This window comes from Acinetobacter sichuanensis (assembly GCF_003024515.2).
Classification (GTDB): Bacteria; Pseudomonadota; Gammaproteobacteria; order Pseudomonadales; family Moraxellaceae; genus Acinetobacter; species Acinetobacter sichuanensis.
Genome location: NZ_PYIX02000005.1, coordinates 1 through 115,343, shown reverse-complemented (window position 1 = coordinate 115,343; position 115,343 = coordinate 1). Strand labels below are relative to the sequence as shown.

General features: G+C 36.9%; 106 protein-coding genes, 5 tRNA genes and 1 pseudogene (1 of these 112 running past the window's edge). 59 read left to right on the top strand and 53 right to left on the bottom strand.

Annotated features, from left to right (window positions below):
* From rsmH to C9E89_RS05260, 3 genes are all read right to left on the bottom strand, one after another.
* A protein-coding gene (rsmH, locus tag C9E89_RS05270; protein ID WP_107007169.1) for a 16S rRNA (cytosine(1402)-N(4))-methyltransferase RsmH crosses the window boundary here: on the bottom strand, window positions 1-125 show its start. It extends 802 nt beyond the left edge of the window; the window shows 125 of its 927 coding nt (coding positions 1-125); the start codon lies at window positions 123-125; its stop codon lies beyond the left edge, outside the window.
* Window positions 126-394: 269 nt separating this feature from the next.
* Window positions 395-1,411 (bottom strand): sulfate ABC transporter substrate-binding protein, encoded by a 1,017-nt coding sequence (locus C9E89_RS05265; RefSeq protein ID WP_107007170.1) that lies wholly within the window; start codon window positions 1,409-1,411, stop codon window positions 395-397.
* Window positions 1,412-1,652: 241 nt separating this feature from the next.
* Window positions 1,653-2,651: a sulfate ABC transporter substrate-binding protein gene (locus tag C9E89_RS05260; RefSeq protein WP_107007171.1), complete on the bottom strand. Its 999-nt coding sequence runs from the start codon at window positions 2,649-2,651 to the stop codon at window positions 1,653-1,655.
* A 374-nt stretch (window positions 2,652-3,025) separates the two neighbouring features.
* Here C9E89_RS05260 and C9E89_RS05255 point away from each other — a divergent pair, with 374 nt between their 5' ends.
* From C9E89_RS05255 to C9E89_RS05240, 4 genes are all read left to right on the top strand, one after another.
* Window positions 3,026-3,334 (top strand): hypothetical protein, encoded by a 309-nt coding sequence (locus tag C9E89_RS05255; RefSeq protein ID WP_107007274.1) that lies wholly within the window; start codon window positions 3,026-3,028, stop codon window positions 3,332-3,334.
* A 139-nt stretch (window positions 3,335-3,473) separates the two neighbouring features.
* Entirely contained in the window at window positions 3,474-4,982 is a 1,509-nt protein-coding gene (gene gltX / locus C9E89_RS05250; RefSeq protein WP_107007172.1) for a glutamate--tRNA ligase, read from the top strand.
* A gap of 90 nt (window positions 4,983-5,072) precedes the next feature.
* A tRNA-Glu gene (locus C9E89_RS05245) sits at window positions 5,073-5,148 on the top strand.
* 108 nt (window positions 5,149-5,256) lie between these two features.
* On the top strand, window positions 5,257-5,598 hold the full coding sequence (locus C9E89_RS05240) for a hypothetical protein (RefSeq protein WP_107007173.1): 342 nt from the start codon (window positions 5,257-5,259) through the stop codon (window positions 5,596-5,598).
* A gap of 27 nt (window positions 5,599-5,625) precedes the next feature.
* On the opposite strand, the gene C9E89_RS05235 is transcribed toward C9E89_RS05240, so the two are convergent.
* Window positions 5,626-6,573, bottom strand: a complete 948-nt coding sequence (locus C9E89_RS05235) for a cation diffusion facilitator family transporter (RefSeq protein ID WP_107007174.1) — start codon at window positions 6,571-6,573, stop codon at window positions 5,626-5,628.
* 524 nt (window positions 6,574-7,097) lie between these two features.
* Between C9E89_RS05235 and C9E89_RS05230 the strand changes: the two genes are divergently transcribed.
* Both C9E89_RS05230 and C9E89_RS05225 read left to right on the top strand, forming a co-directional pair.
* Complete coding sequence (locus C9E89_RS05230; RefSeq protein WP_107007175.1) at window positions 7,098-7,436, top strand: SEL1-like repeat protein; 339 nt, start codon at window positions 7,098-7,100, stop codon at window positions 7,434-7,436.
* Between the two features lie 198 nt (window positions 7,437-7,634).
* Window positions 7,635-8,033 carry a tetratricopeptide repeat protein gene (locus C9E89_RS05225; RefSeq protein ID WP_107007176.1) on the top strand — a complete coding sequence of 133 codons (399 nt, stop codon included), beginning with the start codon at window positions 7,635-7,637 and terminating at the stop codon, window positions 8,031-8,033.
* A gap of 115 nt (window positions 8,034-8,148) precedes the next feature.
* On the opposite strand, the gene ettA is transcribed toward C9E89_RS05225, so the two are convergent.
* Window positions 8,149-9,810 carry an energy-dependent translational throttle protein EttA gene (ettA, locus tag C9E89_RS05220; RefSeq protein WP_107007177.1) on the bottom strand — a complete coding sequence of 554 codons (1,662 nt, stop codon included), beginning with the start codon at window positions 9,808-9,810 and terminating at the stop codon, window positions 8,149-8,151.
* A 343-nt stretch (window positions 9,811-10,153) separates the two neighbouring features.
* On the opposite strand from ettA, the gene C9E89_RS05215 reads away from it, so the two are divergent.
* Window positions 10,154-11,431 carry an O-acetylhomoserine aminocarboxypropyltransferase/cysteine synthase family protein gene (locus tag C9E89_RS05215; protein ID WP_107007178.1) on the top strand — a complete coding sequence of 426 codons (1,278 nt, stop codon included), beginning with the start codon at window positions 10,154-10,156 and terminating at the stop codon, window positions 11,429-11,431.
* A 234-nt stretch (window positions 11,432-11,665) separates the two neighbouring features.
* Window positions 11,666-12,553 carry an SDR family NAD(P)-dependent oxidoreductase gene (locus C9E89_RS05210; protein ID WP_107007179.1) on the top strand — a complete coding sequence of 296 codons (888 nt, stop codon included), beginning with the start codon at window positions 11,666-11,668 and terminating at the stop codon, window positions 12,551-12,553.
* A gap of 63 nt (window positions 12,554-12,616) precedes the next feature.
* On the opposite strand, the gene C9E89_RS05205 is transcribed toward C9E89_RS05210, so the two are convergent.
* Complete coding sequence (locus tag C9E89_RS05205; protein ID WP_107007180.1) at window positions 12,617-14,803, bottom strand: solute carrier family 23 protein; 2,187 nt, start codon at window positions 14,801-14,803, stop codon at window positions 12,617-12,619.
* A 286-nt stretch (window positions 14,804-15,089) separates the two neighbouring features.
* Entirely contained in the window at window positions 15,090-17,477 is a 2,388-nt protein-coding gene (locus C9E89_RS05200; protein ID WP_107007181.1) for a Tex family protein, read from the bottom strand.
* 636 nt (window positions 17,478-18,113) lie between these two features.
* Between C9E89_RS05200 and ompR the strand changes: the two genes are divergently transcribed.
* The 3 genes from ompR to C9E89_RS05185 all read left to right on the top strand — a co-directional run bounded on the left by ompR (window position 18,114) and on the right by C9E89_RS05185 (window position 22,443).
* On the top strand, window positions 18,114-18,878 hold the full coding sequence (gene ompR, locus C9E89_RS05195; RefSeq protein ID WP_107007182.1) for an osmolarity response regulator transcription factor OmpR: 765 nt from the start codon (window positions 18,114-18,116) through the stop codon (window positions 18,876-18,878).
* 378 nt (window positions 18,879-19,256) lie between these two features.
* The gene (locus C9E89_RS05190) at window positions 19,257-20,717 is read left to right on the top strand and encodes an ATP-binding protein (RefSeq protein WP_107007183.1); all 1,461 of its coding nucleotides are present in this window, start codon (window positions 19,257-19,259) and stop codon (window positions 20,715-20,717) included.
* Between the two features lie 205 nt (window positions 20,718-20,922).
* Window positions 20,923-22,443, top strand: a complete 1,521-nt coding sequence (locus tag C9E89_RS05185; RefSeq protein ID WP_107007184.1) for an acetyl-CoA hydrolase/transferase family protein — start codon at window positions 20,923-20,925, stop codon at window positions 22,441-22,443.
* Between the two features lie 137 nt (window positions 22,444-22,580).
* Here C9E89_RS05185 and C9E89_RS05180 read toward each other — a convergent pair whose 3' ends face one another.
* Window positions 22,581-24,218: a GMC family oxidoreductase gene (locus C9E89_RS05180; protein WP_455423970.1), complete on the bottom strand. Its 1,638-nt coding sequence runs from the start codon at window positions 24,216-24,218 to the stop codon at window positions 22,581-22,583.
* 220 nt (window positions 24,219-24,438) lie between these two features.
* Between C9E89_RS05180 and C9E89_RS05175 the strand changes: the two genes are divergently transcribed.
* Window positions 24,439-24,858, top strand: a complete 420-nt coding sequence (locus C9E89_RS05175; RefSeq protein ID WP_107007185.1) for a GNAT family acetyltransferase — start codon at window positions 24,439-24,441, stop codon at window positions 24,856-24,858.
* Window positions 24,859-24,914: 56 nt separating this feature from the next.
* Here C9E89_RS05175 and C9E89_RS05170 read toward each other — a convergent pair whose 3' ends face one another.
* The 4 genes from C9E89_RS05170 to C9E89_RS05155 form a co-directional block, all read right to left on the bottom strand.
* Window positions 24,915-25,676 carry a class I SAM-dependent methyltransferase gene (locus C9E89_RS05170; protein ID WP_107007186.1) on the bottom strand — a complete coding sequence of 254 codons (762 nt, stop codon included), beginning with the start codon at window positions 25,674-25,676 and terminating at the stop codon, window positions 24,915-24,917.
* 224 nt (window positions 25,677-25,900) lie between these two features.
* A tRNA-Phe gene (locus C9E89_RS05165) sits at window positions 25,901-25,976 on the bottom strand.
* A gap of 134 nt (window positions 25,977-26,110) precedes the next feature.
* A tRNA-Phe gene (locus C9E89_RS05160) sits at window positions 26,111-26,186 on the bottom strand.
* 148 nt (window positions 26,187-26,334) lie between these two features.
* Window positions 26,335-26,712, bottom strand: coding sequence for a GNAT family N-acetyltransferase (locus tag C9E89_RS05155; protein WP_107007187.1), 378 nt, complete (start codon window positions 26,710-26,712; stop codon window positions 26,335-26,337).
* A gap of 102 nt (window positions 26,713-26,814) precedes the next feature.
* Between C9E89_RS05155 and hisB the strand changes: the two genes are divergently transcribed.
* The 3 genes from hisB to C9E89_RS05140 all read left to right on the top strand — a co-directional run bounded on the left by hisB (window position 26,815) and on the right by C9E89_RS05140 (window position 28,769).
* Window positions 26,815-27,408 (top strand): imidazoleglycerol-phosphate dehydratase HisB, encoded by a 594-nt coding sequence (gene hisB, locus C9E89_RS05150; RefSeq protein WP_107007188.1) that lies wholly within the window; start codon window positions 26,815-26,817, stop codon window positions 27,406-27,408.
* Window positions 27,408-28,025, top strand: coding sequence for an imidazole glycerol phosphate synthase subunit HisH (gene hisH / locus C9E89_RS05145; RefSeq protein ID WP_107007189.1), 618 nt, complete (start codon window positions 27,408-27,410; stop codon window positions 28,023-28,025). The genes hisB and hisH overlap by 1 nt, the downstream gene beginning before the upstream one ends.
* 183 nt (window positions 28,026-28,208) lie before the next feature.
* Complete coding sequence (locus tag C9E89_RS05140; RefSeq protein ID WP_107007190.1) at window positions 28,209-28,769, top strand: DUF805 domain-containing protein; 561 nt, start codon at window positions 28,209-28,211, stop codon at window positions 28,767-28,769.
* 166 nt (window positions 28,770-28,935) lie between these two features.
* Here C9E89_RS05140 and C9E89_RS05135 read toward each other — a convergent pair whose 3' ends face one another.
* Window positions 28,936-29,346 carry a transcriptional regulator gene (locus C9E89_RS05135; protein ID WP_107007191.1) on the bottom strand — a complete coding sequence of 137 codons (411 nt, stop codon included), beginning with the start codon at window positions 29,344-29,346 and terminating at the stop codon, window positions 28,936-28,938.
* Between the two features lie 93 nt (window positions 29,347-29,439).
* On the opposite strand from C9E89_RS05135, the gene C9E89_RS05130 reads away from it, so the two are divergent.
* Together C9E89_RS05130 and hisA are read left to right on the top strand one after the other, a co-directional pair.
* Window positions 29,440-30,045 carry a 3'-5' exonuclease gene (locus C9E89_RS05130; RefSeq protein WP_107007192.1) on the top strand — a complete coding sequence of 202 codons (606 nt, stop codon included), beginning with the start codon at window positions 29,440-29,442 and terminating at the stop codon, window positions 30,043-30,045.
* Window positions 30,046-30,155: 110 nt separating this feature from the next.
* Window positions 30,156-30,887, top strand: coding sequence for a 1-(5-phosphoribosyl)-5-[(5-phosphoribosylamino)methylideneamino]imidazole-4-carboxamide isomerase (hisA, locus tag C9E89_RS05125; protein ID WP_107007193.1), 732 nt, complete (start codon window positions 30,156-30,158; stop codon window positions 30,885-30,887).
* A gap of 79 nt (window positions 30,888-30,966) precedes the next feature.
* Here hisA and C9E89_RS05120 read toward each other — a convergent pair whose 3' ends face one another.
* Window positions 30,967-31,260, bottom strand: coding sequence for an antibiotic biosynthesis monooxygenase family protein (locus C9E89_RS05120; protein WP_107007194.1), 294 nt, complete (start codon window positions 31,258-31,260; stop codon window positions 30,967-30,969).
* Window positions 31,261-31,468: 208 nt separating this feature from the next.
* Here C9E89_RS05120 and C9E89_RS05115 point away from each other — a divergent pair, with 208 nt between their 5' ends.
* Window positions 31,469-32,356, top strand: a complete 888-nt coding sequence (locus C9E89_RS05115) for a DMT family transporter (protein ID WP_378227133.1) — start codon at window positions 31,469-31,471, stop codon at window positions 32,354-32,356.
* A 4-nt stretch (window positions 32,357-32,360) separates the two neighbouring features.
* Here the strand turns inward: C9E89_RS05115 and C9E89_RS05110 are convergent, their stop codons facing one another.
* From C9E89_RS05110 to C9E89_RS05095, 4 genes are read right to left on the bottom strand one after another with little or no spacing between them, the layout of a single operon-like run.
* On the bottom strand, window positions 32,361-32,678 hold the full coding sequence (locus C9E89_RS05110) for an antibiotic biosynthesis monooxygenase family protein (protein WP_107007196.1): 318 nt from the start codon (window positions 32,676-32,678) through the stop codon (window positions 32,361-32,363).
* Window positions 32,679-32,693: 15 nt separating this feature from the next.
* The gene (locus C9E89_RS05105; protein ID WP_107007197.1) at window positions 32,694-33,086 is read right to left on the bottom strand and encodes a DUF4870 family protein; all 393 of its coding nucleotides are present in this window, start codon (window positions 33,084-33,086) and stop codon (window positions 32,694-32,696) included.
* Window positions 33,087-33,117: 31 nt separating this feature from the next.
* Window positions 33,118-33,741 (bottom strand): DUF1294 domain-containing protein, encoded by a 624-nt coding sequence (locus C9E89_RS05100; protein WP_107007198.1) that lies wholly within the window; start codon window positions 33,739-33,741, stop codon window positions 33,118-33,120.
* Between the two features lie 39 nt (window positions 33,742-33,780).
* Window positions 33,781-34,731, bottom strand: coding sequence for a homoserine kinase (locus C9E89_RS05095; protein WP_107007199.1), 951 nt, complete (start codon window positions 34,729-34,731; stop codon window positions 33,781-33,783).
* A 113-nt stretch (window positions 34,732-34,844) separates the two neighbouring features.
* On the opposite strand from C9E89_RS05095, the gene hisF reads away from it, so the two are divergent.
* Window positions 34,845-35,603: an imidazole glycerol phosphate synthase subunit HisF gene (gene hisF / locus C9E89_RS05090; RefSeq protein WP_107007200.1), complete on the top strand. Its 759-nt coding sequence runs from the start codon at window positions 34,845-34,847 to the stop codon at window positions 35,601-35,603.
* Window positions 35,604-35,914: 311 nt separating this feature from the next.
* On the opposite strand, the gene C9E89_RS05085 is transcribed toward hisF, so the two are convergent.
* Window positions 35,915-36,532, bottom strand: coding sequence for a hypothetical protein (locus tag C9E89_RS05085; RefSeq protein WP_107007201.1), 618 nt, complete (start codon window positions 36,530-36,532; stop codon window positions 35,915-35,917).
* A gap of 198 nt (window positions 36,533-36,730) precedes the next feature.
* Between C9E89_RS05085 and C9E89_RS05080 the strand changes: the two genes are divergently transcribed.
* Window positions 36,731-37,741, top strand: coding sequence for an AraC family transcriptional regulator (locus C9E89_RS05080; protein ID WP_107007202.1), 1,011 nt, complete (start codon window positions 36,731-36,733; stop codon window positions 37,739-37,741).
* Window positions 37,742-37,824: 83 nt separating this feature from the next.
* The gene (gene aqpZ / locus C9E89_RS05075) at window positions 37,825-38,517 is read left to right on the top strand and encodes an aquaporin Z (RefSeq protein WP_107007203.1); all 693 of its coding nucleotides are present in this window, start codon (window positions 37,825-37,827) and stop codon (window positions 38,515-38,517) included.
* 73 nt (window positions 38,518-38,590) lie between these two features.
* Here aqpZ and C9E89_RS05070 read toward each other — a convergent pair whose 3' ends face one another.
* From C9E89_RS05070 to C9E89_RS05060, 3 genes are all read right to left on the bottom strand, one after another.
* Window positions 38,591-38,836 (bottom strand): hypothetical protein, encoded by a 246-nt coding sequence (locus C9E89_RS05070; protein WP_107007204.1) that lies wholly within the window; start codon window positions 38,834-38,836, stop codon window positions 38,591-38,593.
* A 71-nt stretch (window positions 38,837-38,907) separates the two neighbouring features.
* Window positions 38,908-40,020, bottom strand: coding sequence for a DNA/RNA non-specific endonuclease (locus C9E89_RS05065; RefSeq protein WP_107007205.1), 1,113 nt, complete (start codon window positions 40,018-40,020; stop codon window positions 38,908-38,910).
* A gap of 401 nt (window positions 40,021-40,421) precedes the next feature.
* On the bottom strand, window positions 40,422-42,302 hold the full coding sequence (locus C9E89_RS05060) for a potassium transporter Kup (protein ID WP_107007206.1): 1,881 nt from the start codon (window positions 42,300-42,302) through the stop codon (window positions 40,422-40,424).
* A gap of 122 nt (window positions 42,303-42,424) precedes the next feature.
* On the opposite strand from C9E89_RS05060, the gene C9E89_RS05055 reads away from it, so the two are divergent.
* From C9E89_RS05055 to C9E89_RS04975, 18 genes and pseudogenes are all read left to right on the top strand, one after another.
* Window positions 42,425-42,514, top strand: a tRNA-Ser gene (locus C9E89_RS05055).
* 178 nt (window positions 42,515-42,692) lie between these two features.
* A complete protein-coding gene (locus C9E89_RS05050) occupies window positions 42,693-43,898 on the top strand; it encodes a tyrosine-type recombinase/integrase (RefSeq protein ID WP_107007207.1) in 1,206 nt (401 codons plus the stop codon).
* 113 nt (window positions 43,899-44,011) lie between these two features.
* The gene (locus C9E89_RS05045; RefSeq protein WP_107007208.1) at window positions 44,012-44,752 is read left to right on the top strand and encodes a hypothetical protein; all 741 of its coding nucleotides are present in this window, start codon (window positions 44,012-44,014) and stop codon (window positions 44,750-44,752) included.
* Between the two features lie 163 nt (window positions 44,753-44,915).
* Window positions 44,916-45,212 carry a helix-turn-helix transcriptional regulator gene (locus C9E89_RS05040; protein ID WP_107007209.1) on the top strand — a complete coding sequence of 99 codons (297 nt, stop codon included), beginning with the start codon at window positions 44,916-44,918 and terminating at the stop codon, window positions 45,210-45,212.
* A 140-nt stretch (window positions 45,213-45,352) separates the two neighbouring features.
* Entirely contained in the window at window positions 45,353-47,488 is a 2,136-nt protein-coding gene (locus tag C9E89_RS05035; protein WP_107007210.1) for a DUF3987 domain-containing protein, read from the top strand.
* Window positions 47,489-48,134: 646 nt separating this feature from the next.
* The gene (locus C9E89_RS05030) at window positions 48,135-49,709 is read left to right on the top strand and encodes a type I restriction-modification system subunit M (RefSeq protein WP_107007211.1); all 1,575 of its coding nucleotides are present in this window, start codon (window positions 48,135-48,137) and stop codon (window positions 49,707-49,709) included.
* The gene (locus C9E89_RS05025; RefSeq protein WP_107007212.1) at window positions 49,709-50,932 is read left to right on the top strand and encodes a restriction endonuclease subunit S; all 1,224 of its coding nucleotides are present in this window, start codon (window positions 49,709-49,711) and stop codon (window positions 50,930-50,932) included. The genes C9E89_RS05030 and C9E89_RS05025 overlap by 1 nt, the downstream gene beginning before the upstream one ends.
* Before the next feature lie 49 nt (window positions 50,933-50,981).
* Window positions 50,982-51,830 carry an HNH endonuclease gene (locus C9E89_RS05020; RefSeq protein WP_107007213.1) on the top strand — a complete coding sequence of 283 codons (849 nt, stop codon included), beginning with the start codon at window positions 50,982-50,984 and terminating at the stop codon, window positions 51,828-51,830.
* A 246-nt stretch (window positions 51,831-52,076) separates the two neighbouring features.
* Complete coding sequence (locus tag C9E89_RS05015; protein WP_107007214.1) at window positions 52,077-52,535, top strand: hypothetical protein; 459 nt, start codon at window positions 52,077-52,079, stop codon at window positions 52,533-52,535.
* Between the two features lie 206 nt (window positions 52,536-52,741).
* Window positions 52,742-52,840, top strand: a pseudogene (locus C9E89_RS23760) (hypothetical protein); the annotation flags it as partial.
* 83 nt (window positions 52,841-52,923) lie between these two features.
* Window positions 52,924-53,313 (top strand): hypothetical protein, encoded by a 390-nt coding sequence (locus C9E89_RS05010; protein WP_147305711.1) that lies wholly within the window; start codon window positions 52,924-52,926, stop codon window positions 53,311-53,313.
* A gap of 59 nt (window positions 53,314-53,372) precedes the next feature.
* Window positions 53,373-53,831: a hypothetical protein gene (locus C9E89_RS05005; RefSeq protein WP_107007216.1), complete on the top strand. Its 459-nt coding sequence runs from the start codon at window positions 53,373-53,375 to the stop codon at window positions 53,829-53,831.
* 168 nt (window positions 53,832-53,999) lie between these two features.
* Window positions 54,000-54,734: a hypothetical protein gene (locus C9E89_RS05000; protein ID WP_107007217.1), complete on the top strand. Its 735-nt coding sequence runs from the start codon at window positions 54,000-54,002 to the stop codon at window positions 54,732-54,734.
* A gap of 124 nt (window positions 54,735-54,858) precedes the next feature.
* A complete protein-coding gene (locus tag C9E89_RS04995) occupies window positions 54,859-55,242 on the top strand; it encodes a hypothetical protein (RefSeq protein WP_147305710.1) in 384 nt (127 codons plus the stop codon).
* A gap of 393 nt (window positions 55,243-55,635) precedes the next feature.
* Entirely contained in the window at window positions 55,636-56,547 is a 912-nt protein-coding gene (locus tag C9E89_RS04990) for a GIY-YIG nuclease family protein (RefSeq protein ID WP_107007219.1), read from the top strand.
* A gap of 81 nt (window positions 56,548-56,628) precedes the next feature.
* Complete coding sequence (locus tag C9E89_RS04985; protein WP_107007220.1) at window positions 56,629-59,487, top strand: type I restriction endonuclease subunit R; 2,859 nt, start codon at window positions 56,629-56,631, stop codon at window positions 59,485-59,487.
* A 648-nt stretch (window positions 59,488-60,135) separates the two neighbouring features.
* Entirely contained in the window at window positions 60,136-60,363 is a 228-nt protein-coding gene (locus C9E89_RS04980) for a hypothetical protein (protein WP_107007276.1), read from the top strand.
* A gap of 253 nt (window positions 60,364-60,616) precedes the next feature.
* Window positions 60,617-60,692 (top strand) — tRNA-Thr (locus C9E89_RS04975).
* A gap of 74 nt (window positions 60,693-60,766) precedes the next feature.
* Here C9E89_RS04975 and C9E89_RS04970 read toward each other — a convergent pair.
* The 3 genes from C9E89_RS04970 to C9E89_RS04960 form a co-directional block, all read right to left on the bottom strand.
* Window positions 60,767-61,597 (bottom strand): SAM-dependent methyltransferase, encoded by an 831-nt coding sequence (locus C9E89_RS04970; RefSeq protein WP_107007221.1) that lies wholly within the window; start codon window positions 61,595-61,597, stop codon window positions 60,767-60,769.
* Window positions 61,598-61,603: 6 nt separating this feature from the next.
* Window positions 61,604-62,902 (bottom strand): FAD-dependent oxidoreductase, encoded by a 1,299-nt coding sequence (locus C9E89_RS04965; RefSeq protein WP_107007222.1) that lies wholly within the window; start codon window positions 62,900-62,902, stop codon window positions 61,604-61,606.
* A 452-nt stretch (window positions 62,903-63,354) separates the two neighbouring features.
* Entirely contained in the window at window positions 63,355-64,230 is an 876-nt protein-coding gene (locus C9E89_RS04960) for a pirin family protein (protein WP_107007223.1), read from the bottom strand.
* A 305-nt stretch (window positions 64,231-64,535) separates the two neighbouring features.
* Between C9E89_RS04960 and ycaC the strand changes: the two genes are divergently transcribed.
* Both ycaC and C9E89_RS04950 read left to right on the top strand, forming a co-directional pair.
* The gene (ycaC, locus tag C9E89_RS04955) at window positions 64,536-65,162 is read left to right on the top strand and encodes an isochorismate family cysteine hydrolase YcaC (protein ID WP_107007224.1); all 627 of its coding nucleotides are present in this window, start codon (window positions 64,536-64,538) and stop codon (window positions 65,160-65,162) included.
* Window positions 65,163-65,270: 108 nt separating this feature from the next.
* Window positions 65,271-66,194 carry a LysR substrate-binding domain-containing protein gene (locus C9E89_RS04950; RefSeq protein WP_107007225.1) on the top strand — a complete coding sequence of 308 codons (924 nt, stop codon included), beginning with the start codon at window positions 65,271-65,273 and terminating at the stop codon, window positions 66,192-66,194.
* Window positions 66,195-66,302: 108 nt separating this feature from the next.
* Here C9E89_RS04950 and ahpC read toward each other — a convergent pair whose 3' ends face one another.
* On the bottom strand, window positions 66,303-66,866 hold the full coding sequence (gene ahpC, locus C9E89_RS04945) for an alkyl hydroperoxide reductase subunit C (protein ID WP_107007226.1): 564 nt from the start codon (window positions 66,864-66,866) through the stop codon (window positions 66,303-66,305).
* A gap of 167 nt (window positions 66,867-67,033) precedes the next feature.
* Window positions 67,034-67,498, bottom strand: coding sequence for an Lrp/AsnC ligand binding domain-containing protein (locus C9E89_RS04940; RefSeq protein WP_107007227.1), 465 nt, complete (start codon window positions 67,496-67,498; stop codon window positions 67,034-67,036).
* Window positions 67,499-67,634: 136 nt separating this feature from the next.
* Between C9E89_RS04940 and C9E89_RS04935 the strand changes: the two genes are divergently transcribed.
* The 3 genes from C9E89_RS04935 to C9E89_RS04925 are packed head-to-tail and all read left to right on the top strand — an operon-like array spanning window position 67,635 to window position 70,410.
* Window positions 67,635-68,894, top strand: a complete 1,260-nt coding sequence (locus C9E89_RS04935) for a D-amino acid dehydrogenase (protein WP_107007228.1) — start codon at window positions 67,635-67,637, stop codon at window positions 68,892-68,894.
* Window positions 68,895-68,925: 31 nt separating this feature from the next.
* Window positions 68,926-70,038, top strand: coding sequence for an alanine racemase (alr, locus tag C9E89_RS04930; RefSeq protein ID WP_107007229.1), 1,113 nt, complete (start codon window positions 68,926-68,928; stop codon window positions 70,036-70,038).
* A 12-nt stretch (window positions 70,039-70,050) separates the two neighbouring features.
* Window positions 70,051-70,410 carry a RidA family protein gene (locus tag C9E89_RS04925; RefSeq protein ID WP_107007230.1) on the top strand — a complete coding sequence of 120 codons (360 nt, stop codon included), beginning with the start codon at window positions 70,051-70,053 and terminating at the stop codon, window positions 70,408-70,410.
* 32 nt (window positions 70,411-70,442) lie between these two features.
* Here the strand turns inward: C9E89_RS04925 and C9E89_RS04920 are convergent, their stop codons facing one another.
* Entirely contained in the window at window positions 70,443-71,090 is a 648-nt protein-coding gene (locus tag C9E89_RS04920; protein WP_107007231.1) for a TetR/AcrR family transcriptional regulator, read from the bottom strand.
* Between the two features lie 123 nt (window positions 71,091-71,213).
* On the opposite strand from C9E89_RS04920, the gene C9E89_RS04915 reads away from it, so the two are divergent.
* Complete coding sequence (locus tag C9E89_RS04915; protein ID WP_107007232.1) at window positions 71,214-71,678, top strand: hotdog fold domain-containing protein; 465 nt, start codon at window positions 71,214-71,216, stop codon at window positions 71,676-71,678.
* Window positions 71,679-71,741: 63 nt separating this feature from the next.
* Here C9E89_RS04915 and C9E89_RS04910 read toward each other — a convergent pair whose 3' ends face one another.
* The 4 genes from C9E89_RS04910 to C9E89_RS04895 form a co-directional block, all read right to left on the bottom strand.
* Window positions 71,742-72,032, bottom strand: a complete 291-nt coding sequence (locus C9E89_RS04910; RefSeq protein WP_107007233.1) for a hypothetical protein — start codon at window positions 72,030-72,032, stop codon at window positions 71,742-71,744.
* 89 nt (window positions 72,033-72,121) lie between these two features.
* Entirely contained in the window at window positions 72,122-72,760 is a 639-nt protein-coding gene (gene ssb / locus C9E89_RS04905) for a single-stranded DNA-binding protein (protein ID WP_107007234.1), read from the bottom strand.
* Window positions 72,761-72,811: 51 nt separating this feature from the next.
* Window positions 72,812-74,176, bottom strand: a complete 1,365-nt coding sequence (locus C9E89_RS04900) for an MFS transporter (protein WP_107007235.1) — start codon at window positions 74,174-74,176, stop codon at window positions 72,812-72,814.
* A 136-nt stretch (window positions 74,177-74,312) separates the two neighbouring features.
* A complete protein-coding gene (locus tag C9E89_RS04895; RefSeq protein ID WP_107007236.1) occupies window positions 74,313-75,398 on the bottom strand; it encodes a DUF475 domain-containing protein in 1,086 nt (361 codons plus the stop codon).
* Between the two features lie 221 nt (window positions 75,399-75,619).
* On the opposite strand from C9E89_RS04895, the gene tenA reads away from it, so the two are divergent.
* Window positions 75,620-76,288 carry a thiaminase II gene (tenA, locus tag C9E89_RS04885; protein WP_107007237.1) on the top strand — a complete coding sequence of 223 codons (669 nt, stop codon included), beginning with the start codon at window positions 75,620-75,622 and terminating at the stop codon, window positions 76,286-76,288.
* Window positions 76,289-76,488: 200 nt separating this feature from the next.
* Here the strand turns inward: tenA and C9E89_RS04880 are convergent, their stop codons facing one another.
* On the bottom strand, window positions 76,489-76,836 hold the full coding sequence (locus tag C9E89_RS04880) for a GlpM family protein (protein ID WP_107007277.1): 348 nt from the start codon (window positions 76,834-76,836) through the stop codon (window positions 76,489-76,491).
* A 169-nt stretch (window positions 76,837-77,005) separates the two neighbouring features.
* Between C9E89_RS04880 and C9E89_RS04875 the strand changes: the two genes are divergently transcribed.
* From C9E89_RS04875 to C9E89_RS04865, 3 genes are all read left to right on the top strand, one after another.
* Window positions 77,006-77,380 carry a hypothetical protein gene (locus C9E89_RS04875; RefSeq protein ID WP_107007238.1) on the top strand — a complete coding sequence of 125 codons (375 nt, stop codon included), beginning with the start codon at window positions 77,006-77,008 and terminating at the stop codon, window positions 77,378-77,380.
* 272 nt (window positions 77,381-77,652) lie between these two features.
* Window positions 77,653-80,484, top strand: a complete 2,832-nt coding sequence (gene uvrA / locus C9E89_RS04870) for an excinuclease ABC subunit UvrA (protein WP_107007239.1) — start codon at window positions 77,653-77,655, stop codon at window positions 80,482-80,484.
* 119 nt (window positions 80,485-80,603) lie between these two features.
* Window positions 80,604-81,467 (top strand): AbiJ-NTD4 domain-containing protein, encoded by an 864-nt coding sequence (locus tag C9E89_RS04865; protein WP_107007240.1) that lies wholly within the window; start codon window positions 80,604-80,606, stop codon window positions 81,465-81,467.
* Between the two features lie 49 nt (window positions 81,468-81,516).
* On the opposite strand, the gene C9E89_RS04860 is transcribed toward C9E89_RS04865, so the two are convergent.
* Window positions 81,517-82,872 (bottom strand): MFS transporter, encoded by a 1,356-nt coding sequence (locus C9E89_RS04860; RefSeq protein ID WP_107007241.1) that lies wholly within the window; start codon window positions 82,870-82,872, stop codon window positions 81,517-81,519.
* Between the two features lie 347 nt (window positions 82,873-83,219).
* The gene (gene blaOXA, locus C9E89_RS04855; protein WP_228198984.1) at window positions 83,220-84,005 is read right to left on the bottom strand and encodes a class D beta-lactamase; all 786 of its coding nucleotides are present in this window, start codon (window positions 84,003-84,005) and stop codon (window positions 83,220-83,222) included.
* Window positions 84,006-85,053: 1,048 nt separating this feature from the next.
* Between blaOXA and omp33-36 the strand changes: the two genes are divergently transcribed.
* Complete coding sequence (gene omp33-36 / locus C9E89_RS04850; RefSeq protein WP_265935919.1) at window positions 85,054-85,932, top strand: porin Omp33-36; 879 nt, start codon at window positions 85,054-85,056, stop codon at window positions 85,930-85,932.
* Between the two features lie 64 nt (window positions 85,933-85,996).
* Here omp33-36 and C9E89_RS04845 read toward each other — a convergent pair whose 3' ends face one another.
* Together C9E89_RS04845 and C9E89_RS04840 are read right to left on the bottom strand one after the other, a co-directional pair.
* Complete coding sequence (locus C9E89_RS04845) at window positions 85,997-87,976, bottom strand: BCCT family transporter (protein ID WP_107007244.1); 1,980 nt, start codon at window positions 87,974-87,976, stop codon at window positions 85,997-85,999.
* 162 nt (window positions 87,977-88,138) lie between these two features.
* Window positions 88,139-88,816 carry an ion channel gene (locus C9E89_RS04840; protein ID WP_107007245.1) on the bottom strand — a complete coding sequence of 226 codons (678 nt, stop codon included), beginning with the start codon at window positions 88,814-88,816 and terminating at the stop codon, window positions 88,139-88,141.
* Between the two features lie 160 nt (window positions 88,817-88,976).
* Between C9E89_RS04840 and C9E89_RS04835 the strand changes: the two genes are divergently transcribed.
* A complete protein-coding gene (locus tag C9E89_RS04835) occupies window positions 88,977-89,351 on the top strand; it encodes a hypothetical protein (RefSeq protein ID WP_107007246.1) in 375 nt (124 codons plus the stop codon).
* A 69-nt stretch (window positions 89,352-89,420) separates the two neighbouring features.
* Here the strand turns inward: C9E89_RS04835 and C9E89_RS04830 are convergent, their stop codons facing one another.
* Together C9E89_RS04830 and C9E89_RS04825 are read right to left on the bottom strand one after the other, a co-directional pair.
* Window positions 89,421-91,136 carry a cation acetate symporter gene (locus C9E89_RS04830; RefSeq protein WP_107007247.1) on the bottom strand — a complete coding sequence of 572 codons (1,716 nt, stop codon included), beginning with the start codon at window positions 91,134-91,136 and terminating at the stop codon, window positions 89,421-89,423.
* A gap of 1 nt (window position 91,137) precedes the next feature.
* On the bottom strand, window positions 91,138-91,473 hold the full coding sequence (locus tag C9E89_RS04825; protein WP_107007248.1) for a DUF485 domain-containing protein: 336 nt from the start codon (window positions 91,471-91,473) through the stop codon (window positions 91,138-91,140).
* A gap of 185 nt (window positions 91,474-91,658) precedes the next feature.
* Here C9E89_RS04825 and C9E89_RS04820 point away from each other — a divergent pair, with 185 nt between their 5' ends.
* On the top strand, window positions 91,659-95,150 hold the full coding sequence (locus tag C9E89_RS04820; RefSeq protein WP_107007249.1) for a hybrid sensor histidine kinase/response regulator: 3,492 nt from the start codon (window positions 91,659-91,661) through the stop codon (window positions 95,148-95,150).
* A gap of 397 nt (window positions 95,151-95,547) precedes the next feature.
* Complete coding sequence (locus C9E89_RS04815; protein WP_107007250.1) at window positions 95,548-96,315, top strand: hypothetical protein; 768 nt, start codon at window positions 95,548-95,550, stop codon at window positions 96,313-96,315.
* Between the two features lie 30 nt (window positions 96,316-96,345).
* On the opposite strand, the gene C9E89_RS04810 is transcribed toward C9E89_RS04815, so the two are convergent.
* From C9E89_RS04810 to pyrE, 5 genes are all read right to left on the bottom strand, one after another.
* Window positions 96,346-96,957: an alpha/beta fold hydrolase gene (locus tag C9E89_RS04810; protein ID WP_107007251.1), complete on the bottom strand. Its 612-nt coding sequence runs from the start codon at window positions 96,955-96,957 to the stop codon at window positions 96,346-96,348.
* Window positions 96,958-97,021: 64 nt separating this feature from the next.
* Window positions 97,022-97,420, bottom strand: coding sequence for an OsmC family protein (locus C9E89_RS04805; protein ID WP_107007252.1), 399 nt, complete (start codon window positions 97,418-97,420; stop codon window positions 97,022-97,024).
* A gap of 26 nt (window positions 97,421-97,446) precedes the next feature.
* Window positions 97,447-98,397, bottom strand: a complete 951-nt coding sequence (locus C9E89_RS04800) for a pirin family protein (RefSeq protein ID WP_107007253.1) — start codon at window positions 98,395-98,397, stop codon at window positions 97,447-97,449.
* A 256-nt stretch (window positions 98,398-98,653) separates the two neighbouring features.
* The gene (locus tag C9E89_RS04795; protein WP_116746685.1) at window positions 98,654-99,172 is read right to left on the bottom strand and encodes a hypothetical protein; all 519 of its coding nucleotides are present in this window, start codon (window positions 99,170-99,172) and stop codon (window positions 98,654-98,656) included.
* Between the two features lie 83 nt (window positions 99,173-99,255).
* The gene (gene pyrE, locus C9E89_RS04790) at window positions 99,256-99,906 is read right to left on the bottom strand and encodes an orotate phosphoribosyltransferase (protein ID WP_107007255.1); all 651 of its coding nucleotides are present in this window, start codon (window positions 99,904-99,906) and stop codon (window positions 99,256-99,258) included.
* 40 nt (window positions 99,907-99,946) lie between these two features.
* On the opposite strand from pyrE, the gene C9E89_RS04785 reads away from it, so the two are divergent.
* Both C9E89_RS04785 and C9E89_RS04780 read left to right on the top strand, forming a co-directional pair.
* Entirely contained in the window at window positions 99,947-100,771 is an 825-nt protein-coding gene (locus C9E89_RS04785; protein ID WP_107007256.1) for an exodeoxyribonuclease III, read from the top strand.
* 508 nt (window positions 100,772-101,279) lie between these two features.
* Complete coding sequence (locus C9E89_RS04780) at window positions 101,280-101,627, top strand: Spx/MgsR family RNA polymerase-binding regulatory protein (protein ID WP_107007257.1); 348 nt, start codon at window positions 101,280-101,282, stop codon at window positions 101,625-101,627.
* Window positions 101,628-101,707: 80 nt separating this feature from the next.
* Here the strand turns inward: C9E89_RS04780 and C9E89_RS04775 are convergent, their stop codons facing one another.
* On the bottom strand, window positions 101,708-102,136 hold the full coding sequence (locus tag C9E89_RS04775) for a DUF2147 domain-containing protein (RefSeq protein WP_107007258.1): 429 nt from the start codon (window positions 102,134-102,136) through the stop codon (window positions 101,708-101,710).
* A 156-nt stretch (window positions 102,137-102,292) separates the two neighbouring features.
* Here C9E89_RS04775 and C9E89_RS04770 point away from each other — a divergent pair, with 156 nt between their 5' ends.
* Complete coding sequence (locus tag C9E89_RS04770; protein ID WP_107007278.1) at window positions 102,293-103,207, top strand: alpha/beta hydrolase; 915 nt, start codon at window positions 102,293-102,295, stop codon at window positions 103,205-103,207.
* A gap of 398 nt (window positions 103,208-103,605) precedes the next feature.
* Complete coding sequence (locus C9E89_RS04765; protein WP_228198982.1) at window positions 103,606-104,772, top strand: GGDEF domain-containing protein; 1,167 nt, start codon at window positions 103,606-103,608, stop codon at window positions 104,770-104,772.
* A 10-nt stretch (window positions 104,773-104,782) separates the two neighbouring features.
* On the opposite strand, the gene C9E89_RS04760 is transcribed toward C9E89_RS04765, so the two are convergent.
* From C9E89_RS04760 to prfB, 3 genes are all read right to left on the bottom strand, one after another.
* Window positions 104,783-105,856, bottom strand: a complete 1,074-nt coding sequence (locus C9E89_RS04760) for an alkene reductase (RefSeq protein WP_107007260.1) — start codon at window positions 105,854-105,856, stop codon at window positions 104,783-104,785.
* Window positions 105,857-105,906: 50 nt separating this feature from the next.
* A complete protein-coding gene (locus C9E89_RS04755; protein ID WP_107007261.1) occupies window positions 105,907-106,206 on the bottom strand; it encodes an ArsR/SmtB family transcription factor in 300 nt (99 codons plus the stop codon).
* Window positions 106,207-106,368: 162 nt separating this feature from the next.
* A protein-coding gene (prfB, locus tag C9E89_RS04750) for a peptide chain release factor 2 (protein WP_107007262.1) occupies window positions 106,369-107,464 on the bottom strand; the annotation gives its coding sequence in 2 pieces (ribosomal slippage) (window positions 106,369-107,391 and window positions 107,393-107,464; 1,095 coding nt in all).
* A 187-nt stretch (window positions 107,465-107,651) separates the two neighbouring features.
* Here prfB and C9E89_RS04745 point away from each other — a divergent pair.
* The gene (locus tag C9E89_RS04745; RefSeq protein ID WP_107007263.1) at window positions 107,652-108,500 is read left to right on the top strand and encodes a putative porin; all 849 of its coding nucleotides are present in this window, start codon (window positions 107,652-107,654) and stop codon (window positions 108,498-108,500) included.
* A 310-nt stretch (window positions 108,501-108,810) separates the two neighbouring features.
* Window positions 108,811-109,581, top strand: a complete 771-nt coding sequence (locus C9E89_RS04740) for a putative porin (RefSeq protein WP_107007264.1) — start codon at window positions 108,811-108,813, stop codon at window positions 109,579-109,581.
* 61 nt (window positions 109,582-109,642) lie between these two features.
* On the opposite strand, the gene recJ is transcribed toward C9E89_RS04740, so the two are convergent.
* From recJ to C9E89_RS23690, 5 genes are all read right to left on the bottom strand, one after another.
* Window positions 109,643-111,346 carry a single-stranded-DNA-specific exonuclease RecJ gene (gene recJ / locus C9E89_RS04735; protein ID WP_107007265.1) on the bottom strand — a complete coding sequence of 568 codons (1,704 nt, stop codon included), beginning with the start codon at window positions 111,344-111,346 and terminating at the stop codon, window positions 109,643-109,645.
* Window positions 111,347-112,003 (bottom strand): pyridoxamine 5'-phosphate oxidase, encoded by a 657-nt coding sequence (gene pdxH, locus C9E89_RS04730; protein WP_107007266.1) that lies wholly within the window; start codon window positions 112,001-112,003, stop codon window positions 111,347-111,349.
* 18 nt (window positions 112,004-112,021) lie between these two features.
* Entirely contained in the window at window positions 112,022-113,356 is a 1,335-nt protein-coding gene (gene glmM, locus C9E89_RS04725) for a phosphoglucosamine mutase (RefSeq protein ID WP_107007267.1), read from the bottom strand.
* Between the two features lie 119 nt (window positions 113,357-113,475).
* Complete coding sequence (gene guaB, locus C9E89_RS04720) at window positions 113,476-114,942, bottom strand: IMP dehydrogenase (protein ID WP_107007268.1); 1,467 nt, start codon at window positions 114,940-114,942, stop codon at window positions 113,476-113,478.
* A gap of 93 nt (window positions 114,943-115,035) precedes the next feature.
* Window positions 115,036-115,343, bottom strand: a 308-nt coding sequence (locus C9E89_RS23690; protein ID WP_213069627.1) for a hypothetical protein, incomplete at its 5' end; no start/stop codon positions are given.

Genomic DNA, 115,343 nt, shown 5'->3' with positions numbered 1-115,343 from the left:
AATTTTGAGAGCAATAAACGGGTGTGTCCACCTCGTCCAAATGTCCCATCTACATAGATCCCCGTATTACGATTTGCGAGTAAAGCATCAACTGTTTCATGGAGTAATACAGAAATATGGGACATAACTATGCTTTCAATTCAATCAAAAAAGTAACTGCACATTATTACCTTGTTTTGTAAAAGCTCCAAACGACTTTTTGTAGGGAAATATTACTTTTTATAGAGAAAACCGTTTTAAAGTGATTTTTTAGCTAGGCTTCACTGTATTTCAGCTTAATGATGCAATTTAACACGCTGATTACCCTTCTATGCCTATCTGTTTTTCACTATTTCTTCTACTCAATTTATCAAATAAAAAACCTCCACGTATGGAGGTTTAAAACGCCTAAAAATTAACGTTTTGCATTATAAATCTGATCAAACACACCACCATTTACAAAATGTGTCTGTTGTGCTTTTGCCCATCCACCAAAGACTTCATCAATGGTAAATGTTTTTAATGCAGGAAATTGTTTTGCGTATTTTGCTAAAACTTTTTCATTACGTGGGCGATAAAAATGTTTTGCCGCCATTTCCTGACCAATTGGCGAATATAAATAGTTGATATAACCTGTTGCTAACCATTTATTTCCATTTTTTGCGACTGTTTTATCCACAATTGCAACTGATGGCTCAGTTAAAATTGACATAGATGGATACACAATATCAAACTTATCACCCAAGGTTTTTTTACTGATCATGGCTTCATTTTCCCAAGTCAGTAATACATCACCTATGCCACGCTCAGCAAAAGTTGTCATAGATGCACGTGCCGCAGGATCCATCACCTTTACGTTATGGTACATTTTAGAAACAAAATCACGAGCAGTCGTATCATTACCAGCTGGTTGTTTTAAAGCATATCCCCATGCAGATAAATAAATCCAACGTGGTAAGCCACCTGTTTTTGGATTTGGAGTAATGATTTGCACACCTGATTTTGTTAAGTCAGTCCAATCTTTAATATTTTTAGGGTTGCCTTTACGCACCATAAAAACGATCGTTGAAGTATAAGGTGCTGAGTTATAAGGAAACTCTTTTTCCCAACCCGCATTAATCTGACCTGATTTTACAATTTCATTAATATCATTTGCTAAGGCTAAAGTGACAACATCACCATTGAGACCATCGACAACTGCACGTGCTTGCTTACCTGAACCACCATGCGACTGTTTAAAATCAACAGTTTTACCTGTTCTTTTAAGCCAATATGCACCAAAAGACTTATTAAATTCATCGTAAAATTCACGTGTTGCATCATAAGATACATTTAAAAATTGACGATCGGCTGCTTGGGTTGCATTTGAAGTAACAGCAACACCTGTTGCAAGTAATGCAACTTGCAGCCATGTCTTAATTTGAGCTTTCATGACGTTTCAGCATTAAAATCTTGAATTATGATAAATATATGAAATCAAGAGATAAACCGCAATTTAATAATTTAAAAAGCAAATTCACTTTATAGATTACTAAAGTGTTAATTGTTTGTTTTATTTATAAAAATCCAATTAAAATTATTATATATCCACATTATAGGTTTTTCAGCTTTACTTATACAAAAACAGAATATAGAAATATTCTGTTTTGCCAGTCTCGATTTAAAGTTTTTATTTACTTTTCAGATGAAATTTGATCGTAAATCGCACCATTCACAAAATGAGTTTGCTGCGCTTTCGCCCATCCTCCAAATACATCATTGATTGTAAATAATTTAATTTTTGGAAATTTCGCTGCATATTTTGCAGCAACTTGAGCATTACGAGGACGGAAATGATATTTCGCCGCCAATTCTTGCCCTTGTGGTGAATACAAATAGTTTAAATAACCTTTGGCTAAATTACGATTGCCATCTTTATCAACATTTTTATCAACAATTGCCACAGAAGGTTCTGCCAAAATTGAAATAGATGGATAAATAATTTGATATTTATCCTTATCTGGTCCTGAAGTCGCCAAAATTGCTTCATTCTCCCAAGATAATAAAACATCACCTATGCCACGTTCAGCAAATGTTGTTAGAGAGCCACGTGCACCCGAATCTAAAACTTTGACATTTTTATATAAGTTTTTCACTAATTCTCGTGCTTTTGCATCATTACCACCTGGTTGCTTCAGCGCATAACCCCAAGCTGATAAATAAATCCAACGTGGTGCTCCACCTGTTTTAGGATTTGGTGTAATAATTTCCACACCAGGTTTGGTTAAATCATTCCAGTCTTTAATATTTTTAGGATTACCTTTACGCACTAAAAAAACCACTGTGGATGTATAAGGTGCAGAATTATTTGGAAACTCCTTTTGCCAATCTTTTTCAATTAATCCTGCTTTCACTATTTCATCAATATCATTTGCTAAAGCCAAAGTCACTACATCAGCTTGTAAGCCATCAATCACAGAACGTGCTTGTTTACCAGAGCCACCATGTGATTGTTTAAATTCAATATCCTGCCCTGTTTTAGACTTCCAAAACTGCCCAAAACTTTTATTATATTCTTGATAAAATTCACGTGTAGGATCATAAGAAACATTTAAGAAATCTTTTGTAGCATATACACTGACACTATTTAGCCCAACAAAACTCAACAAACTTACAAGTATAATTTTTTTCATTTCAATTCACATTTTAAATTTAATTTTTAGCACTTTATTATTTATTTTTTCACCTTACAATCATAAACTTATATCAATAAATAAGATTTATATCTATTATTTAGATATCATTTATACAGACTTATTTATACAAAATAGAACTTTGAAAAGTTGCAGCTAAAATGTATATTCCTTCACAATAAATACACATTTGTTTGCTAATAATAGTGCGCTCTTACAATTGAACAGCAAATTTTGATTCAAACTGCCCAATAATGTCATTTTTGTAATAATATGTGACGCTATTGTACATATTGTGACTATTTATGGTTAAAATAGCAGCGTGATAGAAAAATCTTAATGAAGAATAATGTCCTTGGTGGGGGGATATGACAATGAAACAACATAGCTTAAAATTATTTGCTTTAGGTCTTACTTTAGGCTTAAGCGTACAAGTCACTCAAGCAGCTGCGATTTCAACAAATCCAACACCTGTTAATTCATCTTCAGTGATTAGTGAAAAACAATCTCCAATTGAAAAAGCATTAAGTCAGCAAAAACGTGACAATAAATTAATCTCGACCCAAGACGAGCTTAAAGTTTTTGCATCATTAAAAGGAACAGCTTCGCAAAACTTTTTAGCAGAGCAACATCAACGCTTTTCACGTTTTGTACAAGCAATTTTCCAGCCACATAACTCTTAATTTAAATATATTTTAGTGTTCTAAGTTATTCTCCCCCAAAGAATGAATATGCCCGATTGTTTATTGGTGAATTAACCCTTAAGCGATTGGGCTTTTTCGTTATAATAGCCCTAATTTACATTCTGAATAATAGTTGATTATGACCATCCGTACTCGTATTGCACCTTCTCCAACAGGCTTCCCTCATGTAGGAACAGCATATATCGCCTTGTTTAACCTTTGTTTTGCAAAGCAACATGGCGGTGAATTTATTCTACGTATTGAAGATACTGACCAGCTACGTTCAACACCTGAATCAGAAAAAATGATTTTGGATTCTTTACGTTGGTTAGGTCTTAACTGGTCAGAAGGTCCAGATATTGGTGGACCACATGCACCTTATCGCCAATCTGAACGCATGGGAATCTATAAGCAATATGCACTTGATTTAGTTGAAAAAGGTCATGCTTTTTACTGTTTTGCAACGACTGAAGAACTAGACCAAATGCGTGCAGAACAACAAGCACGTGGTGAAATGCCTCGTTACGATGGTCGTGGCTTATTATTATCAGAAGAAGAAGTTCAGCGTCGTTTAGCGGCAGGTGAAGCACACGTTATTCGTATGAAAATTCCAACTGAAGGAATTTGCAAATTTAGTGACTTACTACGTGGTGAAGTAGAAATTCCATGGGCACAAGTGGATATGCAAATTCTACTTAAAACAGATGGCTTACCAACTTACCATCTTGCGAACGTAGTTGATGACCACTTAATGGAAATCACACATGTTATTCGTGGTGAAGAATGGATTCCATCCGCACCAAAACATCAATTACTTTACCAATATTTTGGTTGGGAAATGCCAGTACTGTGCCATATGCCTTTATTGCGTAATCCAGATAAATCTAAACTTTCTAAACGTAAAAATCCAACCTCTATCAACTACTATAAAAATATTGGTGTATTACCAGAAGCCTTGCTGAATTATTTAGGACGTATGGGCTGGTCAATGCCAGATGAGCGTGAAAAATTTACTTTAGCTGAAATGATTGAGCATTTTGATATTCAACGTGTGTCGCTTGGTGGTCCAATTTTTGATGTTGAAAAACTCAATTGGTTGAATGGTCAATGGATCAAAGGCTTAAGTCCTGCTGAGCTTTTAGATACCTTATTGGCATGGAAATCTGACCGTCAAACTTTAGAAGATATTGCTGCTGCAATTCAGCCTCGTATTAATTTACTTTCTGAAGCAGTCAATTGGGCAGGTTTCTATTTCAACCAATTTCCAACGATTAGCAAAGAACAGTTTGCAAGTAAAAAACTCTCTGAAGAACAAGTTCGTCAAAGCTTACAATTTGCAATTTGGCGTTTAGAAAGTATGTTCACATGGAATAATGACACGGTGAGCCAAACCTTAATGGACTTGGCAAACCAAATGGAAATTAAACTACGTGACTTTATGCCAACATTCTTTATTGCCATTGCAGGTTCAACTTCATCAACCCCAGTAATGCAATCTATGGTAACTATAGGTCCTGATCTTACCTTTGCTCGTTTACGCCATGCTTTAGAAATTGTTGGTGGTCCGAGCAAAAAAGAAGCAAAAGTGTGGGAAAAACTCAATGAAAGCTTAAAATTGCCGAAAAATGATGCAGTTGATGAAGCATAAGTTATTTTTTAGTTGACGCATGGGCATTATATCCCTAATATAGCGCCCATACAGAGAGACGGTTGAAAAACTTATCCTGTTGCCTCACAAGTTCCTATCGTCTAGAGGCCTAGGACATCGCCCTTTCACGGCGGTAACCGGGGTTCGAATCCCCGTAGGAACGCCAAATTCAAAAAAGCCACTGACATATTCAGTGGCTTTTTTATTGCCAAAAATTTTTGATTTTGATGACAATCCGCTAAAATCAAAATAATAAAATATTTGTGGAGTTGTAATGCAGTATCGTTGCCCAAAATGTCAAAGCCCTAAAATTTTACCTGTTGCTGATGCACAAACCCCAGCAGTACGCCCTGTTGTACCTAAAAGCCTTGTTGTCTTAATTCCAGCAATTTTTGTTTTATTACTCTTGGTCATTATCAGTATTGCATTATGGTTATTTGGCGATGGCGCAGGTCAAACCCTACAAATTGCAACTGTGGTCGTTTTTTTACTTTGTGTTGTTGCAGGGATTTTTTTCTGGCGTGATCTGCCCGATTTTAAAATCTCCATGCAATCATTTATGAGTGCCAACAAACACTGGAAATGTCGTGAATGCCAGCACGATTGGCATATTTAATCTATAAAAATAAAGACTCACATCAACTTAATGTGGATGTGAGTGTCCAGAATCTTTTTGATCATGCGCTATATCAGGCTGATGTGAATGCACAGCACAAGCATCATCTTCGATTTGCAAAGTCATTTCAGTAATACCATGCTCATGACTAAGTAATTCTAAAGCTTCCTGATAAAGTAAGTTACGATCTGCTTTTGGTGCAAAAAGGTGAACCGTTAAATGGACATTTTTTGATGTAATCGCCCAGACTTTCAGTTGGTGAATATTCTCAACCCCTTTTAAAGCCAATAGATCTTGTCGCAATTTTTCAATATCAATTTCTTCAGGTACACCTTCTAACAAAATATTGATACTTTGCTTTAACAACACCCATGCTCGAGGTAAAACCCAAAAACCAATCAATACTGCAATAATGGTATCTAGCCATACCCATCCAGTGAAATAAATCAAGATCGCTGCGATAATCACACCCACCGAACCCAAAGCATCACTCAGAACTTCCAAATAAGCACCTTTGACATTTAAGCTGTCTTTAGCACTCGACATGAGTATTTTCATAGAAATTAAATTGATGATTAATCCTACAACAGCAACGGCAAGCATGCCTAAGCTTTGAATTTCAGGAGGATTGCTAAAACGTTGAAAAGCCTCATAAAGGATATAAATTGCAACCATAAACAACATAGATGCATTAAATAAAGCAGCTAAAATTTCAAAACGCTGGTAACCAAAAGTTCGCTTATCATCCGCAGGTAACTTACCCACTTTAATCGCCACCAAAGCAATCGCCAGTGCTGCTGCATCAGTAAACATATGTGCTGCATCAGACAATAACGCTAAACTTTGCGTTATAAATCCAGCAATCACTTCAATAATTAAAAAAGTGGTGGTGAGTATGAGTGCAAAAGTCAGTTTTTTTGCATTTTCTTCGGTAACGACTGCATGACTATGATCATGCCCATGATGCTCAGCCATTGATCTTCCTCAACTAAAATTCATATAGATAGATCTTTTTTAAACCACTTTGATTGTAGCGCTTCAATATTTAAAATAAACCATTTCCAATGATTAAATTTCAACCTTTTTCATTCATGTTCTTATTCACGTTTTTCTGGATAAATGAAATATAAGTCACTGATTTTTTAAATAAAAATTTAACCTTAAGTTGAATTTAAATAAAAAAATATTACAAAATAATAAGATATAATATTTAAAATCATATTTTTTATGATTTATTTTACAATTTTTTCTATTTAAATAAACTGATTAAATACCATTTTTAAGTCTCACTGCTTTATATAATGCACTTTAATTGATTGAATATTCAATCAATTTACATACCTTTTATCCTTTTATATAAAAACTCATACATTTATATATTGACAAATTACAATTTATTATTTGAAAAACATAAAAAAATAGATACATTAGACATATACAAACTAAATTTCTAGTTTGATATTTCATAGCTTTGTTAATGGATTAGCAAGGAGGTTTATATGTTAGTACATATTTTAAAACGCTTTTTGGGAAATAATTCATCACATTCAATTGCTCCAACCAATATGAAAGATGAGGTCTCAATTAAGCACCCATTACACGCTGCTTTAGCAGATGAACAAAATACTCGTAACATCATGTGGGGATACCTACGTGCGGCTTTACGTGGTGATCAAGAAGCCCAATATCAAATGGGATTGAACTATCTGAATGGTCAGTTCGGTTTAGATCGCAGTTATATTCATGCCGAAAAATGGCTTGAACAAGCAGCACACCAAGGTCACCCTTTTGCGAAGGAAGAACTTAAAAAAGCATATAATCAATTAGCATTTTCATAATCGTCATAAACCGAATTTAATTATTCTGATATGGGTCAATATCAAGGATAATTTAAGCAAAAAGTTTAAAATAAAAATATTATTCTCAATTTGGCAAAGCTTAATATAAGATTTGCCAAAAAAACATCTGAGAAAGCGAAAATATTATTTTTTTGCTTTCTCATATTTAATAACTTATTGTCTGGCGAGTACAATAAAATGGATTTTAATAAATTACATAATCATATAAAAAAATCTATTCTTTCTTATTTAGCAACACGTATTGCTCTACAAGCGCAGCATTTTTCTGGAGCCTTTTTAAGTTATCAACGTGCGAAATATTTTGAACATTTGTCTTTAAATAGCTTCTCAGCCATTTCTAATTTAAAACTTGAGGAAAATCAAGATAGCTATCAACGCAATGCTGTTTGGTATTTTTTAAATGCAGCCTTACAAGGCTATAGTACCGCACAATTTAAACTTGGTATGTTGTACTTAAATGGTCAGCTCGGTCTAGATTCGAACGAAATACAAGCTTTAAGATGGTTAAATTTAGCAGCAGATCAAGGTCATCTTGAAGCACAGCACGAAATTTCAAAAATAATACGACCTTCTTAAAATCATTATTTTGTGATGCTTACCATGATGATGCTAATAGATCATTCAAACTGATAAATTTCATATCATAAAAAACCAGCTCGAAGGCTGGTTTTTTTAATTTCAAAAGAAGGGATTAAACACCAATTTTGCGATACTTTTGACGTTTGGCAACAAGATCATCACCATCACGTTTGCGACGGTATTCTTCAAACTCGGCATAGTTACCTGTGAAGAATTCAGGTGTTTCACCTTCAAATGACAAGATGTGTGTTGCGATACGGTCAAGGAACCAACGGTCATGCGAGATCACCATCACAGTACCTGGGAATACAAGAATCGCATCCTCAAGTGCACGTAAGGTTTCGATGTCCAAGTCGTTTGATGGTTCATCGAGTAAGATCACGTTTGCGCCCATTTGCAGGATTTTTGCAAGTTGTAAACGGTTACGCTCACCACCTGACAACTGACCTACACGTTTTTGCTGATCCTGACCTTTAAAGTTAAAGCGACCAATGTACGCACGAGATGCAATTTCATATTCACCAATACGCAGGATATCCAGACCGCCAGAAACTTCTTCCCAAACAGTTTTGTTATTATCCAGCGTGTCACGAATCTGACCGACATAAGCGACTTTAACTGACTCACCCAACACCACAGAACCTGTATCTGGTTGTTGCTCGCCCGTCATCATACGGAATAGTGTGGTTTTACCTGCACCATTCTCACCCACGATGCCGACAATTGCAGCAGGTGGTACAACGAATGATAAATCTTTATAAAGCGTACGATCACCAAATGATTTGCTGATGCCTTCAACTTCTACAACCTTATTCCCCAGACGTGGACCAGGTGGAATATAGATTTCAGAAGTTTCGTTACGCTGTTGGAATTCACGTGAGTTAAGCTCTTCAAAGCGTTCCATACGTGCTTTGTTTTTCTTTTGCTGACCTTTGGCATTTGAACGAACCCATTCAAGTTCTTTTTTCAATGCTTTCGCAAAAGATTCTTCTTGCTTATTCTCTTGCTCTAAGCGGGCATTTTTCTGCTCTAACCAAGAAGAATAGTTACCTTGATAAGGAATACCCATACCACGGTCAAGCTCAAGAATCCACTCAGCTACGTTGTCTAAAAAATAACGGTCATGCGTAATCGCAACGATTGTACCCGCAAAATCTTTAAGGAAACGTTCTAACCAAGCAACAGATGAAGCATCTAAATGGTTCGTCGGTTCGTCCAGAAGCAACATGTCTGGCTTAGACAGCAATAAACGACATAATGCAACACGGCGACGCTCACCACCAGACAACTTAGATACATCTGCATCCCAAGCAGGTAGGTTTAATGCAGCCGCCGCTTGATCCATTTGATTCGATAAGTTGTGTGCATCCCACGCATGGATAATGGCTTCCAACTTTTCTTGCTCTTTTGCAAGTGCATCAAAGTCAGCATCTTCAGCCGCATATTCAGCAAATACTTCGTCAAGACGAGCCAAAGCATCCAATGGTTCACGTAAACCATCTTCAACGTTACCACGCACGTCTTTTGTTTCATCTAAAGGTGGCTCTTGCTCAAGGTAGCCGATTTTGATGCCCGGTTGAGCACGTGCTTCACCTGAGAAATCTTTATCTACGCCAGCCATAATACGGAGTAAGGTTGATTTACCTGCACCGTTTAAACCAAGCACACCAATTTTTGCACCTGGAAAGAATGATAAAGAGATGTCTTTTAAGATTTCGCGCTTAGGCGGAACCATTTTCGACACACGGTTCATCGTGTAAATATATTGGGCCACGCAGGACTCCTCAATAGAAAACCAAATGGTGGAGTTTGCATTCTGCTTTAAAATTCAAAGCATTTGCCAACTCCCTGCTCAATGAGCAAAAAATCAATCGCTGCATTATACGATGAAAGTCCTGAAAACATAAGGCATGTCATTCATATGGCATAGAATGTTACAACAATTCTTGTGCTTAAATTTAAAACAGAACCTGACCGACTGAACACTTTACATGATTTAATGACGGATAATTATCTATATGATTTTTTGTGATAAATATTCGCAATATTTGCGCTTTATTTCATATTCATAAATGCTAAACTGATTTTTATATTTAACTCACGAAGATGATATAACCATGACATATAAGGACGAAACCCTCGCCATTCACGCAGGCTATTCACCAGAAGCCACCACCAAAGCTGTGGCTGTGCCTATTTACCAAACCACTTCTTATGCTTTTGATGATACTCAACACGGCGCAGATTTGTTTGACTTGAAAGTTCAGGGCAATATTTATACCCGTATTATGAACCCAACCACTGCTGTTTTAGAGCAACGTCTTGCTGCACTTGAAGGGGGCATTGGGGCTTTGGCTTTGGCTTCGGGTATGTCTGCCATTACGTATTCAATTCAGACCATTGCAGAAGCAGGTGACAATATTGCATCGGTTTCAACACTTTATGGCGGAACTTATAATCTGTTTGCCCATACATTGCCTAAACAAGGCATTGAAGTTCGTTTCTTCGATTATCAAAATCCTGAAGCTTTACGTGGCTTAATTGATGAAAAAACCAAATTGGTTTTTGTTGAATCAATTGGTAATCCATTGGGCAATATCATTGACCTTGAAGCGATTTCAAAAATTGCCCATGAATACGGTGTACCTGTGATCGTAGACAATACCGTTGCTACACCTGCCCTACTCAAACCATTTGAACATGGTGCGGACATTGTGGTGCATTCATTGACCAAATATATTGGTGGTCACGGCAACTCGATTGGTGGTGCGATTGTAGACAGCGGTAAATTCCCTTGGGGTAAATATCCTGAACGTTTTAAAGTACTGAATACGCCTGATCCAAGTTATCATGGTGTCAACTATGTGGAAGCTTTAGGCGAAGCGGCATATATTGCACGTGCACGTGTGGTGCCACTACGTAATACAGGCGCTGCAATCAGCCCACTCAGTGTATTTTTAATTTTACAAGGTTTGGAAACACTGAACTTGCGTATCGAGCGTCATACCTATAACGCTCAGAAAGTCGCTGAATATTTAAAATCACATCCTAAAGTAAAATGGGTCAACTATGCGGGTCTGACGGATCATCCTCAGCATGCTTTGGCTCAAAAATATGTCAAAGGCAAACCATCAGGGATTTTATCCTTTGGTGTACAGGATGGGCGTGAAGGTGGAACTCGCTTTATTGATGCCTTGCAACTGTTCACTCGTTTAGTAAATATCGGTGATGCAAAAAGTCTGGCATGTCACCCTGCGACAACGACCCATCGCCAGCTCAATGAAGATGAACTCAAAGCTGCGGGCGTCAGCATTGATATGGTGCGCTTGTCTGTCGGGATTGAACATATTGATGATTTAATTGCAGATTTGGCACAAGCACTCGACAAAGTATAGTTTTCACACACTTAAAAGACCTGAACTCAGGTCTTTTTTGCTTTTTAGTCATACTCCATGTATGTTGATCATTCTATTATAAAAATTTAAAAAATAGAGCTTTTACTCTAAAAATTACTTTGTATTCATATATTTATTTATAGTGTTTCTTGTTTTTTCGGTTAAACTTGCCGCTCAATTTATTGATCACCCACCCATAATTTCATTGCATATTTAATTTACAGGGAAATAAATATGAATAAGAAACTACAACAGCTTTTCCAACAAAAAGTACAGGATAAAGTCGTTTTAATTACAGGCGCATCGAGTGGTATTGGATTGACTGTTTCAAAACAGCTTGCAGCAGCAGGAGCACATGTACTTTTAGTTGCGCGCACAGAAGAAACACTGAAAGAAGTCCAAGCCGATATTCAAGCCAATGGCGGAAAAGCTGATATTTTTCCATGTGATTTAAATGATATGGATGCAATTGATGCGGTATCTAAACAAATTATCGCCTCTGTAGATCATATTGATATTTTAATTAATAATGCTGGACGTTCAATTCGTCGTGCAGTACACGAATCTGTTGATCGTTTTCATGATTTTGAACGCACCATGCAGTTAAATTATTTTGGTGCTGTACGCTTAGTTTTGAATATTTTACCGCAAATGATGCATCGTAAAGATGGACAGATCATCAATATCAGTTCCATTGGTGTCTTAGCAAATGCGACTCGTTTTTCTGCTTATGTCGCTTCCAAAGCTGCTTTAGATGCTTTTAGCCGCTGTTTATCTGCTGAAGTACATTCACATAAAATTGCCATTACTTCTGTTTATATGCCTTTGGTGCGCACACCCATGATTGCACCAACCAAAATCTATAAATATGTTCCTACGCTTTCTCCTGAACAAGCAGCAGACTTAGTGGCATATGCGATTGTAAAACGTCCGAAAAAAGTTGCCACCCATCTTGGACGTTTAGCCTCTATTACTTATTCAATTGCACCAGATATTAATAATAAACTGATGTCGATTGGCTTTAATTTATTCCCAAGTTCAAGTGCTTCGGTAGGTAAAAAGGAAAAGTTAAATCTCGTGCAAAAAGCATATGCACGTTTATTTCCGGGCGAGCACTGGTAATATTCTTTTTCTTAAATCTAAAAAAAACCGCCTACAGGCGGTTTTTTTTGAAGCACATTAAGATCAAAGAAATTCGACTTTTCCTGTATTTACATCATAAATTCCACCAATAATACCCACTTCACCTTGCTCAACCATGGTTCTTAATACATCACTATTTTGTAAAATATAAGCAATATTATTTTTAACATTCGTCAAAGTAACAGCATGTACAAAATTAGAAGTTAACTGATACGTTGTCATTTCTTTATGTACAGTTTCAGCAGCTTGCATAATTGGTTTTAAAAAATACTGTACATTTGGTGTCTCTTTAACTTGTTTAATATCCATATTTTGTTGATACATTTGACATGCGGCAGTCACTGCGCCACAGTCAGTATGCCCCAACACAAGAATCAGCTTTGATCCTTTACTTTTACAAGCAAATTCCAACGATCCCAAAACCTTTTGCCCTGCAATATTACCAGCGATACGTAAACTAAATAAATCACCAATCCCCACATCAAAAATTCGTTCTGTTGGTGCACGTGAATCCATACAACCTAAAACAGCCGCAAATGGATGCTGACCAGACTGCGAAGTGACTTGAATCTGACGTGCAATATTGTGATGCAAACGCTCATGATTCACAAAACGCTGATTACCCTCTTTGAGCAACTGCAATACTTGCGATGGGGTCAACTGACGCTGTACCTCAGAGGTCGAAACATTGATATCCAGTTCCTCTTCTACAATTTCTGGATAATGCGATTTGAAACCAATCAATTTAAAATTAATTTGATGTTTTTGTGCTCTCTCATCTTTAAAATCTTTAATGACTTGATAAACATCAGGATCTATATAGTAAGTATTTGATGCATCAACAATAACCGTTTCACCATCCTGAATTTTATCTAAAGCAGAAACCAGTGCGGAACGATTTAAAAAACTAATATTCGGTGCAAGTTCAATACGGGTCAATTTACCATGTAAATGCGTTTCATGAATAATACGAACACCGCGCTTTAAATTATTTTTTAAAATAATCACAGCACTTAACACCAAGCCAATAATAATACCAACCAACAAATCTGTCGCAACAATTGCAACCACAGTGACAATAAATGGAAGAAATTGCTTCCATCCCTGTGAATATAAGCGCTTAAATAAATGAGGGCTTGCCAACTTAAAACCCGTTAAAATTAAGATCGCCGCTAAGGAAGAAAGTGGCACTAAATTAATCAGAGGGGTTAAAACTAACAGCGCTACAATCAACAAAACTCCATGAAAAATCGCAGAATTTTTGGTCTTTGAACCGCTGGTCGCATTGACTGAACTACGCACAATCACTGAGGTGATCGGCATACCACCAATCAAGCCTGATAAAGTATTACCAACACCTTGCGCCAATAATTCTCTATTTTGTGGTGAGGTACGTTTTTGCTGATCCATTTTATCGGCAGCTTCAAGATTAAGTAATGTTTCTAAAGAAGCAACCACAGCTAAAGTAATTGCTCCTGTATAAATCACACTATTATTCCAATAAGAAAAATCAGGAAAACTAAAAATTGTTTCAGTACCACTGATAATATTGGGTAAATGGATTAAATGTTCAGAACGTACAGCTAAACTTGAGCCAAATAAAGTAAATAAATAGTTCAATCCACCTGCTACCATCACTGCAAGTAATGCTGAAGGTAATGGCAGTTTTTTGAGTGGTGATTTGTCCCACAATAAAATAATTGCGATACTGATTAAGCCAATTAAACATGCGCCTGCATCAAATTTATTCAAAATGCTTTCAGTATTTGCAAGCCAACTCATTTTTAATAAGCTAATCTCCAAGCCAACCAAAATAGGAAATTGATTTAAAATGAGAATAATTCCAATCGCTGCTAACAATCCCAAAATAACATTTGTTGGAATAAAATTTGAAAATGTACCAACACGCAACACCCCAAAAACCATTTGTAGTATGCCAGCCAGTACAAGGCAAAATAGGAATGCTTGATAATTTCCATTTAAATGATCAAGTTGCGTCAATACAATAGCAGCCAAACCTGCGGCAGGTCCTGATACACTAATATGTGAGCCACTTAAAAAACCAACAACAATCCCCCCGATCACCCCTGCAATAATGCCTGAAATCAATGGTGCTCCAGAAGCACTGGCAATTCCTAAACATAAAGGTAAAGCAACTAAAAAAACAACTAATCCTGAAAGTAAATCACTCGGATAAAACTTCTTATTAACGCTAGATTCGTGACTCATTTTGTTCTCTATTGTTTAAGTCAAAATATATAAAATGTGTTTGTTCCATTGCAAAATTGATGACATAACAATGGCTATTTATTTTTAATTAATATGTTTAATCAAAATAAAACATAATTGAAAAATGCCCCCCTCTTTTCATTTATTTTATTTATTAATTTAACATTTTTTACTAAAAATTTGAATCACTTATCATTAAATTTTAAAGAATTAGTTTAGCTAAAATATAAAAAAGCCTCAAAAGAGGCTTTTTTATTTAACATTTTTTACACTACAGTTCTGTTACTTATTTAGAGCCTTTAATCCCTGCTTGTAACAACAACGCACCTAAACCACCAATTTTATTTTCTTGAGGTTTAGCTGTTTGAGGCTTTTTGTCATGACGTGGTGCTTTGTCTTTATTGTCATGGCGTGCATGTTGCGGACGATCACCTTGAGGACGTTTGCCCTGAGGTTTACGCTCGCCACGTTGTTCGCCATTAGCATTATTAAACTCACGCTTTTGACGTGGTGCTTTCGCTGGCGCTTCTGAACCTTCAGGACGCATCGACATATTGACACGATTACGTTCAGCATCCACAGTCAATACACGAACTTGTACAATTTGACCTGGTTTCACGACTTTATGCGGATCAGAAACGAATTCATTGGCAAGTTCAGAAATATGAATCAAACCATCCTGATGCACACCCACATCGACAAATGCACCGAAGTTCGTCACATTCGTGATCACACCTTCAAGCTGCATACCTTCGGTTAATTGGCTGACTTGGGTAATGTCTTCACGGAATTTTGCTGTACGGAATTCTGGACGTGGGTCACGACCTGGTTTTTCCAGTTCGCTTAATACGTCTTGAATCGTTGGTAAACCTACTGTTTCATCAACAAATTCTTCAGCATTGACCTGACGAATGATTTCAGTATTGCCAATGATGTCTTTTACCGTTGTTGCTTTTGCTTCAACAATCTTGTTCACTAGACCATAAGACTCTGGGTGAACAGAAGATGCATCTAATGGCTCAGAACCATCCTGAATACGTAAGAAACCTGCCGCTTGCTCAAAGGTACGCTCACCCAAACGAGGCACATTTTTCAATGCCTGACGGTTATCAAAACGACCATTTTCTTTACGGAATTCCACAATTTGCTGTGCAATAGCTTTGTTCAAACCTGCGATATAACCCAAAATTGCAGGAGATGCAGTATTGACATCAACACCAACCGCATTCACACAATCTTCAACCACTGCATCGAGTGTTTTCGCCAAATTGGTTTGGTTCACATCATGTTGATACTGACCTACACCAATCGATTTAGGATCAATCTTCACAAGTTCAGCTAAAGGATCTTGTAAACGACGTGCAATAGACACTGCACCACGAATCGAAACATCAAGTTCAGGAAGCTCAGCAGATGCCAATTCTGACGCTGAATAAACTGACGCACCTGCTTCAGAAACAGTCACACGAGTCATTTTCAGATCAGCATTTGCAGCCATCATTTCAGCAATCACAGCTTCAGTTTCACGGCTTGCAGTACCATTACCAATGGCGATTAAATCGACATTGTATTCACGGCAAAGACGAGCAAGTTCAGTAATTGAACCTTCTTTATCTTCTTTCGGCGCAAATGGATAAATCGTGCTATGTGCCAACACATCGCCTGAGTTAGAAACAACAGCCAGTTTCACACCAGTACGAATACCAGGGTCTACACCCAATGTTGTACGTGAACCCGCAGGTGCAGAAAGTAACAAATGACGTAAGTTTTCTGCAAAAACATCCATCGCTTCTGATTCGGCAGCAAGACGTTTTTCAGTTAACAATGAATGCTCAATCGTTGGACGAGCTTTACCTAACCAAAATAATTTCGCAGTTTGTTTTAGGAAATCCTGACGAGATTGTGGCTGTACAGTCTCTAAATCATATTCAGTTTCAATACGTGTCAATGGTGCATTGTCTTCACCATCCACTTTTAAACCTAAAACATTTTCTTGACGACCACGAAGCATCGCCAATAAACGATGTGAAGGGACTTTATTTAAGTTTTCAGTGAAATCGAAGTAGTCACGGAATTTTTTACCAACTTCTTTTTTCTCATCTGAAGCCACTAAGCTTTTTAGCACTGCAGTTTTTGCAAATGTTGCTTTTAGCTCTGTAGTCAACGCAATATTTTGCGCCCAATCATCAATAATAATGTGCTGAATGGCATCAAGTTGGCTTTCAACATCGGCATAATCTTCATGGCTAAAACCTGCCAATGCTTCAGTTGGATCCACATTTTCTGCAATAATTTTTTCAGCAATAGCACCAAGCCCTGCTTCTTTTGCTTTAAATGATTTACTGGTACGTTTTGGACGGTACGGTGCGTAAATTTCTTCTAATGCATTTTTTGTTTCTGCTGCATTTACACGTGCAAGTAGATCATCAGATAATTTATTTTGTTCTTTTAACGACTCAATGACTTTTTCACGGCGTTCAAATAAATCACGTAAATAAACAAGTCGTGTGTCAAGTTGACGTAGTTGAATGTCATCTAAACCCTGCGTTACTTCTTTACGGTAACGTGCAATAAATGGAACACTAGAACCTTCATCAATCAGTTTAATGGCAGCTTCTACTTGGTTTGTTCGTACGGCAAGCTCACTTGCCAACTGCTGAACTAAGTCAGTCATCGTGTTTAATTCCACAAGGATAAGGACTAAAAGTTAGTGATTATAAAGACCAAGACCATAAAATCCACAATTGTTTTGCAAATTAGTAGTGAAAAAATTGATAAAAGGTCATATTTCTGGTTTTTTCATCGTGTAATCACATAATTCTGGCATTATTTTATCATCTATATTTTTATTTAATGTGACTAACAGCTTCGATTATTTCATTCTTTTTCGTTATTCTTGTCCAGAAAAGCAATTTTAAGCAGTTAAATCATGGCAAAAGAGGCGATGATCTTGCATTTAAATGAGAAAAAAATCTCATCTATAATCGTTCATTTTAGTGATATATTTCAATCATTCTTGTTTTATGAATATTTCCAATATCACAACACGGTTTCAGATGACAAGAAAGTTTCAATTACATCTATTGAAAGAAATACTTATACTAAAATGATTGAAAATTTTGTTTGCAATAGATCACGTTTTTTATTTATAAACATAGAATCATTCTAAATATTGCTTGGTGTTGTTTTTTGGTTTAAAAACAGGCTTAGAATTGTAATTTTGAGCAAATTGATACATAGTCTTAACAAGAACTTAGGCATTATACTGAGATTACGATATTTATAATTTACAACATTAAGGGAGTGCATCATGAGTTTAGTTGTACCTGCTGAAAATACAGATGTCGTACAAAATGAAACTGACCGTGTCGAACGCATTTTAGTTGTCGATGATGATGTGCGTTTACGTACCCTTTTGCAGCGTTTCTTGGAAGATAAAGGCTTTGTGGTGAAAACAGCCCACGATGCCACTCAAATGGATCGTTTATTACAACGTGAATTATTTTCATTGATTGTTTTAGACTTCATGCTTCCTGTAGAAGATGGTTTAAGCATTTGTCGTCGTTTACGTTCATCTAACATTGACACACCGATCATCATGCTAACCGCACGTGGTAGTGACTCAGACCGTATTGCTGGCTTAGAAGCGGGCGCTGATGACTATTTACCAAAACCATTTAACCCAAATGAGTTGTTGGCACGTATTCGTGCAGTTTTACGTCGCCAAGTGCGTGAAGTACCAGGCGCACCAAGTCAAAATGTTGAAGTGGTTTCATTTGGTCCATGGTCATTAGATTTATCTACACGTACCTTGACGCGCGAAGGTCAGGTTGTGACTTTAACGACAGGTGAATTTGCTGTACTCAAGGCTTTAGTACAGCATCCACGTGAACCTTTGACTCGCGATAAACTGATGAATCTTGCGCGTGGTCGTGAATGGGGTGCAATGGAACGTTCTATCGATGTTCAAGTGTCTCGTTTACGTCGCTTGATTGAAGAAAATCCAGCTCGTGCACGTTATATTCAGACGGTTTGGGGTGTGGGCTACGTCTTTGTTCCAGATGGTGCTGAATAAGTCACTCTGATTCATTGCTATGAGTCTATGTAAAAAAGTGCTGATCCTATTCTCTAGTTTGAATATCATCAGCATTTTTTTGCTTTTAGGTTGATCAATTTCTACCAATAACAATCATTATAGTTTTGCATTTGAGCAACTTTTTATCATTAGTTCATTACTTCTATCTAGCTTAAGTACTTTGATTTTATTTAATAAGTTAATTTTAACCAAGCTCATTTCTATTATTTTCAGTTTAGCTCTAGCTCATCTCAATCTTACGATTGGCTATCAATAATGGCTGAAACGAGCACAACCCAACATATTTGATCTTGACCTACACGCCACGTACATTACACTGAAATCAATCAAAATATTGCACAGCATTGGAATGCCACTGTGAAATTAGATCCAATCGACCCACAAGCTTTTTCAGAATTTTCGGCTTATCAAGAAAAGAAACGTACACCTTGGGAACGTTTCCTCGATAAAATCAAACCGCGTTCAGCAGCCATGCGCACAACAGTTTTGGTTTTATTTGTCGTATTTTTCAGTTTATTTATGTCTTTGTGGTTTTTTTGGAAAACCTTGTATTTACCTGAAATTCAACAACATGCACGTTTTTTAGCAGTTGAATTAGAAATGGTCAATAACCCACGTTTGCAGATTTATCATGATGAAGTTCAACTTGATATTGATGAATGGCTAAAACAGCGGGTAGGTGTTGAATACATCACTGATCCTAAAGAATATCCAAATGTAAAAGATAAAGTGATTGCTGACTTTTTTACTAATCGTATCGAGCATCAATTAGCACAAGAACTCGATATGAAAGATGTAACTGTGTATTTCCAATTTAAACCAAGCCCACGTATTTGGGTACAAACACCTGAAATGAATGGCAATTGGGTTCGTGAGCCATTGAAAACCTATGCAAATTATAGCCCTGAGCTCATTTTAGGTTGGCTTTTGGGTATTCCACTCATTGCAGCAGCCATTATTTTGACCTTGGTTCGACAGTTAAATCGACCATTACGCCGTTTGCAAAATGCAGCAAATAGCTACAGTAAAACAGGAAAAGTGCCCTATCTGGAAACGAACCATGGACCTCAAGAAATTCGTGAGGTAAACCAAGCATTTAACCATATGATTTACACCTTGGAGCAAACTGAACGTGATCGTCAAATCATGCTCGCAGGGATTTCTCATGACTTACGCACCCCACTGACCCGTATCCGTCTCAGTGCTGAAATGATGCCTGACGAAGACTTTTTAAAAGAAGGCTTAATTTATGATGTTGAGGATATGGATGCAATTTTAAATCAGTTTATTTCTTATATGCGTGATGGTTCAGATGAAGAATTACAAGAAACGGATATCAACAGCCTTTTGCAAGAGCTCAGCATTCAGTTTAAACCTTTAGATATCCGTTTCACTCCACATGAAATTCCAACAATTACAGCCCGCTCATTATCGTTAAAACGTCTGATTGGTAACTTGATTAACAACTCAAAACGCTATGGAGCTGAACCAATTGAACTGGCTGCCTATGTAGAAGGTGAGCAAATTAAAATCAGTGTTTCAGATCATGGTGAAGGGATTCCTGAAGATCAAATTGCAGATCTGATGCAACCTTTTGTACGTGGAAATGCTGCAAGAACTGTACAAGGCAGTGGTTTAGGCTTGGCTATTGTAAAAAGAATTGTCGATATTCATCAGGGTCAACTCGATATTCACAATCGTTCAGAAGGCGGTTTACAGGCAATTATTTCCTTACCCATTTCCCCAGTAGAGCCAGAAGAAAATCCAAATCACAATCCAATTCAAAAGATTAAACAAACATTGAGTGATCGTTTTTAACTATTGCTCAATAAAGAAACACTTAGTATTGTTTGTTTAACAAACAGGTACTATTATTTCCTTTTAAAATAGCAACTTAAAAACCATCACCAAAATTTATACCCACATTTACTGAAAAAATTAGACCTTAGCATTAGAGGCATGCACAATTTACTTTTAGGGCGGTACAATCCGTCTAGTTTTGAACAAGAATTGAGCGTAAACCATGTCTTTAGATCGTATTCGTTTAGCATCTCTCCATGACAAAATCATGAGTGCAGAACAAGCTGCCACTTTTATCCAAGATGGTATGACAGTAGGTATGAGTGGTTTTACTCGTGCAGGTGAAGCGAAAGCTGTTCCTTTAGCGCTAGTTAAACAAGCCCAAACTAACCCGTTGAAAATCACATTAATCACGGGTGCAAGTCTGGGGAATGATCTAGATAAGCAACTAACAGAAGCTGGTGTGCTTGCACGTCGTTTGCCTTTCCAAGTTGATAACACTTTACGTAAAGCGATCAACAAAGGTGAAGTAATGTTCATCGATCAACACTTGTCTGAAACTGTTGAACAAATGCGTAATCTTCAATTGAAAAAACCTGATGTTGCAATCATTGAAGCTGTTGCAATCACTGAAGATGGTGGCATCATTCCAACAACGTCTGTAGGTAACTCTGCAAGCTTTGCAATTTTTGCTGAAAAAGTGATTGTTGAAATCAACACTAATTTAAGCCCTGCGTTTGAAGGCTTACACGATATTTATATCCCAACTTATCGCCCAACACGCCAACCAATTCCATTGACTCAAGTCGATGAGCGTATTGGTACACCTGCAATCAATATCGATCCAGCGAAAATCGTGGGTATCGTGATTAACAGCGAATACCATGATTCTCCATCAACTGTGACATTACCAGATGATGAAACTCAAGGTATTGCAAATCACTTGATCGCTTTCCTTGAAAAAGAAGTAGCTGAAGATCGTTTACCACCAAACTTAGGTCCATTACAAGCAGGGATTGGTTCTATTGCCAATGCGGTATTAACAGGTCTTAAAGATTCTAATTTTGAAGATTTAGTGATGTATTCTGAAGTACTGCAAGACTGTACTTTTGAATTGATCGATGCAGGTAAAATGAAATTTGCATCAGGTTCTTCAATTACCCTTTCTGCTAAATATGGCGAAAAAGTATTTAATAATCTTGAACAATACAAAGACAAACTTGTATTACGTCCACAAGAAATCTCAAACCATCCTGAATTGGTTCGTCGTTTAGGGATTATCGGCATCAACACTGCGCTTGAGTTCGATATTTACGGTAACGTAAACTCAACTCACGTTTGTGGTACCAAAATGATGAACGGGATCGGTGGTTCAGGTGACTTCGCACGTAATGCTCATCTTGCAATCTTCGTAACCAAATCAATTGCAAAAGGTGGCGACATTTCTTCTGTTGTTCCATTTGCATCTCACATTGACCATGCTGAGCACGATGTTGACATCCTTGTAACAGAACAAGGTCTTGCAGACTTACGTGGTCTTGCACCACGTGAACGTGCTCGTGCAATCATCGATAACTGTGCACATCCAATGTACCGCGATGCATTGAATGATTACTTTGATCGTGCTTGTGAAAAAGGCGGTCAAACACCTCACATTCTTCGTGAAGCGCTTTCTTGGCACTCAAACTTTGAAGAAACAGGTCATATGTTGACTGCACAAGCTCAAGAGAAAAAATCTGCTTAAGATGTTCTATTTTAAGTTGAAATGAGAAACGCCCTGATGGGCGTTTTTTATTGCACAAGTGGGAGACAATTTATATGCCCCTCTCTCTAACTCTCTCCCAAAGGGAGAGAGGACTTTTCAATAATGATCAATCTCAATTATGCAACTTCACCAACTCGTACTTTCTTCTCAATAAACGCCACACTCGCCTGATCCTGACGAATCATATCCACCGCTTTTTCAGCAATCATAATAGCAGGCGCATTGGTATTGCCATTGACCACCGTTGGCATAATCGAAGCATCAACCACACGTAGGTTTTGAACTCCATAAACCCGTAAACGTGCATCAACCACCGCCATATCATCCACACCCATCTTACAACTCCCGACAGGATGGTAAACCGTATCTGAACGCTCTCTGAGAATGTGGCGAATCTCTTCATCGGTTTGCACATCCGCAGTGAATAAATCTTTTTTAATAATGTCTTTAAAGGCATTTGACTGCATCAATTTTTGAGTCAGTTTAAAGCCTTTGACCATTTCTTCCAAGTCAGACTCATCATCATAAAAATTAGGATCAATCAACAATGGATCATCAATACTCACTCCACTGATTTTAATCGTGCCTCGACTTTTCGGATTGAGTAGGCAAACATGGCAAGAAATCCCATGTCCCATGTGCATAGTTCTTGCATGATTATCAACAAGTGCCACGACAAAATGTAACTGTAAATTCGGTAAAGTTTGTTCAGGCGAACTTTTTAAAAAACCACCACACTCAGCAAAGTTAGTGGTAATGAGTCCTTTACCTTCCTTACGATAACGGCTAATTTGTTTAAATAAATCTATAGAACCTTTCAATGAAAGACCAAATGTGCCTGGGATGGCATCGACTTTATAGCCAAAAATAAAGTCAGGATGATCGTGGAAGTTTTTACCCACACCTGGTAAATGATGTTTAACCTGAATACCATGCGCCATCAACTCATGCTGATCCCCCACCCCTGACAACATCAGAATTTGAGGCGATTGCATCGCACCTGCGCTGAGCAAGACTTCACGACGTGCATAGATTTGCTTCACTTGACCCGCTTGTTTATATTCCACACCAACAGCGACACCATTTTCAATCAAAATCCGTTGAGTCTGTGCATGAATTTCAACTGTTAAATTTTTACGTTCACGATGCGGAAATAAATACGCCCGTGCCGAACTACAACGTTCACCATTGATATGTGTGACCTGATAAACGCCTAAGCCCTCTTGTTCTGCGCCATTAAAATCATCCAAAATTTTATAGCCTTGCTCTTTTGCCGCAGCCAAATAGCGCGCTTGTAAAGGATTTTCACTTTGTAAATCGGTGACAGATAATGGCCCCTCATTGCCATGATAGGCATTGTGAATACGCTGATTATTCTCAGATTTTATAAAATAGGGCAAAACTTCCTGATACGACCATCCATCATTACCCAAGGCTGCCCAATGATCATAATCCTGTGCATTGCCACGGATATACACCATGGCATTAATCGCAGATGATCCTCCTAAGCACTTACCACGAGGCTGATAGCCCTTGCGTCCATTCAGTCCTTTTTGAGATACCGTTTCAAATGCCCAATTATTGATTTTAGTCGGTATGCTGATCACCGCTGCACAGGGCACCTCAACTTTCCAACCATCACCGCCACCGCCAACTTCAAGTAAACAGACCGAGACATTTGGGTCTTCCGATAAACGCCCAGCCAATACACAGCCTGAACTGCCCCCACCAATGATGATGTAATCAAATTCCATTTTATTCACGTGATATCCTTGTTGTTTTAAATTTACGCTTTTTTTCATTATGCATATATTTACTGTTTAAAGAATCATTTCAGCTCAATAATGCAACAATTATGATGATGTGCAACAATAATTTTTCGTTTCAATTGTATAAAAATCGCACTTATCATTGCCTGATTTTTCGATTAATCTGTAGCAAATAACATTTAAAAACAAGAGATCAGCACACCTTATGTTTATGATTCGTCAGTTTCAGGAAAATGATCTGGAAAATGTCATCGCCCTTTGGGAGCTCTGCGATTTAACCCGTCCGTGGAATAATCCTGAAATTGATATTTTCCGCAAAACAGCGCAGCAAGATGGCTTATTTTTATTGGCTGTCAAAGATGAGCAACTGATTGCAACCGTTATGGGCGGCTATGATGGGCATCGTGGTTGGGTGAATTATTTGGCAGTTCATCCACATGCACAGCGCAATGGTGTTGCAACTGCACTGATTCAACAATTGGAAAAACGTTTAATCGCACTCGGCTGCCCAAAGCTTCAGCTTTTGATTCGTAAAGAAAATATTGATGTACAAAGCTTCTATGAACAATTGGGCTATGAGGAAATTGAGGTGGTCTGTTTAGGCAAACGTTTGATTCAGGATTAAAAATTGTAAATATCAAACTCAAGGCTACAACAAGAATATCAAATATTAATGTTGTCCTACTTTTTCAAAAAGCGCTTTTTCTTGACAGCTTTAAGCTTGCCAATGCGTAAAAAAATTGGAAACTCAACCTCAAATACACCTTCATATTGCTGAAGATGTTCTGCCAACTCTAAAAGAGGCTCATCTTGATTTTTTTGATGATAATGTTTAACAGCAGACCAAGTTGATAAATATTTTAAAAGCTGTGCAGATGACCACTGATATTGCATTTTAAATGTAGGTACAACGATTTCCTCAAAGGGAAATGGAATGGTCTGATATAACTCATCAATATAACGACGCTCCGCATCCCAATAAGAATGCAGCTTTTCTGTATAAAGCTTATGAATGAGTGCATTTACAGCCTCATGCTCAACATGAATTAAACCATACCCAATCACGGCAAATATGCCTTCTGGCTTTAAAGTACGCTGCACTTCTTGATAAAAATTTTTAAAATTAAACCAATGAATTGCTTGTGCCACACAAATCAGATCAAAACTTTGTTTAATAAAGTTTGTTTTTTCGGCAGACTGTACTTGGTAGCTGACATTTTCAAAATAAGGTGCATTTTGTAACTGCGTTGAACTAATATCCGTTGCCACAATATGATCAAAATAAGGGGCAAGTAATTGTGTAAACTGTCCCGAACCTGCACCACAATCCCATGCAAAGCTTTTTTCAGGGACGTGCTTAAGTACCTCTAATACAACTTCTTGAGGATAACTGGGTCGAGCCTGTTGATAGAGCTGACTATTATTGGAAAATAAATCTTTCATTTTTATATTTTGCGACGTAGTTCTCATTTATTCACTAATATACACATCATAAAATTGAATATTGAGCATATTGTCTAACAATTCATTCCCTAAAATAGATGAATATGTAATCATAAAATTGAATATACCTGATTTAAAACCCGTCAGATGACTTCGTAGTACAATTTTATTTTACACATAGAATAAAAAAAGCCTCAAATAAATATTTGAGGCTTTTTAAAATATGGTGGCGAGACCCAGGATCGAACTGGGGACACACGGATTTTCAATCCGTTGCTCTACCTACTGAGCTATCACGCCGATGCCGTGTATTAAGCCGTATCTGTATGAATTAGTCAATAAAAATCATCAATTTTTTATTCGTTCGAGTATTTTTTGGGCAAAAAAAATCTCTGATGGGATCAGAGATTGAAAACACAAATACGTTTTGAATATGGTGGCGAGACCCAGGATCGAACTGGGGACACACGGATTTTCAATCCGTTGCTCTACCTACTGAGCTATCACGCCGATGGGGCGTATTAAACAATTTAAAGCATTTCACGTCAAGTCTATAAATGCATAAATTTATTCAATAGTCTATTTTTACAGCAATATTGAGTGTTTTTGAACTAAATTGATTAAAAAAGACCTTTATTCATAAGGCTCATTTAAAAAACTATAGTTTATTTAAGTGAGCAAGACAGCGATGAATAGCACCACAACCTGGTTCAAATTTTTTCGTTCCTTTTTCCTCTTCCATGCGACATACTTCAGCAACTAAACGCTCAGCAACACCTCGTCCACGATTTGCAGGATGAACCACGATATTTTCTAGAGTTTTACTTTCACCCTGTCCTGTACACCAAATTGCACCAATAATTTTGGTATTAAATTCTGCTGTGTAAAGTAGGGTATAATGAGCTAAGTTTTGCTCAAGTTGCTCAATAGCATCTTTACCATCTCCAAATTCGGGACTGGTATCATAAAGGCGCTCAAGTTGATCACGAACTTCTGCATTTTCTAGTGAAGTTTTAGCATGTACGGTAATAGGCATTGATTAACCCTCCTGAGCAATCTAATATGCTGTCACTTTCGTCACAGCGAAACATCTTTACATCAAACTTTTAATTTTTGACGTTTTTTGAGGAACGTGTCTATGGCACAACGTATCAGTGAAGTGGTAAGAAACACCAACGAAACCAAAATTCGAGTTCGAGTGAATCTTGATGGTACAGGTCAAGGCACGCTGAATACAGGCATTCCATTTTTAGACCATATGATTGATCAAATCAAGCGTCATGGTTTATTTGACATTGATATTCATTGTGATGGCGATTTAGAAATCGATGATCACCACACCGTTGAAGATTGTGGGATCACGCTTGGACAAGCTTTTGCTCAGGCATTAGGCGACAAAAAAGGTTTAAAACGTTACGGTCATTTCTATGCACCGCTGGATGAGTCATTAAGCCGTGTTGTAGTTGATCTGTCAGGTCGCCCAGGTTTATTTATGGATATTCCATTTACCCGTGCCATGATTGGTCGTTTTGACGTCGATTTATTCTCAGAATTTTTCCAAGGTTTTGTAAATCACGCATTGATGACGGTACACATTGACAATTTAAAAGGCAAAAATAGCCACCACCAAATTGAAAGTGTATTTAAAGCATTTGCGCGTGCTTTGCGTATGGCTTGTGAAGTTGATCCACGTGCAGAAAATACTGTTGCTTCAACCAAAGGAACTTTGTAATGACCCGTATTGCCCTTCTTGACTATGGCATGGGAAATCTTCACTCCGCAGCAAAAGCACTTGAACATGTCGGTGCAACTGTAGATGTGACCAATGATCCAAAACTGATTGCTCAAGCAGACAAAATCGTATTCCCGGGTGTTGGTGCAATGCGTGACTGTATTCAAGGCATGCGTGAAGCAGGGATCGACGAAGTCATACATCAAGCTGCATTTAACAAACCTGTTTTAGCGATTTGCGTCGGTATGCAAGCACTGCTTGAGTCTTCTGAAGAAAATGGTGGCACTGCTGCTTTAGGTATTTTTGAAGGTGCTGTAAAGCATTTTCCTGAAATCGAAAATCTTAAAGTTCCACATATGGGATGGAATCAGGTGCATCAAGCCGATCCATCTCATCCGATGTGGAAAGATATTGAGCAGGATGCACGTTTCTATTTCGTACATAGCTATTATGTTGAACCCAAAGATCAAAGCTTAGTGGCTGCAACTTGTGATTATGGCTTACAGTTCTGTACTGCAATCCATAAAGAAAATTTGTTTGCAACCCAGTTCCATCCTGAAAAAAGTCATACCGCAGGTTTGCAATTGCTGAAGAACTTTGTGGAATGGAAGATTTAAATTTGAGTTAATTTGAACTGAGCCAAGACAATTTGGCTCAGTTTAAGCCAAAATTTCATCGAACAATTAAAATCTTAATTTGATTTATTTTCTTTTTTGTTTACCATTTAATCAGATTTAAAACAAAACATACGTTTAAATTTTAAAAATACATTTTCTATCAATCTCAATTGAGTAAATAAAATGAATAATAATATTCAATCTAGCGACTCAGGTCTGAGCGCTAACGGACGCTTTGGGCGTTTATCCTATCTTGCGTGGAATATGCTGCTTGGCTTCTTCGTCATGTTTTGCTGCGTACTTATCGCGATCATTATGCCAAGTATGATGGCAAATATGACTTCAGGAACAGGTCCGTCTATAGGACTGATTTTATTCTTTATTCTCATCTATGCTGTGATGCTATATTTCATTGTTATATTTACAATTCGCCGCTTACACGACTTAAATAAATCGGGCTGGTTATCTCTGATTTTCCTCATTCCTGTCATTAGCTTGTTTTTCTGGATCTATATTTCTTGTGCTAAAGGCGATGAAAGACGTAATAATTATGGTCAACCAAGAGAAACTCGAGGCTGGGAAAAAGTATTAGGCTGGATTTATATCATTATGATTCCACTGAGCCTTATTTTAACGGTTGCTGTAGCGATTCCTGCTTATCAAAGTTATGTCAAAAATACAGAAGCGCTACGTATGCAGTTGGAACAAATGCAACTAGAACCAAGCTCTGAATATTCAGAATAATACAGCATCAGCATCAATATTTTTCATTTGAATAAAAAATCAAGCCAAGACATTTGGCTTGATGAATATACTGATTCTGCCAATTTTCTTTTTATCATCATTCAATATATAAGGTTATACCGATTTTATTTATCTTTCATAAATGATTAGTTAAACCCTTCAGGGCTTAATGATTCGGCTCATTTTTCGTTACAAAACCACCCTCTAAAGGCTCAACACTGATTTTAATCTCAGCTTTTAAGTTTAAAGCAGCATAACGTTGCTTAATTTCATTCAACAATTGTTCCATAGTCGCCTGACTCAAATCTAACTCTGATTCAGCATAGGCTTTGTTGACTAATTCCTCGCGGTCTTGTTGCTTACTTTCATTCCAACGTTCAGTCATTCCAATCAAACGTGCCAACTCAATTAAACTTTGCGCACTAGACGGTGTAGAGCTTTGTAGCCACTTACTCATGGTTCCTTTTGAGGTCTCTAGAACATTAACAATATCACTCGCTTTAATATTTTTATCTTGGATCAACTGCTTTAAACGTTTTGCGCCTTCTATTAAAAGATCATCATCTTTTTCAGCCATAGCTGTTCTCCCAATTACTCAGCTCACAAAGCTACCACCTTTTGTCTAAGTTTGTTATAACAATACGATGATTTTTTAATATGCTGAGTAACAGTGAATCCTCTTACTTCCCCCCTTCCAAGCAAAGAAGACATTCAAAAATTACCTCGGTTTCAAAATTTAACCATCAAAAATATTGTCGTGATTGGTTCATTACAACAATGCCAAACAATTGAAAATGAAATTAAAAATGCTGACATTTTAGGTTTTGACAGTGAATCTAAACCAACTTTCAACAAAGGTGAAATTCAAACAGGACCGCATCTGATTCAACTCGCAACTACTGAAAAAGCTTATTTATTTCAGGTTTCAGCAGAAATTCTACTATTTTTAAAACCCATATTGGAAAATCCAGACCAAATCAAAGTGGGTTTTGGCTTAAAAAATGACGCGCATTTGTTCCGAAAAAAAGGCATTGAATTTAAAAATATTGTTGATTTATCCAAATGCTTTTCCAGTTTTGGCATCAAAAATCCTGTCGGGATTAAAAATGCAATGGCGCTTTTATTTCAGGTGAATTTTCCAAAAAGCAAAACCATCAGCACATCCAATTGGGCACGTAAAAGCCTCACCCAACCCCAAATCGAATATGCCGCAGCCGATGCTTATGCGCCTGTACTTATTTTCAAAGAATTACAACGTTTGGCAATAATCCATTGAATAGCCGTATTTAGCTGAATAAAAGCGCAAACTATCACTTAGAAAATGATCAAGTTTTTGCTAAGATGAGCCTCATTAAATTTTGATGAGATTAGGCAAGGAGCGAAAGCATGCTGATCATCCCTGCGATTGACCTGAAAGATGGCAAATGTGTCCGTTTAAAACAAGGTCGTATGGAAGACGATACCGTATTTTCTGATGATCCAGTGGCAACTGCACAACATTGGGTAAATGAAGGTGCTCGTCGTTTGCATCTAGTGGATTTAAACGGTGCTTTTGCAGGTACGCCAATCCATAAACCTGTGGTTGAAGCGATTGCCAAAGCTCAGCCTGATCTTCCGATTCAAATTGGCGGTGGGATCCGTTCTTTGGAAACCATTGAGCATTATCTTGATGCTGGCGTGTCTTTTGTCATTATTGGTACAAAAGCTGTGAAAGAGCCTGAATTTGTTGAAGAAGCATGTAAAAAGTTTGCAGGTCGCATCATTGTCGGCATTGATGCCATCAATGGTATGGTTGCAACCGATGGTTGGGCAAATGTGACTGATGTCAAAGCGACAGATTTGGCAAAACGTTTTGCTGATGCTGGTGTTTCAAGCATCGTTTATACCGACATTGCCCGTGATGGCATGATGCAAGGTGTTAACGTTGAGCAAACTGTACATCTTGCTGAGTTCTCAGGCTTACCTGTGATTGCGTCAGGTGGTGTAACTAATCTGGATGATGTCCGTAATTTACGTGGTAAAGCAGGTATTTTAGGTGCGATTACAGGTCGTGCGATTTATGAAGGGACTTTAAATCTTCGTGAAGCACAATTACTTTTAGATGATCAAGGTCTATAAGTTAAGCCATTTAAAATGATATAAAAAAGAGAACTTTAGGTTCTCTTTTTATTATGCAATCTACTGCCCAATCAGAATATTATGCCAAAGTATTTTCAAAATGCTGCATCTGAATTTTTTCTGCTAGAAATGGTTTCATGGCTAAAAACCACTGTTTAAATTCTTCAGTTTTCATAAATACGTCAGTATGTGCTTCTAGACTCATCCAGTAAATTTGTAAAATATACTGTTGCTTATTTTCAATACCACGAATCAATTTAAACTTTTCACACGCTTCTGCATGTCGGAAAATATCTGAAAGCTCATAAAACTTCTTTTCAAATGCATTTTGTTGCCCTTCAATAATATGAAAGATAGCTTGTTCAATCACCATGCTTATTCTCCTTATTTAGCGACGATTATCCAAACATAAAAACATGACGATAGATAGACTATAAATTATGATCTTAACCTTAAAATATTGTCTATTTCCAATATTACGCTATCACAGATCTATTGCAGAATAAAAAAAATAAGCAGACCATAGCGCCAATATTTTGTCATTTTTTTATTTTATGAACTCCTCCTTCATTCAACAAAAGATGCCCCAAATCGCCTTGGTGATCATGACCATGATTTGGGGAGGAACTTTTGTTGTTGTACAGCATGCTTTAAATTATAGCTCTCCAATGTTTTTTGTCGGTTGTCGCTTTGCGATTGCAGCATTTGTGGTGGGTTTATTGTCTTGGAAATATCTGAAAGGCATTCAACGCCATGAGATTTTTGCAGGTGCTTTGATTGGCATCGCCATTTCAGCAGGTTATGGTACACAAACCATTGGCATGCAAACCATCAGCAGTAGTGAGTCGGCTTTTTTAACTGCTTTATATGTCCCTTTGGTTCCCATTTTATTATGGCTTATTTTCCGTAAAGTTCCGCATATTATGACCTTAGTTGGCGTCATTTTTGCTTTTTTGGGACTGGTCTTACTCACTGGAAATAATCTCGACCAAATTCATTTAAACGCAGGGCAAATCATTACCATTTCAGGCTCTATCGCCATTGCGATTGAAATTATTTTAATTGGTTATTTTGCTGGAAAAGTAAATATACAGCGCGTCACAGTCATTCAACTGATTTTTGCTTCATTGGTTTCATTTATGGCAATGCCCTTAGCAGGTGAACATCATATTCCACAATTTTCATGGGGCTTGGTTTCACTTGCTGTCATCTTGGGTTTAACCAGTGCGTTATTACAGTCTTTAATGAATTGGGCACAGCGTTCTGTTCCACCCTCACAAGCTGCAATTATTTATGCGGGTGAGCCAGTCTGGGCTGCGCTATTTGGGCGTATTGCAGGTGAACGCTTACCTGCTATCGCCTTACTCGGCGGTCTACTTGTTGTCATCGGGGTCATTGTGAGTGAATGGAGACCCAAGTTTTTACAACGTCGTTCAGAAGTCAGCAAAACTGATTCTGTAAAAGATTAAAATTTTATTCAGGACATTCTTTCTTGGTCAACATCATACAGGGTGCATAATATTCTACCGTTGGCATCGGGTCGTAAAATGGATGTAACAAGGCTTTCCACTGTTGATATTCAGCAGATTTGCGAAAGCCTTCAGTATGATCTTCAAGTTTGTCCCAGAACACTAGCAAAATATAACGATGCTCATCTTCAATATTTTTGATCAGTTGCAGTGCATTTAAACCTGACATTGGATAAATAAATGTCTTGGCTTGTTTAAATGCAACTTCAAATGCCTGACTTTGATCAGGGCGAATGGTCAAGTGAACATGTTCTATAATCATCTTGTTTCCATGTTTTTATAGAGGCAAAGCTTGATTATCATTTAAAGCAATGATGCCTCGAATTGCTCGATAAACAATCCACACCCATGAAAAAAATAAAACAGCTCCACAGAAGATTGTTGCACTGAGCGCAACGCCTGCAAAGGCATTGACATTGTCCCCTGTAAAAAATAGAAAAAGAAATGGAACAAAAGCCAAAACCGTCCAGATCAGATACCACCAAAAAGTACGAATTTGCCACTTAAAATGGCTTTCAAAAATCGTACCACGGACAGAATCTAATTTTACATAATTGATAATTAAAGCAATGACTGCCAAAAGTCCTGCGGAAAAAATCGCAACAATATAAAGAATATATAAAATCAAAGTGAGAGATTTACTGTTGTTCGGGTCTACATAATTATTCATGTGCTCTCCTTTACAAGTCTAGTTTTTCACCTCAAATTTTAAAAACGTTTAAAGGTGAAATCAGCCATAAAATCAATAAAATATTTAAAAATATAGTACAGAAATAAATCTTTCTAAAAGGTTGTTTTTGTGTTTTATGTCGTAACCGTTGTTGTGCCAACCAAGCCGCTGCCCAACCACCTAAAAATGCTAAAATATGTAAGGTATTTTCAGGGATACGGCGTTGATTGTGCTGGGCGGCCTCTTTATCCTGCGCATAAAACCAATAGGTTATAACATTGATAATACTGATCAATAACAGCACCATACCACTCAGTAAACCACTGATGGATAAGCCCGCCAAAGCAATAATATAAACCACACATAAAATTTGTATGGGTTGTAGTTTTTGTGGCTTATTCTGTAAAGATTGCTTGGTCGTGCTATTTTTACGTGTTTGTGATGCCTTTAAATAACTGACTTGTTTCGCTTTAAAACGTCCATCACCATCAACCTGTACGACATATTCTAAAGCACACCCCAAAATCGGACGTGGACCTTTTTGTGCAAAATCCTTGATATGTAAAAATACACGACCTTTAGAGTCATCATTGGGTTGGATAAAGCCATAGCCTTTATCATCAAACCATTCCACTAAACGTCCTTGATCACGCATTTTGACCTTCCTGATTTTGGGTAAGTGCTATTTGATTGTTTATGCTGTTACAAACTTTAATCTTTCTACCAGCATATTACGCATTTCTAAAGGATTTTTCTGCAAAATATCTTCGCCAGTTCGCCCTTCTGCTTGATTCATTTGCGCGACTTGTAAACGCATCATCCAAAAACGCCCTGCAGCCATTGCCAAGTACAACTCCAAACATGATTTTTCATCTGAAGTTAAAGGACGAATGGAGGAATAAGCATTTAAAAATGCCATGGCTTTTGCTTCATTCAAACCGACATCTGGGTATTCGGTACAGAAATCATTTAAGGTGATGGCAATATCAAATAATAATTCATCATGATTTAATTCATAAAAATCTAAAATACCTTTGAGTTGTTCGCCCTCAAATAAGGTATTGTCACGAAATAAATCTGAATGAATCAAACCTTTAGGGCGGTCAGGATACATCGCAGTCAATGCCTCATATAAACCTAAAAGATTATTGAGCAATGCAGTATCTGCAACATTCAAAGTCGGTTTAATCTGACGGGCAACGTTATACCAATAGGCATGATCACGTGCATTTTGACGCTGTAAAGGAAAGTCTTGCAATGCCACATGCATTTTTGCCTGAGCAATCGCAATCTGCTCGACTTGCGCAAGCGTCGATGGCATGGGATGTTTCCCTGACATACGTGGTGCAATTTGTGCAGGTTTATCTTTTAAAATTTGAATATATTGCCCATTACATTTTAAAGGGACAGGTACAGCTAAGCCTTGCTCACCCAGACGTTCCAAAACAGGAATGATTTCCCCTGCTGCTTGTGCATCCATATTTTCAAACAACGTTAAAACATATTGTGCCGCATCTGCACAGACCAAAAAATAGTTGGTATTTTGAATCCCGCCTTGAATCGGATTCAGCTCGACCACCTCCAATCCATAAGGTGCTGCAAAAGCCTGAACTTCCTTTAAACTCAAAGTGGTATAAACCGACATAGAAAACCTGCGAAAAAACTTACATAAGTTTGATAGAATACCTGCTCTGACTTGCGAGGTGTAGCACCAACATCGCTCAGTTTCATAATCGGCTGTTATTTTTGGAAAAAATTATGCTTGCTAAACGTATTATTCCTTGCCTAGACGTAGATAATGGGCGTGTAGTGAAAGGTGTACAATTTCTTGATATTCGTGATGCAGGTGACCCTGTTGAAGTTGCTCGTCGCTATAACGAACAAGGTGCCGATGAAATTACCTTCCTTGACATCACTGCAACTTCAAATGGACGTGATACGACGTATCGAACAGTAGAGCGCATGGCTGAATCTGTGTTCGTTCCACTCACTGTAGGCGGTGGTGTACGTAAAGTTGAAGATATTCGTTTACTACTCAATGCAGGTGCAGACAAAGTCAGTATCAACTCCGCTGCCATTTATAATCCAGAATTTGTGCAAGAAGCTTCTCAGCGTTTTGGCGCACAATGTATTGTGGTTGCAATCGACGCCAAAAAAACAGGCAACAATAAATGGGAAATCTTTACCCATGGCGGTCGAAAAGAAACAGGTATTGATGCCATTGAATGGGCTGTGAAAATGGCAGACTTCGGTGCAGGTGAATTATTGGTGACTTCAATGGATGCAGACGGCACCAAAGCAGGTTATGACATCGAACTCATGCGCAACATCAATGACCGTGTCACCATTCCAACCATTGCCTCAGGTGGTGTGGGCAATTTACAGCATTTAGCAGATGGTATTTTAAAAGGTGGTGCAGATGCTGTTTTAGCAGCGTCTATTTTCCACTTTGGTCAATACACCATTCCTGAAGCAAAACAATATCTTGCAGAACAAGGCATTGAAATGCGTCTTTGATCTCAATAATTTATAAAATCAAATTTAAGAGTATTCAAATGAATGCTCTTTTTTTTAATTCTAAAAAATAAGATCACATCATAAATGTACTGCGGTATTAAATAGATAAAAAAAAGGAGTCTAGACGACTCCTTATAAACCGAAAAAAAGGAAACTACAACGCTTAGATTCTTTTATCTCATTCGGTAAGTTAAATTTACGATGATTTACGCTGACAATATTGACAAAAAAAACTTATTTTTATGACAATGTGCGACAAATCTCATCAAAAAATGTTGATTTCAAAAATAACCTGTTCATTTTATTGAGTTTTATTTAACTTCACTCAATTCAAGCAATTGCTTTTGTTGTACCCATTGCACAGGAAAAAAATGTTCAACTTGAGCACTCAACCATTTTGCTGTACTTTTTGGTAAGGTAACCCCTAAAGGGTTTTGTTCTTTTAAGTCACTTGAAGACACCACGCGAGTTCCTAAAAGATAATCAAACCAAGGCTTGGTGACACACCAGTTTGCATCCTGATTCGAATTCATATGATGGTCATAGTGCCAAGGAATTTTTTTCTTTGCCCACATGGGCTCTAAATGAGCACGTCGATGAATATAATAATAATTAACAGCACTATAGATAGATGCTGCTGCCATTCCCTTAGAGAAAGGATAAAAAATACAACTCGCTGCACTTGCGACAACAGCCAAAGAAATAATCTCGTTACGTGTACGCCAATGTGAAACGCCTTCAACGTAACTATGATCATGAAATTCGACTTTGCGCACCTCTCTATGATGCTCCCAATGTGACTTCATACTACGAGGAACAGGGCTAAAACGAGGTTTTCCTGTGCGGTGTGTGCCATGCAAAATATATTTATGTGCAACCCATTCAAAACCATTGGCAAAAATTAAACCTGCTACAAAACCTTTTATCATCTGCATGCTCCTACACCCTTTTTATCACTATAAAGCAGCATGAATAAAAGATATTGACCTAAAAAATAACATAATTGACATATTGCGACATTTTTTTACTTTTTTTGTTTGTCGTAATTTATGGTAACTTGTCCGCTCAATCCACTGCGTGTTTAAATGCGCTGATAAATTCACCATTATTATTTGAAAATAAAAAATATGTTACAAACTAAAGACTATTCTGGGACCGTGTATGGAGGTTTAGGACAACTTCTTTATGTATATGCCCAAGCAAAAAATCTAGACATTTCCGAAAAATTAAAAAGCGTTCAAAATCGTGAACGCTTTGAATTTCAAATCTGGCGTGAGCTTTTAGATGAAATCAATCAGCAAGTACACAGTCCTGCACTTGGCTTAGAAATTGCGGAATATGTTCAACCTAAACATTTAGGGATCATTGCCTATATTACCCAATCATGTGACACCTTAGGTGAAGCACTCACACGTTATTACGATTTTCATCGCTTAATCTATGATGGTGGACCACTCAAAGTTGAAGTTCAAAATGAATCTGTTTCAATTCGTTGGGAAGTTTTACCTGTCCAACTGACCACACAAATTACAGATGAAATTGCACTGGCTTTATTGGTTCGTTTTTTACGTCTTTATATACAGCTTGAATATATTCAAATTGAACAAGTGAACTTTATTCAGCCAGCACCTAAAAATACACGTATATATCAAGAATTTTTTAACGCACCCATTCAGTTTTCTCAGCCCAAAGTTGAACTACTTTTACCCTTAAAACTATTTTCAGCGCCTTGCAAAAGCCCTGATTCGACTTTACATCAAATCATGATGCAACAAGCCAAAGAGCTGCTCAATAAACTACCTGACGGCACACAACTTGATGAACGTCTGCAACAAAGTATTCTCAAAGGTTTACAAAAAAATAATTATCAAATAGAAACGATTGCCACACAATTAAAGATGTCGGTTCGACAACTACAACGACATTTACAACAACAAAACACCACTTATCAGGAGCGTGTTCAAGAGATCCGCCAATTACTCGCCACACAATATTTGCAAGATCCGCATTTAAGTTTACATGAAATTGCAATCTTATTGAGTTATTCAGAACAAAGTGCATTTCAACGTGCATTTAAACTTTGGTCAGGTCTTACGCCGCATCAATGGCGAAAAAATCAAGGAGAAAAAACGAAATAACACGGATGCAAAAACAAAAAGTGTGATATAAATCACAAATTAAAACTAAAGAACAAAATTTGACAAAACAATAGGCAAATTAAATGAATAAATATCTAGCAGAGTTTTTAGGGACCTTTTGGCTTGTTTTTGGTGGATGTGGCAGTGCTGTGCTTGCTGCGGCTTATCCAGAATTAGGCATTGGGTTTGCAGGTGTAGCACTTGCATTTGGTTTAACTGTACTGACAGGTGCTTATGCTTTTGGGCATATCTCAGGTGGGCATTTTAACCCTGCTGTCAGTGTTGGTTTATGGGTCGGCGGACGGTTTGATGCCAAAGACTTAGTCCCATATATCGTTTCACAAGTGATTGGTGGTACTGTTGCTGCGTTTATTTTATATATTATCGTGCAGGGACAAGCGAACTTCGCAGGTGTAGGTGGCTTTGCAAGTAATGGTTTTGGTGATTTATCCCCAAATAAATATTCTATGGTTTCAGCACTGATCATTGAAATTGTGCTGACAGCTTTCTTTTTAATCGTCATTATGGGGTCTACTGACAAACGAGCACCTGCTGGATTTGCACCGATTGCAATTGGTTTGGCACTCACACTGATTCACTTAATTAGCATTCCTGTTACAAATACATCAGTCAACCCTGCACGTAGTACTGCTGTTGCATTCTTTGCACAAACGCCAGCACTTGGACAGTTATGGTTATTCTGGGTTGCACCTATTCTTGGCGCTGCAATCGGAGCAATTATTTATAAAGTTGTGGGCGGCGAACAACAAAAGTAATGCCGTTATACTCGCAAATACAACCGTTAAAAAAACCTGCATCATGCAGGTTTTTTTAATCTGTAAAATATTTTTAGAGAAATGGATTTTCAACCTCACCTTCAACTTGGGTGGTTATTTTTTCTGGTAAATCTGTTTCTTGTTCCAAGGTTTTCACAATTTCATTGAGATAAGCCTGTAAAGCTTTTGCCGCTTTTAGACCCTCTTGGTCTTTGGTCACTTGTAAATTACCATAAATATTAATTCGGTCTTCATCATTTTCCAAAGTTAAATCATGAATTGAATGAGATTCAGTGCCATTTTCAAAGGGTTTAAACATTTTTTCTTCTCATCTTTTTAAGTCATCTCATGAGAAAAGTATAAGGACTTTTCTCATTTAAGCGAGTTAGATTACTTTAAAATTTGTAATAAATATTGCAGTAATACATCTACCAATTGTTTAACTAAAGACTCTTGAACTTGCTCGTCAATCTTGGGCACGTTTCCCTGAGCAGGTGTTGACGATGATGAAGATTGGCTATTAGATGTACCATTTGCAGGTTGAAATTGTTTCTGCAATGTCTTGATCTGATCAGCCGATACACTTGGCGCACACTGGCTTTCAGCATCCCAATGTGAATATTCAACTTTGCCTGTTGCTTTCACTTGGCTAGAATTTAAAGGTAATTTATAGGTATTACGCTTTTGTTCTTCAGTCAATTGAGGAAATAAGTTGATACCTAATTGTTCTTCTAGATAACAAACACTGACGATGTTGACTTTCAAGCTATTATCATTGGGTGCGTAATAAGCACCAATTACACCCTGTTTAGGAATATAAATTGCCTTGAAAACGGCGCTTGGAACAATGACACCTTTACCAATGGTTTTTAATTTTTTGCCTGAAAATACTGGACCTGTGACCACATAAACATCTTTCTTTTGTTTAGTCACAATCGCTCGGGTTGCTTCCTCCAACTCGCGCCAAATCTGTTGATTATTCTTTGGTGCTTGCGGCACCATATTTGCCAAAGAAAAACTATCATGTTGCGAAGCTTTATCTGGCATATCAGCATTCGGTGACATATGCCCACGGTCATAACCTGACCCTTTATAGTCAGACAATAAAGCACGATGACTTAAACTGACACGTGTTTCTTCATGAAAACTATCTTCACGTTTAATTTTTTGACTCAAACGTTCGGGTGATAAATGTTCGGCTGTCCAAAGTGGTGTTTTAGAAACGCCTGAATACATCACATTAAATCCATTAAAACATAATGGATAACTATTTTTTTGTAAGCTTTCTTTGACAAGAAATGGCGGTTCATCTCGATAAAATTGTTTTAAGCATTCTGTTGAGTTCGAACCAACAAAGGGAATGTATTGAGCTATTTTCTCTTGACCAAATGCAATTGCGAAACTGCCTGTAGCAACTAAGCCCAAAATTACTTTAACCACTGAATTATTCAACAAATCTTTCCCTAAATTACGAGTCTTACTACGACGTTTTTTGCGTGCCATATTATGATCACTTGAGTATAAATTAGCTTATCAGGCTAATTTTCAGAAAGGAATATGCTGAATTTTCAATTGAATAAATTTTCTATCATTCTTCATCACAAAAAATACAAAAAAATGAATATTTTGTTGCCTTTACCCAAGGCTTTTTTGAGTGAATTTATGTAGTTAGTGATATTAAATTGAAATTCACAGAATGATTATGACATTTTCAATATCTCAAATCTATTCTCAAGCGCCACAAAATGTCGCATAACTTTAAAACAAAGTTAAAAATAATTAAAGTCTTTATCATCGGTTTTGAGCCATTGTATTTAAAGGCTCAACCAAACACAGCATGCCAAAACAAAAAAGCCAAGAAGTGGATCTTCTTGGCTTTTCATTTCAAAAGAATAAAAATATGATCAAATCTCGATTTGACTTCCCATTTCCACAACACGGTTTGGAGGAATCTGATAAAAATCACTTACAGGACTCGTGTTACGTTGCATTGAAATAAATAATTTTTCACGCCAAGGCGCCATACCATCACCGATTGTATGAATGAGTCGATCACGAGAAATAAAGAAGCTAATCTGCATCATGTCATATGGAATACGTAATTGACCATACGCTTGTTCGAGCGCTACAGGAATATTCGGCTGGTCTTTAAAACCATAATAGACAAAAATCTGCTGAAAACGATCATCTAAGACTTCAACCCGAATACGCTCTTGATCCGTCACATAAGGGACATCGCGTGTGATCACAGTGACCATAATATTACGTTCATGAAGCACTTTATTGTGCTTAATATTATGCAACATGGCATGAGGCACAATATTGGTATTTCCTGTTAAAAAAATTGCTTCGCCTGGTACATAAATCGTTTCCTTACTGAGGCTAACGCTTTTAATAAACAAACTCAGAGGTAAAGCTTCTTTTTCAAGCTTCCCATAAACAATTTCTCGACCATCTTTCCATGTCATCAAAATCGTATAAACGATCGCGCCAATCAAAATCGGCACCCATCCACCTGATACAATTTTTAATGATGTTGATGCTACAAAAATAAAGTCAATCAATAAAAATGGAATCGCAAAAAGTAAAACCTTCCAAAGTGGCCAACGCCATAAACCATAAGCTAACACTGAAATTAAAATCGTACCGCATAGCATAGTCATGGTTACAGCTACACCATACGCACTGGCAAGATTGGCACTATTTTCAAACAATAAAATCAAAATCAGAACGGAAACAAACAATACCCAATTAATAAAAGGTAAATAAATCTGCCCTTGTTCAACATCTGATGTATGGTGTACGGTTAATCGAGGTAAATAACGCAATTGAATTGCCTGATTGACCATTGAAAAAACACCTGTAATCACTGCTTGTGATGCAATCACTGCTGCGGCTGTTGCCAGTCCAATCATGGGGTATAAAGCCCATTCTGGAATCAACAAATAAAAAGGGTTTTCGATTGCAGAAGGGTCACGCAAAAGCAGCGCACCTTGACCTGCATAATTTAACAATAGCGAAGGTAAAACCACAGCAAACCATGCAACTTTAATAGGTAAACGCCCAAAATGCCCCATATCTGCATAGAGTGCTTCACCCCCTGTCATTGTTAAAATCACTGCCCCCATCGTTAAAAATGCAACATAGGGTTGATGAAAAATAAAATGCAGCGCCCAGTGTGGGCTGATCATGGTTAATACGAAGGGAGTTTGACTGATGCTCCAAATCCCAATCACACCAATTGACACAAACCAAGCTAAAGTAATAGGACCAAAAAATTTCCCCATAGTCCCAGTACCATGACGTTGTACAAGGAACAATGCGGTCAAAATACCAATCGCAAGCGGCATGAGCCATTTATTAAATACGGGTGTTGCAATACTTAAACCCTCAATTGCAGATAATACTGAAATCGCAGGTGTAATGATGCCGTCACCAAAGAACAGTGATGCACCAATAAATCCTAAAGCAATGAGATAAATCTTTTTATTGTCAGCGATACGATTTGAACGTAGATTCAGTGCTAACAATGACATGATACCGCCTTCACCATTGTTATCAGCACGCATAATAATGGTGACATATTTAAAGCTGATGGTGAGCATCATGCACCAAAAAATCAGCGATAAAATACCTAATACGGATGCTTCTGAAATCGCCAGATGAGCGGTTAGAAAGCATTGTCTTAAAGCATACAAGGGACTGGTTCCAATATCCCCAAACACGACACCTAATGCAGCTAAGGTGATGGCAGGTAATGCCGCTTTTTTTGCAGTACTTTGCATAAATGAGTCTTCATTTGTAGACACTATTTTTTCGCAATCATATCACTGCAAAAAAACTTTTGCTCTAAATCAATTGTTTCAACTTGGCAGAATTGATTTTTTTAGTTATTATCGCTCGCCTTGGTGAGGTGTCCGAGTGGCTGAAGGAGCACGCCTGGAAAGTGTGTATACGTTTGCGCGTATCGAGGGTTCGAATCCCTCTCTCACCGCCAAATATCAAAGAACTGCACTCCAAAGCAGTATCGAAAGGCTTGAATCTAAAGAGTTCAAGCCTTTTTTAATGTCTTTGCAATGAAGTGCAATCTAGTGCAATCATTGATATAGTGTTGGTATAAAAGTTGGTATATGAATTAATACCAACAAATTTATACCAACAAATGAGCAATGATTATGCTGACAGACTCAAAAATTAGACGTTTAAAACCACCTGTCAATACAAAAAAACCTGATAAATACAGCGATAGTAATGGCTTACAGTTACATGTTTTTTCTAATGGTCGTATGACATGGATTTATGCCTATCGTTTTAATAGTAAACAAAAGAATATTACTTTAGGTTCTTATGAATTTATGAGCCTAGCCCAAGCAAGGATCCATCATTTGCAAGCAAGAGAACTCTTAGCTAATGGCATTGACCCTTCAGAAAAGAAAAAAGAAACCAGACAAACTGAGGATACAAGTCATCTATTTAAAATATTAGCTTATGAATGGCTAGAAAACCGAAGAAATCTAATAAAAGAAACCACTTATTTACGTGATTTATCTGTTTTTGAAAAAGATCTTTTCCCTTTCATAGGAAATATACCAATTAACCAAATTAAAGGTAAAGACATTTTAGAGTGTGCCCAGAAAATTGAAGCTAGGGGGGCACAAGAAATGGCTAAACGTTCAATTCCTCTGGCAGGTCGTATTTTTCGTTTTGCAATTCGTAAAGGGCTTATTGAAAATGATCCCACACCTCATTTACAAGAAGCCCTAAAGCCTCGTAAAGTAAAACACATGGCTCGTTTGGATATTTCTGAATTTCCTCCCTTCTTAGAGCGTATGGATCGATATCATGGAAGTCTAATGATCAAGACAGCAATTCAACTCATGACTTTGACTTTTGTACGCACTGCTGAGCTAAGAATGATGGAATGGAGCGAAATAGACTTTGAAAATAAATTATGGCGGATACCTTCTGAAAAAATGAAAATGGCTGAACCACATATTGTTCCATTATCCAAACAGGCGATTGAACTCATTAAGGGATTACTGCCTCTCACAGGCAATGAACAATACGTCTTTTATAACCACAGTACAGCCAAACCAATGAGTAGTAATGCTTTACTTTGTGTAATTCGTACAATGGGCTACCACGGAAAAATGACAGGTCATGGTTTCCGTGGTCTTGCTTCAACTACATTACATGAACAAGGCTATATGCATGATGCCATTGAAGTACAACTCGCTCATAAGACAGGTAATGCTGTATCAAAGGCATATAACCATGCTCAGCATTTACAATACAGAGTCAATATGATGCAAGAATGGGCAGACTTTATAGACAGTCTTAGAAATAACGTGCTCCCTTTTCCAAAGAATAAAAGGGCTTAAAAATATTCTTTAACAAGCAGTGTGAAAAACTGATAAATCATGTTTTCTTAATTATTTTTAGATTTATACGCTGCTTAATTTCACAATATGATCTCGCTTATAAGTAAAACATTATGGATATTAATAAAATTTTTACCGTACAAACACAAGATTTAAAAATTAAACTCGATAATGCATTATTTTTTTTGTATGAAAAAAATAATTTAATCAAAATAGAATATGATCCTACATCCCCCCTAGAGTTTGACGAACTTGATAAACTTAATGAGGGACGCTATGAATTTTTAGATATTATAGGCAAAACATATGATCTAATTTATCAAGCAGAAAAAGAAATTAACGGACTGGATGATCAAAGCTACGAAATAAATTTAGAATCTGTGCAAAAACTAGCTAAATTTTTTATACATCAGAATTTTAAAGAAAACTTGGACAATATTATGGAAAGAGGGTTATTTAGTTCTTATTTAGCTATAGCAACTTCAAATTTTGCAATGAAGCAAGGTAATTATCAACAAACCCTCCACTGCTTATGTAATGCTTATAACATTTATGGTAGTACCTTAAATATAAAAAATCCTTTTATTAATTTTGAAATTAATAAAATTTCAATTTCACTAAATAATGCACGTCGTGCCAAAATAAAGGCTGAAAAAATATTACAAGAAAAAGCCCCCAAGTTAAAGATATTAGAAGAAACTTGGGATAAGGGCAACTGGACTGCAAAAGGTAGAGGTAAATTTACAGAGTTTGCAAGCCATATAATCCATAGCGAGACAGTTGATGATATGAGCTTTGAAACTATAAAAAACCACATATCTCAGTATGACAAAAAGAAGAAATCTATAAATTAAATTTCACCTAAATATAAATATGCCAGCAGTTTTATACATTTGCAGGCATATTTATAAAGCTGCTAGCATCAGAATTTAATACTTTTTCTATTATTCCTAAGCTTAATTCCATCAAGCCAATGCAACGAATGGCAAAGGCTATCTCTTTCAATTAATGAATAGGATGGAAGTTATGTCTCTCAACAATCAAGAACGCTTTTTACGTATTAAAGACCTTGCAAATTATCCTGAAAAACAAGCAACCACTCACACATATAAAAGTGGTATCAATAAAGGCAAAACCAAAAATATTAGTGCTCGCCCTGCTTCACAAGGGCTAATTGGCGTATCTGATAAAACAATCTGGCAATGGGTAAAGCGTGGTGAGTTTCCTCCCCCAATCAAGCTAACCGATAGTGTCACTGTATGGCGTTTATCTGAAATACAAGCATGGATGCAATCTAAAGGATTGGGGGCTTGATTCATGAACCAATTAACAACATCAGCAGTATTAACTATGTCTATTTTTTCTTCAAAGAGTGACATCAGAAAGTTACTATTTATTTTTTACTTTATTGGCATGCGAATAAAACAGGAGATAAACAAAAAGGCGGTGACACTATGAATATCACCACCTCCATCAAACCCGATTCGATTTTAGCAAATTGTACGGTACTTAATCCACTGGATGACACATATCTAAACCACCCCGTCATTGAACGTTTTGGCAGTCCATCACAGCCGATCTATGTTGATCAATGCAATGTAGACATTAACGGCGTGATGTATGAACAGCCTTTGATTCTACCGATCTATAACGCTCAATTGGAACTCGTACAATGTGCAGTATTACAGGATAAACAGCGAGTTCAAGTCATCCCTGATGGTTTAGCAAAAGGCTTTGCCTACTATGGTCATTTGCACCATAGTAGACCTGTCATCATCACCTATTCACTGGAGGCATTCTTTAAGATTGCTTCCTGTTTAGAAAGCTATGCTGAAAATATGGCGGATACAATTGCAGTCGTATTGGTCATGTTGCCTCATTTGTGTAATCCCAATAAATCAGAACTCAAAGCATTTGATTTTGAACAAATACAATATGTTATTCAGCAATTGTCTAAAGCAAGCTATCAACAGTTATACATGCCTGTTAGACCTGAGCATATACAGCTTGAAGCATTCCAAAACCTTGAAAAAAATACCCCTGTTCGATTGCTTAACCAGTATCAAAAGCCTTATGACACTGAATTTTTTACAGAGTTATCCAAAGAGGATGACATCGAGGAGGTACAGGCGTTTATTAGTGAATCAATTGCTTTATTGCCTAAACAGAATCAGTGGGGCGAGTTATTACCCTTAATACAAAATGAAGAATCTGTTAATACACCTTATCCTATTCATGCTTTGCCACCATTGGCGAAAGAGGCTGTACTTGCCATTGCTGAGTATGTGCAAGCCCCTATTGCAATGGCTGCCCAATGCGTCATAGGTGCCATGTCCCATATTGCCCAAGCCCATGTCAATGCACCACACCCATTTAATGCTCAAGGTGAACCATGCAGTCTGTATTTACTCACTGAGGGACAAAGCGGAAGTCGTAAAAGTACCAGTCGAAATATGGCAGATAAAGCCATTATTCAACATGAACGTAAACAGTACGAGCAATACCGCCGTGACCTTGAGCAATGGAAAAGTGGACAAGCCTCATTAAATAAAAAGGATCGTGAAGCCTATTGCGCTGAGAATCCACCACCACATGACCCTAGTACGCTTTACAGTGACATTACGCTTGAATCTATTGCAGGGCTTTATGTGGACGGTGTACTTAATAACGCTTCTATTGCCAGTGATGAAGCAGGTCAATTTTTTGGTGGCTATACAATGAAAGGTGACACACGTACTCAAGCCATTGGAGGTTATGCCAAGTTATTTGATGATGGTTTTGTAGAAAGAACGCGCTCCAAGTCCAATTTAAACGGTAGTGGTCGTGCTTATGACGTTCGCTTGACGTTTAATCTACAGGGACAACATGAAGTATTAGCTGATGCACTGAAAGACCCAGTGTTAAGAGGACAAGGCTTTTTACCTAGATTTATTCTCACTATTCCTGAGAACTTAGCAGGTACACGGCTACAGGATGCAATCTATCAAAATAAGAATGCCAATATGGACCATCGCTTAATTGCTTACTGGACACGTTGCGAATACTTATTAGATGATTGCCCTCACCCTCATGCAGATCAAGAGCTGTATAACGGTAGATACGTCATTCCAATGAATGAACAAGCGAGGGAAATTGACCTTGCCTTTTATAATATGTTTGAGGAATTACAGGGCAAAGGTAAACGCTATGAATACCTACAGGCATTTGCCAGTCGTGCAAGTCAATTAGCACGGCGTTTGGCTACCGTGTTCGCTTATTTTCAGGGTTTACAGTGGATTGATGCCAGTACCCTAAAGGGAGCGTGTGAAATCATTAAGCATTCGTTAAATGAATGGGCAATGTATGCAGATATTGAGGTTAAAGCCGAAAGTGATGCAGAGAAGTTGATAAAGTGGCTTATACGGAAATGTGTCGACCAAAAGACAACTTGTGTGAGTAAGGCTATTGCATTGAGAGGCGCACCATCGCACTTAAGAAAAGCCAAAAAGTTTGATTTGTACTTAAACGAGTTGATCGAATTGAATTATGTTCGATTAGTAACTATCAATAAGACAGCACATATTGAATTAAACCCTTTACTACTAGAATAGCTGCGATTTTGCAAATTTACCCTGAAATCCTTATATAATCAGCCTTTGAGGTTCGCAAATCAATTGCGAATGATATGTGACCCTTTGCGAATTAAATGTGAATCAATGAAAAATCAACACATGATTCGCAGTTCGCAAATAAAGTACCATATCGTGCGAAGTGTAAAGCCTTATATAGCAAAGGATATAGGGAATATTCGCAGATTCGCACAAATCCAACTAACAATCCATTTCAAAACCATCATTAAATGTCATAAAAAGCCTTAGTGTATTTAAATTTAAAAGATCTCAAAATATCAGGCATTCTTACTATCTTCTAAACACAAATTTTTTATTCTAAAAATTTCTCATTCATAAAAATTAAATTAAAACAGAAACCTAAAAATGTTCCACGATTTTATTAAAAAAGTTTCACTGGCACAAAGCGGAGTCAAATAGTTGCTGTTCTTCACGATCCATCTATAACTTTTTAAACGATTTTCGTAATTATCTAAATGAATAACCTCCATAACTAATCCATACCCTTATTTAATGATTATTCGTGAGCACTTCAGTATTTTCATCCCTAAGATTAAATTTATATTTTTGACAATACTTTAGTACACTACCCCCATTCATTTTTATCGTAATTTTGGAAATTTTAGCAATGACCCAAGTACAACTTCAACAATTACAAAAACAGTTATGGAATATTGCCAATGACTTACGTGGCAAAATGGGTGCTGATGAATTCCGTGATTACATGTTGGGCTTTATTTTCTTTAAATATTTGTCTGAAAAGTCGGTGAACTTTGCCAATGGCTTGCTTAAAGATGAAGGTGAAGACATCACATTTTTAGAACTCCATGAAAGCAATGATGAGCATGTGCCATATATCGAAGCAATCAAAACAAATTCGATTAGTGAAGTCGGTTATGCCCTTTCACCAAGCCAGTTATTCCATAGCATTGCGGAACGTGGTCGTCAGGGTGAATTTATTCTCGATGATATTGCAGCGACCTTAAAAGCCATTGAGCAAAGTACTTTAGGTTCTGACTCTGCTGATGACTTTGCCAATCTGTTTGAAGATTTAGATTTAAACTCGACCAAACTCGGCAACACGGCGAATGATCGTAATGAGTTAATTGCCAAAATTCTCAGTCATTTGGACAAAATTGATTTTGATATTTCCAATACTGAGTCAGATGTCTTGGGCGATGCTTATGAATATTTGATTGGTGAGTTTGCTTCTGGTGCAGGTAAAAAGGCAGGTGAATTTTATACGCCTCAAACGGTATCTACCCTACTTGCGAAAATTGTGACACAAGGCAAAGAGCGTTTACGTTCGGTATATGACCCGACTTGTGGTTCAGGTTCGTTATTGCTTCGTGTAAAGCGTGAAGTGCAAGATGTCGATATGATTTACGGTCAAGAGATGAACCGTACCACCTACAACTTGGCACGTATGAACATGATCTTGCATGATGTGCATTTTGCTAAGTTTGATATTAAACAAGAAGATACTTTAATTCGTCCGCAACATCTTGATAAATGCTTTGATGCTGTAGTGGCAAATCCTCCGTTTTCTGCAAAATGGTCGGCTGATCCGTTGTTTTTACAGGATGAGCGTTTTAGTGCTTTTGGTAAACTCGCACCGAGTTCTAAAGCCGACATGGCATTTGTTCAGCACATGCTTTACCAGTTAGATGAGAATGGCACAATGGCGGTGGTTTTACCGCACGGCGTGTTGTTCCGTGGTTCGAGTGAGGGCGTGATTCGTCAGTACCTGATTGAACAGTTAAATGTGATTGATACGATTATTGGTTTACCTGCCAATATTTTCTATGGCACCTCTATTCCAACCTGTGTTTTAGTGCTGAAGAAAAACCGTGAGCATACAGACAATATTTTGTTTATTGATGCAAGTAATGACTTCGAGAAGCAAAAGAACCAAAACAAGCTTTTACCTGAGCATTTGGACAATATTATTGGGGCATTTGAAAACCGTCAGGATATTGAAAAATATGCCAAAGTGGCAAGCTTGGCAGAAGTTCAAGCCAATGATTACAACCTCAACATTCCTCGTTATGTAGATACCTTTGAAGCGGAAGATGAAATTGATTTAGATGCCATTGCCAAGCAATTGCAAGATTTAGAAGTCAATAGCCAAGCAACTGACAAAGTAATTGCAGACTTCTGTAAAAAGTTGGGCATTGATAGCCCTTTTGCGGAGGCTAAATAATGACTACGCCTAAGTTACGGTTTAAAGAGTTTGATGGTGATTGGTCATTATCGTCGCTTAGTCAATTATCCACAAAAATAGGAGATGGTATTCATGCCACTCCTAAATATGATGAAAATGGAGAAATCCCTTTTATTAATGGCAATAATTTAATCGATGGAAATGTTGTTATTAATGAAAATACAAAACGTATTAACGCTGAGGAATTTAACAAATATAATCAAGCTTTATCTGATAGAACTTTATTTCTTTCTATTAATGGAACAATTGGAAATTTAGCTTTTTATAAAAATGAAAAAGTTCTGCTAGGTAAAAGTGTCTGTTTCATTAATCTGAAAACTGATATAGATAAAAATTTTATCTATTTATTATTACAATCACCAGAACTTACGAAAACTTTTAACTCTGAGCTGACTGGCACAACAATTAAAAATCTTTCATTAGCTACAGTTAGAAATTCAGAGTTTTACTCTCCGACACTAGAAGAACAAACCAAAATCGCTTCTTTTCTTTCCGCAGTCGATGAAAAGATTAGCCAACTCAGCCAAAAACACAGCCTATTAAGCCAATATAAACAAGGCATGATGCAAAAGCTATTTAGTCAGCAGATTCGTTTTAAAGCCGAAGATGGGAGTGAGTTTGGGGAGTGGGAGGAAACGACTTTAGGAAGTTTTTCTTCGAAAATTGGAAGTGGAAGCACTCCAAGAGGTGGAGCAGAAGCATATACAGATAAAGGTATTATTTTTATTAGAAGCCAAAATGTAAATAATGACCAACTTTTGTTAAATGATATTGCTTTCATTCCTGAACAAACTCATAAAAAAATGGCTGGTAGCAAGGTTATTGCGAATGATATTTTACTTAATATTACAGGTGCATCTATTGGTCGTAGTTGTGTTGTACCAAGCACTTTTAGTGAAGGCAATGTAAATCAGCACGTTTGTATTATTAGAACACCTAAAGATAACCCAAGGTTCGTACAATCATTTTTAGCTTCTAAAGCAGGTCAAGATTTGATTGAGTCACATCAAACAGGAAGTGGGCGTGAAGGTTTAAATTTTCAATCAATTCGTTCATTTAGTTTAATGAAACCATGCCTTAAAGAACAAACCAAAATCGCTAATTTCCTATCTAGCATTGACCAAAAAATTGAAGTGGTGGCACAGCAAATTGAACAAGCGAAACAGTGGAAAAAAGGCTTGTTACAGCAGATGTTTGTTTGAGGAAGGTTTCCCCTCTCCTATAAGGAGAGGGCTAGGGAGAGGTTGTAAAATGGCAAATTGGCTAGTTACTGTAAATTACGACGACTTTGAACTTGATAAAGCATTTGATACTTTAGCTAAAATCTATTGGAAAAACTCTACAACGAATCAAGACAAGGGGTTACAGGTCAAAGATATTGTATATGTGTATGTTACAAAACCTGTATCCAAAGTCATGTATCAGTTCAAAGTCATTGGGCATGCTGACAGATCAGAATATCCACTAGCACAAAAAGCATTTTGGAAAGATACCAGTCAACTAGATAGCATTAAGGGATATGCCATTTTTGAAAAATTAAAAAAATTGGATAAAGCCTCTCTTACTTATGAGTCTTTTATTCAACAAAAATTAATTCCTGAAGCGCCAATTCAGGGGCGTCGTACAGACCGAGATAAAGCTCAAGATGATCCGATTCGAATTTTCTTGGAGTATATTGCAAGTAAGTTCGCTGGAGAAACGATAGAAACAGATTATCCAGATGAAGCAGGTGTTAATAGTCCCAAATTTTCTGAAGGCAAAAAAATAACCGTCACTGTAAATGGCTATGAAAGATGTCCCAAAGCTAGAGCTGAGTGTATCGCCATTTATGGAAATCGTTGCTATGTCTGTGGTATGAGCTTTGAACATACATATGGGGCATTTGCTAAAGATTTTATTCATGTACATCATATCGAGCCGTTATATACGATTGGCAAAGAGTATGAAGTAAATCCTAAAGAAGATTTACGCCCTGTTTGCCCGAATTGTCATGCCATGCTCCATAAAACCGAAAATGGTATTCCAATGAATATAAAAAGATTAAAACTTTTATACAGTGTTTCTTTAAATAATCCACTTAGACAAACTTTTGAAGAATAAAGACTCGGAAATTTTAATGCAACTTGATCAAACTCAAACAAATAACTTAGTTGAACTTTTTGAACAACCTTTGCGCTTAGAACGAGAGATTCAAACTTTATTTGAGTAAAACTTAAACGAATTTATGGGACTTATCTGATGATACTGGAAGTAATCCCTTTATGATCATCTAATAAGGTTTTTTAGAATTGGATCTGCCATTAGTTTAAATTGGTAGAAAATAAAATATTTAAAAAAGGAGTTACTGTGTTAAATAAAAAATTATTGTTAGACTTTCAATTTGAAGGTGTTGAAACTCTTGATTTATTTAAACTACATTTTAATCGATTAATCGACCCAAATATTTTTTCAATTAAGTTTAGCCCAGAAGGAATATTAGTTTTAAGAGTTGAATTTTCAGATTATCCTCAATTATCTGTATTTAATTTCAATTGTACTAACCATATAGAAAATAAAAATCCCATTGGTATTGCAAGTTTTTTTCTTGAATGGAACAAAATTCTTATCGAAGATGAAGAAAATTATCCATTTTCTGTAGAATTATTTATGAATAATCTTTCAAGTGATAAATCGGATGAAGAAAAAAGAAAAAAAATACTAAGAGATGAAGAGTTATTTCAGTATTTTGAACCAGAACATGTAGAAAGCTTAAAACTCTTTGGTGAAGTTGAGTTTTTATATCACCTCTATAGAAGTGGTTGTTAAATCAAAATTTGTAAAATTAGATTTATTATTTCGCAACAAGTTATATAAGCTATAGATTATTATAATAAAATCATGACAGTACAAAGCGAAGTACAACTTAAAAAATGGACTTATTGCACAGCTCAATGGATTGGGCTATGCCAATGTCACCATTAAAGATGAAGCCGCTTTGCTATCAAATTTGATGATGGTACAAACACTATTATTTTTTATCAGCCATTGACCAAAAAATTGAAGTCGTAGCTCAGCAAATTGAACAGGCTAAACAGTGGAAAAAAGGCTTGTTACAACAAATGTTTGTTTAAGACCAAATGCTTATTTTGTATTATCTTCAAAGATATAAAATAAGCGCTTTAACACTTAAGCCATAATAAACAACGGAAAAAACATGAAGCCTTTAAGTAAAGTTTTAAGTATGGGATTCATTCTGTCGAGTGTACTGTGTATGTCACATGCACAAGCAGGCAATTCCTACTCACCTAAAACCATTCCTGTGGGGCTTCAAGCGGTTAAAAACTATATTCCCAATACCATTTTTTGGGTCAGTGCAGACAATGACTCCGATGCCCGTTATCGTGTATTACGCCATGACAATCTCAAATATGACAGTGATGAAGGTGAATCACATGCTTACACGGTCAAACTGCGCTTAAAACCAATTGATGACAGCAGTTTACCGATTTTAGAATGTGATGCTATCATCAACTATGACTATAAAGACAAACAAATATCTGACTTATCGAAAGATATATTTGGACATTATTGCGAAAATTATTAATTTAAATTGTGGCGTGAATGTTGATTCATGTCCACGCAAAATAAAAATGAGGAAAAATCATGAAAAAGTTATTGATCATCAGCATGCTACTTTTGCCTATGCTGGCGCAGGCACAGCCTTTTAAATATCAAAAAACGGGCAGTGATTTTAAACATTATCAAGGGCAAGTAGCCTTAACAGGCACGTACTTTCGTGAATTAGACCCTGAATATGTGGATTATTTAGGTGATAATATTTGTTTTACGCCTGATAAAAAATCAGCATCACTAATTCCACGCCCAAAAGGCGATGAACGTAGTGCCTATTTCTGCTTTCATAATTTTGAACAAGCTCGAAAAACCTTTAAATTACCCGATAGCATTAAAAAGGGCTATTGCACTTATGAAGGTAAGGCAACAATTACGATTAAAAACTATGATCTATTCTTTATCGAATCCGAAGGTTTTGACTATACGACTTTAATTTCGGCAAAAAATGTGACACCTGTTAAAACAGTAAAATGCAAGACTTATGAGTGAGTCATTTAAATTTAATAACGCACACAAAACCATCAGTCAATCGATAAGGTATGCTTCTGATTCACAACTACAGCACATCACACAACGAAAGTTTTATGTTTTGTTGATTCAGTGAAATATAAATAAACCTCATATGTAAAATAAATTTCAATCAAAGGATAATTTAAAATGTTATATAAAGCACATATACTTTTAATGTTAATTTTTAGTAGTTTAGTCTTTGAGAGCTATGCTATTCAAATTCAACCAAAAAACATAGATGATAATGTAATTTACATTATTGATAAGAGTAAATACATTAAATATTTTGGCGATAGTAAAAATGTATATTCATATGAGAATAATATTAAGAAATCTAAAATTAATATAGATCGTATTTCTGAAATACATAAAATAGTAAATGAAATTATCATAATTGAAGATGTAGTTGGAAAATATCCAAATCCTCCTATTTTTCATAGAGTACTACCCAATGGAGAGTTAAAAACTAGTCACTATAAATATACCGAAATGCCAGAATTATTTTCATATCATGATGGTTTTTCATGTATTTATAGCTCAAAAGATAATATATCTATTAAATTTAGTTGCTCAAACCCTGATATTTCAAAGACTGCTAAATATTCATATGAGTATAAAAATGGGATTGTTAAACTCATGCAAGTAACATCAGCACAAAACATAAAATCTAATATATGCAGCAATTCTTATCAAAATTTTGTAGAAAAGTGGAATATTTCCAAAGAAAATAATATATATAATACAGAGGATAATATGTCTAATGCAGTTACTGCTGGCTTGGAACAAGCCTTAAATATTACTTGGAAACAATATGCTTCACTTTTAAATAGTAAAAAACTAATTTCTAAAGCAGAATTTAGTAAAAAATATTGTAAAAAATAAGGGCATCTTGTGATATAAATTTTTAAATAAAATCATTATCACAATTTTAAAAGACTTTATACAAATCAAAAATTCCTTACTTAGAGTAGGGGCTATTCCTTTTTACATCAGGTATTTATATTTAATGAAAAGAATTTTAATAGCTTCGTTATCACTTTTCCTTATGAGTACAGCAACCAATGCTCTTAATGATTATAAACTTATTTTTGAAAGTGATTATGATGATGGACCAGAAGAATATCCTTCTATTTATGTAGAAACAAGGTCTTTAAAAAAAGCTAATGGTATTGTGACCGCAACAACTTTAGAGAAATATAGTGAAGATAGTTATGGCTATAAAATTAGATTACAGATTAATTGTAAAACTAAAACGGCTAAATTTCTTCATGCTGTTTGGGCTGGTAGTGAATCTGGTAATGATATGACCCCTGACTTTATTGGAGATGTTATCAAAATTACATCTGAATATAATGGTCCTTATAGTGTTTATAAGCATTACTGTAATTAAATTATAACTCACTATTTAATAGTTTTTTACCGAGCTTTTTCCTTTCTAACTAAAATGTAAACATCCAATAAAAGTCTCTTGAACTCAAGAGAAAAATACATTTTAAAAATGGGAAAAATTTCAAGATCAGATTCCGAACTGTAGATCATTCTCTGTAAGTATTCTTGGGCAGAAATTTTATTGAGGTTTTTCATCATATTTTACTATAAGTTTTCATTATTTAAAGAAATTCTAATATCAAAAAATATCATAATACAAGCAATGAAAAAACTTTTTCAAAATCTTAGTGATCTAGTCTTAAAAGCATAGTTTTATTAGCTATAAGAGATCATTTTTTTGATATTCTTAGCAATATAAATTACTTAATTTTAAATCATTCATCAGGGGGAGAATATGGCTCATGGCAAAAGTATAAAAATGTTCTTAACGGATGGTTTACCCAATGGCATTTTAACTGCCGAAATTATTAATTGGACTGGTCATGTTTTATCTGCCCCTCGAACTAAACTCGCTGAACTCATTAAACGTGAAGAATGCTCTAGAACTGGAATTTATTTTCTAGTGAGCTTTGATCCTGAAAACCCTATGTACCCAAAAGTTTATATTGGTGAATCAGATGATATCGCTAACCGATTAAAACAGCATAATCGCACTGAAGAATCAGGTGGCAAAGATTTTTGGGAAAAAGTTTGTATCGTTACTGGTAAAGATCAAAATATCACTAAGGCTCATATCAAATATTTAGAAAGTCGTCTTATGAATATAGCCAAAACAAATGGTCAATGTCAGCTCGAAAATGGTACTGCTCATAGCTATGCACGACTACCTGAATCAGATATTGCAGATATGGAATATTTCATAGAACAAATTCAGGTCGTATTACCTGTTTTAGGTTATGAATTTCTAAAAGAAGTAAAACATCCAAGTATGTCTAATTCCCTAAACCACCATACTTCTCAAATTGAATTCTCTGAAAATACTGACTTTTATTTAACTGCAAAAGATATTAATGCTAAAGCAAAAATCATTGATGGTGAGTTTTATGTACTAGCAGGCTCCCAAGTACGTAAAGCAGTAACAAATTTGAAGCACACGTATACTAAAAATTTGCGTCCTCAACTATTTGAGTCTAATGTTATTGATTCTAATGCATTTACATTTAATCAAGATTATTTATTCTCAAGCCCTTCTGCCGCTAGTGCAGTAATTTTAGGTAGAGCAAGTAATGGTCGAAAAGAATGGAAACAAGTAGGTACGAATTATACTTATGAAGAATGGCAACAAAACCAAGTTGATGATATTTAAGTTTTTTATGAAACGACAATAAACATGTTTTATGTAACATTTAAACCTACAATTGAGTAATTTTTAAATCATAGGGAAATCATGACTATACAAAGCGAAGCACAACTTGAAAATGAACTTATTGCACAGCTCAATGGCTTGGGCTATGCCAATATCACCATTAAAGATGAAGCCGCTTTACTGTCAAACTTAAAAGCACAAATTGAACGTGCCAATGCATTGCCTCCCCTATCAAATGCTGAATGGAAGCAAGTCATTAGCCACTTAAACAGTGGCACTATATTTGAACGCGCACAAAAACTACGAGACAAATTTCCTGTTAAATTTGATGATGGTTCAAGCAAACATATCTATTTTTTATCAGAACAGCCACAACACAATATTTATCAAGTCAGTAATCAAATCACTGTCGATCATAAAGCGACAAATGGACGTACAAGCCGTTTTGATGTCACTCTCTTGGTCAATGGCTTACCTTTAGTCCAAATTGAGCTTAAACGCCGTGGCATGGAAATTGGTGAAGCATTTCATCAAACCCAACGTTATAGCCGTGAAGCTTATGCTTCAGGACAAGGCTTATTTCAGTTTATCCAACTCTTTGTCATTAGTAACGGCGTGAATACTCGTTATTATTCAAATGGCACAAAAAATATTGAATTTACTTTCCCTTGGGCAGGGATAGACAATAAACCCATCAATGAAGTGGTCGATTTTGCACAGGTATTTTTAACACCCAGTCACATTACCCAAATGATGACTCAATATATGGTGCTTTTAGAAACAGCCAATCCACCTGCATTAATGGTATTACGTCCCTATCAAATTTATGCTGTGCAAAAAATTGTTGCACACGTACAAAATAGTCAAAGAAATGGTTATATCTGGCATACCACAGGTTCAGGAAAAACCTTAACATCGTTTAAAGCCAGTCAAATCATCATGCAAATGCCTGATGTCGAAAAAGTTCTTTTTGTCGTAGATCGTAATGATCTCGATACACAAACATCACGCGAATTTAATGCCTTTAAAAAAGACAGTGTCGATAGCACCACCAATACCAAAACTTTGGTGGATCAGCTTGACCAACGCCATGACAAATTGATTGTTACCACCATTCAGAAACTGAATAAAGCGATCAGTACAGATCGTTATGCCAAACATATTCAGTATCTACAAGATAAAAAAGTGGTGTTTATTTTTGATGAATGTCATCGTAGTCAGTTTGGTGAAACTCATCGCAACATTAAAAAATTCTTTAAAAATGCTCAAATGTTTGGCTTTACAGGTACGCCAATTTTTGAAGAAAATAGCCAATCTAAAGCTGGGTTAAAGCTTACAACTGATCACCTTTTTGATGACTGTTTGCATAAATATGTTATTGTCGATGCCATCCGTGACCGTAACGTTCTACAGTTCCAAATCGACTATAGAGGCAAGTTCACAGCCAAAGGTATGCAGACCAACGAAGATGTTGAAGCGATTAATACCCAAGAGTTATACGACAATCCTCAACGTTTAAATATGATTGCCAACTATATTGTCGATCATCACAACATCAAAACCAAACAACGCAAGTTTACAGCCATGTTTTGTGTCAGCTCTGTCGACATGTTGACACAGTACTATGATATTTTTGAAAAAATACAGGCAGAACGACAAGCAGAAAATACAGCATATACCCCTTTGACTATTGCCACTATTTTCTCTTACGGCGCCAATGAGGCGGTCAATAGCGATGGGCAAAATGGTTTAATTGATGAGGAATCTACTGATATTCCCACACAAGTTAATGTGTCTAGCCGCGATAAATTAGATCGTTATATTGCACAGTACAATACGCAATTTAAGACCAATTTTAACTCAGGCGATCAGTTCTATGCTTATTACCGAGATATTGCACAAAAAGTCAAAGATCAAAAAATAGATATTTTGCTTGTGGTCAATATGTTTTTAACAGGCTTTGACTCTAAATATTTAAACACGCTGTATGTTGATAAAAACCTTAAATATCATGGTTTAATTCAAGCCTTTTCACGTACCAATCGTGTTCTAAATGCAGATAAACCTTTTGGTAATATCTTATGCTTTCGTAATTTGAAACAAGCCACAGATGAAGCATTGGCACTTTTTTCGAATAAAGAAGCCAAAAAAATCGTGCTTATTCCTGCTTTTGAGGAAATTAAAAAAGATTATGACCTTGCTGTAGAAAAGCTTTTAGCATTAAGCAGTGACTACCAAGCTGTAGATGATTTACTGACAGAAGACGATCAACTCGCTTTTATTAAAGCCTTTCGTGAAGTCATGCGCTACAACGCTCAACTTGAAACCTTTATTGAGTATGACCAAGATCAAACCCAACTCGATAAACAAGCGTTTGCTAATTTTGCATCTAAATATGCAGATCTTTGTCGTGAAGTCAAAACTTCAACCCAAAAAGATAAAGTCTCTGTTTTAAGCGAAGTCGACTTTCAACTGGAGCTATTACATAGTGATCGGGTGAATGTCGGCTACATCCTGAACCTATTGCAAATGGTGGTAAATGCAAAAAATGCGACCCAACGTCAGCAATATGAGGCACAAATTTATGATCTCTTAGGTGGTGAAGTAAGTTTGCACAACAAACAAGAATTGATTAAAAAGTTTATAGAGCAGAATGTACCAAAAATGATCAACGGGCAAAGTGTACAACAGGCTTTTGCTCAATTCTGGGATGTAGAAAAAGAAAACGCCTATCAACAGCTTTGTGAGCAAGAAAATTTAAAACCTGATGTCATGAAAAGTGTTTTAAAGCAATATGAATTTACTAAACGTATGCCACGTAAAGAAGAAATTTCAGAATTGCCTAATTACAAATTAGGTCTATTTAAGCGAGATGGTATTTTGAATGACCTTCTGTCTAAAACCCAGCGATTTATTGAGAAGTTTTATTTAGGACTGTAAATTTAATCATCATTGGAATGCTCAACATCGTAATAGCATAGAAAATAAATTTTTATGCCTTTACGACGCATTTTATCCTTGATATCAAATTAACATCACTTAAACATGCAAAGCACTTTTGTAATTTGTTGGTATTTTTGTTGGTATCTATAAATTTTTAAAAAAATTTCTAAATAAAAAACAAATCATTACACTATAAATATGATTCCCTCTCTCCCGCCAAATATCAAAGAACTGCACTCCAAAGCAGTATCGAAAGGCTTGAATCTAAAGGGTTCAAGCCTTTTTTAATGTCAAAAAATTTAGGTTTCTATTTACGCTATTGAAGCCAATCATCAGAAAAACACCACCAATATCTAAATTTATAAGCTCAAGAAAACCTAAGATTCAACATATAGATACAAATTTTTAATTTTAAAAACTGATTTAAATGACAATAAAATTGTATAAATTAACGATATTAACTTGATTAAAATAAATATTTTGTTATTAATCAAGAAAGAGAGCATTTATACCTCATGGGAGAATTATCGAATATTTCTATTCAATATCATTTAGATGCAATGTTGAGCCACTACGATGAAAGATGCAGTATCAACAGTTGATGAAGCACATAGAACACGTCGATTCTGGTATTCGGGAGTCATAATGAATAACAGCACAAATTATGTAAAACAACTCAAAAATGCTAAACGTGGCGGATATACCCCTACTATTGCGAAGGATATTAATAAACATAAAATTCAAAAGGCGATACGCTTAATTGAACAATGGAGAAAACTTGCAAATGAGCTTAAACCCCAAATGCAAATTGATATGGCTTTAACTTTAGAAGAATGCGCGCAGGATTTAGATCAAATTTTAAGGAGTAAATAAAGATAAAATTATACTCATGATCCATTCCAATCACTTTTATTTAAACCCTAGATCTTAATTCATTGACCTTATATAGCACTTAAAATATCCACTATATAAGGTCTTCTCACCGAAAAATGCGCACTAAATAATCTATTTAGACTTTTAGGATCAATGATTTACTATAAAACTAGAGAAAAATTTAAAAAAATATTTAATTGGTTATTTTTTGGCTTGCATTTCTGTCATTTTTCTGTAAAATTCTCGCCACGTTGCCGGCATAGCTCAGTTGGTAGAGCAACTGACTTGTAATCAGTAGGTCCACAGTTCGAATCCGTGTGCCGGCACCATTTTATACTTAACCTCGATTTTTAGTGAGGTTTTGTTGTTTTTAGCCGCCGCAATATATTTTAATTTTACATTTTTATGTACATACATTTTTATGTGCGCTGATTTGCACATACTGAATCAGACCATCTTTAAATAATTTTTCACATAATCGCGCTGTCATTTGAATTTTGATATTGTCTAAAGATGTCAATTGAGTATCAGCAGCTTTGATATATTGTGAAAATCCGTGTAATACTTGTTCAGAAAGATCAATGATTTGAATATCTGCAAACCCACAATTCGATATGATTTTTTCAGTATTTTTCTGATTTTCTAAATTTTGAATTTTAATATCAGCCGATTTAAGTAAATAACGATATTTTTGTTGTTCAAAATGTGAAAGTTGCTGCCATTTTTCCGATAACATTAAATAGTGAAAACCCAAACGTCCTTTTGAATTTAAAACCTCATGTATGGCATTTAGAAATGAATTTAAATTGCTATGATAAGCAGCATCAATACATAAAACGACATCAAAATAAGCAGTTGGAAAAATATTTTTTAAATTTAAAAATGAAGCACAATAAAGTTTAATCTTTGAATTTAAATTTTCTTGTAAAAACGCAATACATTTAGCTTGTACATCAACAGCACTAATATCCTGAATTTTATATTTATTTTGCCAATTTAACAGACTAGCTCCCTGCCCACAGCCTAAATCTAAAAGTTTATCTTTTGAATTTAAAGCAACAGCATGCGCCAATTGATCTGCTAATTGGCAACATGCTTGTGGATATGACTCCGTTTCAGGCGTCCAATATCCTAAATTCGTCCAAGCATAAACAGCATGATCACCTAAGTTTTTTGCATTAATCGCATATTTATGTTGTGACAATTGTTGCTGTAATGCTTGAAACCATTTCATTGAAAATTAATAACCGAGTTGGGGAGCAACCTCAACTTTAGGTTTTAAACCCACAAATGGCAATGGCGCACCAAAAGTTTGTGCAATATGCATTGCAGAAGTGACGGCTGACTCTAAAATTGGTAATCCATCACATGACCAAGAACCACAATAGAACACCTTACGATTCGCTTGCTGATGTCGTTGCTGCAATTCTTTATTCAATGCCACAGTATCTGAATTTACCACTGCACGGGTCAACGTCACACTAGAAATTACTTTTTTCGCAGCGATTTCAGTTACAGGTCGCCATGTCTGAAAAACAGGTGATTTACCCACTAAACTTGGCTCTACCGAGTTCAACCAAACTGTAAATTGTTGCTTGGTAAACTTACGATCCATCATATAACTGAGTACACACCAGTCTTTACGATTAGGCGGCATGACACTCGCATCGGTATGCATCACCAATTCGCCTTGCTCAAATTTAAATTGTTTTAACAAAGCAATATCATCTGCAAATTGTTCTTTATTTAAAAAATCTTCAATTTTATTGGTTGGTGTTGCCACAATGACACGGTCAAAATGAAATTGCTCACCCTGTATATTTTCAACTAAAACTTGTTCGCCTTGCTCTTCAATTTTTGAAACTGCTGAACTACTGTGAATGTCGATACCCTCAACAAGTTTATCGACTAATGCAGGAGTACCGCCTTGTAAACGTAATAAAGCATCACCATCTGTCAGTTGTCTTAAAAAAACCAATAATGGTTTTGCTGGCCACTCACCAATCGTTTTTGGATCACAGGTACAAATGGTATAAAGCACAGGCATCACTGCACCATGCCAAAACACTTCCTCAATGTCATTTTGGTTAATAAATTCGGCTAAGGTAATGTCTTGATTCTTCGATTTAAAAAATTGATGAATCGCAGTTTTGAGCTGTAACATCCCTTTGACTAAACGCCAACCGTATTGCTTAATGCCTTTACGATTATTAATGATCGGAAAATTTCCAATGCGTGTACGAGATGTCGTTAGCCATGTTTCTGTTTTGTCTTCAAATAACCAACTACACGCCATAAATGTGCGCACAGGAAATGTTTTTATTCCCAAGTATGCAGCAAGACTTAAAGTATTTTCCCATAAGTGTGGATTCATGACTCTTAAAGGTGCATCGATCAAACCACCTTCAAATTCAATACTGTGGCTATCCATTCCACGACCAGGTAAAGCTTCAAAAAGAGTAATGTCATGTCCTGCATCTTTCAGAATTCTTGCAGTAGCAAGCCCTGCCATGCCACTACCAATCACTGCAATATTCAAAGTTATTATCCGAGAGTTAACTATTTTTTTTATTATGAATGAAGGCTTGTAAAAATAGGCTATTAAAAAGTTCCAGTTTTTCAGGTTTTTCACAAATCAAAAAAGTGCGCTAGTGTATAAAAAAATTCAATATTACTTTTTGTTACGCAATACTATAAGCCATTTTATTTAAACAATTTTTTATTAATTTTAAATAAAAATCATTTAAAAATATAAAGATAAATTATTTTTTTTACCTTTCGTTCTATTTACAAACAAAAAAACATTGATTATGATGATTTACATAAATGATAACTACTTCACAAATTTTACTTCGGTAATCTGTGAAATGTATAAAGAAAACTTACAGCGTGAAAGGGCTTCTATAGTGTGGGATAGAAGCCCTTTTTTTTATCTTGAAATAAGCCGCAAATTTTCATAAAAAAAGCAGATTATTCAATCCGCTTTTTAGCTTATGCTTCAACAGAAATTTCGCCAAATTTACCTTGGTTAAAATCATTAAATGCTTTCATGATTTCAGCTTTGGTGTTCATGACAAAAGGTCCATAACCTTGAATGGGTTCATTGAGTGGCTGACCTGTTAGCACCAAAAATTTCACATCTTGTACAGCTTCAAGTTGGATGTGTGCTTCACCATCATTTGCAAACAATACAATAGAGTTATTTTGTACAGCTTGATGACCATTAATGAGCATCTCACCCTCTAAAACCACAACCAATGTATTGTGATCTACAGGTACATGTACATGTGTTTGATGTCCTGCTTTTAAAGTTCCATCCCACACATTAACTGGACTAAATGTTGATGCTGGACCTGCATGATCCATCAACTCACCTGCAATCACACGCATATGTCCCGCACCATCTTCCAACTCAATTACAGGAATTTGCTGTGCTTCAATCGCCTGATATTTTGGTGCTGTCATTTTGTCTGCCGCAGGTAAATTAACCCAAAGCTGTACCATTTCAAACAGTCCACCTTTGGCAGCAAACTCATGTGAATGAAATTCTTCATGCACCAGTCCTGCACCCGCAGTCATCCACTGTACATCACCTGTTTTAATGGTTCCGCCACCACCATGTGAGTCTTTATGTTCAACTTCACCATGATACGCAAGTGTTACTGTTTCAAAACCACGATGTGGATGTGAACCTACGCCATGCTGTGCTGTGGTCGGATCAAAATGGTAAGGTGCAGCATAGTCCAACAGTAAAAATGGACTGATTGCCTGACCTAAACGATCGTAAGAAAATAGATTTCTTACAGGGAAACCATCACCAACCCAGTACATGTGTTGATTGCGATATACACCGACAACTTTTTTCATTTTATTGCTCCTATCTATAGGGCTTAATATGAATCCATCATAATATTTTTAAAGGTGTGATACTGCTACGATATTGATATTGAGCTTCCTATTATTGAGATAATGATTATTTTCAACCATAAAAATAAAACAAAAAAGTAAAAATAATCACAATTTAATCAAAATATCCTATATTTGAGATAATTCTTCTCATTTTTCATCTTCTTTACACATCATTTATGCCTATACTGAATGCAGTACGAGATTATGTATTCATCATATATCCGTCATATTGACTAAAAAATTTACTTTCTGAGGATACAACAATGGGAAAACAATACGTTCGTTTAGATAAAGACAATGCTGCGGTTTTATTAGTAGATCACCAAACAGGCTTACTTTCATTAGTACGTGACATTGATCCAGATAAATTTAAAAATAATGTATTGGCGCTTGCCGCAGCAGCAAAATATTTTAACCTTCCAACCATTTTAACCACCAGTTTTGAAGATGGTCCAAACGGTCCTTTAGTTCCTGAACTGAAAGAAATGTTCCCAGACGCACCTTACATTGCTCGTCCTGGTCAAATCAACGCATGGGACAATGAAGATTTTGTTCAGGCTGTTAAAGCAACAGGCAAAAAACAACTGATTATTGCGGGTGTTGTTACAGAAGTTTGTGTGGCTTTCCCTGCGCTTTCTGCACTTGAAGAAGACTTTGATGTCTTTATCGTCACAGATGCGTCAGGTACATTCAATGCTCTCACACGTGATGCTGCATGGGATCGTATGTCACAAGCAGGTGCTCAACTCATGACCTGGTTCGGTACATCTTGTGAGTTACACCGTGATTGGCGTAATGACATTGAAGGTTTAGGTGCATTATTTGGTGCGCACATTCCTGACTATAGCAACCTGATCCAAAGCTATGTCAAAAACACTGAGAAAAAATAAATCTGTGTTGTAGATCAATAGCCTTCAACTGAAGGCTATTTTTTTCAAAATAAAAAATATTCAGTCGATGTTATACTTTTTTGCAACTGTCCAAAGCCGAGATCTGTCATGTATTCTTTTGATGATTATTACTATTTTTATCTGGTGGTAAAACATGGTGGATTTAGTGCGGCAAGTGAAGCGAGTAATATCACCAAATCTAAACTCAGTCGTCGTATTTTGGAACTGGAAAGCAAGTTCAATGTCCGTTTGATTGAACGCTCAACCCGACATTTTAAAGTGACCCAACTCGGTGAAGAGTTTTATCAAGCGTGTTGCAAGGTCATTGCAGAAGTGGAATGCGCTGAAAGCGTCCTGCTGCGTCAAAAAAGCGAACCACAGGGATTGATTAAAATCAGTTGCCCTGCCCTGATGATGCATTTTCAGATTCGCCAACTGCTGAATCAGTTTTTAAAAGAATATCCTAAAGTTGAAATTGAACTGGAATTGACCAGTCGTCGGGTCGATCTGATTCATGATGATATCGATCTGGCGATACGTACCAATTTTCAAGCCAATGAAGACTCAAGTCTGATTGTACGTGACGTGATTAAAACTACGCATTGTCTGGTCGCCAGTCCTGAACTTTTAAAAAATCAAAAAGTGGAACAATTTACAGATTTACATCTGTTGCCCAGTATTGTGCTGGGGACTCAAAAACCACAATATCAATGGCATTTACACAACCTCAAACAGCATGAAGAAATTATGATTCCTCTCACGCCACGTATGAAATGCAATGACCTTGCTGGGGTCTATTACGCAGCCAAAGATGGTTTAGGTATTGCAGATTTGCCTTATTTGGCAGTTGAAGAAGATCTGAAAAATGGTGATTTAATTCATGTTCTACCTGAATGGTGTTCCAATATTGGTACGGTGCAGTTGGTGTATGCCTCACGTAAAGGTCAACGTCTGGCAATGGAAAAACTGATTGATCATTTGGTAGAAGGTCTACGTCAGTTGGCAACTGAGCATCGTGGCTATTTGATGTAATTTGATTTGAATTCGTTTTATTGACATACACTGAATAAACATAAAAAATCCAGAAACATGGTTCTGGATTTTTTAAATTTAAATACGATGTTTTAAAGCAGATTGAGCTTAGATTTTACCAATCAAATCAATTGAAGGTGCAAGTGTCGCATCACCTTCTTTCCATTTTGCAGGACAAACTTCACCAGGGTGTGCATGAACATATTGCGCTGCTTTGACCTTACGTAAAAGCTCTTGTGCATCACGACCAATACCACCGGCATTGATTTCAATGATCTGAATTTTACCTTCAGGATCAATCACAAAAGTACCACGATCAGCCAGGCCTTCTGCCTCAATCAAGACTTCAAAGTTTTTTGCCAAAGCCCAAGTTGGATCACCAATCATTGGATATTGGATTTTTTTGATTTCATCTGAATGGTCATGCCATGCTTTATGGGTAAAGTGGGTGTCGGTTGATACTGAATAAATCTCAACGCCCATTTTTTGGAATTCAGCATAATTGTCGGCTAAATCACCCAACTCTGTTGGGCAAACAAATGTAAAATCAGCAGGATAGAAAAATACAACTGACCATTTACCAAAAAAGTCTTTTTCAGAAACTTCGATGAACTCGCCATTTTTATATGCTGTTGCGTTGAATGCTTTAACTTCAGTATTGATTAAACTCATGTCGTATTCCTTCAATTCGTTTCAGGGATTGCTTGTCTGTGAAACCAATATACGAAAGAATTTAAAATCGGTAAAACAGTAGTTTTTAATAAAAATGATCTGTTTTTTAGATCAAATAGACTTTATAAAATAAGATCATTCACAAAATAAGCAGAATATCTGACTGTTTAATTCAAATTGAGATATAAACTTTCTTTTACTTCCTCCATCACAACATAGCTGTGAGAAGAAGCCGAAGCAGGCAATTTTTTTAATAAATCTCCCAACAAACGACGATATGCGCCCATTTCTTTTAAACGTGCTTTGACCAAATAATCAAACTCACCTGAAATAAGATGACATTCTAATACTTCTGGTACTTCAGTTAAGCTTTTCGCGACCTGATCAAAAACATCACCTGATTTTGCAGATAACTTAATTTCTAAAAAAACTAATAAATTACGATCTACAGCAGCAGGGTTTAAACGTGCATAGTAGCCCATAATAATCCCATCACGCTCTAAGCGTTTCACTCGCTCTGAACAGGGTGTTGTAGATAGGTTGACTTTCGATGCCAACTCACTAATTGCGATTCGTCCATCCTTTTGTAAAATGTCTAAAATCATACAATCTATACGATCTAGCTTACGCATCATTTATTTCCTGTTTTTAGATTTTTTGCGAGAAAAACTATTATTTCACCTAAATTATAAGCCTTAAAATAGTGAAATAAACTATTAATTCATCCATATACTAGTGAAATAAACTAGATGATGAAAGGAATGAATTATGCATGTCCTCGTACTTGGAAGTGGTGTTATTGGGGTCGCTAGTGCATATTATCTAGCAAAACAAGGTGCTCAAGTAACTGTCTTAGACCGCCAGTCAGGTCCAGCAGAAGAAACTAGCTTTGGCAATGCTGGGCAAATTTCACCAGGCTATTCCACTCCATGGGCAGCACCAGGAATTCCATTTAAAGCAGTGAAATGGATGTTTCAACATCATGCACCTTTAGCTATTAATATTGATGGCAGCATGTGGCAATTGCAGTGGATGGCACAAATGCTGAAAAACTGTAATCCCAACAGCTATGCCATTAACAAAGAACGTATGACTCGTGTTGCAGAATATAGCCGTGATTGTTTACGTGAACTGCGCAAAGAAACAGATATTCATTATGAGCATCGTTCTAAAGGAACTTTACAAGTCTTTCGTAATGAAGCACAACTCGAAGCAGTACAGCGTGATATTCAAGTCTTAAAAGAGTGCGGTGTAAGTTATGAACTATTAGATGCTGACAACCTTGCAAAAGTTGAACCTGCACTTGCGCATGCAAAAGATAAATTAGTGGGTGGTTTACATTTACCCAATGATGAGACTGGTGATTGTTACTTATTTACCAATGCTTTAGCCAAAGCAGCACAAGACTTAGGTGTAGATTTTCAATTTAATCGCAATGTAGAAAAACTGATTGTAGAAGGCGATGAAATCAAAGGTGTATTGGTAGATGGTCAAATCATAAAAGCTGACCGTTATGTTTTGGCTTTTGGCAGTTATTCACGTGACTTTTTACGTCCTTTAGCACTTGATTTACCTGTCTATCCTGTCAAAGGTTACTCTCTGACACTGCCTATTACTCATCCTGAGTTTGCGCCACAATCTACAGTTTTAGATGAAACTTATAAAATCGCAATTACTCGTTTTGACCAACGTATTCGAGTTGGAGGTATGGCTGAGTTAAGTGGTTTTAATCTCGGCTTAAAACAAACACGCCGTCAAACTTTAGAAATGGTCACACAAGATTTATTTCCAGGTGGTGATTTAGCACAAGCTTCTTTTTGGACAGGTTTGCGTCCAATGACACCTGATAGTACGCCAATTATTGGTGCGACTCGCTACAAAAATTTATTTTTAAATACAGGTCACGGTACTTTAGGTTGGACGATGGCATGCGGTTCAGGCAAATTGATTAGTGACATTGTTTTACGTCATCAACCTGACATCAGTACGGATGGTTTATCACTGCAACGTTATGCCCACGTGGCTTAATCCTTAGCACTTCATACATGGAGCGTATGTTATGCCTCGCCCGATTTATGCCATTATTCACCAAGATGCTTTGGCGCATAATTTAGCAGTTGTTCGCAAAACTGTCCCTAAAAGTAAGGTCTTTGCTGTAGTCAAAGCCAATGCTTACGGACATGGTATTGAACGTGTTTATAATGCTCTTCAATCTGCAGATGGTTTTGCTTTATTAGATTTTGATGAAGCAAAACGCTTACGTGCTTTGGGCTGGCAAGGTTCGATTCTCTTATTAGAAGGTATATTTTCAGCACAAGATTTATTTGACTGTGTTCAATATAATCTAAGTTTTACCTTACATAGTCAGCATCAAATTGACTGGCTATTTCAACATTCCCAAGCGGCTCAGTTTAATGTTTTTCTGAAAATGAACAGTGGTATGAACCGACTTGGTTTTGCCCCTGAACAATATCATGCGGTTTGGCAACAGTTAAAATCCTGTGACAAAGTCCACTCTATTACCCATATGATGCATTTTTCAGATGCAGATGCTGAGCGTTTTGGTCAAAATGGTATTGCCCATCAGTTACACATTTTTGAACAAATCACCAAAGATTTAGCAGGTGAAAAATCATTAAGTAATAGTGCTGCGATTTTGCGACATGCGCATTTAGATACAGACTTTGTTCGTGCAGGCATCATGCTCTATGGTAGCTCACCTGACTTCCCACATCATGGTATTCAAGATTGGGATTTAAAACCGACCATGACTTTAAAAAGCGAAATCATCGCAATTCAAACATTAAAACCGCAAGACACCGTCGGTTATGGTTCGCATTTTCAAGCAGAAAAAACTATGCGTATAGGCATTGTGGCGTGTGGTTATGCCGATGGTTATCAAAGAATCTCAGCCACAGGCACACCTGTTTTAGTCAATGGTCAACGTAGCCAAACCTTAGGTCGCATCAGCATGGACATGCTTGCTGTTGATCTGAGTCATCTCGAAAATGTCGGCATTGGTAGTGAAGTGGTTTTATGGGGCAAAGCACAAACAGGGGAAATTCTTCCAATTGATGAAGTCGCAGCAATGTCAGGAACCATTGGCTATGAATTGATGTGTGCTATTACCAACCGAGTTCATTTTCAAATAGACCAATCCAGTCAAACTTAAGGAAAAGACACAATGAATCATACAGATATTCAATATTTTAACTGTACAGAAGTGATGAGCGCGATTACTGTTTTTAATCAAACTGTCTATTTATCAGGTCAAGTACCCACCGATACAGATTTAGATATTACAGCTCAGACTCAACAAGTGCTTGAAAAAATTGATCAACTTTTGGCTTTAGCCAATACAGATAAATCTCGTTTATTATCGGCTCAATTATTTATTAAAAATTTGGCTGATTTTAACAGCGTAAATGCGATTTGGATTGAATGGCTACACGGCTGCAATACACCTGCACGCGCAACCATCCAAGCCGATTTAGTCAATCCCGACTGGCTCATTGAAATCTCAGTCATAGCAGCGGCAAAATAAATCATAACAATATAATAAAGTGCATGAGCCAACTAGTTTTGGCTCACTTCCACACAGCTTTCTGAAAAATTAACAATATTATTCCATGCTGTTTTTGCGAGTATTTTTTTATAATTTTGTGGTGAAGTTTTGACTTTATTTGACACCCATGCACGACAATAATTTTCTGCCACACCAATAACCAAAGACAATAATAACTCTCGTGGAATATCAGTTAAAAGATGAAATTCTTTCTGTTGTTGGAACCATTGTAATAAATATTGATTACGCAAATGATTACGCTGTTGCAAATCTGGATAAAGTGAACTTTGTTTTAATGCAAAACGAGCTGCATACAAAAAACGGGCAAAGTCAGGATAATCAACTACCCAATCTATATAACTTTCCACAATTGAGATAATACCTTGTTGCATATTTTCTGCTTGCTTTAAAGCATCTTCACGACGCTGTGCTTGGTCGTCTAAAGCTGCAAAAAATAAAGCTGCAACGATACCTTCTTTATTTTTAAAATGATGATAAATTGCGCCAACACTCGCATCTGCCCGTTCACGAATCATTTCAATACTTGTTGTTTCCACGCCATTTTCTAAAAAACAAAGCAAAGCTTGTTTAAGAATTTGACGTTTTAATTCTGCTCGTTTTCCTACATAAATTCGTTCTAATAATTCGATATTTTCCATTAATCTTTAATTCCACCCGCTAACTTTGACCAATTTTAAGCAGAATATGTCTGCCGAGCCAATAACAGAATATTATTCTGTATTAAAATCATCATCTGTATTCAATGAAAATGGGAAATAACAATGAGCCAAGCACTTAAACTATGGAATAGCTTTAAAAATAAACCTGCTGGAAAATGGACATTCTCCAAACTAATCTGTTTAAAAGCACCTTACTTCAGTAGTATTTCACCTGTCTTTGAACAACTTAAACCAAATTATTGCGAAATCAAAATCAAGAAACATCGTGCTGTCCTCAATCATATTGGTACAGTTCATGCGATTGCAATGTGTAATATGGCAGAACTCGCAGGTGGAACAATGACCGATGCCACGGTACCCTCTACACATCGTTGGATTCCTAAAGGCATGACGGTTGAATATCTAAAAAAAGCCAATACCGATTTAGTCGCAATTGCGACGCCTGCCGATGCAAATTTCCAATGGAATCAAGGCAGTGATTATTTGGTTAATGTTGAAGTCAAAGATACAAAAAATGAAACTGTGTTTAAAGCTGTGATCACGATGTGGGTGTCAGCAAAGAAATAATACTCTTCCCGATCTCCTTTGCAACACAAAGGAGATTCTTTAGGTGGTCTACATGATGATGATTTAATTTGTACAAATATTCCGTGCATAATAAGAAAGTTGATCCACCATTTGATAGATTTCTTGCTGATATTCATCATCGTAATAAGACGCTGAGCCATCAATTGCAATAAACATATCAACAAAAATTTCAGCTAATTTTTTTGGAATATGATCCTTTGCTCGATACTCAGCATCTATATCTTTTAAAAGTTGAATCATTTCTGCAAAAAGCACTTCATCCATTCCTTGACGTCCATGAAGTTTAAGTGCGTAATCTAACCATATTTGTATAAACTGATCTATTTTATCCATTTTTTATTTTCTCATTTTCTTGATTTCCCCAATAAAAAAACCCTCTGTATTCACAAAGGGTTTTAATAATGACTTGCTGTTTTAATCAATTAGAACGGAAGATCATCATCTAAATCTGCTGGTGCTTGAGCAGGTGTAGCAGGCGCTGCTGCTGGCTTAGGTGATTGGAAACCTTGGTTTACATTGTTACCTGCATTGCCATAGTTACCTTGGTTGCTATTGGCTTGGTTACCGTAGTTACCTTGGTTGCCCTGATTCGCATAACCGCCTTGATTACCTTGGTTGTTATTAAAACCACCTTGGTTATTGTTGTTAAAGCCACCTTGGTTGTTATTGTTGTTAAAACGAGGTTGGTTATAACCACCGTTTTCACCACCTTCACCACCTTGCTGACGATTTGAATCTAACATTTGCATTTGTTCACCACGAATTTCTGTGGTGTAACGCTCTTGACCATTTTGGTCTGTCCACTGACGAGTACGCAAAGAACCTTCAATATAAACTTTAGAGCCTTTACGCAAATATTGCTGAGCGATTTCCCCTAAACGGTTATGTAGCACAATACGGTGCCATTCTGTTTGTTCTTTTCTTTCGCCTGTGTTTTTATCTGTCCAAGACTCACTGGTCGCAATTGAAAATTGAGTGAGAGACCCACCATTTGGGAAAGTCTTCGTCTCAGGATCACGACCTAGAGTACCTACTAAAATAACTTTATTTACACCACGCATCAGACGTTATCTTCCTATTCGATTCTATGTTTTACTTTATAAGAGTTATGTTTAAATGGCTACCTCTTTACCAAACAAGTGCGTTAAATGTTGTCGCCCAGCATCATCTATTTGCTGTTTATCAACTTTAATATAGGCAACTTGTTGGTCAGACATCACCACGACCTCTTCAATACCACGAATTGTTAATAACTGAGAAGTCCAATCATCGGTTTGTTTATTCTCAGGTAATCGCAATACAATTGATGTTAAATAACGTGGTTGCGCCAGCCCAAAACTAATGAGCAGCCAAATTATAGCAATTGCCGATAAAACACTCCAACCCATTGTCGTATTATTAAGTAAAATTAATTGACCACCGAGTGTTCCACCAAAAAATGCACCTAAGAATTGGGCACTGGCATTGACGCCCATGGCAGTCGCTTTAGATTGAATAGGAGCAGCTTTTGATAACCACGAAGGTAATAATGCTTCCATGACATTAAAAGCAATAAAGAAGAAAGCTAAACCTAACAGTAAGATATATTTAGATTCATAACCAAAAATAAGAATCACCAAGCCTGCAATGATGCCTGCAATGGCAGTCAGGAAAATACCACGCATTTTGCGATATTTTTCAGCCAAAATAATACTTGGAAATGCAAAAAACAAACTGATCACAAGTAAGGGTAAATACACAATGCCATGTTTAGATAATGGAATATCTGCAAAGTTAATCAACTGCGATGGCATATAAATAAACATTGCGGTTAGTAATAAATGCAATGAAAACACTGACACATGTAAACGGTTTAAATCACCCATTTTCAAGACTTGTTTCAGTTGATTGAAATAACCCTGATTAAAATTCTTATGATGACGTGTGGTTTTTGGCACTAAAAATAAAGTCAAAATCGCCAACAAGCCCATCAAGGTCGTAACCCAAAATAGACCTGAAATTCCCACTAAACTGGTCAGCCACGGACCTAAACTAAATGCAACAACAAAAGACAAACCGATACTCATGCCCATGACCGCCATGGCTTTACTGCGGTTTTCTTCACGAGTGACATCAGCAAGCAATGCCATCACCACTGCGGAAACTGCCCCTGCACCTGCAATGGCACGACCAATGATGACACCATAAATAGTTTCTGACATTGCCGCCACAGCACCACCCAGAGCAAATAACAGTAAACCAAATACAATCAGTGGCTTGCGACTAAAGCGATCTGCCCAAAGGCTAAACGGAATTTGTAATAATGCTTGACTTAGACCATACACACCTACGGCTAAACCGATCAGTGCTGGCGTTGCATATTGATATGACTGTCCTGCAACAGCAAAGACAGGAATAATCATGAACAATCCCAACATGCGTAAAGCAAAAATACTACTTAATGCAAAGGTCGAGCGGCGTTCTAAAGGATTCATCATATCTACTGGCTTATCAAAACTGGCGAGCTAATTTGTAGCCACATCATCGCATATTGCAGACGGTGTGGAAACATTGAGCATAAAAAAGGACGCTTTCAAAGCGTCCCTTATTGTAAACATTTTTCTTAAAAAAGAATTAACTTTGCTGTTCAATTCGTTTGTTATATTGGATTGAAGCTAAAACTGCCCAAACAATAAATGCAACACCAATTAAACCTGTAACAACTTCAGGGACATGCAAACCTGTGCCGCTGGCAATCATGATAAATGCTAAAGCACCAATCGCATAATGCGCACCATGTTCAAGATAAACATATGCGTCGAGTGTTCCTTTTTCAACAAGGTAAATCGTCATTGAACGAACGAACATTGCACCAATGGCAAGACCCAACATGATGATAACCACGTCTGAAGTGATGGCAAATGCACCAATGACACCATCAAAACTAAAAGATGCATCTAAAACTTCAAGATAAATAAAGCCACCTATACCTGCTTTAATTGCACCAGTTGGTGCGCCTGAAGCATCATGACCAACGGCATTACCGTCTTCATCAATCTCAGGTTCACCACCCAATAAATGACTAAGGACTTGCACACCTACATACACCACGATGCCCCAAATACCAGCCATTGTCACCACTAAACGTTTTGCTTCTTCGACATTCGCCGCCATAATCAACAATGCAATCAAAGCTAAAAACACTGACATCGCAGGAACATTAGCTAAATGTGCTAAGCGTTTTTCCAACCATGCAAACCAATGCGTATCTTTACCTTCATCCAAGAAAAAGTTAAGAAAAACTAAAAGTAAGAATGAACCACCAAAAGCCGCAATTTCAGCATGATGTGCAATTAAACGTTCAGAATAATCTTTTGGATTATTTAATGCCATATTGACCACTTCCATCATGCCCATATCTGCTGTTGCAGCAACAATCACAATTGGAAAAATCAAACGCATACCAAATACAGCAATCAAAATACCCACGGTTAAGAAAATCATTTTCCAAAAATGATCCCAACCACGTAAGACTGACGCATTGACCACGGCATTATCAAAAGAAAGCGACACTTCCATCACTGCCAAAATTGCTGTGATTGCTAATGCCGTAAACATCGTCTTAATGCCTGCTTCTGGTCCATGGGTAAAGCCCCAATATGCAGAAATAGCAAGACAGACGACCGTAAAGATGATTGAGAAACCAAAATGTTTCCACATGATAGATCGACCTATAAATAAATTTTTATCTAATGATAAATAGAGGACTTAAATAAAATTAAGCTTTATGTCGTAATTATGACAACTTTTTCACACTATTCTCAAATTCTTCGTATGATTTTTTTGAATATTTAAACGAAATTAAACGGATTTTCATGTCGCAAAAAAATTATTATTTGTTATAGTTAAAGCATAATTTATAAACTATTTGGAATAAATTAATGTCTTTTTCTCAAGATGTTTGGCAACGTAATTTAGCGCTTTATGAAAAAACGCTTGCTCTTCCTTTTAACCAAGAACTTGCAGCAGGCACCTTAAGCAAAGCTGCTTTTTGCCACTATGTAATTCAAGATGCTCATTATTTAGTTGCTTATGGACGTGCGCTTGCAGTATGTGGCGCAAAAGCATTTGCAGCTGATGACATTATTCAATTCACTCAAGGTGCCAAAGAAGCCATTATTGTAGAACGTAGTTTACATGATGGTTTTATGAAAGACTTTGGGATTAGCAAAGCAGATTTTGAAAATACGCCTTTGACTTTGGCTTGTCATCACTACACGTCTTTCCTTACTGCAACGGCTTGGTCTGAGAGTTATCCTATTGTATTAGCATCATTGCTGCCTTGTTTTTGGATTTATGCAGAAGTTGGCAAAGATATTGTCAATGCATCTGTGGCAAATAACCCTTATCAAGCATGGGTCGACACCTATTCAGGTGAGCATTTTAATGAAGCTGTTCAAAATGTTTTAGCCACTATTGACCGTATTGCAGCGCGTTGCGATGCTGATACCATTGAAAAAATGCATCAAGCATATACCAAAGGTGCTGAGCTTGAATATTTATTCTGGGATGGCGCTTATCATCAAAGACAATGGTTAAGCCTAGATTAATCAATCATTTAGAATCTATAACTTGATATTTTTTAATCCTCCCTTTGCAAAGCAGTAGAATTTTCATGACTAAAAATTACTTTAGTTAGTGGAAGTTTCTCGCTTTATATGACTAAGTATTCGGGAGGATTTTTTAGAAGTTTATCCAATAATTTTATTGAATTAACAGGTATTAATACCTTGCTATAACTTTTCATCTTTTACGCTGATGCATAATAAAAATTCCAAGCATAAATCAACACAATGGCACTCAACACCCAACACAGAGTAGCGAGCCCTAAACATGACCAAATAGGCACTTTAGGTGCTAACAAATAGACCGCCAATAAATAGACAAAATAAGGAATTAAAGACCACATGCCAAATAATGCGGTTTGCTGTAAAGCATGGCTACCCTTATCTTGAGCGACAATGACATGTGCAATTAGAGCAAAAGTTGGAAACAAAGGTACCAAACCTGCAATATAAAATACCTTGCTTTTTGACAATACAGCGATCAACAAAACAACCACTGCTCCAATCACACATTTTAAAAATAAAGACAGCATGGTTAAGCTGCTCTGCATCGACTTGAAGATATAATTTTACTGTATTTCTTTCATACTGCTACACATCGGCACGAAGCAATAAAATCAAAACTAGACAAAGTCATACAATAATGCCAGAATAAATGATAATAATTATCATTATCAAATCAATTAAGGGTGTGAGGTACAGATGCAAGATCCAACATTAGCAACGGAAGCCATTCGTACATTTTTCACTTTACAATGTTGTTGGCTAAACAATAAAGAAATTTATCTAGAAAAAGGGTGTCAGCATTGCGGTTCTGCTGCAACGTACCTGATTTATTATACAAATACACATATTCAAAAATTGATGTTGGCATTTATTACAAAATTTAATTGCCATCTTACAAAAGGTTGGGACTTACTCGATTTAGATGATTTTGAAGATCAATATTATGATTTTCTACAATTACTTGAAAAGGAAGTTAATTTTTATGCCAGACAACACCATGATATTGCAAGAGTATTTGCATTTGAAGACTTAGATTCTATTTTCGAGCGCCCATATTCGATGGCATGTTAATCGGGCTTTTATAAAACCGAATGATTGATTCTATAGGACATTTTACTGCTCAAACATCATATTCAACAGTAATGACGTTTGAACAGTTTTGTCTTTAACTTGATGAAAAGCTCATTTTATTGAATTTGAAAAATGCAAAGAAAGGTTCTGATTTAATAGATCTTTCACATATCCGACATAAAATGTCGCGAAAAAACGATTTAATACAGCTTGAACAAAATTAAATCGCTATCATATATAGCCTTCAAATTGCATACATTCGAGATCGTTCTATGAGTCAAAGTCATATCCGTATTCGAGGCGCACGTACCCATAATTTAAAAAACGTATCGCTCGATATTCCACGCGACAAATTTGTGGTGATCACGGGACTTTCAGGCTCAGGTAAATCATCACTTGCTTTTGATACCTTATATGCCGAAGGTCAGCGCCGTTATGTTGAGTCTTTGTCTGCTTATGCACGTCAATTCCTTTCGCAAATGGAAAAACCTGAAGTTGATTCGATTGAAGGTTTAAGCCCCGCGATTGCCATTGAACAGAAATCAACCAGCCATAACCCACGTTCAACTGTGGGAACCATTACTGAAATTTACGATTATCTGCGTTTGCTTTATGCACGTGTGGGTACACCTTACTGTCCTGAACATGACCTGCCAATGGTAGCGCAAACTGTTTCGGAAATGGTTGATGCAGTCAAAGGTCTGGAAGAAGGTACAGCACTGATGTTGCTTGCACCTGTGGTACGAGAGCGTAAAGGCGAATACAGCAATTTATTTGAACAATTACAAAGTCAGGGTTTTGTCCGTGCCCGTGTCGATGGTGAAGTGATTGATATCGACACACCACCTGAACTGGATAAAAAGAAAAAACACACCATTGAAGTGGTTGTAGATCGTTTTAAAGTCCGTGATGATTTGGGTAACCGTATTGCAGAAAGTTTTGAAACCGCACTGCGTTTAGGTGGCGATATTGCAATTTTATCGTGGATGAATGGCGAACAACCTGAACGAGTATTTTCAGCAAAACACTCTTGCCCACAATGTGAACGTGCTGTAGCAGAATTAGAGCCACGCCTATTTTCATTCAACAATCCATTTGGAGCATGCCCTGTCTGTGATGGTTTAGGTACACGTAGCCATTTCAGTGCTGAAAAATTGATTCCAAGTCCTGATGTTTCGATCAGCCAAGGTGCAATTCGTGGCTGGGACAGACAGCGTCCGTATTACTACAGCATGATTCAAAAAGTGGCGGATCATTTTGGTTTTTCTTTGGATACACCGTGGAATGAACTCGATGCCGACACCAAAAAGAAATTTTTGTATGGTACAGGTAAAGAAAAAGTTGATTTAAGTTATATCGATGAGCGTGGTCGTAAGCATAGCCGTGTACAAGCTTTTGAAGGCATTTTGCCACACTTGGAACGTCGCTACCGTGAAACGGAATCGAACTATGTTCGTGATGATTTGGCGCAGTATTTATCCAATGCCGCTTGTGATGCCTGTGGTGGTTCTCGTTTAAATGAAATTTCACGCCATGTTCGGGTGAAAGACAAAACCATTGCCCAAATTACCAAAATGTCGATTGGCGATGCGGAAGATTATTATCAGGATTTAAATCTTGAAGGTGCCAAAGGCGAAATTGCCGATAAGATTTTTAAAGAAATCCGTGAGCGTTTGCACTTCCTTGTCTCTGTGGGTTTGAACTATTTAAGCCTGTCCCGTTCGGCTGAAACGCTTTCGGGTGGTGAAGCACAGCGTATTCGTTTGGCTTCGCAAATTGGTGCAGGCTTAATGGGCGTGATGTATGTCTTGGATGAACCTTCGATTGGTTTGCATCAACGGGATAATGATCGTTTGCTTGAAACATTGGTTCGACTTCGTGACTTAGGCAATACCGTTTTAGTGGTTGAACATGATGAAGATGCGATTCGTGCAGCCGATCATATTATTGATATTGGTCCGGGTGCAGGGATTCATGGCGGTCATGTGATTGCCGAAGGAACCTATGATGAAATTTTGGCAAATCAAGACTCTCTGACAGGTCAGTATTTATCAGGCAAGTTAAAAATTGAAGTGCCGAAAACACGTGTGCAACCGCCAAAACCTGATGAACAAATCAAGCTAATGGGTGCGGCAGGACATAATCTCAGAAATGTCGATCTGACTATTCCTTTGGGCATTATGACTTGTGTCACAGGGGTTTCTGGTTCAGGAAAATCCACCTTAATTAATCGCACTTTATTACCTTTAGCAGCAACGCAACTGAACGGTGCAACCACGCTGACTGCGGAGAAATTCGACTCGATTGATGGTTTGCAATTCCTCGATAAAGTCGTTGATATTGACCAAAGCCCGATTGGACGTACGCCTCGTTCTAACCCTGCGACCTATACAGGTTTATTCACCCCGATTCGTGAATTGTTTGCACAAACCCCTGAAGCCAAAGCACGTGGTTATGCCGCAGGTCGTTTCTCCTTTAACGTGAAAGGTGGTCGTTGTGAAGCTTGTGAAGGTGATGGCATGATCAAAGTGGCGATGCATTTCTTACCTGATATGTATGTGCCATGTGATGCCTGTCATGGTGATCGTTATAACCGTGAAACTTTGGAAGTCGGCTATAAAGGTAAAAATATTTCCGATGTTTTAGGTATGACTGTTGAAGATGCGATGCATTTCTTTGAGGCGATTCCTGTCATTCACCGTCGTTTGGAAACTTTAAATCAGGTGGGTCTGGGTTATATCCGTTTGGGGCAATCTGCGACCACACTTTCGGGTGGTGAAGCGCAACGTGTCAAACTTGCTCGTGAATTGGCAAAACGTGATACAGGTAAAACCTTGTATGTCTTAGATGAACCAACCACAGGTCTGCATTTCCATGATATTGCGAAACTTTTGGATATTCTTCATGAGCTTCGTAATAAGGGCAATACCATTGTGGTGATTGAGCATAATTTGGATGTGATTAAAACTGCTGACTGGGTGATTGATTTGGGTCCTGAAGGTGGTGCAGGCGGTGGGCAAATTATTGCTGAAGGTACGCCTGAAGACGTGGTGAAATCTAAAGTTTCGCATACAGCGAAGTTTTTAAAGCCGATGTTGAAATAAAAATCTCCCTTGCGGAGCAATGCTCCTCATCTTTAAAAAAGAAGGGAATTCCCTCTCCTTTTAGGAGAGGGCTAGGGAGAGGTTATAGAAAAAATGAAAACAAGTTAATTGGGGAAAAAATGCGCTTTTCAGAAAGATATGGATATAAACCAGTTCGAGAAATTATTCAAAAAGAAAGCATGGATGATGATCTTAAAAAAGAAATTTGGAACAATTTAGACATCTTTATTTTTTCTAGATATTCGAGTCGTTTTACCGATGAAAAAGATTACATTCTTCATTCGAATCTTGAAATATTAGTTAAACATTTATGGCGCACTTTTTTTAAGGAAACCTTAGATACAACTCCAACCTCCCTAAAAGCCTTTAGACAAGATATAAGAAATAAAATTTTAAAAAATTTTGAATGGCACCAAACTTATAGTTTTATTGAAGCAGTATTAGAACGTTACCCTTACTATGGTGCCCATGAAGCATCATATTACTTACAAGAGTTCATTAGGCACTTAAATATCTCATTTCAGATTACAAATTCTGCTTACCGCATTATTAATAATCAAGTTACAGAAATCACTTCCGAACAAGAAATCCAATCGATCGAAAATGCTTTAGAGAATACGAATTCCTATTCAGGTGTACAACAACATTTAAATCAAGCTCTTAAATTGATGTCAGATCGTCAAAATTCTGACTATCGAAATTCAATAAAAGAATCAATCAGTGCAGTGGAATCCATTTGTAAAATCGTGACCAATGATGAAAAAGCTACTCTAGGTAAAGCATTAAAAATTATTGAGGATAAATTCGGCTTACACCCTGCACTAAAAGGAAGTTTAAGCCAACTTTATGGTTACACTTCTGATGGAGATGGAATTCGCCATGCAATGCTTGAAGAATCCAATTTAAGTTATATCGATGCTAAATTCATGCTCGTTGCATGTACCAACTTCATCAACTATTTGATTGAAAAAACCAAAGATTAATATCCTAACTCAGCGATAAAAAAAGACCTCTTTCGAGGTCTTAATATACTTAGTGACTCACCACTACTTCGTCTGTTTGCTGATAACGCTTACGAATTAAAATCACACAAACCCAAGCAATCACCAATGGAATAGCCAAAGCATAAAAATAACCACTGCTACCAAAACCAGATAAAACTGTACCACCGATCGCAGAACCTAGTATCGCACCAAAACGCCCCATACCAATCGCCCAACCTGTCGCTGTTGCACGAACTTCAGCAGGATACGATGCAACCACCAAATAATTTAACGCGAGTTGTTGTCCACCAATACCAAAACCTGCCAATGCAATCAGTGCAAAAATCATTGACCATTGTGCAGTTTCAATACTTAGACCCAAAGCAATAGCAACAGCAATTCCGCAAGCAAACATAAAATACAGAATTTTAACTGTATTAATTTTTGGTAAAAAATAAGCCAATGGAATGGCAAACACAATAAATGCGGCATTTACCGTCACAGAAGCATAAGGCGCTTGAATAGGATCTAGACCAGATTGTTTTAAAATCGTTGGCAACCAAGACAGTAACATAAACCATGCAATCCAGTTAAAGAAATATGTTCCCCAAACACCCACTGTGGTTTTGGCTAAACCATTTTGAAATAAACTCGAAAGCTTGGCTGGCTCTACTTTTTGAATCTCTGATTTTGCAAAAACATCTTCATTAAGCTGAATCTGTTGAGCTGAAATTTTATTTAAAATTTTGGCAATACTGGCTTTATTTTTTTCCGTAGGACGCTGCGCCAAATACTCCAAAGATTCAGGCAAAACAAAAAACATCAAAACTAATAATGCCAACGGAATGACACCACCAATAATATAAATACTTTGCCAACCCCAAAGTGGTAAAATTTTAGCAGCCAATATACCGCCAATCATCGCCCCTGCAGGTAGTGCCAAAAGTACACCTGTCGTCACTAAGCCTTTATAACGCTTTGGTGAATATTCAGATGCCAATGCCAAAAGCACAGGCGTTGCGCCTCCCATACCTAAACCTGCGATCACTCGCAAGACAAAAATATGATCTAAATGCGTGACAAAAGCCGTTGCAAAAGTCGCGAGCGCAAAAATAAATATACAAATCATCAAAGTCTTACGGCGCCCTAACTTATCTCCGAGCATCCCTAAGAACATCGCCCCGACTGTCATGCCAATAATACCTGCAGTCAATACAGGTGCTAAAGCTTTGGCATCGAGTTGAAATGCATCAATAATTGCTGGACCTGTAAATGCAACTGCTTGGGTGTCAAAGCCATCAAATAATGCGATGAGAAAGCATAAAAGAATAATAAACCATTGATATGGTGAAAATCTCTGATCCACAACCTGTGAAATTTGTGTGGGTTTTGGTGTTAAATCCATTTTACATCCTTATCCAGATTCTTATTTTATTTTGAACGGATCGTCATAAATCACAATACATCTAAAGGTATCTCCTTATACCTTTAGTGACATTGCTTGATCAGGCTTGATCGACTTCATGACTGTATTAAGCCTAAATATTTAATTCAGTTTCTATATTTACTACACAATAATCGTTTTTTTAAATTAATATTATTTAAATAAACTGTTTTACTTATATCAAAAAAGTGAATATAGTAATCTTATCAAATTGATGAATGCTTTTAATTTATTCGCTGTAAGTTTCTTAGCATTACATTTTCTGCCCAGTCACCTCTCTATCGACTGGGCTTTTTTTTATTTATTTCTTATTTCAAATAACTATAAATATTTAATTTATCAAGAACATCTAAAGTGAGTTCTTTTCTTGCTCCAACCTGATCACCCTGTTTCATCGTCATATTTAAAGAAAATGCTGTGATTTTACCATGCCCATCATCGACCCAACCGGTATACCAACCGACTTGTGGCTCAATATCCATTGCCCAACCACTTTTGGCATAAAGTTTTAAGTCACCACGTTGTTCGATCAAAAGCATTTGTTTAACCTGTTGCTGTACTTTTACATCAAAATCCAATTGTTCTGTTGCTAAACCATATACAAATGCTGCTTCTTGTTGTGGTGTGATTTTTAATGGACCTTTCAACCAAAATTGATCAACTTGTCTACCAATATCAGCATTGCCAAAACCCACACGTTTGACTTCACTTTGCATGAGTTCTAAACCAATCCGACGAGCCAACTCTTGATACACAGGGACTGCTGATGCTTGCATTGCTTCAGCTAAAGTCATATCTTTCTCCCAACTCGAAAAACTACGCTTTTTTCCATCCCATTTAAATATTTCAGTATTACTTGCTTTGTTATGCTGCAAGCCAATCAAAGCATTCAATATTTTAAAAGTTGATGCAGGAATAAAAGCCTGATTGGCACGAGACAAATTATTGCCAAACTGTTGAAAATGCTGTCCGTTATAAATCACCATCACTGCTTGTGTATGTGCTTCATCAAATAAGTATGGAATTTCTTGTACTCTTGATAAGTTTTCAGGCATTGGCTGCACTTTTATCACATCATTTGTCTGAGATAACATTTGCTTTTGGCAGCCCAAACTTATACCAACTAAACCTAAAATAACTATACATTTGATATAGTTCATTATTTACCCAATAAATAGTATTTAAACCGCATCATAATTGATCTAATTTTTAAAAAATGTAAGTTTTTTTCACAAGGATGTAAGAAAATATTTACAAGTGCAACAATTAAGTGCATAATGCACCCCATTAGGGCGATTTAGGAATATTCCTCAGCAGAATTTCTAAATTTTCCGAAGATTTTGGCGAAAAACCCCAGTTTTGATAAAAAACTGGGGTTTTTTTTAACTTTTTCGCTTAAATGAATAAAAAATACGCACCAATATAGTGCAACAAAAGTCTTTAATTTATTTAATTTCGATACAAAACAATATTTTATATTTCAACTAAATTAAGGATGAAAAATAACTAAACATTAATATTTTTTTAATATTAATGTTATTAAAAATTAATCAAAAAAAAGCCCAACCTTGGGGAAAGTTGGGCATTAAAAAGTAAAACTATGAATAAATTATCAAATTTGTCATATAAATTTGATATAAGAATTATGCGAAATTTAACCAATAAAGTAAAGCAGATTGTTTTAGTAGGATTTGAAATAAATCACATAATTTGTACAATATGATAAAAAATCAACAAAAATAATTTTGTATGTTTATTTTTTAAACAAAAGAAGGTTTTTAGCAAAATATCTATCTTTTTAAATTACGAAACAAATCACATATTCACATTAAATAAAGCCACTGAAACAAAACTGAAATAATCAATTATTTCGATCAATTAAATAAAAATAATCCATAAAACCAATCCACTTTTCAAGGTTTTTTTACCTAATCTACATACATATTTTATAATTTTTATAGGTTTAGTTAGTTGTTCTCATTGATATTTTTTCAGGGTTGACAGGTTGAGGTTCATTTGTCCAATTTTCGACCGCTACCATATTTAAAAAACAAACTCAAAATATAATATCTTTATACTTCATTGACTTAATACATTGTTACAATACAATGCAGTATATTTTACCCATTTCACAAACTGGAAATGATTATGAAAAAACTCGGTTTAGCCACTGCTTTATTATTAGCCATGACCGGTGCTCAAGCGTATCAATTCGAAGTTCAAGGTCAATCTGAATACATCGACACAACTGTAAATGACAAAGATTTTACAGGTGGAATTCAAGGTACATATTACCTTAAAGACGTTGATGCTTCTAAAGGTCCTTTGGCTGAAGCTGCATTTTTAAACCAAGCTTCTAACGTTTCGCTTGCTTATAACTATGGCGAAGTTGGTTCAAATGGTGTTGACGTAATCGCACATAACTTTGGTGCTAAAGCTGAAGCTTATATTCCAACTAAATTTGTTCCTGCTTATGTAAGTGCTTCTTATAGTCATACTATTTTAGACAGCAAAAACCAAAATCGTGCTGACGACAATGGTGATCGTTATGCATTAGAAGTGGGTGCGCTTGCAACTAAAAACTTCTTAGTTGCTGTTGGTTATACAAGTGTTGCAGACCAAGCTGCGCTTGATGCATTCAATGTTATGGGTACAGGCATTGCAAAAGCTGTTGCAGAATCTGCAACAATTGGCGATGACCAAGATGCAATCACTGCACGTACTAAATATGTAGGTAACATTGACGGTACAAATATGGCGATTGGTTTTGAAACTGGTCTTGTATACGGTGATGACACTGCTTACCAATTAAAAACTGATTTGTATTTGAACCCACAATTAAGCGTTGGTGCTTCTTATGCAGAGTCTAGCTTTGATGCAACTCCTGATTCAGCTTGGGGCGCAAACGTAAATTACTTCATCACTCCTGCTGTTGCAGTGGGTGCAAGCTACGTAAATGCGAACTCTAAAGCAGCAAACGACACTCAAACTGTGGGCGTTAATGCGAAATTCCGTTTCTAAGAATATTTCTTCAGAAGCAAAAAAAGGACTCATTTGAGTCCTTTTTTATTGTTGATCTGAAAAATCAGTCTAGGTTTGAATTACGAATCACATTTAAGAAATGTAAATGACGTTCATATTGGTCAATAATATCTTGTAAAACATCTTCTTGTGTCCAGTCCATTACATCATAGCCCTGTCCACCTTCACGTAAAAAGACTTCTGCTTGATAAAATGTATCAATATTTTCATGCTGCTCATCGAGCATAAAACTCGCAGCTTCTGTGACATGATTAAAAACTTTATACACAAAATTGACTTCGCTTTGATGGTCAACGCTCAGCACCAAACCTTCTTCAATTTCCTGAATTTTCACATCTAAATGTCGGCGTTTAAATTCACGTTGAATATTTTCAAAAGCTTGTCGCACCACTGTTTGTATATATTGTTCAACCTCGTGATGGGTATGCGGATAATGCATAATCAGCCCAAGGCGTTGTTGCCAACTTCTTGGATTTTGTACTGCTCGTGGCGTAATACGTGCAACTTGTAAAGCATGCATTTTTGTTACATCTAAACGTAATGCTTTGAGTAGCCCCCAACAGAGCAGTAACATAATCAAAGTAAATGGCAAAGCACTCATCATGGTTGCCGATTGCAATGCACCTAACCCACCGACCAACAGTAAAATAATGGACAAAATAGCCATTAAAGCTGTCCAAAATAAACGTTGCCATGCAGGTGAATTTTCAGTTTTTGCTGTTAAATAATCTGTGACCAGCGCACCAGAGTCAGCTGAGGTGACAAAAAATAAAATCACTAAAATCGTCGCAATAAAACTAGAGATACTTGCAAAAGGTAAATGATTTAAAAATTCAAATAACGCTACAGAGGAATCTTGTTGCACGGCGGTAATCAGGCTAGTATTTCCTTGTTCTAAAATACTAAATAATGCCGCATTCCCCATAAACCCCATCCAAATCAGGGTAAATCCTGTTGGAATAAGTAAAACACCAACAATAAATTCACGGATGGTTCGTCCACGTGATACACGTGCAATGAACATACCAACAAATGGAGACCAAGAAATCCACCATGCCCAGTACATAATCGTCCAACCACCAATCCAGCCATTGGGTTGATAAGCATAGAGATTAAAAGTCATGGAAAATAAATTGGACATATACTGCCCAGCATTTTGAATCGTGGTTTGTAAAATATAGACACTTGAACTTGCCAAAAATACAAAGACCAATAAAGCCAATGCTAAAACTAAGTTCAATTCAGAGAGGCGTTTAATTCCTTTATCTAAACCGAGAAATACAGATAAAGAAGCCAATGCACTCACAAAAATAATCAAAATAATTTGTGTACTGATTTGAGTTTCCCAACCAAACAGGTAGCTAAGCCCTGAATTGATTTGCGTTACACCAAATCCTAGCGTAGTTGCTACACCAAATACTGTACCAATGGTGGCAAAAGTATCTACAGCATCCCCCAAAGGACCGTAAATTTTTTGACCAATAATGGGATATAAACCAGAGCGTACTTTGAGTGGTAAATGATAACGAAAGGCAAAGTATGCCAATGTTAAACCGACTAAAGCATAAATCGCCCATGCATGTAAGCCCCAATGAAAAAAGGTAATTCGCATTGCTTGCTGAGCAGCTTCAATACTTTGAGGCTCACCTGTAGGCGGATTGACATAATGCATGACTGGCTCAGCTACACCAAAAAACATTAAACCAATCCCCATGCCCGCAGTAAATAACATGGCAAACCATGAGCCGTTACTATATGACGGCTGACTATGGTCAGGACCTAATTTAATTTTCCCCATATCGGATAAAGCAATAAAAACCAATACCATGAGAAAAATGGCGACAGAGAGTACATAAAACCAGCTAAATGAATCAGTAATCCACTGATTCATATGTTGAGTGATCAGTTCAAAAGCATTAGGTGTAAAAATTACAACTGCTAAAAATAAAACAATAATCCCAACGCTACTAAAAAATACATTTGGATTGACATTATCAAACCAAGATCGTTTTTTGGAAGGCATATCTTCCTCACATTTTTTTACTTAAAGGACAGACCAAAAGGTCAATAAAGGCATTCACATGACATGAAAAAAGAGCAAGTTCAGCTAAAAAGAACTTGTAAAACATGATAATTCATCTAAAACAGTCAAAACGTTGGCTTACTGTAAAAACACAATCGGTGATTAATCGGTCTTATGTGCAATATAATGCAAAGCAATTAAGCGCGACACAATCAGTGCTAAGTACATCACGCCACCGAACATTTGTAACATTGCAACAATACGTGCTGCGGGTGCAATTGGAATAACATCAGAAAGTCCTGTTGCAGACTGCAAACTAAAACTTAAGAACAGTAAGTCTAACCAAGTTTGATATTCACCAACATGATTTGGGTTTTGAAAGCTATTGGGTACGGTTAGCTGACAAATGCTATATAAAAATGCAAAACCCCATGCAAGCAATGTAAATACTGCTCCTGCTGCAAATAGCTCATCTTTGGTTAAATAGCGGTCTGCAAACATATAGCGCACTAAACCATAAGCAGCACAAAAATAAGCAGCTGCTTCAAATAAATGTGCTGTGATTTGCATAGGGACAGAACGTAAACCGATCAACATCAAAATAGAAAAAATAAATGCGCCTGTCACAAAGAAAAGTCCAATCACACTATAAACAGGTGTCTGTCGAATGACCTTTGCAATCATTAATAATGCCAATACACCCAGTGCCCACATTAAAGTTTGGTAGCTACGACTGGTACTTGTCACTAAATATAAAATAAGCATATTGAGTTGTACCAATAACAACCATGCTGATGGCAAAAGCTTAAAACCTCTCCAAAACTGCACTAGCGTTTGCATATATTTTCCTTTTCGTTCTTATTTTTTTGTGGTGAATGATACGATATCTTACAGAAAATTTTAAAAAATCATCAATACATTGCCTATCTTTCATTCGATACTATGTCAGATTTTAAACTCAAAATCGTTTAGCCCAAAAGCATCATACAAGGACATCATGATGAAAATAAAAATATATGGGGTTATTTTATGTAGCAGTCTAATTTTATTTGGCTGTACAAAAACAGATCCTTTACTTGAAAAAAATCAAAACTATATTGGTGAATGGAAAAGTGAAAATAGTACACTTGAGATTAAAAAGAATGGTGAAATTAAGTTTTCACAGCACCTGCATTCAGAACAAAAAAATGCCTCAAGTGATATGAAGTCTTCAACAATTTCAAATATCAAAGCACCACTCACTCAACTTGATCAGCAGCATTTGCATATTGGTGAAGGTGATTTATCAAAGGACTTTAAAATTAATAAAGCACCTTATCAACAAGATAATGAATGGCGTTTGATTTTAGATGGTGAGATTTATACACGACATTAACCTCAAAACATCTACTCCTCAGCATAAAAAAAGTCCCTTTTGGGACTTTTTTTACTTTAAAAAACTGACTTAGTGATCTGAAGCACCAGAGATACCAATACCTGTTTGTGAGCGAACAAACTGCGCATCAAATGCTTTACGTTCTGCTTGTGCACGTGGTGAGTTATCTGTTACAGAGAACAACCAACAGCAGATAAATGCTAATGGCATTGCAAAGATTGCTGGACCATTAAATGGGTTCACAGGTGTATCAGAAATATTTAATGTATCTACCCAAACTGCTTTAGATAAGATAATTAAAGTTACTGCTGTTACCAAACCAACCAAACCACCAATCACTGCACCACGTGTTGTTAAGCCTTTCCAGAACATTGAAAGTACAAGTACTGGGAAGTTAGCACATGCAGCAACAGAGAATGCTAGACCCACCATGAATGCTACGTTTTGTTTCTCGAACAAGATTCCCAAAATCATGGCAAAAATAGCTAAACCTAAAGTTGCGATTTTAGACATACGAAGTTCAGATTCAGGTGTAGTTTGACCTTTCTTCAATACGTTTGCATACAAGTCATGAGAAATTGCTGAAGCACCTGATAGTGTTAAACCAGCAACAACTGCAAGAATTGTCGCGAATGCAACTGCTGAAATAAAGCCCATGAACAAGTCACCGCCCACCGCATCAGACAAGTGAACCGCAGCCATGTTATTACCACCAACAAGTTCTAACTTGCCAGTGACTGCCATTTTTGCAACATCAATAAATTGTGGGTTGTTTGATACGAAAAGAATCGCACCGAAACCAATAATGAACGTCAATAAGTAGAAGTAACCAATGAAACCTGTTGCAACAACAACTGATTTACGTGCTTCTTTTGCATCTTTAACCGTAAAGAAACGCATTAAAATATGTGGTAAACCTGCGGTACCAAACATGAGAGCTAAACCAAGAGATAAAGCATCTAATGGATTTGCAGCTAAGCTACCTGGACCCATGATTTGCGCTGCTTTTTCAAAGCTTACATCATGAACTTTTGCAAAAACTTGAATCGATTGATTGAACATTTCAGCGAAACTAAAGCCAACTGCTTTCATGACCATAAATGCCATGAATGTTGCACCTGAAAGTAGCATTACTGCTTTAATGATTTGCACCCAAGTGGTTGCCAACATACCGCCGAAGATAACGTAAGCCATCATCAGAAGACCAACGATCACAACAGCAATGTTATAGTTCAAACCAAATAAAAGTTTAATGAGCTGACCTGCACCCACCATTTGAGCAATCAAATAGAATGCAACAACAACCAATGAACTCACAGCCGCAAGTGTACGTACAGGTTTTTCTTCTAAACGGAATGAAACCACGTCAGATAAGTTAAATTTACCTAAATTACGTAAACGCTCAGCAACTAAGAAGAGTACAACTGGCCAACCCACCATGAAACCAAGTGAGTACAGCAAGCCATCAAAGCCTGAACTGAACACCATTGCGGAGATACCGAGGAACGATGCTGCTGACATATAGTCACCTGCGATCGCTAAACCATTTTGGAAACCTGAAATCCCACCACCAGCAGTATAGAAGTCAGCAGTACTTGTGGTTTGTTTTGCTGCCCATTTCGTAATAAATAGCGTTAAGCCAACGAAAATAGCAAACATGATAATTGCATGCCAGTTGGTTGCTTGTTGTTCTGCTGCACCAAGATCTGGACCAGCTTGAGCAAGTGTAGAAAACAGAGCTGTAGATGCTAGCGCTGCTTTGGTTTTTAAAGCATTCCATTTCATCTTAGTATTTCCCTTTTTCTTTAGCAATCGCTTCTACTTCTCGCATTGCTTCATCATTTAAGTGATCAAGCTTATTGTTGGCAATATATGAATACACGCCACATAAAACGAAAGATAAAACAATAATGCTCAGTCCTAAAGGAATTCCCCAAGTCGTTACACTACCTTGCGATACTGGTGTGAGTAGAAACTCTTTGTTGTAGCCGACTAAAAGCATAAATCCAACATAAACAAACAACATAATTGCTGTTAATGTCCAACTTAAATTTCTCTTTTTCGCTACCATTTCTTTAAATTTTGGATTTTGTAGAATTGCATCTACCTGTCTCTCATCCATCATCTCGCTCCTTGATTCGCGACCAGTCCACTGGTTGCAATTTTTAATCATTATTTTGATGAGACAAAATTAACAATGTTGAAGCTTCACGTAACTTAGACTTTGGTCGTTAAATTTTAATCAGAATAAATGCCTCTGTTCTGGGATGCGTTATCATAGGCATAGCTTGTTAGACTGTAGTGATTATGAATAGTTGGTTGATTATTGGGGTTCTCGCCCTTTACATCATAATTTTATTTGCCTGCGCCTTCTTTGGTGAGAAGCATGCAAGTAGATTAAGTACACGTGGGCGAATGCTTCTCTTTAGTCTAACATTAGGCGTATATTGCTCTTCTTGGACATTTTATGGTGCTACAGGCGCGGCAGTTCGTGAAGGGATTATTTTTCTTCCCATCTATTTAGGTCCTTTGCTTTTTGTCGGCTTAGGCTACGATATTTGGCGGCGTTTAGGTCGAGTTCGTCAGCATCATGCCATTTCATCCATTGCAGACTTTGTTGCGGCGCGCTATGGAAAAAGTGGAACACTCGCCTCTTTAGTCACCATTTTAGCTGTCATTGCGATTATTCCTTATTTAGCTTTACAACTACGCGCGATCGCACTCAGTGCATCGGTCATGCTCGAACATAATACACAAGTCATTTCAACCACCACCAATGGTGTATTGGGCTTAACTGCTGTTTTAGCCATTTTAGCCATGATGTTTGGCACACGACAAATTGCTAATACCGAACAACATGGTGGTTTAATGCTCGCAGTTGCATTTGAGTCATTTGTTAAATTATTTGCCTTACTCTGTGTCGCATTCTTTTTTATTTTTGAAAACCCAGAAAATCTGTTACAAATTTCCAAAGATGTCAGTAAAACATTTCATGAAGTACAACTTTTTGGAGTTCCTGAAACATTTTGGGTGCAAACCTTACTTGCAGCTTTAGCAATCATCTGTTTACCTCGTCAATTTCACGTTGCAGTTGTCGAACTGCGTGACGAAAAACATATTCGTGGTGCACGTCGTTGGTTTGCAGCCTATTTAATTTTAACCATTATTGCCATTATTCCAATCGCCAGTTGGGCGCTCCATGCTGCACCTGCTTACTTAAGTATTCCAGATGTTGCCGTGCTGTCTTTACCACTGAGTTATGGGCAAGACTGGCTGACTTTATTGGCATTTTTAGGTGGATTTTCAGCATCAACTGGCATGTTACTGGTATCCTCTGTAGCGCTGTCGATTATGCTCAGTAATGATTTAATTATGCCTGCACTTTGGCGTTTAAATGTTTTATCCAGACATGATAAGCGCCTCCCACAAGTATTAAAACTCACGCGTCGAATTTGTATTTTGGCAGTGATGTTTTTAGGCTTTTTATTTTTCCATTTCTTCAATGATATTGACCAATTATCAACATTTGGCTTACTGGCTTTTAGTGCGGTTGCACAGTTTTCACCTGCGCTGATTGGCGGGTTATATTGGCGCGGAGGAAGTCGTCAAGGTGTTTATGCAGGTTTAGTCATTGGCTTTATTTTATGGATATACACTCTACTTCTACCGACTGTTTTACGTAGTTTACCTACCGAATATAGTGCTTTTGCAGAGCAGTTTTTAGTTCATGGTCCCATGCATATTCAATGGCTAAGACCTGAAGCACTCTTTGGTTTTGAGTCCTTCGCGCCACTGACTCATGGCGTCACTTGGGCTTTGGGCTTAAATATTCTACTTTATATTTGGGTTTCTCGTATTTACCGTCCTTCTGTTGCTGAACAAATCCAAGCTGAAAGTTTCTTTTACTATGAAACCAAGCCTTTACCTGCACAAAATACCTCAACAGATATCAGTTATTTAAACCATGATGTTGCGCGTTTAAAAGTTGGAGATTTAATTGCTCTAGCAAAACGTATTACAGGTGAAGGTCCAACTGTCCAAGCTTTCCGTCAATTTTGCATCATGAATAATGTGGTACTGAATGAAAATAGTAGTGCAAATGGCATGTGGTGGCGATTTACCGAACAATATCTCGCAGGAACAATCGGTGCTGCTTCAGCACGTACTCTACTCACAACGGCAATGGTCAATAATGGTTTAGCATTAGGACAAGTTGCTAATATTCTTGACCAAGCTTCACAGTGGCAACGTTTTAATCAAAACCTGATTATGACCATGATCGACCACATGACCCAAGGGGTCAGTGTTGTTGATGAGAATATGTGTTTAGTGGCTTGGAATAATCAATATCTCAAACTTTTTGATTATCCAAAAGACTTGGTCTATGTCGGTTGTCCAATTGCAGATTTGATTCGTTATAACGCAGAACGTGGCGAATGTGGTCCAGGCTCAATCGAAGAGCATGTACGCAAACGTATTCATTGGATGAAAGTCGGTAGTGCGCATGAGTTTGAACGTATTCGTAAAGATGGACGCGTCATTCAAATGCGTGGAAATCCAATCGAAGGTGGTGGTTTCGTTACGACATTTGCTGATATTACAGCTTTCCGTGAAAATGAAGCCGTTCTTGAAGCTCGTGTTTCAGATCGAACCCAACAGTTAGCAAATGCTTTAGCAGAACAACAGTTAGCACGTGAACAAGCTGACAAAGCCAATATGTCGAAAAGTCGATTTATTGCAGCAGCCAGTCATGATTTATTGCAGCCCATGCATGCTGCTCGTTTATTTAGTACAGCACTTGAACAAAGTGTACAGACCGATGAAGACCGTAAAACTTTACAACAACTTGATCGTGCTTTATATGGTGCAGAAAGCATGCTCTCTGCGTTGCTAGATATTGCACGTTTAGAAGGCGGCACCATTCAACCTAAACGCCAGATTTACCCATTACATGATTTATTACGTGATTTAGAACTGCAATTTAAATCCATTGCAGCGCAGCGTAATATCAAATTAGTGGTACATGATGCTCAGTTCTGGATAGACACTGATCCACAATGGATTCGCCGTATTATTCAAAATTTTGTGAGTAATGCGCTACGTTATACGGCTAAAGGACGTGTTGTTGTTGGTGTATTACGTTCTGCATCAAAGCCTAGACATATTCGCATAGGTGTGTGGGATACAGGTCCGGGTATTGCTGAGGAACAACGTATTAAGCTGTTCCAAGAGTTTGAACGCTGTGGGCATACTTCACCGTGGGGCGAGCAAGGTTTAGGTTTGGGCTTAGCCATTGTACAGCGTATGACGAGTTTGTTGGATTATCCTGTACATGTTGCTTCTGAGTTAGGCAAAGGCTCATGCTTTATGATCGAAGTGCCTATAGTTGATGCACCAAAAGTAGTTGCAACACCCGTACAAGCGGTTCCTTTACGTACTAAAGCATATAAAATTTTATGTTTAGATAACGATGAAACCATTTTAGAAGGCATGAATACTTTATTAACCAAATGGGGTTATCAAGTCTTTAAAGCCACTGAACCTGAACAAGCTTTAGAAATTATCCAAAATGAAAATATTCAAGTTTGGTTAGTTGATCAGCATCTTAACCATCATAAAATTGGTTTAGATTTTATTTTGGAAAATCGTCAGGAAAATGTTCCTGTTGCACTGATTACAGCCGATTCTGATCCAGAACTTCCACAACATTTAAAAGAGTTAAATATTGTCTTACTGAAAAAACCACTCAAACCTGCTTCATTACGTTCATGGTTATCAGGTCTAAAAATATCAAAATAAGCTCAAGCTAAAAGTTTGAAAAATATGTTTTGATACATTTATTGCGTCTAAAAAATTATTTTTAGGCGCATTTTTTTAAGACAAATAGCAATCCTGCTAACAAGTTTAGGCAAAAATGATCAAAAATTAGTGATTTTTAATCAAATTGATTGACCAAAAAATTCACTGAACTATTTTCTATGGCAAATTCAATCAAATTTATTTCCATACATTCGCACACTTGGTTACAATTACTTAAATATTTGAATTTTATAAATATAATAAACAAAAAAACCCATATACAACTTTAGTCTCATTCCTATTGCATCTTAGATAAATCATAAAATTAGCCTATTGGTTAGATAAATTTGCATCTGGAATGATGCATAAACAAAATTTTAAAAATTAGGAGTTTTCCATGAATATTTCTGAATCAGTGCCTCATGGTATCCATCAAACCCAACAATTCCATCGTCAATATGGCGTCAATGCCATATTGCCTGAAATTGATTGGAAAACTGTTTTCCCACATACTAAATTAGAAAATACTCAATTAAATGCTTTAAATGCGCTTTATCAGGCAGCCGTTCCGTTGGCTTTGAAAGTCTTTGAAGAGCTCAAATTTGATGTGTTTTTGCCTGCTGCGTATCAACCACAAGGTTTAGGTTTATTTGATAAAATCGCACAACAAGAAGAATTACTTATTCAAGAACTTAAAGATGAATGCAAATCTTTAGATGAAGAAACACGCCATCAAATTTGGAGTATGTTGCTACGAGGTGGTGCTGTTCTGGTTTTTAAAGCATGGCTAGGTAAAGTTAAAACAGGTGAAAATAGTTTAGATTTAACTCAATTTGATGAACTTTCTGACTTATTATTTGTGAAAACCTCACCAACCACATTGGCACAACGCTTAAATGTAGACACACATGCAGATTATGATCATGTCTTTTTAATGTATGGTGATGACATTTTCTTAGATCGTTTCAATAGCTTAGAAACAGCAGCTTTATTTGTTGATCTTGAAGTTTATGATGCTGCTTTCCTGAGCTTACGTGATGATCGTGTTGCGGAGTATTTAAAATCAAAAGATTATGTAACCCAAGAGCAAATCGATGATCTTAAATGCGCGTTAAATCCATTAGGATGCCCTGACTTGATTTCTAAACAAGATTGTCTAGCTTAAACATCTGAAATGGATCATGCCTAACTTTCCTCAGTTAGGCATTTTTTTATGGGTGATGAGAAATTTTTCAATGAATGCCGAAACTTGCTCAGCATGCACATGTGCTAAATCATGTTGCCCATTTTCAATGACATGCAGTTCAGATTGAACGATTTTCTGATGTAAATACTGCCCAACTGTTACAGGGCTGATCGGGTCTGAACCGCCCCAAATCAGTAAAACGGGACACTGTATTTTTTCCAACTCAGCATCAAGCTCAACATGATGTTGAACAAACCAATCAGGTACAGCAAAATTAAATTGATAATCTGTACGCCAATCGGCAACTTCAAACTGACTCAAATCAATTCCACCTGAAGTTGCAATCAAAACCAAAGCAATAACCTGCGTTGATTTTTGTAAAGCGGCTTGTACTGCAAATATTCCCCCCATAGACTGCGCAATCAAGACAGAAGGTCGCTGAATTTGCTGCAATACATGGTGCTGTAAATCTTCAAAACTGCGCACATGATCATTATCAGGATGACCACCAAAGCTTGGATAGGCAATCATTTGTGTAGTGACATCTAATGTTAAGCACTGAATAACATTATTCCAAAATGCGGTATTGCCTGACGCACCAGGTAAAAAGATCAAATTCATCAATAAAACCCAATATAAAAAATGGCATTTTCCTTAAAAAACACCATTTTTTATTTTTCTATGACTAAAGAATGGACGTATTGATTTCTACACTACGCAATAGTGTCTTTGTTACAGGTGTTTTCTGACAAATCTCCAAAACTTTTTGATGTAATTCTTCAGTCAACGGCTGTGCAAAAGCCAAACGACGATCTATCCATTCTTTGCCTTCTTTATTGGCATTAAAATCAGCTTCAACTGTAAATTCACCTAAGTCAAAACCTTTATGCTGTGCGTACATGCGTAGCGTAATCATAGTACATGAGATTAACCCTGAACAAATAAAATCATAAGGCGCTAAACCCTGATCTTGTCCACCAAATGACTCGGGTTTATCCGTAATGAGTCTGTGCTGACCACTACTGACTTCTCCTGACCATGCTTCGGACAATGTTTTTACCTTTGCATTTGCGATAATTGCCATTTTATTTTACTCACTTTTCACTATTTTTATTTTGAAGGACGCATTTTATCAGGAAATACAGGTGCTTCTAAACGAGGACCGTCATAACTTGGAATACGTCCAAAACGTGCATCTTCAGCGACCCATTGCTCACGTGCAATCTTTAACTCTTCTTGGGTACGACCGACAAAATTCCACCACAGTAAAATTGGAGATTCAAAAGGCTCACCACCAATGAGCAATAGACGAGCACCTTTATGGAGTTGTACTTCAATTTTATGAATACCAGGTTCTAATACCACCATGTTATCGCTGTTGAGTTCATGTCCATTCACAACAGCCTCACCTTCGAGTGCCATAAAACCATATTCAAATTTTGGATTTAAAGGAATGATGGTGGTGGCTGATTCTTTTGCATAAAAATCGACTCCAACCAGTTCAGAATGCACCTTAACAGGTGAAGTTGTCTTTAGAAACTCACCCACTAAAACTGTAAATTCAACCTCATCTTGTTCAACCACAGGCAACTCAGGATAATGGTCAAACTGTGGAGCCATATTTATTTTATCATCAGGCAAAGCAATCCAAAGCTGAGCCGCATGCATTTTTGTTTCATTGTCAGGTGCGACTTCTGTATGGGAAATACCATAACCTGCGGTCATGAGATTGACTTGTTTAGGTTGAATGAGTTGATTGGTCGTACCCAGACTATCACTATGCAACATCGTCCCTTCAATCATCCAAGTGAAGGTTTGCAGACCAATATGTGGATGTGGTCCTACATCTAAGCCATCACCTTGAGGAAAAGTTACAGGTCCTGCATGATCTAAAAAACACCATGCGCCAATCATACGCTTATGACGGCTTGGTAAAGCACGTTTAATCACAGTGCCTTTGCCGATCTCCGCAGAGCGAATTTGAAAGTTTTGAATAAATTGATTGACGTATTTTTCGCAATCATCAGAATTAGAGATTTCACTATAATTGGTATTTGTCATATTTTTATCCTAAATAAATGCTGCATAAAATTTGCGATGGCGATGCTGATCTACCCATATTCTAGTCAATTTTCAAGATTTGACCTAGATAACATTTAATACGCTGAATACTAGTAATAGGACAATAACAGAATTGTTTTTGTTGTAAATTTCTTTTAATTTTTATTTTTTTCAGCTTTGTCTTAAAAGAGCAGTCCCTGTTATTATTTTTCTTCTTGGACTTTGAAAAATAAGCATGACTGAAAATGATTGAGCATTATTTACTTTGCTCTTTAACTTCCAAATATTCAATTTCTGCTGAGTCAGCAGGCAAATTTAAACGAATTTGACAACCTAATTCATATTCACTTTTTTGGATAACCAAAATTTCGGATAATACTTCTATTGGGCGCCCAACTTTAAAATCCGTTTTTTCCAAATACTGCCCAAGCTGTTGTGCATAAATATAATCTAATTGACCAATTTTAATGTCTTTTAACATCACATCGATCATATATTTTTCATGCTGAGACTCTGGCACACGTTGTAAGCGTACTTTTTTATGATATGGCTGTGCTGTTGGCTTCAACATCTGCTCAGTAATGATCTTACGCTGAGCTGCATAGCTGATCTTGAGTTGATAGGAAAATTCTGTTGTATCTTCAATAACTAAGGGATGAGATCTAAAAAACATATCTCGTTCAAACTGATAACGTTGCCAGCGTCGCTCATCCATTTTTTGCACAATAACAAAACCAAATACAACAACAACAGCAACCAAAACTAAAAACACCATAAGTGCATTAACCTGAAGCAAATCTATTTAACAAAAATAAGGAGCGATACGCTCCTTAAATCTTAATTATGTAATCTAAAAGATTAAATACCGTATTTCACACGGTATGCTTCCATTTTAGCTAAGGCTTCTTTTTCACCTTTTGCATCTAAATAGTCCATCAAATCTTTCATAGTAATCAAAGCATGTACAGGAATTTCTAACTCTTTTTGTACTTCTTGAATCGCAGAAAGTTGACCTTGACCTTTTTCTTGACGATCTAAAGCAACCAATACACCTGCAATACTTGCACCTGCATTTTTAAGAACCGTCACGACTTCACGAATTGCTGTGCCTGCCGTAATAACATCGTCAATAATCCAAACCTTTTTGCCTTCAACCGCAGCACCAACCAAAACACCACCTTCACCATGATCTTTTGCTTCTTTACGGTTAAAACCCCAAGGCACACTTACGCCATGAACTTGAGAAAGTGCAACAGCCGTTGCAGCAACAAAAGGAATGCCTTTATAAGCTGGACCAAAGATCACTTCAACATTGTTACATTGTGTGAGTTTATCTGCATAACCTTGTGCTAACAGCGATAATGCTTCACCGTCATTGAGTAAGCCTGCATTAAAAAAATAAGGACTTACACGACCTGATTTTAAAGTAAACTCACCAAATTTAAGCACACCACGTGATAAGGCAAGTTCGATAAAAGTTTGCGGATTGAATGTCGCTGCTGATGTCATGAGGTGCTCCGAAATTCTGTAATAGAGGTAAGACTTGCGCATGATACCAAAGAGTAGCTATCCAAGTGATCAAAAAATTTTAAGAGTTGTCTCAATTAACGTAAATGGTTTACGTGCATCTGTCACAAAAGGCTTGCTAGATTGGCTTGAACAGTCTGAGGCGGATGTCATTTGTATGCAAGAAAGTCGGATCACACATACACAGTGGACTGATAAATTTAAACCTGAAGGTTGGTACACGCATCTATTTCCCGCAGAAAAAGCAGGCTATGCAGGGACTGCTATTTATAGCCGATTACCTTTTGTTTCCATCAAAGATGGTTTAGGTTTTGAATTAGCCGATTCACAAGGTCGTTTTATCAGTGCTGAATTTGATCTTGGTTTAGAACAAAACGTACATATCTGTTCCCTTTACCTTCCTTCAGGTTCTTCAGGTGATGAAGCACAAGCACGCAAAGATCATTTTTTAGAAGAATATAAAGTCATTCTAAAAAAATGGCGTGATGAAAATAAATCAGTCATTGTCTGTGGTGATTACAATATTGTGCATAAACGTATTGATATTAAGAACTGGTCAGGCAACCAAAAAGCATCAGGCTGCTTACCGCATGAACGTGCTTGGCTCGATCATATTTATGATGATTTAGGCTATGTAGATACCTTCCGTGAAGTACGCAAAGAAGCCGAAGTTTACTCTTGGTGGTCAAATCGAGGACAAGCACGAGCAAAAAATGTCGGTTGGCGCATTGACTATCAGGCATGCTCGCCTGACTGGAAAACCCGCACTGTCAACGCTTGGGTCTATAAAGAACAATGGTTTAGTGACCATGCACCTGTCATTATTGACTATCAATTATCAGTTTAAAATATAGAACCCTCACCATTAAGTGAACACTTGTTCACTTAATAAGTGTAAATATCTCACAATACTTGTCGTGTTATCGTATTTTTTCTTCCCCCCAATAAGCGCATTATTGTCTCACGGCACAGGGACATTGTCAGGATGACAGCAAAAGGATAGGACGCCGTAGGACGAAAGGAAAATACTAAACGCAAGTTTATATTTTTAATGGATTTGACATTGGACGTTGTACTGAGACCCGCATAGTCAGGATGATTAGATGCGGGTTTTCTCTTTCTTATGTTTTAAATAATTACTTTGTTATTTTCAAGTCTTTTCGTTGTTTATCTTTATAATTTTTCTTCATGTTTATAGCAATTAATTTAAAGACTTTATCTTTCATTTTTATGACAACTCATATTCTCATCTTATATTTCTCATTTTAAATTTTAAATGGTTTTAGTCCACGCATTTTTTTTGTTACCCTAAAATTCAGCAATATCAAAATTTAAAGACAAATAGGTTATATATTATGTTGAAAATTTACGGAATCAAAAACTGTAGTTCGATGAAAAAAGCGTTTGACTTACTCAATGAACTGTCTATTCCTTATGAATTTCATGATTATAAGAAACAAGGCATTGATGCTGAAACATTAAAAAGATGGCTCAACCAATTAGGACAAGAGCTTATTCTCAATAAAAAAGGCACAACATGGAAAAAACTTTCTGAACAAGAACAAAAAGAAGCTTTAGAAAACCAAGACAATCTGATTCAAGCTTTAATCGCACATAGCAGCATGATCAAACGTCCTGTTATTGAAAAAGATGAACAATATGTCGTCGGCTTTGATGAAGAAAAAATCAAAGCTTTAAAATAAAATAGTGTCTATCTGCTGTTTAATAAACAATAAAAAGCTCGATATTAATATCGAGCTTTTTCACATGATTGATGCAAAAATTAGTTAGCACGAATCCAAGTTTGGTTACGACCTAAAGCCGAAACGCCCATATAGCCACGAAGGTTGAGTTTACTGCCTGCTAACTCACCTTTTAGCTTATAGCTTTTGCCATTTTTAGGGTCAAGAATTGTACCGCCTTCATATTTACCATTTACATTTTTTAATCCATGAACAATGGTGACACCTTTCAAAGATTTATTGTGATACTTGCCTTCACACTTCGTACATACATTTTCTTCGCCTGGCGTCACAATACTTTGGATCGTGGCAGAAAGTGTGCCATTACTTTGCTCAGTAAATTTCACGATCGCTTTCGGCTGTTTGGTTTCATCATCAATGGTTTTCCATACTGTACCATTGAGTGGATCTGCTGCATTGGCAAATGCTGTCGCTGCGAATAAGCCGATCATCAGTGCTATTTTTTTCATTTTTGTTGATTTCCCTAGTCATCATTAACATATGATAGTATTCAAAAATTGCAACAAATATGCAATTTTTGAATGTGACTATTTAGTGTACCCTTGTAAATAATGTTGGTCATTCAACAAATAAAAACAGTAAAGATCAAACAAAATGGAAAAAGCATGAAGATTAATCCGTTAATGAAACAATTCATCACAGAAGCTATTTTAAAGACCAGTTTTAAAATGCCAAGTCGCTTAAATCTCCCACCGACTGCTGTGCGTTTTGCTCTCGAACAACTCACACGTGTTTTTCCTCAACCAAAAGATGTTGTGCTTCGTTCTTTGCGTATTGCGGGCATACATGCTGAAGAAATAAAGCCACAAGCCACAACTACACAGATGATTTTTCACATTCATGGTGGTGCTTTTTTCGTTGGTTCACTCAAAACACATCGGGCTTTTTTATCTGAAATCGCTGTTCGAACACAAATGCAAGTCTTACATGTTGACTATCCATTAGCACCTGATCATCAATATCCTGAAGCAAGCGATGCGATTTATGACATCTATCAAATGCTGATGGATCAAGGCGTACAACCAAAAGATATTATTGTTTCAGGGGATTCTTGTGGTGCAAATTTAGCTTTAGCTCTTGCCTTAAAACTCAAAAAAGAAGATCCAGAACATCTACCAAGTGGCTTAATTTTAATGTCACCTTTTTTAGATTTAACATTAACCAGTGAATCTTTACGTTATAACCAAAAACATGATGCATTACTTTCTGTAGAAGCTTTAGAAACAGGAATTAGTTACTATGTGCCTAAAGATATAGATCCTTCAATTCCTGAAATTTCACCTATTTTTGGTGATTTTTCAGGTCTTCCACCTACCCTTGTTCAAGTGGGTTCAAAAGAAATCTTGATGGATGATGCCATCCGTTTCGAGAAAAAAGCAAAAAAAGCTGATGTCGATGTCACCTATAAACTCTATACAGGCATGTGGCATAACTTTCAGATGTTTAGCCCATGGTTTGATGAAGCCAAAAAAGCACTTGCTGATATTGCTGACTTTGCTCATCGACTTGATCAAACTTGATCAATTTTTTAAAACAAAAAGCAGTCAGTGGCTAAATAGCTGCTTACTGCTCTACTTGCATGACATTTTTAGAAATAATTTATAAAATACAATTCTTTAATAATTTTAGATAAAAACATGCAGAAAATAATCATTTAGGTTTATAATTTCATCGCACATCATTTATGCATTATTTTCTCTTTTAGTCTATTTAACACTGACTGAAACTATATGTAAAATATCTCCTCGGTCAGCTTCATAACAGATTAAATTTCAAAATGCTCCCATAAAAATACTGTATTTTTTCTTAAAATATTCTACATTTTTAGAGCATGTATAGGAAATACATGAATAACGAGTTAATCTAACCAAAATAAAATGGATTTAATATAACTCCCATGAATAATTTAGCAAAAAAAATGATCAGTTATATACAATCTAATATTATTATGAGTTGGTCTAACATTCATAAATGTATTTTAGTTTTGGTATTGGCTATTTTAATTCATTTAATCTGGATTATGTGGAAAGTTTATATTTTAATCACACCAACACTTTGGCAGTGGTTAAATATTTCATTATTAAAAAATCAGCTTATGATCAATATTATTTCGATTATTTGCTTAACGATTTTAATTATTATCAGTATTTTCAATCATAAAAAGGCATGGATAAATCACTATTTTAGCTACTTTGTAATTACAACCTTTATTTTAATTTTAGTTTTAGACGGTTATCTAGTTGGAATTTATAGTCCTGCAACGATTTTCACGAGTGTTTGTGTGACAGGTATAGGATTAGTTTTATTTAACCAAAAAATTATTTATTTTAATTTAATTTTAGCCACATCTATTTTTTCTGCCTTAATTTATCTGACCACTAAAAACATCATTCCTTATGCACCCATTTTCAGCCATCAATTATTAAATAGCATTCCCTATCATAATAATTTTTGGGTTTATAGTATGATTTATTTCATTATACCTGTGTTATTTGCAGGTCTACTTTTCTTTGAAATACTTTTACTACAATGGCGTCATAGAGAATCTTTATTTCAAGAAATTAGCCAAATAGACCCATTAACAGGTTTGTATAATCGGCGTTTTTTTAATGAAAAAATTAAAGAGTTACAAAAACAACAGCTCTCTTATCTCATTATTTTACTGGATTTAGACCATTTCAAAGCAATTAATGATCAATATGGGCACTATACAGGTGATTTAGCACTCAAACACATCGCAAAAACATTGTCTCTTTCAGTTCGTAAAACGGATATTGTTGCGCGTTATGGTGGTGAAGAATTTATTTTACTCTTACCACAAATTACAGAAACACAAGCTTTAGAAATCGCAGAAAAGTGTAGAAAAACGATTGCCAACCATCCTTTAAAACTCGATGATGGGCAACAAATTTATCTGACGGCTAGTTTTGGTTTAGGGCTAACTTGCCCTCAATCGAATATTGATCAAGCGATTTATTTAGCAGATCAAGCACTCTATCACGCCAAACAAGCAGGACGAAATCAAGTACAAATTTATGATGGAACAACATTTCAGTCATTCCAACATAAAACGCTAAAATCTTGAGTAATCAAGTTTAAGCACTATGCTCTACTTCTAAAGCAGGATAATCAATATAGCCTTCTGCTGTTTGTGAACCGATCATATTTTCAAATACCAGTTCATTCAAAGGTGCATCCTGAAGTAGGCGTTCATATAGATCAGGGTTGGCAATATAGGCTTTACCAAAAGACACGGCATCGGCTTTGCCTGAGGCTAACAGCTCAATGGCATCTGCACGGCTTAACTTCATATTGGCAATGTATGGCACACCGCCTGAACGCTGTTTTAGCTCATCACTAATGCTGTCATCTGCCAGATATTCACGAGTAAAGAAGAAGCCAATTTTACGTTGACCCAACTGCTCTAAGGCATAGCCAAATGTTTCACGTGGATCAGCATCACCCATATCATGTTCATCACCACGCGGTGCCAAATGCACACCTACACGACCTGCACCCCACACTTCGATCAATGCATCGGTCACTTCTAGCAATAAGCGAGCGCGGTTTTCCACAGAACCACCATATTCATCATCACGCTGATTGGTTTTGCTCTGTAAAAACTGATCGATCAAATAGCCATTGGCAGCATGGAGTTCCACACCATCAAATCCTGCGTCTTTGGCACGAATTGCAGCCTGTTTATATTGTTCAACAATACTTTTAATTTCAGCAATTTCCAAAGGACGTGGAGCTACATAATCACGTTTTGGACGCAGTAAACTGACTTGCCCTGCCTGCTGTACCGCACTTGCAGAAACAGGCGTTTCACCACCCAATAGATCAGGATGTGAAACACGCCCGACATGCCAAAGTTGAGCAACAATCAAACCACCTTTGTCATGTACTGCCTGCGTGGTCAGCTTCCAGCCTTCAACCTGAGCATCAGTGAATAATCCTGGCGTGTTTAAATAACCGTTGGCTTGTTCAGAAATCACCGTCGCTTCAGAAATGATTAAACCTGCACTTGCTCTTTGAGCATAGTACTCTGCCATCATTGCGGTTGGAACACGGTCTACGGTCGCACGACTGCGGGTTAATGGTGCCATGATGACACGGTTTTTAAGGTGTAAATCGCCTAAAATAAGCGGAGAATTTAGTTCAGCCATTTTTGCCTCATTCAGCACCAAAGAGAGAGAATCTCAGCCTCTGCTGAGTCTTACAGTGCTTGCTGTAAATGTTCAATATATTGCTGAATAAGGGTTTCATTGCGAGAAAAATAAGACCATTGACCGTATTTTTCAGCCTGAATTAGACCTGACTGTTGTAACACAGACAAATGATTTGACATGGTGGATTGTGAGACCTTACCGAGTTTTTCGATATTCCCTGCACAGACCCCACGACTAAAGCCTCCGCACTGCTCTTCACACAAATATTGCTGTGGGTTTTTCAACCACGCCAAGATCTGCCGTCGAGTCGGATTTGCCAAAGCTTTAGAAATTAAATCAATATCCATACTTATAACTCGTATCAGACACATTCAAATTCACAACAAAGCATTACCCAGCATCGTTAAACTCAATATATCGTATTTTTTCGATTTTAATATCGATTATTTTAGATATATTGTAAACATGCAGATAATGCTTTGCTTTTTATCAAAATTTAATTTCAGCGATTAAAGCCCTTGCTTTAAGCTCGCTTCAATAAATTTATCCAGATCACCATCAAGAACCGCACCTGTGTTGGAATTTTCCACGCCTGTACGTAAGTCTTTAATACGTGAATCATCCAATACATACGAACGAATCTGACTGCCCCAACCAATATCAGACTTAGAGTCTTCAAGTGCTTGTGCTGCCTCGTTACGTTTACTCATTTCCAGTTCATACAATTTTGCACGTAACTGTTTCCATGCATGGTCACGGTTGGCATGTTGTGAACGTTGGTTCTGACACGCCACCACGATGCCTGTTGGCGCATGCGTTAAACGTACCGCAGAGTCAGTTTTGTTAATGTGCTGACCACCTGCCCCTGATGCACGGTAGGTATCTGTGCGCACATCGGCAGGGTTAATATCAATTTCAATATTGTCATCGACTTCAGGTGAAACGAATACTGCTGAGAATGAGGTATGACGACGGTTACCTGAGTCAAACGGTGACTTACGTACTAAACGATGTACGCCCGATTCGGTACGTAACCAACCATAGGCATATTCACCTTCAACACGAATGGTTGCAGATTTAATCCCTGCCACATCACCATCCGATTCTTCCATCAGTTCGGCTTTAAAGCCATGACGTTCAATCCAGCGCATATACATACGTAATAACATTGACGCCCAGTCCTGTGCTTCTGTACCGCCAGAACCCGCCTGAATTTCCACATAACATGGGTTCGGGTCCATTGGGTTACTGAACATACGGCGGAATTCAAGTTTTGCCAATTCTTCTTCAGCCGAGGTCAATTCAGCCTGAACATCGGCAAGCAAGCTTTCATCCTCAGCTTCAACAGCAAGGTCAAGCATTGCCTGAGCATCTTCTAACTGAGTCGCTAAGCCTTCAAGTACATTAATGACGTTTTCAAGCTCGCCTTTTTCTTTTGCCATCGCCTGCGCACGGCTCTGATCATTCCAGATGGCAGGGTCTTCTAGTTCGCGAAGTACCTCTTCTAAACGCTCTTTCTTTAGATCGTAGTCAAAGATACCCCCGTAGTGTTTGACCACGGTCGTTTAAGTCTTTTAGCTGTATTAGATAAGGATTAATTTCCACGCGCTTTCATCTCACAGTTAATAATGTTTAATTCGCAGGCATTCTACCACAGAGTCAATAAAAGATAAGAATTTGCGTTTCTGTCCGACAACGGTATTGACCAAAATGAATATTCTACGAACAATTCACGCTCATTATTTATGACAATTTTCTTAAACAACAATAATCTAAACTTAATGGGGAATTCATGAAACGTGTATTCATCGCTTGTACTTTAGCAACACTCACTATGTCTAGTTTTGCTTATGATGCTCAAATTGAGGGTGGCTTTACCTATTTAAATCATGATGATGATTTTACCAAAACCGACCATCAGCTTGATGCCAAAGCGACATTCTATTTTTCGCCAGTACAAACGAAAAGTGCTCCTCTAAATGAAGCTGCTTTTTTAGGAAACGTAAGTAATCTCTATGGCACATATCGCTATAATTTTCTAGAAAGTGAAAATTATATTGATATGTTTGGTGCTCATAATGCGATTGCCAAAAGTGAACGTGATATTCATTCTGTTGTGGGTGGTTTAGAATATTTTTATCAGCAATTTTATGTGAATGGTGAAATTGGTTATAGCCAACTTCAAGATCAAACTGTTGCACATGTAAATGGTGGAAAAGAGAAATATACTCACGACGTTGATGTAACAACCTATCGTGCATTGGTCGGCTTTATGCCAGTCAGTAATTTATTACTTGCGGCTGGTGTTGATGGTTATACAACAGATGAAGATGACCAAGCCAATCTTGCTCTAAAAGCAAAATATGTTACTTCCCTTGGGCAAAGTGGACAATATTTAAACGTTGAAGCTGAGGGTACTTTTGGTGATCTAGACCAATTTACCTTAGCTACAGATTATTATTTTAATTACGCTTTTAGCTTAGGTGCAAGCTACACACTACAAGATGATAATCACAGTAATATTGATTTTTTCTCAGTACGTTCACAATATTTCATCAACCAAAACTTAGCGCTTGGAGGTGAAGTTTGTTTTGGTGATGACTTGCAAGGCGTTCATGTAAATGCAACTTACCGCTTCTAAAAATATAAGAATGATTTAGATAAAATATCGAAGCATTTCATACATGAGGTGCTTTTTAATTACACTTTTCTCTTATTTTTTACCTAAATATCAAGATTATTCATAATATTCACACAATTTTAATAAAACAAAACAATGTTTTTATTGTTTAAAAATCAAATAATTAGTGTTGCAATTTTACACAAAATTACCAACATTACAGTTCTGTTACTTTGCAGTGATTGACGCGCTTTTTATTTCCCTTAGACTGAAGTTGTAACAAAAGATTTAAAACACGAATGAAATCATATTTCAGAGGGGAGAAGAATCCATGAAAAAACTAGCGTTAGCTTCAGCAATCGCACTATCAGCGATTGCAGTTTCAGGTGCTGCAAATGCTTATCAAGCAGAAGTAGGTGGTTCTTATACTTATACTGATTGGGATGATTTTGATGCAACTCATCAATTTGGTGTAGATGGAACTTATTATTTTAACCCAGTACAAACACGTAATTCACCTTTAAATGAGGCAGCCTTCCTTGACCGCGCAAGTAATGTAAAAGCCAATGTCGGTTATGCAGATAACGATGGTGTAAAAGATACGCAATATGGTGCAGGCATTGAATATTATGTGCCAGGCAGTGACTTTTATGTCAGTGGTCGTGTAGGTCGTGATGAACTTGAAGTAGACAACACACCGATTGACTCTAAAGTAACAACTTACGGCGCTGAAGTCGGTTACTTACCAGCACCAGGTTTATTACTTGCTTTAGGTTTAACAGGCTATGATGCAAAACATGGCGATGATGGTGTAGATCCAACAGTTCGTGCCAAATATGTTACTCAAGTGGGTCAATATGATGCAAACTTTGAAGCATTTGGTGCATTTGGTGATTTAGACGAATATCGAGTTCGTGGTGATTTATACCTAGATAAAACTTTAAGTGTTGGTGCTGATTACTACAACAATGACTTAACAGAACGTGATGAATTCGGTGTTTCTGCTAAGAAATTCTTAAATCAAAATGTAAGTGTTGAAGGTCGTGTTGGTTTTGGTGATGACTATAATACTTATGGTGTACGTGCAGGCTATCGTTTCTAAGCTGCATAGATCACAAATAAAAAACCGCTCAATATGAGTGGTTTTTTATTTTTATATCAAATCAATGCATTAAATGCAAAATTCTAAGTTGTAAACTTACATTTCCATTAAATTGATTTTTATCTAGTTCATAAACAAGATGAACTTTTTCTTGTGTAGAATCAAACTGAAATTTATCTCGTGCATTAAAAGCAATCGCATCAACACATCGTCCATCTTGTAAAGCGACCTTTAACTTCAAATGCACTTCTTTTAGCCAACGATGCTCCACGACCTTAAACTGACCTTCAAAAATTGGAGCAGGAAATTTATGCCCCCAAGGACCTAAATTTTCTAGCAAATTTACAGTATGAATCTGAAAGTCTTGCGCAGCTAATTCGCCATCTGTCCATAAAGTTGCTTGAAATAACTCAGCATCAGATTGGGCAATGAGTTGATTAAAAACTTGTTTAAATTCTTCAAAATGCTGTTTTTTGATCGTCAAACCTGCTGCTGCCGCATGACCACCAAAAAAACTGACCAAGTGAGGATGCTGCTCTGCCACTTTTTCAATACAGTCTCGAATATGAATACCATCAATAGAACGTGCCGAACCTTTGATATGAAGCCCATCTTTATCTGCTGCAAAGACGATACTTGGTCGATGGAATTGTTCTTTTAAGCGTCCAGCGACAATCCCAATCACACCTTGATGCCAATGTTCTTCAAACAACACTAAGGCTACAGGTAAATTGGTTTGATCAAACTGTAATTTTTCAATTTCAAGCAAAGCTTCTTGCTTAATTTGTGACTCGACTTGACGGCGTTCAAGATTTAAATCATTTAACTGCTGTGCCAAAGCATAAGCACTTTGCATGTCCGTTGCTAACAGACATTCAATACCAATGTCCATAGTTTCCATGCGTCCAGCAGCATTGATACGTGGACCAAGAACAAAACCCAAATCCGATGCTTGTAACTGGGCAGGATCTCGCCCTGCAATATCCAATAATGCACTGATGCCAACACGGCACTGATTTTGCTGGATCCGCTTTAATCCTGCATCAACCAAAATTCGGTTGTTATAGTCTAAACTTGCAACATCAGCATAAGTACCTAATGCAACCAAGTCTAAATATTGCGACATTTTTGCAGTGGATTTAGCTAACTTTGCACGATAACTACTTAAATTTGCCAGTAAATAAAATGCAACGCCGACACCTGCCAAAGCTTTACTTGGAAATTCACAACCTAATTGATTTGGATTGACCACCGCCTCTGCTTGTGGCGTTTCTTTCATCGTTAAATGATGATCTGTAATAATGACTTGCATAGCATGGGCTTGCGCTTGTGCTACGCCCGCATGGCTCGAGATTCCATTATCAACCGTGATTAACAAATCAGGTCGATACATTTCAAAAGCTAAATCAGCAATTTTTGGTGTTAAGCCATAACCATATTTAAAACGGTCAGGGACTAGATAATTAACATTCGCGCCCATTTCAGTCAGAGCAAGAATCATCAAGGCTGTACTGGTTGCACCATCGGCATCATAATCGCCAACAATAACGATTTTTTTCTGTGCATCAATTGCTTGATCAATAATGTGAATGGCTTGATCAAGACCTTTCATCGTCGGTGCAAGTAAATACTTTAATTTTAACTCTAGCTCTTGTTCAGATTGCACACCACGGCGTGCCAAAATATCGGCAACAAATGAGGAGACGCCCTGAAAATTTTCAGGGCGTGTGATAAAGGGGCGTTGTTGAATTTTAATTTTTGACATTTACGGCATCAAACGTTGTAAAGTCCAGAGACTATTTTCTTTTTTATAAATCAAACGATCATGTAAACGATTTGGGCGACCTTGCCAAAACTCATAATGATCGGGTTGTAAACGATAACCACCCCAAAATTCTGGTTTGGCTAATTCATTTTGTTGTTCAACCCGATCATGTAAGTCTTGAAAGCGTTGTTGTAATAACTCACGGCTTGCAATCACCCCACTTTGTGGCGTACTGATATGTGCTGCAATTTGGCTGTCACGAGGTCGTTTATGATAATAGTCTGTTGATTCCTGTTCAGAAATCCGAGTCACTCGACCACTAATACGAATTTGTCGCTCTAATTCAGACCAATAAAATAAAATTTCTGCATAAGGATTTGCAGCTAAATCTAGACCTTTTTGGCTGTCATAATTGGTATAAAAATCATAACCATCTTGCGTTGCACCACGTAACAAAACAGTGCGTACATGCGGACGACCTTGACCGTCCGCAGTTGCCAGTGACATTGCATAAGGTTCATGAAGATTTGCATTTAAAGCAGAGTTAAACCATTGAAGAAATTGCTCATGTGGATAAATATCCACATTTTCCTCATGCAGTTCATCTTTTTGATAAGTCAGACGCAGCTCACTTAAATCTTTAATTACATCACTCATGAACTTTCCTCTTTTCTATTAAGCCTTAGCGTTTTGACGTACTTGATCTGCCAAATGGTTAGCTAAATCAGTTACTTCTTGCTGATTATCACCTTCAACCATGACGCGAATAACAGGTTCAGTCCCTGACTTACGAATCAAAATACGACCACGCCCTTTAAGTTTTGCTTCAACTTGATCAAATTCTGCGACTAATGCAGGAATTGCAAAAGGATCAAACATTTGCTCTAAACGAATATTCACTAAAACATTCGGTAATAATTTAAAGTCTGCAACCAACTCATCTAAAGCTTTATCTTGTTCAACCATAACCGTTAATACTTGCAATGCGGCAATGATTGCGTCACCTGTTGTACTCTTATCCAAAGTCAAAATATGTCCTGATGGCTCACCACCAATCACCCAATTATTTTCTTCAAGATTTTGTAATACATAACGGTCACCCACTTTGGCACGTACAAAAGGGACTTGTGCTTTTTCTAAAGCGAGTTCAAGCGCCATATTGCTCATCACTGTACCCACAATCCCAGCAGGTTTAGTATTGGCTTGAGTCGCTAAGATATACAAAATGTGATCACCATCAATCAGGTTACCATGACGATCGACCATGACAACACGGTCAGCATCACCATCAAAAGCAATACCAAGATCAGCTTGATGTTCAACTACAGCAGCTTGTAACTTTTCAGGATGTGTTGAGCCACAACCTTCATTAATATTTAAACCTGTTGGTTCATTATATAAAGCTATAACTTTTGCACCCAACTCACGGAAAACAGCAGGTCCAACGCTATAAGCTGCACCATGCGCACAATCCACCACAATTTTTAAATGGCGCAAGTTGTAATGATATGGGAATGTTGATTTACAAAACTCAATATAACGTCCATTTGCATCGTTGACGCGCACACTTTTTCCTAAGTTTGCATTATCATCAATGACTATTTCATTTTCTAATTCTTGGTTAATCGCTTCTTGAATTGCATCAGGTAGTTTTTTACCTTCACCAGAAAAGAATTTAATTCCATTATCAAAATATGGATTATGTGATGCCGAAATCACAATACCTAAATTGGCATGCAAAGCACGTGTTAAATGTGCAATCGCTGGCGTAGGTAATGGTCCAAGCAAATGTACATAAACACCCGCAGCATTTAAACCCGCTTGTAATGCAGCTTCTAAAATATAACCAGAAAGACGTGTATCCTTACCTAAAACAACAATAGGCTTAGTTTTTGGACTGATTTGCTTTAATACTTTTCCTGCTGCAAATCCTAGTTTTAATGCAAATTCTGGGGTAATTGGGAGTTCACCAAATTTGCCTCGAATCCCGTCTGTACCAAAATAACTCATTTTTTACCCGCTTATTTATCGTGTTGTTTAACAGTTGATTTTCAATCGCATTACTTTACACCAAAATAAAAAAACCGCCATAAAATGGCGGTTTTAAAATGTAAAATTACACGAAAATATTAACCAACACGATAGTTTGGCGCTTCTTTTGTAATTGTTACATCATGTACATGTGACTCAGACATACCTGCTGCGGTAATTTTTACAAACTTCGCATTTTGACGTAAATCTTCGATTGTTGAAGAACCTGTATAGCCCATAGATGAACGTAAACCACCCATCATTTGATGCACGATATTGCCCATTGGACCTTTGTACGGTACACGACCTTCAATACCTTCTGGTACTAATTTTTCAGCGCCCGCTTTTGAGTCTTGGAAATAACGGTCAGCAGAACCTGTCGCACCTGCCATCGCACCCAATGAACCCATACCACGGTATGCTTTATAATAACGACCTTGGAAGAATTCAACTTCGCCAGGTGCTTCTTCAGTACCTGCCATGAGTGAACCAACCATGATTGTACTTGCACCTGCACCAATCGCTTTTGCCATATCACCAGAGAAGCGAATACCACCATCTGCGATCAATGGAATTTGATCTTTCAATGCATTTGCAACAGAATCAATTGCAGAAATTTGTGGCATGCCAATACCTGCAACAATACGTGTTGTACAAATTGAACCAGGACCAATGCCGACTTTAACTGCATCTGCGCCTGCATCAAGCAATGCCAATGCTGCATCACCTGTTGCAATGTTACCACCAATGACTTGAACTTGTGGATAGTTTGCTTTTACCCAACGCACGCGTTCAATTACACCTGCAGAATGACCATGTGCAGTATCAACCACAATCGCATCGACACCTGCTTCAACCAATGCTTCTACACGGCTTGGTGTTTCAGCACCTGTACCGACAGCAGCACCTACACGTAAACGACCAAAATCATCTTTACAACTGTTTGGATAAAGCTCAGCTTTACGGAAGTCAGTGACCGTAATTAAGCCTTTAAGTTCGTTGTGCTCACCAACCACAATCACTTTTTCAATACGATTTTTTTGAAGAAGTGCTTGGATATTTTCTTTAGACTCATTTTCACGTACTGTGACTAAACGGTCTTGACCTGTCATGATATTGCTAACAGGTTGTTCAAGATTGGTTTCAAAACGTGTATCACGACCTGTCACGATGCCAACCACTTTGCCATCTTTAACAACAGGTACACCACTGATATTGTTTGCTTGAGTAATCGCAATCAATTCACGTACAGTTGTTTCTGGTGTTACAGTAATTGGGTCTTTCACCATACCTGCTTCAAATTTTTTCACACGGCGAACTTCTGCTGCCTGAGCAGAAATGTCCATGTTTTTATGCAGGATACCGATACCACCATTTTGCGCCATTGCAATCGCCATACGTGACTCAGTCACAGTATCCATTGCTGCTGAAACCATAGGAATATTCAGTTGAATGCCGCGGGTAAGGCGTGTCTTTAGAGAGACATCTTTTGGGAGGACAGTAGAATAGGCAGGGAGTAATAAGACATCATCGAAGGTAAGGGCTTCTTGAACGATGGTCAACATAACAGTCTCGCTGGTAATTTCCGTGAGCTATTATATACAAATTTCAGTTTAAATTTCATTTTTTATTGTCTTTTTTAAAGTTGCCCTGCACTTTCATATACACATTTCATTTAGCTCTGGAAGTTTTACTATTAATTGCATCTTAAATGAATAAAAATAAGGATATTTTACAAACCAATCCTGATTTCTTAACCCACTTTGTTTTTTTGTTAACATATAGGTTTCAGGGCAATCAGTATGATTCTTGATTTGATTCATCTTTTGCCAACGTATGTAATAGATATAGTGCTCTGAGATAGAAAACCATTTTAAAACCAGAAGTATCAAAGTAAAACCTAAAACGATACAATATATAATTTTCATTGATTTAATCACCACATCATATTCTGAACAATAAACAT

Bases quoted from the DNA above. Each gene is read 5' to 3' on its own strand.
- C9E89_RS04825 (WP_107007248.1), bottom strand. From the start codon at position 91,473: ATGGATGAGAGACAGGTAGATGCAATTCTACAAAATCCAAAATTTAAA.
- C9E89_RS05035 (WP_107007210.1), top strand. From the start codon at position 45,353: ATGAATATCACCACCTCCATCAAACCCGATTCGATTTTAGCAAATTGT.
- C9E89_RS05080 (WP_107007202.1), top strand. From the start codon at position 36,731: ATGTTACAAACTAAAGACTATTCTGGGACCGTGTATGGAGGTTTAGGA.
- recJ (WP_107007265.1), bottom strand. From the start codon at position 111,346: ATGTCAAAAATTAAAATTCAACAACGCCCCTTTATCACACGCCCTGAA.
- C9E89_RS04845 (WP_107007244.1), bottom strand. From the start codon at position 87,976: ATGCCTTCCAAAAAACGATCTTGGTTTGATAATGTCAATCCAAATGTA.
- C9E89_RS04830 (WP_107007247.1), bottom strand. From the start codon at position 91,136: ATGAAATGGAATGCTTTAAAAACCAAAGCAGCGCTAGCATCTACAGCT.
- C9E89_RS04785 (WP_107007256.1), top strand. From the start codon at position 99,947: ATGATACCAAAGAGTAGCTATCCAAGTGATCAAAAAATTTTAAGAGTT.
- guaB (WP_107007268.1), bottom strand. From the start codon at position 114,942: ATGTTGACCATCGTTCAAGAAGCCCTTACCTTCGATGATGTCTTATTA.
- C9E89_RS04815 (WP_107007250.1), top strand. From the start codon at position 95,548: ATGAATATTTCTGAATCAGTGCCTCATGGTATCCATCAAACCCAACAA.
- C9E89_RS05115 (WP_378227133.1), top strand. From the start codon at position 31,469: ATGCCCCAAATCGCCTTGGTGATCATGACCATGATTTGGGGAGGAACT.
- C9E89_RS04775 (WP_107007258.1), bottom strand. From the start codon at position 102,136: ATGAAAAAAATAGCACTGATGATCGGCTTATTCGCAGCGACAGCATTT.
- C9E89_RS04840 (WP_107007245.1), bottom strand. From the start codon at position 88,816: ATGCAAACGCTAGTGCAGTTTTGGAGAGGTTTTAAGCTTTTGCCATCA.
- C9E89_RS05230 (WP_107007175.1), top strand. From the start codon at position 7,098: ATGTTAGTACATATTTTAAAACGCTTTTTGGGAAATAATTCATCACAT.
- blaOXA (WP_228198984.1), bottom strand. From the start codon at position 84,005: ATGTTATCTCAGACAAATGATGTGATAAAAGTGCAGCCAATGCCTGAA.
- C9E89_RS04915 (WP_107007232.1), top strand. From the start codon at position 71,214: ATGAGCCAAGCACTTAAACTATGGAATAGCTTTAAAAATAAACCTGCT.
- C9E89_RS05020 (WP_107007213.1), top strand. From the start codon at position 50,982: ATGGCAAATTGGCTAGTTACTGTAAATTACGACGACTTTGAACTTGAT.
- C9E89_RS05085 (WP_107007201.1), bottom strand. From the start codon at position 36,532: ATGATAAAAGGTTTTGTAGCAGGTTTAATTTTTGCCAATGGTTTTGAA.
- ssb (WP_107007234.1), bottom strand. From the start codon at position 72,760: ATGCGTGGTGTAAATAAAGTTATTTTAGTAGGTACTCTAGGTCGTGAT.
- C9E89_RS04780 (WP_107007257.1), top strand. From the start codon at position 101,280: ATGTTGAAAATTTACGGAATCAAAAACTGTAGTTCGATGAAAAAAGCG.
- C9E89_RS04980 (WP_107007276.1), top strand. From the start codon at position 60,136: ATGAATAACAGCACAAATTATGTAAAACAACTCAAAAATGCTAAACGT.
- C9E89_RS05205 (WP_107007180.1), bottom strand. From the start codon at position 14,803: ATGAGTCACGAATCTAGCGTTAATAAGAAGTTTTATCCGAGTGATTTA.
- hisA (WP_107007193.1), top strand. From the start codon at position 30,156: ATGCTGATCATCCCTGCGATTGACCTGAAAGATGGCAAATGTGTCCGT.
- C9E89_RS04795 (WP_116746685.1), bottom strand. From the start codon at position 99,172: ATGGTGTTTTTAGTTTTGGTTGCTGTTGTTGTTGTATTTGGTTTTGTT.
- C9E89_RS05040 (WP_107007209.1), top strand. From the start codon at position 44,916: ATGGAAGTTATGTCTCTCAACAATCAAGAACGCTTTTTACGTATTAAA.
- C9E89_RS04805 (WP_107007252.1), bottom strand. From the start codon at position 97,420: ATGGCAATTATCGCAAATGCAAAGGTAAAAACATTGTCCGAAGCATGG.
- C9E89_RS05100 (WP_107007198.1), bottom strand. From the start codon at position 33,741: ATGCGTGATCAAGGACGTTTAGTGGAATGGTTTGATGATAAAGGCTAT.
- C9E89_RS04770 (WP_107007278.1), top strand. From the start codon at position 102,293: ATGAAGATTAATCCGTTAATGAAACAATTCATCACAGAAGCTATTTTA.
- C9E89_RS05140 (WP_107007190.1), top strand. From the start codon at position 28,209: ATGAATAATAATATTCAATCTAGCGACTCAGGTCTGAGCGCTAACGGA.
- C9E89_RS05170 (WP_107007186.1), bottom strand. From the start codon at position 25,676: ATGAAAGATTTATTTTCCAATAATAGTCAGCTCTATCAACAGGCTCGA.
- C9E89_RS04755 (WP_107007261.1), bottom strand. From the start codon at position 106,206: ATGGATATTGATTTAATTTCTAAAGCTTTGGCAAATCCGACTCGACGG.
- pyrE (WP_107007255.1), bottom strand. From the start codon at position 99,906: ATGACATCAGCAGCGACATTCAATCCGCAAACTTTTATCGAACTTGCC.
- C9E89_RS05135 (WP_107007191.1), bottom strand. From the start codon at position 29,346: ATGGCTGAAAAAGATGATGATCTTTTAATAGAAGGCGCAAAACGTTTA.
- C9E89_RS04925 (WP_107007230.1), top strand. From the start codon at position 70,051: ATGAATCATACAGATATTCAATATTTTAACTGTACAGAAGTGATGAGC.
- C9E89_RS05065 (WP_107007205.1), bottom strand. From the start codon at position 40,020: ATGGCACGCAAAAAACGTCGTAGTAAGACTCGTAATTTAGGGAAAGAT.
- C9E89_RS05200 (WP_107007181.1), bottom strand. From the start codon at position 17,477: ATGACTGACTTAGTTCAGCAGTTGGCAAGTGAGCTTGCCGTACGAACA.
- C9E89_RS05060 (WP_107007206.1), bottom strand. From the start codon at position 42,302: ATGCAAAGTACTGCAAAAAAAGCGGCATTACCTGCCATCACCTTAGCT.
- C9E89_RS05010 (WP_147305711.1), top strand. From the start codon at position 52,924: ATGAAGCCTTTAAGTAAAGTTTTAAGTATGGGATTCATTCTGTCGAGT.
- C9E89_RS05155 (WP_107007187.1), bottom strand. From the start codon at position 26,712: ATGCCTATTACCGTACATGCTAAAACTTCACTAGAAAATGCAGAAGTT.
- C9E89_RS04935 (WP_107007228.1), top strand. From the start codon at position 67,635: ATGCATGTCCTCGTACTTGGAAGTGGTGTTATTGGGGTCGCTAGTGCA.
- C9E89_RS05045 (WP_107007208.1), top strand. From the start codon at position 44,012: ATGGATATTAATAAAATTTTTACCGTACAAACACAAGATTTAAAAATT.
- C9E89_RS04940 (WP_107007227.1), bottom strand. From the start codon at position 67,498: ATGCGTAAGCTAGATCGTATAGATTGTATGATTTTAGACATTTTACAA.
- C9E89_RS04950 (WP_107007225.1), top strand. From the start codon at position 65,271: ATGTATTCTTTTGATGATTATTACTATTTTTATCTGGTGGTAAAACAT.
- hisB (WP_107007188.1), top strand. From the start codon at position 26,815: ATGGCACAACGTATCAGTGAAGTGGTAAGAAACACCAACGAAACCAAA.
- alr (WP_107007229.1), top strand. From the start codon at position 68,926: ATGCCTCGCCCGATTTATGCCATTATTCACCAAGATGCTTTGGCGCAT.
- C9E89_RS04875 (WP_107007238.1), top strand. From the start codon at position 77,006: ATGCAAGATCCAACATTAGCAACGGAAGCCATTCGTACATTTTTCACT.
- C9E89_RS04800 (WP_107007253.1), bottom strand. From the start codon at position 98,397: ATGACAAATACCAATTATAGTGAAATCTCTAATTCTGATGATTGCGAA.
- C9E89_RS05105 (WP_107007197.1), bottom strand. From the start codon at position 33,086: ATGAATAATTATGTAGACCCGAACAACAGTAAATCTCTCACTTTGATT.
- gltX (WP_107007172.1), top strand. From the start codon at position 3,474: ATGACCATCCGTACTCGTATTGCACCTTCTCCAACAGGCTTCCCTCAT.
- C9E89_RS04970 (WP_107007221.1), bottom strand. From the start codon at position 61,597: ATGAAATGGTTTCAAGCATTACAGCAACAATTGTCACAACATAAATAT.
- ahpC (WP_107007226.1), bottom strand. From the start codon at position 66,866: ATGAGTTTAATCAATACTGAAGTTAAAGCATTCAACGCAACAGCATAT.
- C9E89_RS05050 (WP_107007207.1), top strand. From the start codon at position 42,693: ATGCTGACAGACTCAAAAATTAGACGTTTAAAACCACCTGTCAATACA.
- C9E89_RS05255 (WP_107007274.1), top strand. From the start codon at position 3,026: ATGAAACAACATAGCTTAAAATTATTTGCTTTAGGTCTTACTTTAGGC.
- C9E89_RS05180 (WP_455423970.1), bottom strand. From the start codon at position 24,218: ATGGAATTTGATTACATCATCATTGGTGGGGGCAGTTCAGGCTGTGTA.
- omp33-36 (WP_265935919.1), top strand. From the start codon at position 85,054: ATGATTATGAAAAAACTCGGTTTAGCCACTGCTTTATTATTAGCCATG.
- C9E89_RS04820 (WP_107007249.1), top strand. From the start codon at position 91,659: ATGAATAGTTGGTTGATTATTGGGGTTCTCGCCCTTTACATCATAATT.
- ycaC (WP_107007224.1), top strand. From the start codon at position 64,536: ATGGGAAAACAATACGTTCGTTTAGATAAAGACAATGCTGCGGTTTTA.
- uvrA (WP_107007239.1), top strand. From the start codon at position 77,653: ATGAGTCAAAGTCATATCCGTATTCGAGGCGCACGTACCCATAATTTA.
- C9E89_RS04960 (WP_107007223.1), bottom strand. From the start codon at position 64,230: ATGAAAAAAGTTGTCGGTGTATATCGCAATCAACACATGTACTGGGTT.
- hisF (WP_107007200.1), top strand. From the start codon at position 34,845: ATGCTTGCTAAACGTATTATTCCTTGCCTAGACGTAGATAATGGGCGT.
- C9E89_RS04865 (WP_107007240.1), top strand. From the start codon at position 80,604: ATGCGCTTTTCAGAAAGATATGGATATAAACCAGTTCGAGAAATTATT.
- pdxH (WP_107007266.1), bottom strand. From the start codon at position 112,003: ATGAGTGATGTAATTAAAGATTTAAGTGAGCTGCGTCTGACTTATCAA.
- aqpZ (WP_107007203.1), top strand. From the start codon at position 37,825: ATGAATAAATATCTAGCAGAGTTTTTAGGGACCTTTTGGCTTGTTTTT.
- C9E89_RS04760 (WP_107007260.1), bottom strand. From the start codon at position 105,856: ATGGCTGAACTAAATTCTCCGCTTATTTTAGGCGATTTACACCTTAAA.
- C9E89_RS04835 (WP_107007246.1), top strand. From the start codon at position 88,977: ATGAAAATAAAAATATATGGGGTTATTTTATGTAGCAGTCTAATTTTA.
- ompR (WP_107007182.1), top strand. From the start codon at position 18,114: ATGAGTTTAGTTGTACCTGCTGAAAATACAGATGTCGTACAAAATGAA.
- C9E89_RS04895 (WP_107007236.1), bottom strand. From the start codon at position 75,398: ATGTGGAAACATTTTGGTTTCTCAATCATCTTTACGGTCGTCTGTCTT.
- C9E89_RS04765 (WP_228198982.1), top strand. From the start codon at position 103,606: ATGATCAGTTATATACAATCTAATATTATTATGAGTTGGTCTAACATT.
- C9E89_RS05025 (WP_107007212.1), top strand. From the start codon at position 49,709: ATGACTACGCCTAAGTTACGGTTTAAAGAGTTTGATGGTGATTGGTCA.
- C9E89_RS05070 (WP_107007204.1), bottom strand. From the start codon at position 38,836: ATGTTTAAACCCTTTGAAAATGGCACTGAATCTCATTCAATTCATGAT.
- C9E89_RS05120 (WP_107007194.1), bottom strand. From the start codon at position 31,260: ATGGTGATTGAACAAGCTATCTTTCATATTATTGAAGGGCAACAAAAT.
- C9E89_RS05005 (WP_107007216.1), top strand. From the start codon at position 53,373: ATGAAAAAGTTATTGATCATCAGCATGCTACTTTTGCCTATGCTGGCG.
- C9E89_RS05225 (WP_107007176.1), top strand. From the start codon at position 7,635: ATGGATTTTAATAAATTACATAATCATATAAAAAAATCTATTCTTTCT.
- C9E89_RS04900 (WP_107007235.1), bottom strand. From the start codon at position 74,176: ATGATGAATCCTTTAGAACGCCGCTCGACCTTTGCATTAAGTAGTATT.
- C9E89_RS05000 (WP_107007217.1), top strand. From the start codon at position 54,000: ATGTTATATAAAGCACATATACTTTTAATGTTAATTTTTAGTAGTTTA.
- C9E89_RS04920 (WP_107007231.1), bottom strand. From the start codon at position 71,090: ATGGAAAATATCGAATTATTAGAACGAATTTATGTAGGAAAACGAGCA.
- C9E89_RS04740 (WP_107007264.1), top strand. From the start codon at position 108,811: ATGAAAAAACTAGCGTTAGCTTCAGCAATCGCACTATCAGCGATTGCA.
- C9E89_RS04860 (WP_107007241.1), bottom strand. From the start codon at position 82,872: ATGGATTTAACACCAAAACCCACACAAATTTCACAGGTTGTGGATCAG.
- C9E89_RS04985 (WP_107007220.1), top strand. From the start codon at position 56,629: ATGACTATACAAAGCGAAGCACAACTTGAAAATGAACTTATTGCACAG.
- C9E89_RS05210 (WP_107007179.1), top strand. From the start codon at position 11,666: ATGAATAAGAAACTACAACAGCTTTTCCAACAAAAAGTACAGGATAAA.
- C9E89_RS05265 (WP_107007170.1), bottom strand. From the start codon at position 1,411: ATGAAAGCTCAAATTAAGACATGGCTGCAAGTTGCATTACTTGCAACA.
- C9E89_RS04995 (WP_147305710.1), top strand. From the start codon at position 54,859: ATGAAAAGAATTTTAATAGCTTCGTTATCACTTTTCCTTATGAGTACA.
- hisH (WP_107007189.1), top strand. From the start codon at position 27,408: ATGACCCGTATTGCCCTTCTTGACTATGGCATGGGAAATCTTCACTCC.
- C9E89_RS04910 (WP_107007233.1), bottom strand. From the start codon at position 72,032: ATGGATAAAATAGATCAGTTTATACAAATATGGTTAGATTACGCACTT.
- tenA (WP_107007237.1), top strand. From the start codon at position 75,620: ATGTCTTTTTCTCAAGATGTTTGGCAACGTAATTTAGCGCTTTATGAA.
- C9E89_RS04745 (WP_107007263.1), top strand. From the start codon at position 107,652: ATGAAACGTGTATTCATCGCTTGTACTTTAGCAACACTCACTATGTCT.
- C9E89_RS05260 (WP_107007171.1), bottom strand. From the start codon at position 2,651: ATGAAAAAAATTATACTTGTAAGTTTGTTGAGTTTTGTTGGGCTAAAT.
- C9E89_RS05240 (WP_107007173.1), top strand. From the start codon at position 5,257: ATGCAGTATCGTTGCCCAAAATGTCAAAGCCCTAAAATTTTACCTGTT.
- glmM (WP_107007267.1), bottom strand. From the start codon at position 113,356: ATGAGTTATTTTGGTACAGACGGGATTCGAGGCAAATTTGGTGAACTC.
- C9E89_RS05110 (WP_107007196.1), bottom strand. From the start codon at position 32,678: ATGATTATAGAACATGTTCACTTGACCATTCGCCCTGATCAAAGTCAG.
- C9E89_RS05185 (WP_107007184.1), top strand. From the start codon at position 20,923: ATGTCTTTAGATCGTATTCGTTTAGCATCTCTCCATGACAAAATCATG.
- C9E89_RS05030 (WP_107007211.1), top strand. From the start codon at position 48,135: ATGACCCAAGTACAACTTCAACAATTACAAAAACAGTTATGGAATATT.
- C9E89_RS05235 (WP_107007174.1), bottom strand. From the start codon at position 6,573: ATGGCTGAGCATCATGGGCATGATCATAGTCATGCAGTCGTTACCGAA.
- C9E89_RS05095 (WP_107007199.1), bottom strand. From the start codon at position 34,731: ATGTCGGTTTATACCACTTTGAGTTTAAAGGAAGTTCAGGCTTTTGCA.
- C9E89_RS05175 (WP_107007185.1), top strand. From the start codon at position 24,439: ATGTTTATGATTCGTCAGTTTCAGGAAAATGATCTGGAAAATGTCATC.
- C9E89_RS04810 (WP_107007251.1), bottom strand. From the start codon at position 96,957: ATGAATTTGATCTTTTTACCTGGTGCGTCAGGCAATACCGCATTTTGG.
- C9E89_RS05215 (WP_107007178.1), top strand. From the start codon at position 10,154: ATGACATATAAGGACGAAACCCTCGCCATTCACGCAGGCTATTCACCA.
- C9E89_RS04880 (WP_107007277.1), bottom strand. From the start codon at position 76,836: ATGCTGTCTTTATTTTTAAAATGTGTGATTGGAGCAGTGGTTGTTTTG.
- C9E89_RS04990 (WP_107007219.1), top strand. From the start codon at position 55,636: ATGGCTCATGGCAAAAGTATAAAAATGTTCTTAACGGATGGTTTACCC.